This is a genomic window from Nocardia arizonensis (assembly GCF_001310275.1).
GTDB classification, from domain to species: Bacteria; Actinomycetota; Actinomycetes; order Mycobacteriales; family Mycobacteriaceae; genus Nocardia; species Nocardia arizonensis.
The window spans coordinates 1-115,343 of the sequence record NZ_LGYZ01000088.1 but is presented as its reverse complement, the minus strand read 5'-3'; the positions used below and the strand labels follow the sequence as shown (position 1 = coordinate 115,343).

Here is a 115,343-nt window from a genome sequence, read left to right as displayed (position 1 = left end):
GGCCTTCGCGGGTCTGGGCGGCGGCAACTTCGCCTCGTCGATGACCAATATCAACGCCTTCTATCCGCAGCGCCTCAAGGGATGGGCGCTGGGGCTGAACGCGGGCGGCGGCAATATCGGCGTGCCGGTGATCCAGCTGATCGGCCTGCTGGTCATTGCGACCCTGGGTAACTCGCACGCCTCGATCATCTGCGCCGTCTACCTGGTCCTGGTCGCTCTCGCCGGACTCGGCGCCGCGCTGTTCATGGACAACCTGCGCAACCAGAAGGCCGACCTGTCCTACATGGTCACCGCGCTCAAGGTGCCGCAGTCGTGGGCGATCGCCTTCCTCTACATCGGCACCTTCGGCTCGTTCATCGGCTACAGCTTCGCCTTCGGCCAAGTGCTACAGATCAGTTTCAAGGCGGGCGGCGACACCGTCGCGCAGGCCACGCTGCACGCCGCGCAGATCGCCTTCATCGGACCGCTGCTCGGCTCGCTGGCCCGCCCCTACGGCGGCAAACTGGCCGACCGTATCGGCGGCAGCCGGGTCAGTCTCTACGTCTTCGGCGCGATGATGGCCGCCGCGGTGCTGGTCGCGATCGCGAGCACGCTCGGCGACAACAACGGCGGCGTGCCGAGCGGCGGTGTGATGACCGCGCTGGTCGTCGGATTCATCGCGCTGTTCGTACTGTCGGGTATCGGCAACGGGTCGGTCACCAAGATCATCCCCTCGGTATTCGAGGCCAAGAGCCGCGGCCTCGACGCGGGCCCGGCCGAACGCGCGGCCTGGTCGCAGAACACCTCCGGCGCGCTCATCGGCTTCGTCGGCGCGATCGGCGCGCTCGGCGGCGTCGGCATCAACCTGGTACTGCGCTCCTCCTACGCCTCCACCAGCTCCGCCACCACCGCCTTCTGGGTGTTCATGGGCTTCTACGTCGCCTGCGCGTTCGTCACCTGGGCCGTGTTCCTGCGCCGCCCGCGGCCGTCGGATGCCGACGTGGTGGCCGAGGCCGAGAACGTCGTACTGGCCGCCGAAGCCGCCGCGCGCTCGGGCCGCGCATCGTCCACCAACTCGTCGGCTCGCGCCTGACGCTCGCATCACATCGGAGATCACCCATGAATCCCACCGTCGAACCGACGACACAGCGCAAGACCGTGGTCGTGCTCGGCCACGGCATGGTCGGACATCGCTTCGTCGAAGCGTTGCGCTCCCGTGACGAGGCCGGGCAGTGGCAGATCGTGATCCTCTGCGAGGAACAGCGACCGGCCTACGACCGGGTCGGACTGTCCGCCTACATCGGCGCATGGGACGCGGCGGCGCTGGCACTGCCAGGCAACGAATACGCCGGGGACGACCTGGTGGAGCTGCGGCTGGGGCAGCGCGGCGCGGCCATCGACCGCGAGGCCCGTAAGGTCACCACCGCCGAGGGCGAGACCATCGCCTACGACGCCCTGGTGCTGGCCACCGGCTCCTACGCCTTCGTGCCGCCGGTCCCTGGCCACGATCTGCCGGGCTGTTTCGTCTACCGGACCATCGACGACCTCGACGGCATCCGCGCGGCGGCCGAGACCGCGGGACCGGGTGCGCACGGCGTGGTCATCGGCGGCGGTCTGCTCGGCCTGGAGGCGGCCAACGCGCTGCGCCTGCTCGGATTGACCCCGCACGTCATCGAGTACAACGACCGGCTGATGCCCGCACAGGTCGACGCGGGCGGCGGCGCGATCCTGGAACGCCTGGTCACCGACCTCGGCCTGACCGTGCACACCGGCGTCGGCACCTCGTCCATCGAGGCGGCGGTCGACGGCGGTCTCACGCTGACTCTGTCCGACGAGTCGACGATCGACGCCTCGCTCGTGGTGTTCTCCGCGGGCATCCGGCCGCGCGACGAGCTCGCGCGCGAGGCGGGGCTCGAGGTGGGACCGCGCGGCGGCGTCATCACCGACCTCGGCTTGCAGACCTCCGACCCGCACGTCTGGGCGATCGGCGAATGCGCGGCGGTCGAGGGGGTCTGCTACGGCCTCGTCGCCCCGGGCTACACCACCGCCGAGATCGTCGCGGACCGGCTGCTCGGCGGTGCGGGCGAATTCCCGGGCGCGGACATGTCCACCAAGCTGAAGCTGCTCGGCGTCGACGTGGCCAGCTTCGGCGACGCGCACGGCGTCACCGAGGGCGCGCTTTCGGTGGTGCTGCACGACGCCGCCAAGGGCACCTACGCCAAACTCGTGGTCTCCGACGACGCGAAGACCCTGCTCGGCGGCATCCTGGTCGGCGACGCCACCGCCTATTCGGCGCTGCGCCCGCTGGTGGGGCGGCCGCTGCCCGCCGAACCCGCGGCGCTCATCTCCCCCGCGGGCGCCGAACTCGGCGCGGATTCGCTGCCCGACGACGCGCAGATCTGCTCGTGCAACAACATCAGCAAGGGCGCGATCTGCGGCGCCATCGCCGAGGGCGCCTGCGATGTGCCCGCGATCAAGAGCTGCACCGGCGCGGGCACCTCCTGCGGCGGCTGCGTGCCCATGCTCAAGAAACTGCTCGAGCAGTCGGGCGTTGAGATGTCCAAGGCGCTGTGCGAGCACTTCGAACAGTCGCGGGCCGAACTGTTCCGTATCGTCCAGGCGACCGGAATCCGCACCTTCTCCGCACTGATCGCCAAACACGGCAAGGGCTCGGGCTGCGACATCTGCAAGCCGACCGTCGCCTCCATCCTCGCCTCGACATCGAGCGAACACATCCTCGACGGCGAACAGGCCGCCCTCCAGGACACCAACGACCACTTCCTGGCCAACCTCCAGAAGAACGGCACCTATTCGGTGGTGCCGCGGATGCCGGGCGGCGAGGTCACCGCGGATCAGCTGATCACCATCGGCGAGGTGGCCAAGGAGTTCGGCCTCTACGTCAAGGTCACCGGCGGGCAGCGCATCGACCTGTTCGGCGCGCGCGTGGAGCAGCTGCCGCTGATCTGGAAGCGGCTGGTCGACGCGGGCATGGAATCGGGTCACGCCTACGGCAAGTCGCTGCGCACGGTGAAGAGCTGCGTCGGCTCGACCTGGTGCCGCTACGGTCAGCAGGATTCGGTCGGCATGGCGGTACTGCTGGAGAAGCGCTACCGCGGACTGCGGTCGCCGCACAAGCTGAAGCTGGCGGTGTCGGGTTGCGCCCGTGAGTGCGCCGAGGCCAGGGGCAAGGACGTCGGCGTCATCGCCACCGATACCGGATGGAACCTGTATGTCGGCGGCAACGGCGGTCTGACGCCCAAGCACGCGGTGCTGCTGGCGGGCGATCTCGATGACGAGACCCTGGTCAAGTACATCGACCGTTATCTCATGTTCTACATCCGCACCGCCGACCGGTTGCAGCGCACCGCGCCGTGGCAGGAGTCGCTCGAGGGCGGCATCGACTACGTGCGCTCGGTCGTGTGTGAGGACAGCCTCGGCATCGCCGAGGAACTCGAGTCGGCGATGGCCAAGCATGTGGAGGGGTACCGGGACGAATGGGCCGCGGTACTGGAGGACGAGCAGAAGCTCTCGCGCTTCGTGTCCTTCGTGAACGCGCCCGATCAGAGCGATCCGACCATCGCGTTCGACGACACCGGGGAACGCAAGGTCCCGGTGCTGCTCGGCATGCCCGAGGTGCCGGTGACGGCGGGCGTGGGGTCCACCACGGCCACGCACGGGAAATAAGTGCTTAACCGCGTGGAAACAGGACGCCTGTACCAATGAGTATGGCGTTCGGAGGAGGAACCCGATGACCGTAATCGATACACCCAGCGTCGCGCAGGCCACCGCCACCGGCTGGACGCAGGCGTGCCGACTCGACTATTTGCTCCCGGGCCGCGGCGTCGCGGTGCTGCTGAAAGGCGGCCGTCAGGCCGCCCTGTTCCTGCTCACCGACGGCACGGTGTTCGCCGTCGGTAATATCGATCCGTTCGGCCGCGCGGCAGTCATGTCGCGCGGGATCGTCGGTGATCGCGGCGGCGTGCCCGTCGTCGCCTCGCCGCTGCTGAAGCAGGCGTTCTCGCTGCTCGATGGGCGCTGCCTGGACGACGAGTCGGCAGCGCTGCCGGTGTACGCGGTGCGTGTGGACGACGGCATCGTTTCGGTATCCAACGAGCCGGTGACGTCCGGGCTCGAATCCTCGGACGGATGAACACCTATGACGACAATCGACGCGAGCGCCGCTCTCGCGGGATTCACGGTCGGCATCACCGCGGCGCGGCGTGCCGAGGAATTCGCCACGCTGCTGGAACGCCGAGGCGCGACCGTGGTGTCCGCCCCCGCCATTCGCATCATTCCGCTGGCCGATGACACCGAACTCGAGCGGGTGACCCGCAAACTGGTCGCCGAACCGCCGCAGATCACCGTCGCCACCACCGGCATCGGTTTCCGCGGCTGGATGGAGGCCGCCGAGGGGTGGGGTCTGGCCGAGGAACTGCGAATCACACTGTCCGGCAACCGGATGCTGGCCCGGGGTCCCAAGGCCAAGGGCGCGATTCGCGCGGCGGAGCTGCGCGAGGAGTGGTCGCCCGCCTCGGAGTCCTCCGCCGAGGTGCTCGACCATTTGCTCGCCGAGGGGGTCGAGGGCGTGCGCATCGCGGTGCAGCTGCACGGCGCCACCACCGAATGGGAACCGGTCCCGGATTTCTGCGAGGTCCTGCGTTGCGCGGGCGCCGACGTGGTTGCGGTGCCGGTGTACCGGTGGATTCCGCCCGCCGACCGCGGCCCGATGGACCAGCTGCTCGAGGCGATCGTCACCGCGAATCTGGACTGCGTGACCTTCACCAGCGCGCCGGCGGTGGCCTCGATGTTGATGCGCGCCAAGGAAACCGGGCTGCTGGAAGGGGTGCTGCACGCGCTGCGCGGGCGGGTGCTGCCCGCCTGCGTCGGTCCCATCACGGCGGCTCCGCTCGAGGAGCTCGGGGTGCCGACGTCCATGCCCGGCCGCGCCCGGCTCGGCGCGCTCGCCCGGCACGTGGCCGAGGAATTGCCCCGGCGCGCCAACAGGATTCAGGCCGCCGGGCATCAGATCAGTGTGCGCGGCGGATGCGTGGTGGTAGACGGTGTCGTGCGCCAGCTCGCACCCGCGCCGATGGCGCTCATGCGTTCGCTGGCCCGGCAGCCGGGCCGGGTCGTGTCGCGCGAGGATCTGCTGGCGGCGCTGCCCGGCGGCGGCGACGACACGCACGCGGTGGAGACCGCCATCGCGAGGCTTCGCGCCGGACTCGGGACGCCGAAGGCCATTCAGACCGTGGTCAAACGCGGTTACCGGTTGGCGTTGGACGCGGCCGAATGCACCGACAATTTTCCCCGCACACCGGATCTGCCGCGTGGGCCGCAGCCGGGAATCGGCACGCCGGTGCGCGCACCGCGCCATGTCCAGCCGATGGGGAGCTGGTGAGCGCCCCCGCGCTGGTGCTGGTCGCGCACGGCACCAGGAGTGCCAAGGGGGTGGAGATGATCGCCGCGCTCGCCGAGGCGGTCACCCGTGAACTCCGCCCCCGCGGGTCCGTACCCGTCGTCCGCACGGCCTTCGTCGACGTGCTCGGCCCCTCGCCGTCGGAAGTACTGCGCGATCTCGACGCCGATGACGGCGAAACCGTTCCCGCCGTGGTGGTCCCGGCCTTTCTCGCCTCGGGCTACCACGTTTACCAGGACGTCCCCCGTGAGGTGGCGGACAGCGGTCGTCGCGCGGTCGCCGTGACCGCGGCGATGGGCCCCGATCCGGCGCTGGCGCGCGTCATGGCCGTGCGCCTGCGCGCCGCGGGATGGCAGCCGGGTGACGCGGTGGTCTTCGCCGCCGCGGGCTCCTCCGACGCGCGGGCGCGCGAGGATGTGCGCCGCGCCGCGGCCCTGCTCGCCGAGCGGCTCGGCGCTCCGGTCCGCGTCGGCTATGTCGCCACCGGCGCGCCGCGCGTCCCGGATGTCGTCGCCGATCTGCGGGCCGCGGGTGAACGGCGGGTCTTCATCGCCTCGTATCTGTTGGCGCACGGCCTGTTCCATCAGCGCCTGCGCGAGGCGGGGGCGGACGGTGTGGCCGACCCGATCGGCGTGCACCCCGCCGTGGTGCGTCTCATCGCCGACCGGTACCGCCGCGCGGCCCGCGAAGCCGTCGCGCACCCGGTGGCCTGAACCCGGCGCTCACGCCGGGCGCGGGGTGCGGGTGAAGGCGGCGCGATAGGCCGTCGGCGCCAGACCCACATGGCGAATCATGTGCTGGCGCAGCGATTCCGCGGAGCCCAACCCGCTGTGTCGGGCGACCAGGTCCATGGGCAGCGAGGTGGATTCCAGCAGTTCGCGGGCGCGGTGGACGCGCTGGTGCAGCAGCCACTTCCGCGGACTCATACCGGTCTCCTCGTGGAAGCGGCGGCTCAGCGTCCGCACGCTCATGCGCGCGTGGGCGGCGAGCTCGCCCAGTGACAGCGGCGTGTCCAAGCGCGCCAGCGCCCATTCGCGGGTGACCGCGAGTGCGGGTCCGTCATCGGGCGGCAGCGGCAGGTCGACGAATTGGGCCTGGCCGCCGGGGCGCACCGGTGCCACCACCGCGACGCGGGCGCAGGCATTGGCGACGGTCGCGCCGTAGTCGGCGCGAATCAGGTGCAGGCACAGGTCGATTCCGGCCGCCGCACCCGCGGCCGTGGTGATCGGGCCGTCCTCTACGAAGAGCGCGTCGGTGCGCACCGTGACGCCCGAATACAGCGCGCGCAGCTCCTCGGCGAGTCCCCAGTGCGTGGTGGCGGTGCGGCCGTCCAGCAAGCCGGCCTGGGCCAGCACGAACGCGCCACTGCAGATCGAGGTGACCCGGGCGCCGCGTGCGGCCGCGGCCCGCAGCGCCTCGACCGTGGCCGAATCGGCGGTGCCGCGAACGCCGGTGCTCGGCACGATGACGGTGTCGGCCTCGGCGACGACGTCGAGTCCGTGGCGTATTACCGCGTCGAATCCGCCGATACCCGCGGGGACGATGCCGGGTTCGGCGGTGCAGACGGTGACCCGGTACCCGGGCGCGCCGTCGATGGCGACCGCGCCGAGCAGCGTCTGCGGCATGGACAGGTCGAAGGTCTTCACCGGGGGCACCGCGACGACGGCGACGGATTTCATGGCCTGATCCTTGGGATATATGGCTGATCGGCCACTAGTCTAGCGATCCCGCGGCGGGCAGGCTGGAACACGGAAGCTGCGCCGATCGGCGGCTCCATCCAAAAAGTCTGCCTGAGAAGGGAATTCGCATGCCTACGCATGTCATCATCGGCCGGGGCGCGACCGCGTCGGCCACCGCCGTCCTGCTCGCCGACGCGGGTGCGTCGGTGCGGATGGTCAGTCGCAGCGGACTCGGCCCGCGGCATCCGAATATCGAGACCGCGGTGGTGGACGCCACCGACGTGGACGCGCTCACCGCGCTCGTCGAGGGTGCGGGCACGGTATTCAATGCCGCCATGCCCGCGTACCACACCTGGCCGCAGGAGGTGCCCGGGCTGTTCGGGGCGATACTGTCCGCCACGGAGAAGGTCGGCGCCGACCTGGTGATGCTGGGCAATCTGTACGGCTACGGACCGGCCGACGCTCCGCTCACCGAGGACGCGCCATTGGCCGCGACCGGGCCGAAGGGCGCGGTGCGGGCCAGAATGTGGGGCGAGGCGCTGGCCGCGCACCAGGCGGGCCGGTTGCGGGTCACCGAGGTGCGGGCGGGTCAATTCCTCGGCGCGGGCGCGATATCGGTGTTCTCGCTCATGGTGCAACAGCAGGTGCTCAGCGGCAGGCCGGTACTCGTGCCACAGGCTCTTGACCTGCCGCATTCCTACACCGCCACCACCGACGCGGCCGCCGCGCTGGTCGCGGTGTCACGCGGGGACGGCGCGTGGGGCCGGGCCTGGCACGCGCCGACCATCACGGTGACCCTGCGCGCGCTCGCGGGCCGTCTGGCGGAATTGGCCGGGGTGGAGCCGCCCGGACTGTCGGTCATGTCCGATCGCGAACTCGCGCTGCTCGCTCTGACCGGACCGTTCTGGGGGGAGGCGTTCGAGACCTACTACATGTCACACCGCGAATTCACCGCCGACGACACGGCGCTGCGCCGTGAGTTCGGTGTGGCGGCCACCGCGTTGGACGAGGTGCTGGCGACCCTGCTGCCCGCGGCCTGACGGCGGCACGGCGATTCCGGCAATACCCCGCCACCGGCGTCGAATGCCGTAGGTTTGCTCGAGGACATTCAGCGGATACCTCGACCTCATCAGGGAGGCGTGTGGCGGCCAAGGGCGACGTCGGCGGCGCGGAGCACCCGTTGCCGCTCACCACCGCGCAACTGCGCTGGTGGGTTGCCCAGCAGTTGCTCCGTGACATCCCCGTCACCGTAGCCGTGTATCTCGACCTCGTCGGACCGCTCGCCGTGGCCGTGCTGCGGGATTGCGCCGAACTGCCGTGGCGCGAGGAGGATCTCGGCGCGGCCGAGGATCCGATGGCGGCGGCGATCGAGGGAATCCCCTTCGACGCCGGCGCCGTCCTGCTGCGCATGCGCCGAACCCTGCCCGCGCCCGCGCGGCCGGTGTACCGCGAACCGCGCGAGTTCACTCAGCGGCTCGTGGCCGAACACATGGGCAAGGCGACCGGACACGACCGCGTCGGCCTGGACGACGATTTCTTCGCCCTCGGCGGCGATTCCCTACTCGGCGTGACACTTCGGCGGAACTGGCCGCCGCGACGGGATCTCCGGTGACCGTGCGCCGGCTCTACACCGCACCGACGGTCGAGGCGTTGGCCGCGCGGGTCACCGGGCACGCCGCCGGGATCGCGGACCGCCCCGAGGACGCGATGGGCGTCCTGCTCCCGCTGCGGCGCGGCGGCGCGGGCGAGCCACTGTTCTGCATCCACTCCGCGGTGCCGCTGGCCTGGTGTTACGCCGGACTGTCCCGCCACGTCACCGATCGGCCCGTCTACGGTCTGCAAGCGCCGACGCTCACCGCCGCGACCGTGCGAACCCTGGGTATCGATGACCTCGCCGACACCTATGTCGCCGCCGTGATCGGTATCCAGCCGCAGGGGCCTTATCACCTGCTCGGCTGGTCATTGGGCGGTCAGATCGCGCACGCGGTGGCGGTGCGTTTGCGGGCGCGCGGCGACCGGGTCGCGTTGCTCGCCATGCTCGACAGCATGGTCATACCGGTCGGCGCGGCCATGCCCCCCGCGCCGCGTATGCGTGATCTGCTCACCCATCTGCTCGGGGACGAGCCCGAGGACGCCGACGCGCTGACCGATCTCACCGCCGCCGAAGCCGCGGCCGAATTGTCCCGCGCCCCAGCGTCGTTCGGCAGCGGACTGAGCGCCGATCACCTCGAGCGCCTGCATCGCGCCTATGTCGACGGAGTCCGGCTCGCCCACGACTTCCGACCGGAGGTCTTCGACGGCGACCTGCTGTACTTCTCCGCGACCGAGGGTCCGACCGCGCCGTTCGGCGCGCGGCTGTGGCAGCCGTATGTCACCGGAGAACTGCGCGAACACCCGATCGACGCGGCACACGCCCAAATGACCAATTCCGAGGTCGTCGCCGTCGTGGGTCCACTGCTGGCCGCGCACCTGCGTCGGGTCGCCGCCGCGACTCCGGCCGTGCCGTGATGGAGGCGGCCGTCCGGGTCGGCGCCCGCACCGGCATCGAATGGGTCAATGTCTACGATGACCCGCTGCGCTGGGCGCGCGACCATCCCGACGCCGCGGTCCTGCCGCGGTGGATCGCCGAGCGTCTGCTTCGACCGCATCCACGGCTCGGCCGTCCTGGTGGAACGGGTCGAGTGGCTGTACTCGTATCTGACCCACATCGCCCCCGATCTGCCCCGCGCTCTGCGTTGGATCGTGGCGCGGCGACTGCACGTCGAGGGCGACACCTCCCGCTCGATCAGCGCGCTGCGGGTGCACGGCCGCGACGAACACGCCCGGTGAGAACGCGAAACGTGCCGGACACCCGGGACGAGCACGGGCTGGGGGAGACTTGACCCATGTATCGGCTCACGAGCTGTCTGATCGCCGTCCTGATCGCCGTCGCCGCCCTCGTGTGGGCGCCGGTCGCGTCGGCCGACTCCGAATCCCGCATCCTCGACGTGCGCCCGCTGGAGGGACGCCTGCTCGAGGTAGTCGTGTATTCGGCCGCCATGGATCGGCCCATCACCCTGTGGATGTCGCACCCCGGTCCCGGCGCGCCTGCGCTGTACCTGCTCAACGCGGTGGACGGCGGCGAGGACGGCGGGCCGTGGCCGCGGCGCACCGATGTGGCGGATTTCTTCGCCGACAAGCCGGTGAACGTCATCGTCCCCATGGGCGGACGCGCCAGCTACTACACCGACTGGATCGCTGACGACCCGGCGCTCGGCCGCAACAAATGGACCACCTTCCTGACCGCGGAACTGCCGCCGCTGCTCGATGCCCGCTTCGACATGACCGGACGCAACGCCGTGGCCGGACTGTCCATGTCGGCGACCTCCGCGCTGAATCTCGCGACCAACGCGCCGGGCCTCTACCGGGCCGCGGGCGCGTTCAGCGGATGCACCCGCACCAGTGGTTCCCTCGGGCGCATGCTCATCTACTCCGAACTGGCCGTCTTCGGCGCCGACGCTACGAATATGTGGGGCGCGCCCGATAATCCGGCGTGGGTCGCCAACGATCCGGTGGTGAACGCCGAACGGCTGCGCGGACTGGCGCTGTACGTGTCGGCGGGCAATGGACTGCCCGGCCCGCACGACACCTTCGGCTCACTGGGCATCGGCTCGAATCCGGGCGCGCTGGTCAACCGCCTTGCGGTCGGCGGCGTCATGGAGGCCGCCATCGGCCGATGCACTCGGCCGCTGGTGGACCAGCTCGCCGCGCTCGCCATTCCGGCGACGGTGAACCTGCGTCCGGCGGGCACGCACGCCTGGCCGTACTGGCAGGACGACATCCACGCGGCATGGCCGGTCTTCGCCCCCGCGCTCGGCGTCTGATTCGGGCGCACCTGCCTCGGCCGGCTACACTGCACCGATGAGACCGATCATCGGCGCGGCCGTGGCCGGAATCCTCGCGGGGGCGAGCGTGCTCGGTGCGGGCAACGCGGCGGCGACCCCGGGCGTCGACGTCACGGCCGTCACTTTGGCGCAGGCGCGGATTCCCGCCGGACTGCTGCCCTTCGTCGCGGGCACCGATCTCGTGGTCCGCGAGATCACCATCGCTCCCGGCGGCTCCACCGGCTGGCACTATCACGACGGACCGGTCTTCGGCTTCGTCCGTTCGGGCACACTGACCCATCCCGGCCCGGACTGCACGGGCCCGGTGTACCGGGCGGGCGAGTTCATCTATGAGCAGGCGGGCGACCGGAACGTCCACGTCGGCCGCAATCTCGGCGCCGAGCCGCTGGTGCTCGACGTGGTCTACGCGCCGCCGCTCGGTTATCCACTGTTCCAGGACGCACCCGCGCCGGACTGCGACTGACCAGGTCGTTTCCGGGCGGGAAATATTCTCGAGATTTTTCGCGAGGTATGTCGAGACGGACCGGGCGGCTCCGACCGAAGGGTGACCGCAACACGCCACCGTCTCCGAGGAGCACATCATGTCCGTCAACACCTTCCTGTGGTTCGACACCGACGCCGAGCAGGCCGCCCGCCGCTACGTCGAACTCGTGCCCAACTCCCGCGTCGTCGAGATCGCCCACAATGCGGACGGATCGGTGTTCATCGTCACCGTCGAGCTGGACGGCCACGCGGTCACCCTCATGAACGGCGGGCCGTCCCACCCGCACACCGACGCCGCCTCCATCCAGGTCACTGTCGACACCCAGGAGGAACTCGACCGGCTGTGGGACGGTCTCACCGAGGGCGGCGCGCCCGGTCCGTGCGGCTGGCTCATCGATCGCTGGGGCCTGTCGTGGCAGGTCGTACCCGCCGAGCTGCCCGAACTGATGACGGGTGCGGACCCGGCCGCGTCCGCGGCGGTCGGCGCGGCCCTGCGGACCATGTCGAAACTCGACATCGCCGCACTGCGGGCCGCACACGACAACGCCTGAGCGCCGCGCCCGGCGATCCGCCCCCGAACCGGCGGATCGCCGCGGCCTCAGCGCCAGCGTTCCGGGGTGACCGGGGAATCCCACGCCCGCGCGTACCTGCGAGTGTCGGGCGCGTCGGTCTGCTTGTGCCGGTAGACGATATAAGGCCGGGTCAGATAGCCGACCGGCGCGCTGAACATGTGCACCAGCCGGGTGTAGGGCCACAGCCCGACCAGCGCCAGTACCACCAGACCGTGCACCTGGAAGGTCCACGGGGTGTCCACCATCAGCTCCGGCTGCGGATTCAGCGTGAAAAGGCTTCGGAACCAGGGGGATACGGTCTCGCGGTAGTCGTAGGTGCCCCACAGCAGATTGCTGCCCCACGTGTTGAGCAGACCGGTGACCAGCGCCGCCGCCAGCAGCGCGTACATCAGTTTGTCGTTGGCGGTGGTGGCCTTGCGCACCGCGATCACGGTGAATCTGCGATACAGCAGGATCACCACACCCGCCAGCACCGCGAGTCCGGCGGCCGAACCCGCGCCCACCGCGATCACGTGGTAGGTGTGCTCGGAGACGCCGACGGCCTCGGTCCAGGACGCGGGGATCAGCACGCCGAGCACATGTCCGCCGAACACGCCGAGCATGCCGAAGTGGAACAGCGGACTGCCCAGTCGCAGCAGCCTGCTCTCGTAGATCTGCGAAGACCGCGTGGTCCAACCGAATTGGTCGTTGCGGTAGCGCCAGACGTGTCCGAGGACGAAGGAGGTGAAGGCCACGTAGGGCAGGATCAGCCACAGTTCGACGGGCAGATGCGGGACGAAGTTCATCGGCGGCCTTCCGACTGGGCGAACATCGTCGGGTCCATGGCGAACGGTTCGAGGCCCACCTCTTCCTCCGGCGGACCCTGCGCCGCGAGTTCGGCGATGCGCCTGCGGTCGGCCGTGGTCAGCGGCGGCAGGGTGGCGACGACCGCGCCGAGCGCGCCCGCGTAGGGCGATCCGGTGTCGGCCAGCGCCAGCCGCAGCAGTTCGATCACCGGAAGATGTTCGCCGAGCAGCCGTTCTCCGCCGACCGGATCGACGGTCGCGGCGAATTCCAGCAGCACCGGCAGGTGGTCGGGCAGTTCGCGGTCGTCGAGTTCGACCCCGGCGTGCCGGTAGGCGTGCTTGAACCGCAGCAGCGCCATGCCGCGCTTGCGGGTGTCGCCATAGGCGTAGAAGGTCAGATGCAGGCTGGCGCGGCGGCGCAGGTCGAAGGTCTCCACATAGGCCGCCGCGAGGTCGATGGGGGGTGTGCGACGCAGATGGGCCAGCAGTTCCTCCAGGCCGGTCCGCAGATGGTCGGGCAGGTGCGCGGCCGCGGCGGACAGGTCGTCGAGCATGGCGAGGGTTTCGGCGGCCGGGTAGTCGAGCGCGATCGCGGCCAGTCGCCAGACCAGCCTGCGGTCGCGTTCCTCGACCCGGACCTCCGGTTCAGGACGGCGGCGGATCTTCAGCAGTGTCATTCCAGGTCACCGCCGGTGGTCGTGTTCGTGGTCGAAGTCATTGTTGTGCTCCGTTGTTCGCCGCCGCGTTCGATACGCCGTGGTGGACCGACGGACCATGCGCGGCGCCGTTGCCCGCATGGTCCGCCGAGCCGTTCCCGGCGGCGTCGTTGCCGCCGTTGCCATTCGCGCCGTTGCCGACGACACTCTTGCCGTCGACACCGGCCGCGTGCGTGCCGTTGGTCACCGAAACCAGCCCGGGTTCGCCTGCGGTGCCCACGTCCGCGGTGGGAACCAGGCCCGCGGTGCTCTTGCCGTCCCAGTTCAACAGGTTGATGCGATTCGACTTCCCCTGCGGCGCGGCGTCATTGGCATCGGTGAGATGGAATTTGTCCACCATCTGGTCGAAGGCGGTCATACCGGGTCCGCCGTCGTCGTCGAGACTGCACCCGGTGGCCAGCGCGTCGAGCTGATGCGCCTCCGCGCCCGCGCCGGTCGGAATCACGTACCGGTGTTCGTATTTGGCGATTGCCAGCAGCCGGTACATGGCCTCGATCTCCTCCGGGGCCAACCGCACCGACGGTGCGATCGAGGGATCGGGTTCCACGCCCAGATTCACCGAGCGCATGAACGATCGCATACCCGCCAGCCGTTGCAGCGCCGCGCGCACCGGACCCACATCGCCCGCGGTGAACAATTCGGCCAGATATTCCACCGGAATACGCAGCGCGTCGATCGCGCCGAACAGATTCGGGGCGTGCTCCCCGTCGTGTCCGGTCTCGGAGAGCACGTCGACCACCGGTGACAGCGGCGGCACGTACCAGACCATCGGCATGGTCCGGTATTCGGGGTGCAGCGGCAGCGCGATCTGGTAGTCCACGATGAGTTTGTAGACCGGCGAATCCTGTGCCGCCTGAATCCATTCCGGCGAGATGCCCGCCCGCTCCGCCTCGGTGACCACGCGCGGATCGTGCGGATTCAGGAATACGCCCAACTGCGAGGGATACAGATCCTCGGCCGCGGTGACCGAGGCCGCCTCCTGCACCTTGTCCGCGTCGTAGAGCATGACGCCGATATAGCGCAGCCTGCCGACGCAGGTCTCCGAGCAGACCGTGGGAATGCCCACTTCGACGCGCGGATAGCAGAAGGTGCACTTCTCCGCCTTGCCCGTCTTGTGGTTGAAGTAGATCTTCTTGTACGGGCACCCGGATACACACTGCCGCCAGCCGCGGCAGCGGTCCTGGTCGACCAGGACGATGCCGTCCTCGGCGCGCTTGTAGATCGCCCCCGACGGGCACGACGCGGCGCAGGACGGATTCAGGCAGTGCTCGCAGATTCGCGGCAGATAGAACATGAAGGTCTGCTCGAACTCGAGTTTGACCTGCTCGGACAGCCGCGCCAGCAGCGGGTCGCGGCCCACCTGCGCCGGCCCGGAACCGAGGTCGTCGTCCCAGTTGGCGCCCCAGGTGACCTGCGTGTCCTCGCCGGTGATGAGGGATTTGGGCCGCGCGACGGGTGTGGTGTCGGCGGGCGGGGAGGACAGCAGGTTGTCGTAGTCGTAGCTCCACGGTTCGTAGTAGTCCTCGACCGTGGGCAGATCGGGATTGGCGAAGATGTTCAGCAGTCGCTTGAGCCGCGAACCGGATTTGAGGGTGAGCTTGCCGCGCTTGGTGAGCGTCCACCCGCCCTTCCACTTCTCCTGATCCTGGTACTGCCGCGGATATCCCTGTCCGGGACGGGTTTCCACATTGTTGAACCACACGTACTCGGTGCCGCCGCGATTGGTCCACGCCTGTTTGCAGGTCACGCTGCACGTGTGGCAGCCGATGCATTTGTCCAGGTTCATGACCATGGCCAGCTGTGCCATGACACGCATATCAGTACTCGACTTTCTGCGAGCGACGGCGAATGGTCGTCACCTCGTCACGCTGATTTCCCGTCGGTCCGTGGTAGTTCAGCGCGAAGGACTGCTGCGCGTATCCGCCGATGAGGTGGGAGGGTTTGATCATGATGCGGGTCAACGCGTTGTGGATGCCGCCGCGTTTGCCCTTGGCCCCGTTCACCGCGGGCGTGCCCTCGATGCGCGGCACGTCGACGGCCCGGTCCTGGGCGTGGTACATGAACACCGTGCCCTCCGGCATACGGTGCGAGACGATGGCGCGCGCGACCACGATGCCGTTGCGGTTGATCGCCTCGATCCAGTCGTTGTCGGCCACCCCGATCTTGGCGGCGTCCTTGTCCGACATCCAGATCGACTGACCGCCGCGCGAGAGCGTCAGCATGTGCAGGTTGTCCTGGTAGGCGGAGTGGATCGACCATTTGGAGTGCGGGGTCAGATAGCGCACGGTCACGCCGTTCTCGCCGACCTCGCCGACCCCGGGTTCGCTGAACAGCGCGGTCATGTCCAGCGGCGGCCGGAAGATCGGCAACTGTTCGCCGAGTTCGATCATCCAGTCGTGATCGAGGTAGAAGTGCTGGCGACCGGTGAGGGTGTGCCAGGGCTTGAGACGTTCGGTGTTGATGGTGAAGGGGGAGTAGCGGCGTCCGCCGGTCTCGCTGCCCGACCACTCCGGCGAGGTGATCACCGGCACCGGCCGGGCCTGGGTGTCGGCGAAGGAGATGCGCTTGCCCTCGTGCTCGGCGGCCAGGTCGGCGAGTTGGGTGCCGGTGCGCCGCTCGAGCGCGTGGAAGCCCTCGACCGCGAGGCGGCCGTTGGTGGTGCCCGACAGCGCCAGGATCGCCTCGGCCGCGTGCGTGTCGCGGGCCAGTGACGGCCTGCCCTGCGCGATACCGGAGACCACCGTGCCGTTGACGCCCGCGAGATGGGCCACCTCGGCCTCGGGATGGGTGGTGACCCCCTTGGTGGTCAGCCCGAGGGTGTCCACCAGCGGTCCCAGCGCCGCCATCTTTTCGGCGAGGTTGGGGTAATCCCGTTCCACCACCACGAGTTTCGGCATTGTCTTGCCCGGAATCGGCTCGCATTCACCGGCCTTCCAGTCCAGTACCCGTCCGCCCGCCTGCGCCAGCGCGTCGGGCGAATCATGTTGCAGCGGAACGGCGACGATGTCCTTGCGCACGCCGAGGTGCTTCTCCGACATCCAGGCGACGCCGCGCGCGATGCGGTGGAACGCCTCGAAATCGGTCTTCGCCTCCCACGGCGGGGAGATCGCCGGTGAGAAGGCGTGCACGAACGGGTGCATATCGGTGGAGGAAAGGTCGTGCTTCTCGTACCAGGTGGCCGCGGGCAGCACGATATCGGAGAACAGCGTCGTACTGGTCATACGGAAGTCAAGCGACAGCAGCAGATCCAGTTTTCCGGTCGGCGCCTCCTCCCGCCATACCAGTTCCTGCGGGCGCACGCCGGTGGCGTCGGTGGTCTGCACATTGGAGTCCGCACCGAGCAGGTGTTTGTGGAAGTACTCGTTGCCCTTGCCGGAAGAGCCGAGCAGATTGGCCCGCCAGACCGTCAGGCAGCGCGGAAAGTTCTCCGGCGCGTCGGGATCCTCACAGGCGAACCGCAGATCGCCGGATTTCAGCCGTTCGACCACGTAGTCGGCCGCCGGGGTGCCCGCCGCCTCGGCTTCGTCGGCCAGATCCAGCGGATTGCGGTCGAAGGTCGGATAACTCGGCATCCAGCCCAGCCGGCTGGCCAGGGCGATATTGTCGGCGGCCGTGCGCCCGGCGAAGGAGCCCTTGCCCAGCGGGGAGGCGAAGGACTGCGAGGTGAACGGATCGTAGCGCCACTGGTCGTTGGTCAGGTACCAGAACACCGTGCCCTGCATCTGGCGTGGCGGGCGCTGCCAGTCCAGGCCGAATGCCAGTGTCGCCCAACCGGTTACGGGACGACACTTCTCCTGGCCGACGTAATGCGCCCAGCCGCCGCCGTTCACGCCCTGACATCCGGTGAGCAGGGTGAGGGTGAAGAAGGCGCGGTAGATCTGGTCGGAGTGGAACCAGTGATTGGTGCCCGCGCCCATGAGGATCATCGACCGGCCACCGGATCGTTCGGCATTGTCGGCGAATTCGCGGGCGATGCGTGCGGCCTGCACGGCCGCGACACCGGTGATGCGCTCCTGCCAGGCGGGGGTGTATGGCTCGTCGGCGTCGTCGTAGCCGCTCGGCCACACCCCGGGCAGCCCGGGTCGGCCCACCCCGTACTGCGCGAGCAGCAGATCGAAGACCGTGGTGACCCGCTTGCCCGCGATCGTGAGGGTGGGAACGCCGCGCACCAGGACACCCCGGTCGGAGTCATAGCGCGGCAGCCGCACCGCCAGATCCTCGCGGCCGGGAGCGTCGTAGAGGCTCAGCATCGGCTCGACGCCCTCGAGATCCAGATTCCATTTGCCGGTGCCCGATTCGGTGAACCGGTGACCGAGGGAGCCATTGGGCACCACCGGATTTCCCGCGCCGTCCAGCAGCACCGGTTTGTGCGCCGCACCCTCTTCGGTGTGGCCGAGATCGGCGGCGGTGAGGAACTTGCCCGCCAGCGCGCCGTCGTGGTGGTAGCCGCCCTCGCCGTCCCAGCCCCGCGGATCGTCCAGGCACACCAGGTACGGCAGATCGGTGAACCGCGTGACGTAGTCGAGGAAACGCGGCGTCGCGCGCTCGACGAAGAACTCCTTGAGGACCACATGTCCCATCGACATGGCCAGTGCCGCATCGGTTCCCGGCCGCGCGGGCACCCATTCGTCGGCGAACTTGGTGTTGTCGGCGTAGTCCGGCGAGACCACGACGACCTTCTGACCGCGGTAGCGCGCCTCGGTCATGTAGTGCGCGTCGGGGGTCCGGGTGACCGGGACGTTGGACCCCCACATGATCAGGTAGCCCGCGTCGAACCAGTCGGCCGATTCCGGCACGTCGGTCTGGTCACCGAAGACCTGCGGCGAGGCCACCGGCAGGTCGGCGTACCAGTCGTAGAACGACAGCATGGAACCGCCGAGCAGCGAGATGAAACGCGCGCCGACGGCATGGCTGACCATCGACATGGCCGGAATGGGGGAGAATCCGGCGACCCGGTCGGGTCCGTAGCGCTTGATGGTGTGCACGTGCGCGGCCGCCGCGATCTCGGCGGCCTCCCACCATTCGGCCCGCACGAACCCGCCCTTGCCGCGCGCGGACTTGTAGCGGGCGGCCTGTTCCGGGTCGGAGACCACGGCCTCCCACGCCAGCACCGGATCCTTGACCCGCTCCTTGGCCTGCCGGTACAGGTCGAGCAGTACACCGCGCACATACGGGTAGCGCACCCGCGCCGGGGAATAGGTGTACCAGGAGAAGGAGGCGCCGCGCGGACATCCGCGCGGTTCGCACTCGGGCTTGTCCGCACCGACCGAGGGATAGTCGGTCTGCTGGGATTCCCAGGTGATCACGCCGTCCTTGACGTAGATCTTCCACGAGCACGACCCCGTGCAGTTCACGCCGTGGGTCGAACGCACGACCTTGTCGTGCGCCCAGCGGTCCCGGTAGAACTCGTCGGCGGAGCGCCCGCCCACCTTGTGCACGCTGCGGTGGTCGGCGGAAACCTCACCGCGCTGAAAGTATTTACCCCATCGCAGCAACATCTCGGCCGCGTCGGGGGAAGAGCCACCCGTTGTCTCGCGGGGTGCGGTATTTCGAGTGCGTGAGTTAACCACGGCGCCCCCTGGGACCGGTCGATTCGGGCTGTCGTACCCGACTGTAAGGAGCCCGCGGCCCGGGGCAAAACGAATCTCTCACACCGCTCTCGGGGTAGCGGTGAGCTGTGAGGTCGGTGCAACCTGTCGGTCACCGATCTTGGACGCTCGAACCAGGTTGTCCCGGTGCCGACCAGGAGTGATACGTCCTGAGCGTGCGAAATTCCGGGCAGGGGGGAGGGCGGTCGACGTCGCGGTGAAGCCTTGGAAACGGCCGCTTCTCGGGTACTTAACATTTGTTAACACATTCGATCGCGGCGATCCGCGCGCGTGGGCGTGAAGTCGAACCATACCGTCCGAGCAGGTGCGAGGGGCGGTTCGGCTCGGAGAAAGGTAGGTGACGAGTTGTGCGTCCAGAGCGTTGCGCAGTACCACTAACATGCCAAGCGTCTCGTACCAGGCGCCGGAGACCGCGAGGTTCCAGGCGTAGAGTGCTACGGCTGTGTCCGGGGATCCAGCGGCAGCGACGTAGCGGTCGAACCGGGCGGGGGAGAGCAGACGGCGAAGAGGCGTATACCCCAGGAATGTGGGTATAGTTGATCCTCAGAAAACCCCGGAGCGATCCCTACCGGCCTTCCCACTGGAAGGTCAGGCACATCACCGGGGTTACGCATTTTCCGGCCCAGATCGGCTCATCTTCTCCGCGGCCACGGAGTAGATCTCGCCGAGTCCGCCCGGGCCGGTGATCCGCGCCGTGGTGAGGTCCTGGTCGATGGTGACCGTCCAGCCTGGCGCCGGATCGCCGACGAAATCGATGTCGAGCATCCGCTGCGCGTCGGCTCGAGGAGCGCGTCCGTCCAGGCCGCCTCGGCGACCAGCGCGCCGGACTCGGCGATCAGGGTGGCGCGAATTCGCGGTAGTGGGATCACGACCGGCGTTGAGCCGATGACGGCGGTGAAAGGTGGTTGCCTGCTCGATCTCGGGTGTGGCCATGCCGCGACACTGCCGGCGCGAATACTTTCCAGGCGCAATGCTTCCCAAGGTGACATACAGGGGTGTATGTTCGCGATATCGCTGTAACGCAGTGTCGCGAGACCGATCTTGAAGAGGTGCCTAGCTTTGACGATCAAAGATTCGCTCCATGCGCGAACCGAGGAATCGAAAAGTGTTGAGTCAGGGGGGAAAGACTCGCCCCGGGTAGTGTGGCTCGCCCGGCTCGGCGCATTGTTCCTGGTGCTGGAGCTCTACGTATTCATTCGATGGATCCTGTCGGACCACTTCAAGCGGGTACAGCCCGGGCCCGACGAGGGCACGAAGATGATCTGGATCTATTTCTGGGACGTTCTCAGTATTGTCGGCAGCATTGTCTTCATCTTCTGGATCGTTCGCAAGACGATAAGGGACCGGGAGTTGCCTCCGGTGGCTATCGTCGCCATGGCCTGGATGCTCACTGCCTGGCAGGATCCACTGGTGAATGCCCTTCGGCCCGTCTTCTCCTACAATTCACACTTCTTCAACATGGGTAGCTGGGGAGAGTTCATTCCGGGGTGGGTCGACAACGGCGGGGTGAACCCTCAGCCGATTTGGTGGTGGATCGGGATCTACCTGTTCTTCGTGCCGTTGAACATGCTCGGGGCCAGTTCCTACGTCAACTGGTGGCGTCGCAAATTTCCGCGGCTCAACCGCGCGGCCCTCATCGCGATCCTCATGGTCCTCATGTTCGCTCAGGACGTCTTCGGCGAATGGATCACCCTTATCCAGGGCGTGGACCAGTACATGCGGGTGCCCGGCAGTTTCGCCCTGTGGCCGGGAACAACTTATCAGTTCCCGTTGTACGAGGGTCTGGCGTGGGGATGCGGTATGGTCGGGCTGAGCGCAGTTATTTTCTGCTTCCGCGACAAACAGGGCTACATGTTCTCCGATCATGGCATCGATCGCGTCAAGACCACCAAAGGCCGCACCGTCCTCCGGGTGCTCGCTCTCGGCGCAGTCTTCAATGTGGCCATGCTCGTGTTCAATCTCGGCTATCTCTATGTCAATCAGCACGCCGAGACGACTCCGCCTTCGATTCCCAGCTACTTCGTGAACGGGATGTGTGGCGTCGGCGACAGCGATCCCTGCTGATCGCTGATAATCCCGTCGAGCAGTGCCGGATTCCCGTGCCCAGTGCCATTGGTCACGGAATCCGGCACTGCGGCGAATCAATCGTGTGGTGGACGGTCGCATCCACACCCCCCAGCACAGTACGGAGCAGCCACACGGGTAGTCCGTGCCGACTGTGGTAGTCGACCGTATCCCGCCCAGCCGAGGGGTGGCGGCAACCGGAATAATGGACCGATGGCGACGATCAAGTACACGACGGCCGACTACTTCGACCGGGCTATGGAAGTACTCGAAGAATCGGGATTTCCCGCTCTCACGGCCGCGGGCCTGTGCAGCACCATGGGGGTCACCCGCGGTTCGTTCTACCACCACTTCGAGAGTTTCGACGATTTCGTCGAGAAGTTTCTCGAGCACTGGGAAACGCGATACACCACAGAACTTATCGCTCGCTCCATCTCGACCGATTTCGCAGAGCAGATTCGGCTGCAATCGGCATTCGCCATAGGGCTTCCCCATAACGCCGAAGCGGCCTTGCGAGCGTGGGCGTCGGTTGATCCTCGAGTCGCCGATGTGCAGCGCAGAGTAGATGCTGTCCGTCACGAAGGGCTCGCCGCGTCCCTGCGCGACCACGGGACCTCGCCTGACAAAGCAGACCTCTACGCCACCATCGCACTCACTACGCTCGTCGGCATGCAGGTCACCACGCGGCCGTTCGAGCCGGCAAAGCTCGAGAAAGTCTATGAGGAACTCGCGACCGCCCTGATAACGAGCTCGAGACTCTGATATTCCGTGTGCCGCGTTATCGGTCACGGACGCGCATACCCAGAGCCCGATTCGGTATCACCGCAGGGTTTCTCGGCATCGCCCACTGCCGACTCGCCTCCTCGACCGAGCCGAACTCGGCCGGGCTCACCTTGTCGGTCGACACCGGGCCGAAGACCATCTACATCGGGAACATGGCAGAAGCCCGTCATCACGGCGATTCGACGGCGCACGGTTGTGTGGAAGTGGTGAACTCCCACAGAACCGAGTACGGCTATTCGATGATGGTGATCGCCTGTTCGGGGCACGCCTCGGCCCCTTCGATCGCCAGATGGTGCAATTCCTCCGGCACCTCGACGCCGTTCATCGCGTTGTATCCGTCGTCATCGACGTCGTAGAATTCCGATGCCACCGCGAAACAGCGCCCATGTGCACTGCATTTGTTCAGATCGACAACGACTTTCACTGTCCGAGTTCCTTCTCGAGGTGGTGCGGCTAACCTGCGGGCCACTGAATGGTTTTGTGCTGCAAGAACTCCGACAAGCCATGCTCGCCGAATTCCCGGCCGAGGCCGCTGTGCTTGTAGCCGCCGAACGGTCCGTGCGGGCTCAAACCGCCGCCACCGCCGTTGACGACCACCATGCCGGTGCGGATCTGCTTGGCAACCGCGTAGGCGCGCAGCGGGTCGGCCGACCAGACTCCGCCCGCCAGACCGTAGACGCTGTCGTTGGCGAGGCGAACGGCGTCGGCGTCGTCATCGAACGGAATCACCACTGCGACCGGGCCGAAGAACTCGCTGTGCGCGATCTTCATCGAGTTGTCTACTCCGACGAACAGGGTGGGCTCGAGGAAGTAGCCCTTGTCCAGGCCCGCCGGGCGGCCGCCGCCGTAGGCGAGTTGCGCACCTTCGTCGAGACCGGCGCGGATCAGCGCTTCCACGCGCTCACGTTGCACCTCGCGGATCAGCGGACCCATCGCGACGCTCGGGTCCGCCGGGTCGCCGACCTTGATGTAGTCGAGGGCTCCCTTGACTCTGGCGACGAGTTCATCGTGAAGCGAACGGTGCACCAGGATCCGGGTCATCAGCGCGCAGCCCTGACCGGCGTGAGTGACGAAACCGGAGAGCACGCTCTCCATCACCAAGTCGAGGTTGGTGTCCTCTAGCAGTATGTTGGCGGACTTGCCTCCGAGCTCGAGTACGACCTTCTTGAAGGTGCCGGTGCTCTGCTCGTAAACCTTGCGCCCCACCGTATCCGAGCCGGTGAAGCTGACCATGTCGACATCGGGATGGCGGGTGAGCGCTTCGCCCGCGTCTGCATCGCCGGTGATTATGTTCAGCACTCCGCCGGGCAGGCCGACCGCCTCGGCGACCTCGCCGAGTACCAGCGCCTCGAACGGCGTGTACGGGGAGCATTTGAGGACGACGGTGCAGCCCGCTGCCAGTGCGGGTCCGACCTTGAACAGATTCAGGAACAACGGGAAGTTGAAGGCGGTGATCAGCGCGGCCACGCCGAAGGGTTCGCGCACGACGATTCCCTGGCCGATACCGCGGCCGAAGGTCGGCAGCATCGCGGTTTCGAAGTCGAACTTGGGCAAGACCCGGGTGGCCAGGTCGGCCAGGTGATCGATCGGTGCGCCGACCTGCAAGAACTCGGCGAGCATGCGGGTCGAGCCGGCCTCGGCAATGCTCAGTTCGACCAATTCGGGCCGCCTCCGCTGCAATTCGGCGGCCATCTCGGCCAGAATCTCGGCGCGCTCGGCCGGGGTCATCCTCGGCCACGGGCCCGAGTCGAACGCCGTGCGCGCCGCCGCTACCGCGTGCTCGACGTCGGCGGGCGTGGCCTGCGGCACGTACCCGATCGGCTCCTCCGTCGCGGGATTGACGACGGTGATCTGTTCCGTGCCTTGTCCCCCGACCCACTCGCCGTCGATGAACAGTTGCCCGAATCGCGCTTCGCCCATGCCTCCGTGCCTTCCATTAGAGTAACGGTTATATTATTTACCGGTTATCCCTCGATGCACAAGGGAAGGCGAGGGTGGTATGCGGGTCGATGGCTACAGATGTCGGTCACCACGCTCTCCATGTGAAGAAGCTGAGAGCGAGAACATGGTTGTGGGTGGCGCTGTTCGAAGCTCGGGCTAGCTGTTCTGCCAGACCGGGTTTCGCTTCTCGGCGAACGCCTTGGGTCCCTCTCTGCCATCGTGTGACTGCCGTACTCGCTGGTTCTCCGAGTTCGTCAACGACCAGCGCTCGCTTTCGCCCGCCCAGGTGTTCTCGGTCGCGCCGTAGGCGATACGTTTGCTCGCGGCGACGGCGGTCGGAGAGTTGCGGCACACCGTTTCGGCCAGGGCGAGTGCGGCCTCGAGCGCTTGCCCGTCCGGGACGACTTCGTTGATCAGGCCGTGGTGCATCGCTGTCGCCGCGTCGATGGGCAGGCCGGTCATCAACATGTGCATTCCCACCTTGCGCGGCAGCTGATCGATCACACGGAACGCTCCGCCCGCGGCCGCGATGATGCCCCGGCTTGTTTCCGGCAGCCCGAATTTCGCGCTCTCCGTGGCCACGGCGAGGTCTGCGGCCAGCACCAGTTCCAGTCCGCCGCCGAAGGCGACACCGTTCACCGCCGCGATAGTGGGTTTGCTGATGTAATGGTTGGCCCAGGCGCCGAAGCTCCAGTGTTCCCGGCCTTCCTGATACAGCGACTCGCCGCGGGCGATCGCCTTGAGGTCCGCTCCGGCGCAGAAGGCGCGCTCGCCCGTGCCGGTCAGGATCACGGCCCAGACGCTCGCGTCGCCGTCGGCCTGCTCCAGTGCCGAGCCGATGATCTCCGCCGAACCGCGATCGAGTGCGTTACGCGCCTCGGGCCGGTCGATGGTGATCACCATCGTGTGATCGTGCCGCTCGACCCGGATGGGTGGGGTGCTCACAGACCCTCCAGTTAGTCACATGAGTTAGCTATTTCCTCTAGATCAAACACCGGAACGCCTGTCCGCGGCAACCCCACACTGCTAGCATTAGAGATAAATCAGTAAGTTCATTCTACTTGTTCGAGGGCGTAGGGCCCTGCTGCGGAGGAGAACCGTGAGCCTCACTCTCATATTGGAGATGGCCGAGTCCGGACTCGGGGATCGGGTCGCCTTCGGTGGTCGGGCCGGGGGACTGACTTATCGGAAAATCGCTGACCGGGTCGCCCGTGCGTCCGGCGTAATCGCCGATCACGACCCTTCGCATGTCGTGTACCTCGGCGGCAACGGCCCAGCCTTCCCGCAGTTGCTGTTCTCGGCCGCGGCGGCCGGAGTTCCGTTCGTTCCGATGAACTATCGCTTCAGCGACGATGTATTGGCGGATCTGCTATCGGAATTCGAGCGGCCGCTGATGATCGTGGAGAGCAGGCATGAGGGACGCGCCGGGAGCGGCGGTCCGATCCTGTCGGTCGAGCAGTTCATCGAGCGGGCCGACGCGCACGAGCCGGTCGCGCCTGTCGTGGTGCCCGACGAAGCCCCGGTCGTACTCATCTACACCAGTGGAACCACCTCCCGGCCCAAGGCCGTGCCGCTGCGGCAGGAGAATCTACTGTCATATGTGATGTCGACCGTGGAGTTCGCGTCGGCGGATACGGACGAGACGGCACTGGTTTCCGTGCCGCCGTACCACGTGGCCGCGCTCGGCTCCGCCTTGACGAACTTCTACAGCGGTCGGCGGGTGGTGTACCTGCCGGACTTCGACGCCCGCGCCTGGCTGAACATGGTGAACGAGGAATCGGTGACCTTCGCGATGGTGGTGCCGACAATGCTCGCACGCATCGTCGATCTGCTCGACGGCGAACTCGCCGATGCGCCCGCCCTGCGCATGATCTCCTACGGCGGAGCCCGGATGCCGCGTCCGGTGCTGGCCAAGGCGCTGCGGGCATTCCCCGGCGTGGGGTTCTGCAACGCGTACGGGCTTACCGAGACCAGTTCGACGCTGGCGCTGCTCGGGCCCGATGACCACCGTGTCGCGCTGGAATCCGATGATCCGGTGGTTCGGGAGCGGCTCGGTAGTGTCGGTCGTCCGGTACCGGGAATCGAAATCCAGGTGCGTGACGACCGAGGGAATGTCGTGAGTGCCGGGGTTGTCGGCGAGTTGTATGTGCGCGGCAGCCAGGTCTCGGGCGAATACGTCGGCAAGGGGTCGGCATTGGACGTCGACGGTTGGTTCCCCACTCGCGACAGGGCTTGGATCGATGAGGAGGGCTACCTCTTCATCGGCGGACGCGCCGACGACACGATAATTCGCGGCGGTGAGAACATCGCTCCGGCCGAGATAGAGGACGTGCTGTTCTCCCATCCCGGTGTCCGCGATGTCGCGGTGATCGGCTTGCCGGACGAGGAATGGGGACAGAAGTTGGTCGCGGTAGTCGTGCCCGAACCCGAGAAGTCACCCGATGTCGAGGAATTGCGCGGCTACGTGCGCTCGAAACTGCGCGGCTCGCGGACACCCGACGAGATCGTGTGGGAGGAGGTGCTGCCCACCACGCCAACGGGGAAGGTGCTGCGCCGCGCCCTGGTCGACAAGTACGCGAAGGCGTCGTCGTGACGAAACATGACTGTATGGAGCCATCGACCGAACGTGGAGAGAGAAGGACGGAAGCGTGGAATTGAAGCCGGGTATGCGATTGCGCAGTCAGGTGTGTGGCACCGAGGTGATCATCGTGCGCAAGCCGACGGAGCCGGTCGAGCTGACCTGCGGTGGGGCGGCGCTGATCGGGCTCACCGACGAGGTGCGGCCGGGGCTGTCCGTGGCAGAGGGGCTCGGCACCGGTAATCAGCTGGGAAAGCGCTATACCGCCCAACGAGTCACCAGCCTCGAGGTGCTGGTGACCAAGGCGGGGGAGGGCACCTTGGGCGACGGCACCGAGCCACTGGTCCTCAAGGACGCCAAACCGCTGCCTTCCAGCGACTGAGGCAGCAGAGAAGGCGGGCCCCGCCGGGCCCGCCTTCTCTCGCGTGGTGGTCAGTTCGGTGGCACGAACTCAGCCCAGAGCGCCGCTGGCGCGGAATTCGGCGATCTGGTCCCAGTCCATGCCCGCGTCCAACAGGATCTCCTCGGTGTGTTGGCCGAGTTCGGGCGCCGGACCGCGGGGAACGGTGAATTCGCCGTCGAACTGATAGGGGGGAGAAACCACCTTGAACGTGCTGCCGTCATTGGCGACCACCTCGGGAAGGTAGCCGTTGGCCAGCACCTGCGGGTTGCGATGGATCTCGGCGAAGGTGGCGCTGGAAGCCCATACGCCGTGGAATTCGGCCAGCGCCTGTTCCCATTCGGCCATTGTGCGGGTGGCGAAGACGGCGTCGAGTTCGGCCACGCAGGCCGCGCGGTTGACGTACCGCTTGCCCGCGTCGACGAATCGCTCGTCGCAGGCCAAGTCCTCGCGCCCGATCAAGACGCACAGTTCGCCCCAGAACCGATCCGATTGCAGACATACGAGGTTGAGCCAGCGGTCGTCCTTGGTGCGGTACAGGTTGACGATCGGGTTGGCGGCTTGACGCCGGTTCTGTCGGGGCAGCTCGCCGATGTCGGGACCGGCGGCCAGATCGGGGCTCATCGCCCACATGCCGGTGTTGAGCAGCGAGACATCGACAGTCCCGCCCTGGCCGCTGCGTTCCCGACGGAACAGCGCCATCGCGACCGCGCCCGCGATCGTGTTCGAACCCTGCAGGTCGTAGAACGCGGCGGGCTGCATCACCGGGTCCTCGGCGCCGGGCGGGGTGAGTTTGTAGAGTGTGCCCGCCGCCGACCAGGCCGCCGCCGAGTCGAACCCGCCGACGTCGGTCATCGGGCCCTTGCTGCCCCAGCCCGACCCCCGCACATAGATCAATCGGGGATTCTCGGCGGCGATGTCGTCGGCGTCGATATTGAGTCTGCTACGAAGTTCGGGCAGATAGCTGGTGAGGAACACATCGGCGTCGGCGACCAAGCGGCGAAGGACGGTTTGGCCGTCGGCCGTGGTGAGGTCAAGGGTGATGCTGCGCTTGCCCCGGTTGGGCACCTCGAGGAATGGGTTGGGTGCGGAGGTGTCGGTGTTCAGCGCGTTGCGCAGCGCGCGCTGGGGGTCACCGGTCGGCGGTTCCACCTTGATGACGTCGGCGCCGAGGTCGGCCATGATCGCCCCCGCGCCGGGGACGAACGTCCACGCGGCAACCTCGATTACCCGTACTCCTTCGAATGGGCCACCCATCGTCATGCCTCCTTGTCCTGCGCGCCGTCGGCCGACGCTGTCACATCCTGCTCGTCGCGACGGGTCGCGCGTAGGGCGTTGAGCATCTTGACGAAATGCCCTCGCTTCCATCCGTCCTGATCTTCACCCCAGCCGATCCGGTTCTCGAATTCCCAGCGCATCAGCGCGTTGCTGCCCGCGCCGCCTTCACACATATGACTGACCGCGAACCCTTCGGCTTGCATCGTGCGACCGGTGAGATCGGTCAGCTCGACCTGCATATGGCCGCTCCAGCCGGTCTCGGGATCGCGAAAGTTGCGCATCTTGCTGGCGGTCTTGTCCAGGCGTTCGAATATGCCGTTCTTGAGCAGCCAACCGTGGTTGAGCGGCGACCAGCCCGCGGCATCGCCGTCCTGGGGGCGGGCGAATCCGAGAAATCCGGTCTGCGCGCCCGCGTGCCCGAAGATGTACTGCACGCGGCCGCGGCCGCGTTCGCGTTCGATCTGGCGCCACAGCGGCCCGCCAGGGTCGGACACCCGGTGGTTGCCCGCCAGGTATTGGGGCTTCTTGCTCTGGCCGTGGTGTCCGCCGCGTGGGCCCCAGGTGCGATCTCGGATGGAGTAGCAGTCGATCGCAATGGTCTCGCCCCGCAGCACCAGTTCTCCGGTGATGTGTCCGAGCTGGTCCATGTGCGGGCTGTGCATAGCGGGCGGCTCACCGGGGGTGAAGCGGCGCGGTGGGTGAACGCTGTTGTGCTGCAAGGCGATCGAGAAGTTCGCGGCGGGGTCGAGATAGGTGATCTCGTAATCCATCAGCGGCCGCACCCGCTTCACGCTGAACCCTTTGTCGGGGAATGTGATGTCACGCAAGTCGGGATCGGGCGGCATCGGGGCGTCCACCGCGCTGCGGTAATAGGCGACGCGCCCCAGATCGGCGCCGCTGGGGTCCCAGGCGAAGATTCGCCAGGTCACAGTGCCGCGGTTCGCATGGTAGGCGGCATGGAGCCAACCGCCGATCCTGCGTTCGGGAACATTGAAGGACCACCACGTCGTCTCCGTCCAATACGGATCGTCGGTCAGCGGCTGATGATAGGTGTCATCTTCCGCGGTGAACGGCGTGTCGGCGGTGATCGTTTCGCTGGGAGCTGAGACTTCGGCCACTCCACGAATCTAGCATATGGTTAACTTATTTATAAGATAATCGGTGGAGTCGACAGCGTAATCGGCTCGCGAGGAGTGTGTATCCATGACAACAACGAGTCCCACCGGTTTCGGAGTCCTGACCGATGCGGCGATCGAGCGTTCGAAGCTGCGTAACGGCATTGCGGAACGTATACCGGCCGAGCCGCACAACTACGAGGTGACCTGGGACGGCATTCGTCACTTCGCGCAGTCCTATGGTGACGACAATCCGCTCTACAACGACCCGGAATACGGCAAGGGAACCCGGTGGGCGGGGATGGTGGCGCCGCCCGCTTTCCATTACACGATGGGTGAGTGTCATGCGCCCGCGCCGGATGCGGCGACCAAGGAGTTGCTGCGGGGCGACCCGTTCGCCGGACTCGGCTCCTACCAGGCCGCGATGGAATTCGAGTGGTGGCGTCCGCTCCGGTTGGGCGAGCGCCAGCGTTGTCTGCGCTCGCAGGTCGGTGTGATCGCCAAGAAGAGTGCGTTCGGTGGCCGCTCGGCCCACGTGACGCGCGCGTTCATCTATACCGGCACCGACGGGTTCCCTACCGCTATTCGCCGGGGCACGTGGGTCAATACCGAGCGCCACGCCACACGTGAGCGGAAGAAGGAAGTGCTGCGGCAAGATCCGTACACCGACGAACAACTCGCGGAGATCGACGCGGCCTACGCCGCGGAGACTCCGCGCGGTGCGCGACCGCGCTACTGGGAGGATGTGCGCGTCGGTGACGATCTCCCGGTCCGGGTCAAAGGCCCGCTGGTCACGACCGACATCGTGGTCTGGCACCTGGGCTGGGGCATGCAGCTCACCCCTTCGGGAGCCTTCCGTATAGCGCACGCGGTGCGCGCTAAGGCGCCCGGTCTGTACCCGCGCAACGCGCTGAACGTGCCCGATACCGTGCAACGCCTGCACTGGGAACCCGAGCGCGCCCATGAGCTCGGCCTGCCGACATCCTACGACTACGGCGCGATGCGCGAGACCTGGTTCACCCACTTGCTCACGGACTGGATCGGTGACGACGGTTGGCTGTGGAAGTTGTCGGTTCAGCACCGCGGCTTCAACTACATCGGCGACACTTCCTGGCTCGGTGGCAAGGTCGTCGACAAATACGAGGTCGACGGCCGCAGCGCGGTCGACTTGGAACTCACCTGCGTCAACCAGCGCGGAGGGGTGACCTCGCCCGCTACCGCCACGGTGCTGTTGCCCACTCGTGCCCGTGCGGTGGAACTGCCCGATCCGCCCGCGTCGACCCAGGACGAGTTGCTGGCCTGGGATATCGCCCGGCTGGCGAACAGGACGAGTGAGTAGTCGGCCTCGACGCCGTCGCGGCCATGTAGGTGAGCCCGAACAAGAAGGGTGCGTGCCGTATGGCACGCACCCCTTCCCGCGGTGTCGGCCGAATGTCAGTCGCCGCACCAATCACGCAGTACCGCTTCGGTATCCGAGCCCGGTGCCACCGGATCGCGGGCCGGCTCGTTGGGCGCGGTCGACAACCGCGGCGCGACGGCCGAGATGAGATGGCCCGCGCGCATGGTCAGACTGCCACGGGCGGCGATCTGGGGATGTTCGGCCGCCTCGGCGAAGTTCAGCACCGGCGCGACACAGGCGTCGGTGCCGTGGAAGGCGCGGGTCCACATCTCGCGGGTGCGTTCGCGGAACCGGGCGGCCAGCGCCGCACGCAGTTGCGGCCAGGTCTCCCGATCGTTCTGCGGTGGCAGTCCTGACAGTTCGAGCACGCGCAGCAGTTCCGCGTAGAACTTCGGCTCGATCGCTCCGACAGCCATCCACCCGCCGTCGGAGGTTTCGTACACGTCGTAATACGGTGCGCCGGTGTCCAAGAGGTTGGTGCCACGGCCGTCGGACCACTCACCATCGGCCCGCAAGCCGAGGATGAACGAGGCGAGCGAGACCGTGCCGTCGATGATCGCCGCATCGACCACCGTGCCCGCACCGGTGCGTTGGCGTTGCCAGAGCCCGGCGAGAATGCCGGTGAGCAGGAACATGCTGCCGCCCGCGAAATCACCCAGGAGGTTCAACGGCACCTGCGGTGGACCATCGGCGCGGCCGATCGCGTCGAGCACGCCGGTGACGGCGATGTATCCGATATCGTGGCCCGCTGTGCCCGCGAGCGGCCCGTCCTGGCCCCAACCGGTCATCCGGCCGTAGACCAGTCCGGGGTTTCTGGCCTGGCAGTGCTCTGGTCCGATGCCGAGCCGTTCGGCGACGCCGGGGCGGTACGGCTCGATGAGCACATCGGCGCGCTCGACCAGTCGCAGCAGCGTTTCGACGTCGCCGGACTGCTTGAGGTCCAGCGTGATACCGCGCCTGCCGCGCGCTACCACGGTATCGGCCCGGCGGGGTTGTTGCCCCGGCCGCTCTACCAGGACGACCTCGGCGCCGAGGTCGGCCAGCAGCATTCCGCAGTAGCGGCTCGGGCCGATGCCGGACAGTTCGATTACGCGAATTCCTCGCAACGGCAATGTCATCGGGATTCCATGTCATCGGTTTCGGGTGGACAGGTCTTGGCATAGAGCCCATTCGGGTCGTAGACGTGCGTGTCCTGATAGGGCCACGGGCAGGCCACGGCGGTCGCCGCCCCGGATAGCCGGACCATAGCGAAGCCGCCGGTGTAGAGCGCCGTGGCCAACCCGATCACCGCGAACGACACCGCGAATTCGCGCAGGATCGGTCGGTTGCTCATTCCGCGCCAGCGGGTGGCGATGGTGTTTCCGTCCGCGTCCTCGTAGACCGTGAGAGCGGCGATGCCGAACAACAGCAAGCACAGCAGCGGCTCCCAGAGCGCGTTGGACTGCCAGGTCGTGCCAGAACGGTACGCGGCGGTGGCGATCTGGGAATAGGTGATGATCTCGAGCCTGGTGGCCAGGTAGGCCTGGATCGAATCGAAGGCGAACGCGAGCGTGCCGGACAACAGGAATACCGACAGCATCGGCCTGCGAGCGAAGAACGAATCAGGTCCGCGGCGGTTCATCAGTCGGCTGTGCAGCCAGAGCCCGGGAACCACCGAGCTCACGAAGAACATGGCGTAGCCGGGAAGGGTGGACAGCGGCTGGACCGTTGGCAAGATACGGTACAGCGGCCAGGTCTCCGGCACATGCCACAGCCGCGGGTCATAGGCGGTGTAGGCACTCCAGCTGATCAGCGGATCGAAGATCGGGGCGACGAGAGTGGCCACGATCAGCATCACCAGCATCGGCTGGAACCGGCGCTCGGTCCACGACCGCCACGCGTACCAGCCGTACATGGCCAGAGCGGTGAGGAATACCCAGATATCCGCGATCAACGGCAGATTGGTGATTCCCATGAATGGCTCGTTGGCATAGACGCCGGTGCCGACAACGTGGCCGGGACGGGGCGGGTGGGCCGCGATGCGGTCACCCGGCCCCCGGACCGCCGTCGTCAATAGGATGACGGTCAATGCCAGCCAGACCGTGGCCACGATACCGATGACGACCTTGCGGCGCGTCGATATTCCTGTTCCGTATCGCTTGGTCGAGCCGAGTCGTCCGATCGCCGCTCGATCACCGGAAGTCGTCGATCTCAACGCCCGTCCTGACCGGGTTGGATATTCCTCCGTGGCTGTGCTTCCGTGCTGAGCCGGCGCTGTGCGAGGTGCGAGCGACTCGGCCGTGCGGGCGGAGTCGAGTCCGCGGCCTGCGGCGTCGCGGGCAGATGTTCGGACTTCGGCCGAATCTTGAACAGTGATTCCTGAGCCATACTGGCGACCAGGGTTCCGTAACGGTCGTAGACGCGGCCGGTGTACATTCCGCGGCCACCGGATGTGGATTCGGGCCGCAAGTCCATCAGTAGCCAGTCGTCGACCCGCACGGGGCGGTGTAGCCACAGGGAGTGATCGAGACTGGGCAGCACACCCACGTACTCGACCAGCGGGGCTTTGGACAGTCCCGTGCACATATCCGAAAGGAAGGTCAGCCCGCAGGCATGCGAATTCGGGTCGTCACCGAGCGGTTCGCGGAGCCGTACCCAGATCCTGGTCGGCCAGCGGTGCCAGGGTTCGGGGTCGGTGGGCACCCGGGCATCGACGTCGAGCATCCGTTTGTCGAGCGTGAACGAGGGCAGTTGCTCGGGGGCTTCGGCCTCGGGCGCGACCGCGGCCTGGTAGTCGGGCCCGTCCTTCGGCAGCTGGAATGACGCCGACAAATGCAGCACCGTCTTGTCTCGTTGCGAGGCGACCACGCGGCGGGTGGAGTACCGCCTGCCGTCCCGGTCACGCTCGACCCTGAGCGTCACCGGCGCCGTCGCGTCGCCGGGAACGAGGAAATAGCTGTGTAAAGAGTGCACGAGCCGATCCGGGGGCACGGTGTTGACCGCCGCTTGCAGCGCTTGGGCGGCCAGCTGCCCGCCGTAGAGCCCACGCCGGTCGTGCGCGCCGGTGGGTGCGGTTACGAAGGCGTTCGGTGAGACCGATCGCAGATCCAATACTTGCGCGACGGTCGTCGGGAACGGTTCGCTCGAGGTCGCGGTGGCTTCCGTCACGATTGCGTCTCCGGGTTCTCTGGTTCCACTGTCGGGTACCGCTACAGGAGTTCCAGGATCGTCGCGTTCGCCATACCGCCGCCCTCGCACATCGTCTGGAGGCCGTATCGGATTCCCTCCCGCCGCATCCGGTGAACCATCGTCGTCATCAGCCGCGCACCCGAGCCGCCGAGCGGGTGGCCGAGCGCGATCGCGCCGCCATCGGGGTTGGTGAGCTTCTCGGCGGCGTTGGTCTCGGCCAGCCAGGCCAGCACGACCGACGCGAATGCCTCATTCACCTCGAATGTTCCGATGTCCGACAGGGATAGGCCGCCGCGCCGCAATGCTTCGGCCGTAGCCGGGATCGGTCCGGTCAGCATGGTGACCGGGTCGTCACCGACCACCACGGCGGTGTGGATGCGCGCCCACGGTGTCAAGCCGAGCGCGGCGGCCTGCTCGGAGGTGGTGATCAGCAGCGCGGCGGCGCCATCGCTGATCTGGGACGAAGTACCGGCCGTGATGAGTCCGTCCTCGCGAAACGCGGGCCGCAGCCGGCCCAGCTTCTCGAGCGTGGTGTCGCGGCGCACGCCCCCGTCGGTATCCACTTGGGTGCCTTCGGGTAGTTGGATCGGGATTATCTCCTCGACGAACGCCCCGGCGTCGATCGCGGCGGCCGCCCGCTGATGCGATGCCAGCGCGAGTTCGTCGAGTCGATCGCGCGATAGCGACCACCGTCGCGCGATCATCTCCGCGCCGACCCCCTGGTCGAACCGGGAGACCCCGTAGCGGGCGCGTACGACGTCGGTCATCGGTTCGCCGACATCGACACCGCGCGAGGCGCCCATCGGTACCCGACTCATCATCTCGACACCGCCGGCGACCGCGAGGTCGTACTGGCCGGAGATCACGCCGGCCGCCGCGAAGTGCACGGCCTGCTGTGATGATCCGCACTGGCGGTCGACGGTGGTGGCAGGCACGGATTCGGGCCAGCCCGCGGCCAGCACGGCGTTGCGTCCGATGTTGCCGGTCTGCTCCCCGACCTGGCCGACGCAACCCCAGACGACGTCATCCACGACAGCCGGGTCGATGCCGGTCCGGGCGGCCAGCGCGGTGAGAGTGGCGGCCGAAGCGACAGCCGAGTGAACCCCGGCCAGTGCCCCGTTGCGGCGGCCGACAGGGGTACGTACGGCGCCGACGATAACGGCGTCTCGAGTTGTCATTGTGTAGCTTTCCTCTGTTCTCGGTGACGGATCGGATGACCGCGGGCGATCGACGCGGTGTGCTCAGCCGATGTTCGGCGACGCCTTCGCGATGGCACCGGCGTCGACCTTGAGCTGCATGCCGGTGATGTAGCGGGATTCGTCCGAGGCCAGGAAGACGACAGCGTTGCTCACGTCGCTCGGATCGACCCACGGCAGCGGCATCGCGTGCAAGGCAGGGAAGGCCAGCGCGGCGTCGTCGCGCGTCGGCTCCGCCATATCGGGACGGAACATCCGGTACATGCTGTCGTTGTGCAGCATGTCGGTGTCGACGTTGGACGGATGGATGGCGTTGACGCGGATGCCACGTGGGGCCAGTTGCACGGACAGGTCACGCACGAGCTGCGCGATGGCCCGCTTCGAGTAGCCGTAGCCTGCGCCACCGGGGCCCGAGGCCGGGTTGTCGACCGCACCGGAGAGGAGTCCGGCGACCGAGCCGATGCCGATCAACGATGCGCCGTCGCCGATGTGCGGGTAGGCGGCGGCGAATGTGTTGATCGCACCGACCAAGTTGACCTCGACCACTTCGAGGAACGTCTGCGGCGGGGTCTGGCCGAGCGGGCAGATCCCCGCGTTGGCGACGACGACATCGAGGCGGCCGAACCGGGCGACGCCTTCGGCGAGGACGGCTTCGAGGGCGGCGCGATCGCGTACGTCGGCGGCATGGAGCACGGCGTCGCGTCCGACTTCCTTGATGAGGCGGGCGGTTTCGTCCAGGTCCTCCTGGGTCGCCATCGGGTAGGTGAGGTTGTCCATCGGCTGCGGTACGTCGACACCGATGATGTCGGCGCCCTCCTTGGCCATGCTCAGTGCGTGGCTGCGGCCTTGACCGCGGCCGACGCCGGTGATGAACACGACTTTGCCATCGAGACGGCCGGTCATGGGTGCTCCTAGCTTCCGTGCGCCCGAGGTCGGGCGTCAATCAGTTAACTATTTTCTATAATTAAACACCATGCATCGGTGAACCGATAGCCTTCCGCCGCATTGCGGGCCCGTTGACCCGTTCGGACTAATTAGTTATCTTATTTACCCAATGGAAGGTGCTGGGTGTGATTCGCCCAGTCGTCAGTCAGGGGTTGTCGGTGCGAAGGATGACAATCGCGGTGGTGGCCGTGGAGCAGGGCCTCAAGGCCCGTCTCGCGCCGTCCGCGGCGATGGCTGCTCGAGCCGCGATCGGATCCGGCGGTGTTGCCGGCCTCGGCGAGTCGATGTCGTTCGACAAGGACGGGCAGATCGCGGGCGGCCTCGGCGCCGGCAACTGCGTATACGTGCCTCGTTCGAAGGGTGGCGCGTTCGTGGTCGAACCAGGCTTCGACCCGGTGTGCGGCACCATCGTTCCCGGGGTGGAGGTCGATCCGTGATATCGGTCGGCGAGATGGCTCGCGGACTCGCCTTCGATCCGGAGTTGGACGGCGAGGGGGTGCCCACTCGTCCGTTGGTCATCCTCGATCTGACCGAGGAGGCGAGTGCGGCGCAGGTCGCCGCCGCGGCCCGGTTACTGCGTGACTGTCCGGCGGTGACGATCGGGGTCGCCGGGACCGGCGTCGCCGGACCCGTGGGCGATCTGGTGGACGACCTCGATCTCACCCTGATCGAGTCGGTGGACACTCCCGCGTACCGGCCGTTGGTCGCGGTGCCCGATGTGGTCGAGGCAGTCGACGCGGTCGCCGACTCGGTCAACCGGAATCCGATGGCGGCGCTCACCTTCGCGCACGTGTTGCGCGCGACCGCGCGCCTCGACGTGCGCAACGGTTTGCACGCCGAGGCGGCGGCGTACTCGATGCTGCTGTCCGGCCGAGAGATCGGCGCCTGGGTGCGGGCGCGGGGGCCGCGCGTGATCCCGGACGGCGGAGTTGATCGGGTGCGCGTCCGCCGCGACGCCCAAGTGCTGCACATCGAACTGAACCGGCCTTCGCGACGCAACGCGATGGATGGGCTCCTTCGAGAGCAATTGGTCGAGGCATTGGAGATCGCGGTCGCCGATCCCGCGTTGACCGTGGAACTCGCTGGGTCCGGGCCGGTCTTCTGCGCCGGTGGTGATATCGCGGAATTCGGTACGGCCATCGACTATGCGGCCGCGTATTTCGTTCGCCTGCAACGTCATCCGGGATGGCTCCTGTATCGCCTGCGCGACCGGGCGAAAGTTCGCGTCCATGGTGCGTGCGTCGGCGCGGGCCTCGAGATTCCCGCATTCGCCGGCCAGGTGAGTTCAGCTCCCGGCACCGTGTTCAGCCTGCCCGAGGTGGGGATGGGACTGATCCCGGGCGCGGGCGGCACGGTGAGTATCACTCGCAGGATCGGCCGGTGGCGTACCGCCTGGCTTGGATTGACGGGCACCGGAATCGATGCCGCCACCGCACGGGACTGGGGCCTTGTCGACGAGATCGCCTGATGTGCAAGGTGTCTCGCTCTGGCACCGTGGCGGCCGCGACACTCGGTGAGCGGTCTCACTCGGTCTCGACAGTGCTTATTATCCTAACTAATAGTTAAAAGAGTTACCTTTATACTGGTTGCTGTGTACGTGCCGTAGGAGCTGAGGAAGTATGCGTGATGTGGTAATTGTCGACGCGGTGCGGAGTCCGATCGGTAGACGCGGCAAGGCTTTGGCGGACGTGCACGCGGTGGACCTGTCCGCCGAAGTACTCGGCGCGCTGGTCACACGGAACGGGCTGGATCCGGGACTCATCGATGATGTGATCTGGGGATGTGTCACCCAGATCGGTGATCAGTCGAGCAATATCGCGCGGTTCGCCGTGCTGGCGGCGGGATGGCCGGAATCGATCCCCGGTGTCACGGTCAACCGCGCCTGCGGGTCGAGCCAGCAGGCCCTGGACTTCGCGGCGCACGCCGTCGGCGGCGGTGCGTACGACCTGGTCGTGGCAGGCGGTGTCGAGACGATGAGCCGGGTGCCGCTCGGAGCGGCTCGAAAGACCGGATTTCCTTATGGCCCGCGGGTTTCCGAGCGATACGACAACTTCTCGTTCAACCAGGGGCTCAGCGCCGAGGCGATCGCGCGCGGATGGGGGTTGGGTCGCGAGGATGTCGATGCGTTTGCGGCCCGATCCCACGAACTGGCGGCGGCGGCGATCGACGGCGGAGCCTTCGCCGATCAGATCGTGCCGATCGAGACGGCCGCGGGGCCGTTCACGGTGGACGAGGGAGTGCGACGCGGCACAAGCGTGGCGAGTCTGGCCGGGCTGAAGCCCTCCTTCACCGCGAACGGCCTGGTGCACGCGGGCAATTCGTCGCAGATCTCCGATGGCGCGGCGGCGCTGCTGGTCACCACGAGTGAGCGGGCGATCGAACTGGGACTGACCCCGCTGGCTCGCTACCACACCGGTGTCGCCTGTGGGGCCGATCCGGTTCTCATGCTGACCGCACCGATCCCGGCCACCGAGAAGTTGTTGCGGAAGGCGGATGTCGGCATCGACGAGATCGGCGTATTCGAGGTGAACGAGGCATTCGCCGTGGTACCGATGGCCTGCCAGCGTGAACTCGGCATCGACGAGGCCAAGCTCAACCCGCTCGGCGGTGCGATCGCGGTCGGTCACCCGCTGGGGGCATCGGGGGCGATCCTGATGACTCGCATGCTCTATCACATGCGTGACAAGGGATTGCGGTACGGATTGCAGACGATGTGCGAGGGCGGCGGCACCGCCAACGCGACACTTGTCGAGCTGGTGGGGTAGACGGTGCGCAGGACACTGTTCGATGAGACCCACGAGGAATTCCGCGCGAATCTGCGCCGATTCCTCGAGCGCAAAGTCGTTCCCGAGTATCTCGGATGGCTCGCCGCGGGCGCGGTTCCGCGTAGCTTCTTCACCGAGATCGCCGCGCTCGGCGTTCAGGGCATGGCGATCGAGCCGGAGTACGGCGGCGTCGGGATCCGCGACTATCGCTACAACCAGATCGTGCAGGAGGAGGCGGCGCGTGCCGGGGTGACGCTGGGAACGCTGCGTACCCAACTCGACGTCATAGCGCCCTATTTCTTGGAGTACAGCAATCCCGAGCAGCGTGCGCGTTGGCTTCCCGGCATCGCCTCCGGTGAGCTGCTCACCGCGATCGCCATGACCGAACCGGGCACCGGTTCGGATCTGGCCGGTGTGCGGACCACCGCCGTGCGCGAGGGGGACCACTACGTGATCAACGGCGCCAAGACTTTCATCACCGGCGGCGGTCTTGCCGACCTGGTGATCGTGCTCGCGCGCACCAGCACCGATCCCGTCAACCGCCGGGCCGGGCTTTCGCTGATCGTCGTGGAGGCGGGTACTCCGGGGTTCGACAAGGGCCGCCGACTCGACAAGCTCGGGCTGCACGTGCAGGACACCGTCGAGCTGACATTCACCGACGTGCGGGTGCCGGTGGCGAACCTGCTCGGCGAGCGGGACGCCGGATTCTCCTACCTCGGTCACAACCTGGCGCAGGAACGGCTCGCCATCGCCGTCGGCGCGGTCGCCCAGGCCCGTGCCGCGGTCGATCTCACCATCGACTACGTGCGCGAACGCACCGTATTCGGGACCCGGGTCGCCGAATTCCAGAACACCAAATTCGAGTTGGCGGCCGTTAGCGCGGAAGTCGAAGCGGCGCAGGCGATGATCGACCACGCTGTCATCGAACTGGTAGCGGGGGAGCTCGATTCGGCGGATGCGGCCAGAACCAAATTGTTCTGCACCGAGATGCAGGGCCGAGCCATCGACCGTTGCCTGCAATTGTTCGGCGGCTACGGCTACATCACCGAACTGCCCATCGCCCGGCTCTACGCCGACGCACGAGTTTCGCGGATCTATGGCGGCACCAGCGAGGTCATGAAATCGATCATCGCCAAGTCTCTCGGGCTGTGACTCGACTCGAGCGAGTCATCGCGTCGGACAACGAAAACACATGAGGAGAATGCACCGTGCGGATAGACGGAATCTCAGCGCTGGTGACCGGAGCGTCCTCCGGTCTCGGCCACGCCACTGCCACCCGGCTGGTCGAACTTGGCGCATCGGTCGTCCTCGTCGATCTGCCCGGCTCCGCGGGTGCGACGGTGGCCGAGGAACTCGGCGAGCGCGCCCGGTTCGTCCCGGCGGACATCACCGATACCGACGCGGTGAACGCGGCGCTCGACGCCGCGACGCAAGCAGGCCCGCTGCGCGCGGTCGTGCACTGCGCGGGCAGGGGCGGCGATCGGCTGCGCATCATCGACGCGGACAAACGACCCGCCGATATCGACACTTTCACCGAGGTGATCCGGGTCAACCTGATCGGCACCTACAACGTATTGCGGCTCTCGGCGGCGCGCATGGCACTGAACGAACTGCTCGGCGGCGACCGCGGCGCGATCGTGATGACCTCTTCGGTCGCCGCCTTCGACGGCCAGATCGGCCAGACGTCCTACACTGCCGCGAAGGCAGGCGTGCACGGCATCACGCTGGTCGCGGCGCGCGATCTGGCCTCCTCGCAGATCCGCGTGAATACCATCGCCCCCGGCACCTTCGACACCGCGATGCTCGCGCGGCTTCGTCCTGATATCCGGGAGGGTCTGGCCGCCGCCATTCCGCATCCCAAGCGACTGGGTGATCCGGCCGACTTCGCGCATATGGCCGTCAGCTTGATCGAGAACCCGTTCGTCAACGGCGAGACCATCCGACTCGACGGGGCGATACGGATGGCCCCCCGCTGACGCGTCTCACCGTGCCGTAGCCGGGTTCCGAGATGAAAGCGGCACTGGCGCAGCGTGGTCCGGGTCCGTACGAGAAACACAGGTGGGGTTCACCCTGACGGTGAACCCCACCTGTGTTCGGGTATATCGGTGGCTCAGACCGGGATGGCGGCCTTCTCCAGAATGTGTACGCCGCAGGCGGATCCGAGACCGATCACATGGGCGAGACCCACCTTCGCGCCCTCGATCTGACGTTCGCCCGCTTCGCCCCGCAGATGGTGCGCGATCTCCCAGACGTTGGCGATACCGGTTGCCGCGATCGGGTGGCCCTTCGACTCGAGGCCACCGGAAACGTTCACCGGGGTCGATCCGTCACGCCAGGTGGCGCCGGACTCGAAGAAGTCGATGGCATTGCCGGGCTCGCACAGGCCGAGGTTGTCGTAATGCACCAATTCGGCGGTGGCGAAGCAGTCGTGCAGTTCCACCAGGTCAAGGTCCGATGGCGAGACACCGGCCTGTTCGTAGGCCTTCTGTGCCGCCGCCCGAGTGAGGGTATTGACGTTCGGCAACACCTGGCAGGCATCTTCCCACGGGTCGGTGGTGAGCACCGAGGCCGAGATCTTCACCGCGCGCTTGCGCTGTTCGAGCGAAAGAGTCCGCAGCACTTCATCGCTGACCAGCACCGCGGCGGCGCCGCCGTCACAGTTCGCCGAGCACATCGAGCGTGTGTTCGGGTAGGCGATCATCACGTCGTTCATGATCTGCTCGAGTGACATCCGCTTGGTATAGGCAGCCAGTGGATTCAGCGTGGAGTGCGCGTGGTTCTTCTCGCTGATCTTGGCGAACAGTTCGAACGCCTTGTCATCGAAGGCGCGATTCTGGAGGTACTCCATGCCGATCTGGGCGAAGACGCCCGGCATCGACTCGGTGCCGAGCCGACCCTCCAGCGTGGCGACGGCGCCGAAGCGGCCCTTGGGCGCGTAGTGCTTGCCCCCGTTCTTCTTCGCGCCACCGCCACCGAGCAGGCCCGCGCCCGCGAGCTTCTCCACACCCACCGCGAGGCCGTAGTTCGCCTCGCCCGCCTTGATCGCCATGATCGCGGTGCGCAGCGCGGTGGCACCGGTCGCGCAGGCGTTGGCGACGTTGTAGACCGGAATCCCGGTCTGGCCGACCTGCTTCTGCAGCGCCTGACCGAAGCCGGGGGCGCCCATCAGGTTGCCCGCCGCGATCACATCGATCGCGTCCATGGTGATGTCCGCGTCGCGCAACGCGCCGAGCGTGGCCTCGGCGCCGAGATCGACGGCGTCCTTGTCCGGGTGCTTACCGAACTTGGTCATGTGGATTCCGAGGATCCAGACAGCGGCCGACATCAGATCGCTCCGTTCACAGAAGGGGTTTCGGAGGGCTCGAAACCGAAGCCGATTGCCTCGATGCCGTCGTCATCGGTGCCGACGCTGTAGGTGACCAGCCGCAACGGCATCCCGAGCCGGATAGCATCCGCCGTGGGTTCGGTGTTGACGATATTGGCGCGTACGGCCGTTCCGGCACAGTCGACAACGCCCGCGACGAACGGCACCGGAATGCCGGGCGCGGACATCGAGACAATGGTGAATGTCTTCAGGGTGCCGGTCGTCGGCACCTCCGCGGGGCTGAAGGATGTCGTGAAACACGAGGCACAGGCGTTACGGCGCTCGAAGTATCTGGCGCCACAGTTGTCGCATTCCTGGGCGATCAAACGTGGTTTGTCGTCGAGCGCGAGATAGTCGACGATCGGGACTTGATGTGACACGGTGGACGGACCTCCTAGATGTTTCGCCCGCTTGCGGACCAGTACTTTTCTCGAATCACGCGCTTGAGCAGCTTGCCTGCTTCGGTACGTGGCAAACGGTCGAATTCGATCGTTCTCGGGCTCTTGTAGTTCGCGAGCTGCGTCTGGCTGTAGCTGATCAGTTCCGCGGCGAGTGCGTCCGATGCGACGACGCCGTCCACGAGTTCCACCACGGCCTTGACCTGCTCGCCCCACTCGGGGTCGGGGATGCCGATCACCGCGACGTCACCGACGGCGGGGTGGCTCGACAGCACGCCCTCGATTTCGGCCGGATAGATGTTGACACCGCCGCTGATGATCATGTCCTTGGCGCGGTCGCGGATGAACAGATAGCCGTCGGCGTCGAGGTAGCCGATGTCGCCGATGGTGAATGCCTTACCGCGATGCACGGATTCGGTGAGTTCCGGGTCGCCGCGGTATTCGAAACCCGGTCCGTCCACCGGCTCCAGGTAGACGTTGCCGATCTCGCCCGCGGGCAGCTCGGCGCCGTTGTCATCGAGGATTTTCACCGTCATGCCGCGAACGGCCCTGCCCACGGTGCCGGGCCTTTCCAGCCATCGGTGCGGTTTGGCGATGGTTGCCGCGCCTTCCATGCCGCCGTAGGTCTCCCACAGCACCGGCCCCCACCAGTCCATCATCTCCTTCTTGACCTGGAGTGGACAGGGTGCGGCGGAGTGCACGACAGAGGACAGGCTGCTGAGGTCGTAGCGAGTGCGCACTTCCTCGGGCAGGCGCAGCATCCGCACGAACTGGGTGGGCACCATGCAGGCGGTGGTCACCGCGTGCTTCTCGATCTTCGCCAGCGCCTGTTCGGCGTCGAAGCGACCCATGATCGCCAGCGCTTGGCCGACATTGAGCGCGCCGAGGTAGAAGCCCTGACATCCACCGTGATGCATGCCCGCCGAGACCAGATGCACCCCGTCGAAGGGCAGGAAGTTGAAGGCGCGGCCGAATGAACTCATCGCATTGGCGGCAGCCGACGGTTCCATCTTCGGCGTCGCGCGGACGATGCCCTTGGGCTTGCCGGTTGTGCCGGACGAGTAGCGGATCGGTCCGCCGAGGGTGCGGTCGATCGGGGGCGTGTCGGGTCGGCCCGCGACGAGTTCGGCCTGGGTGAGAAAGCCCGGGGCGGCGTCGCCGACCGTGATCGAGGTAGTCAATGCGTCGAGCCTGCTCAGATCACCCAGCCGCTCGACGTAGTCGGGATGGGTCACCATCACCTTGGCGCCGGAGTGCTCGAGGATCGAGCCGAATTCCTCCTCCGACAATGACGGGTTCAGCGCGAGGTATCTCAGTCCGATCTCGGAGGTGGCGAGCTGCCACACGACCGCGTCGACATCGTTGGGCAGGGCGTAGGCGACGATGTCGCCCGCCTCGATCCCACGTGCGCGCAGACCGTGTGCGATACGGTGCGCCGAACCCGCCAGCTCACCGAAGGTCAGCGTTCGGCCACTGGGAGATTCGACGATGGCTGGTAGCTCGGGTCGGTCTTCCGCGATCCACCACACACCGAGGCGTTGATCCCACGGATGCTGCACGAGATTTCCCCTTTGCTGCTGTGTGTTCTCGAGGGCAATGAGTTCACAATATATCTATATAGTTAGATCAGAAAGATCAGTAAGATGATTTAGCGGAAGGTCGGCGGCTCGTTGCGTCTCGGCTTGGCCCTGCGCTCTTCGGTCGGCGCGTTACCGATGTGGGTGTAGGCCATTCCGTTCTGCAGGGCCATCGAACGGGTCATATCCATCGACTCCCAAATGGCGCGGACGGTGCCTTGAATGGCGATCGGGTTGCGCGCCGCGATCGATGCCGCGATGGCATGCGCTCGTTCGTGCAGGCGCGTCCGCTCGACGACTTCGGTCACCAGGCCCATGCGCAGGGCGGTATCGGCGGTGATCCGCTCCTCGGTGCCCATCAGCGCCCACCGCAGGACATCGCCGAGCGGGACGTTGCGCTTGAGCATGCCGATCGGCTCGAGTGCGGAGACGATGCCGCCATTCGCGTGCGGATCGAAGAACTGGGCGTCCGTCGAGCAGATGACGATGTCGGATTCGTTGAGAAAGTACTGAGCGCCGCCGGCCGCCATGCCGTGCACCGCGGTGACGACCGGCTTCCAGCATCGGTGGTGCAGTTTGGGGGAGAGGGTCACGCCGGGATCGAAGGTGTTCCATATGTTCGATCGGAAGAACCAGCCGGTGCCCGCCTTGACGTCGGCGCCGGTGCAGAAGGCGCGATCGCCGTTCGCGCGCAACACCACCGCGTGAATCTGGTCGGTGTCGCGAATTGTCCGCCACGCCCAGGAGATCTCCGCGGCCGAGCGGTCGGTGAACGAGTTCAGCGCCTCGGGTCGGTTGAGCGTGATGGTGGCGACGTGATCGTCGCCGACTTCGAACTCGATCTCTGTCAAGTCGATGCCGTCGGGTCGGTTCGCCTGGCCGTTCGCCGGGGTCTGTGGGTCGCCATCGGCTGGTTGAGGCAATCCGGGGGTAGCTTGAATCATATTAATAAGTATACTCTTACAAAGGTTGGAAACAGCACACCGAGCGAAGCGGATGCAGGAGTGGAACGCATGGGAAGTCTCGATGGACGAGTGGTGGTCATCACCGGAGCGGGGCGCGGCATCGGCCGTGAACACGCGCTGCTGTACGCCGCCGAGGGCGCCAAGGTGGTCGTCAACGACCTGGGTGGCGCTGTCGACGGTTCGGGTAACGACGTCACCGCCGCCGAACTCGTGGTCAAGGAGATCCAGGCGCTCGGTGGCGAGGCCATCGCCAATACCGACGACGTCGCCAGCTGGGACGGCGCCGAACGGCTGATCTCGAGTGCGGTCGAGCATTTCGGCGATCTGCACGTGCTGGTCAACAATGCGGGAATTCTGCGAGACCGCACCCTCGTCAACATGAGTGAGCAGGAGTGGGACGCGGTCATTCACGTCCATCTCAAGGGCCATTTCTGCCCGTTGCGCCACGCCGCCGCGTATTGGCGTGACCAGGCCAAGGCGGGTAGCGCGGTCAAGCGTTCGGTGATCAACACTTCGTCGACATCCGGCCTGTTCGGTCAGCCGGGCCAGACGAACTACGGTGCCGCCAAATCCGGCATCGCGATGATGACGATGATCGCGTCGGGCGAGCTCGCTCGCTATCACGTGCGCGTCAACGCCATCGCGCCCGCCGCCCTCACACGGCTCACCGCGGGGCTGCCCGGCGTCCCGGACCCGAACAAGGGTGAAGAGGTCGGCGCGATGGATCCGGCGAATGTATCGCCGTTCGTGGCCTATCTCGGGACCGAGGACTGCCCGATCACCGGGCGGGTGTTCTTCGTGATGGGCAATCGGGTGCAGCTGTTCCAACCGTGGTCGATCATCGACAAGATCGAAAAGCCGGGCGCCGACCGCTGGACCGTCGGGGAACTCGCGGCCGAAGCCGCCAAATTCGCCACCGTGCCGTTCGAGCTCAACCACCCGATGCGGGGCTGAGATGGTCGCACAACGCTTTCCTGTCGAGGGCGGTCATATCCTGATGTTCGCGCGATCAATCGGCGACACCAGCGTGGACTACTCCGATGGGCAGATGGTCGAGAACGGTCTCGCGGGCGTGGTCGCGCCGCCGACCTTCGTGCAGTGCGGCGCGCAGTTCGATCCCGACTTCCCGCTGCGTCCCCACGAGGGGCGACCGTGGATGGGCTCGGGGGCCACCGCGAGCGGCCTGGCCGAACCAGCGAATGCCGAGGCGGACGCCGCCGGGCAGACCAAGCAGGCCGGTGGCGGGGGGCCGCTGCACGCGGAACAGCGGTTCGACTTCGCGCGGCCCGTGCGCGTCGGCGACGTCCTCACCGCCCAACAGCGTGCGGGGCGCACGTGGGAGAAGCAGGGGCGTCGTGGCGGCACGCTCATGTTCACCGAGTCGATCACCGAATACCGCGACGCCGCAGGTGAATTGGTGGTGACTGCGACAGCGGTAGCGGTCGCCACCCAGAGTGCGCCCGTACGGTCCGGGGCCGGAGAGGAATCCCATGACTAGTGCCGCCGTGAACGAGGCGAAGGTCGGTGACGTTCGTCGGTTGAAGTTGGTGGACGACCTGACCCGAACTCGAATCGTCCAGTACGCCGGCGCCTCGGGCGACTACAACCCGTTGCACACCGACGAGGTCTTCGCTCGCAAGGTGGCGGGGGCTCCGGGCGTCTTCGCGCACGGCATGCTCACGATGGGCATGACCGGCCGCGTGGTGACCGATTGGTTCGGGGCCGAGAACATCACCGGCTACAGCGCGCGATTCGTCGCACAGGTGTGGCCGGGCGATTCACTGACCGCCGAGGCCCGCATCGACGAGATCGTCGGCGGCGAAGCCCACATCGCGCTGATCACGACGAACCAGCGCGACGAGACCGTCTTGACCGGGTCGGCCGTCGTACGGATCGACACCAAATCCGAAGGATAGTACTGCCATGTCCACTGCCGTTGCAGCAATGGAGTTCACCGACCTCAGCGAGGCCGTCATGTACGACAACCCGTACCCACGGTATGCGTACCTGCGCCGGAACGCTCCACTGTCCAAGGTCAAGGCGCCGCTGATGACACGCGGAGCCGCGTACATGCTGACGCGGTATGAGGACGTCAAGACCATGCACAGCGATCCGCGGTTCTCCTCGGACTCGAATGCCAACAGCGGTCTGGCGAAGTTCTCGTGGATGCTGCCCGCGACACTGCGTCTATTGGGCGAGACCATGCCGTTCAAGGATGATCCCGACCACAAGCGGCTACGGAATCTCGTCCACAAGGCGTTCACTCCGAAATTGGTCGCCGGTATGGCCGACGACATCACCCGCATCACCGACGACCTGATCGAACGAGCCGCCGCCAAGGGAGAAATCGATTTCATCGATGACTTCGCGATGCGACTGCCGCTGGCGGTGATCGCGTCGATGCTCGGAGTCAGCGACGCCGACCGCGATCGCTTCCACGAGTGGTCGCACAAGCTCTCGGCCGCGGGCGGCGGCGGCCTCCTCGGCATGATCAGGAGTATGGGCACCGGTCGGAAGTTGCTCGCCTTCTTCGACCATCTGGTGGACCAACGGCGCCTCGACCCCGACAGCGGCCTTATCTCGAGCCTGATCGCGGCCAGGGAAGAGGGCGACAAGCTCAGCGACCGGGAAGTGCTCGGCATGGTCTTCCTGCTTTTGTTGGCCGGACACGACACGACGTCGAACCTCGTCGGCAGCAGCGTCCTGGCGTTGCTGGAGAATCCGGATCAGTTGGCGGTGCTGCGCGAGGACCCCGAGCGCATCGACAACGGCATCGAGGAACTGCTGCGCTTCACCTCGCCGGTGGCCTGCGGCACCACGCGCTACGCCACCGAGGACGTCGAGATCGCCGGATCGGTGATTCCGAAGGGCGGACAGGTCCTGGGCATGATCATCTCGGCCAACCGCGACGAGACGGTGTTCCACGACCCGGACACCCTCGATCTCAGCCGCGCGGCGGGTAAGCATCTCGCCTTCGCGTACGGCACGCACTACTGCATGGGCCACCCGCTGGCCAGGCTCGAGGGCCGGATCGCACTGCGTTCGTTCGTGGAGCGGTTCAGCACCATCGAGTTGGCCGTGCCGCGTTCGAGCTTGCGTTACAAGCAGACGCCGTCACTGCGTGGTCTGTCCTCGCTGCCGCTGCGGGTGCGTTGACATGGGGGCGGAAATGGACCAGAAGCACGGTGGCGCAGAGGTATTCGACTACTCGATCAAAGACGAGGACATCGAGCGCGCTCGATTGCTGCTCGGTCTGGACGCGCCGACCGGAATCGACGAGTACTACCGGACGGCGACTCCCGACGGCATACGGAACTTCGCACGCGGCTACGGCGACGACAATCCGCTCTTCGCCGATCCCGAGTACGGCCCGAAAACCCGCTGGGGCAGCCAGATCGCGCCGCCGATGATTCCGATCGCCATGTGCCGCAAGACGTTCGGTGATCCGATTCCCGAGGATATCCGTAAGGCGACGAAGGGGCTGTTCTCCGGCGTGCACCTGTTCGTCTCGGGCCAGGACACCGAGTGGTTCCGCCCGGTGTATCCCGGCGACGAGCTGTACGCCTTCGGTGGGCTCGAGTCCATCGAGGAGAAGACCAGCGAGTTCGCAGGCCGCTCGATCATTCGGGTGCTGCGCTCGGTGCGTGTCAACCAGCGCGGCGAGGTGGTGGCCGTGCTGCGGACGATCCTGATCGCCACGGAGCGCAAGCAATCGCGCGAGCGCGGCAAGTACATGGGCATCGAGCCCGCGACCTACACCGACGAGCAGATCGCCGAGATCGATGAGATCTACGCGGCCGAAGGGCCGCGCGGCGCCGACCCCAGGTACTTCGAGGACGTGCAGATCGGCGATGTGCTGCCGAAGATGGCCAAAGGTCCGCTCACGCTGACCGACATCATCTCCTTCCACGCGGGTGGGTACGGTTTCGCGCCCTACGGCATTGGTCCGGCGCGCATCGGTTACCGCAACCGGCAGCGAGTGCCGAAGTTCTACATCAAGAACGCCGCGGGTATCCCGGATGCCGCGCAGCGGCTGCATTGGGAGAACGAATGGTCGCAGTCGATCGGCAATCCGATGGCCTACGACTACGGCGTCACCCGGGAATGCTGGCTCACCCACTACCTCACCGACTGGATGGGCGACGACGGGTGGCTGGTGCGCCAGCACGACGAGATGCGCAAATTCAACTATATCGGTGACACCCAGGTCATCACCGGCGAAGTGGTCGGCAAGCGCGTCGAAGACGGCAACGGACTGGTGGATGTGCGATTCAGGGCGACCAATCAGCGCGGGGAGGTAACCGCTCCCGCCACGGCGACGATCGCTTTGCCCAGCCGCGAACTCGGCCCGGTGCTGCTGCCGAAGGTCGGCGCCGACCTCGAGCGAAAGGCTGTGGGCATGCTGGCCAGGCACCGCGAACTCGCCGCGGAGAAGCGCCGATGAGCGGTTCCGCCACCGCGTCGAGCGCTGACTCGGTCATCGATACCGGCACCGACACCGTCCTCGCGCGGATCACCGAAGGCGTCGGCGTCGTGACCCTGAACAGGCCGGAGCGTCGCAATGCGCTGCACCCGGAGATGTTCGACGGCGTACCTCGCGCATTGGAGCGCTTCGCCGAGGACTCCGAGGTCGGTTGCGTCCTGATCAACGGGGCGGGCGCCTCGTTCTGCGCGGGCGGTGACGTCCGCGACGGGCGCGCCCGTCGCGCCGCGGATAGCGACCCACCGCCGACGCTCGAACAGCGGGTCGCCGAGCTGACGCACAACGCTCGTATGGTTCGACTACTGCATGAGATGCCCAAGGTGACCATCGCGGCGCTGTCGGGTGGCTCGGTGGGTGCAGGTCTCTCGATCGCCCTGTCGACCGATCTGCGGGTCGCCGACCGGTCGGCCATGCTGATCCCGGGCTGGGGGCGGCTGGCGCTGTCCGGCGATTTCGGCGGCGCCTGGTTTCTCTCGCGCCTGGTCGGCCCGTCCAAAGCGCTCGAGTTGCTGGTCGATGGGGCGCCGATAGCGGCGGATGCCGCGCTGGCACTCGGACTGGTGAACCGGGTCGTCGAAGTGGACGAACTGGATACCGCGGCGATGGCTTGGGCACGCACCATCGCCTCGGGCCCGTCCGTGGCCTTGGGACGCATGAAGGCCAATGTGCTCGACGCGTACCGACTGTCGCTGGCCGAGGCGCTGCCCCTGGAAAGCGAGCGCATGGTTCGGTCCGGGTCGACCGACGAACACAAGCAGGCGGTCCGGGCCTGGCTGGCCGCCGCCGCGGCCAAGAAGTCGTCCTGACCGGATACGGAGATGAGAAGACGAACATGAGCGACAGCAAGAGTGTTCCACCCGAGTTGCGCGAGTGGATCATATCGGTCACCGGTGCGGACGACATCGAAGTGAAACGAGTCACCGGCGGCGCCAGCAGAGAAGCATGGTTCGTCGAGGCCGTGACCGGTGACACCACGGTGCCGCTGTTCTTGCGTTACGACCGCCGAGTGCCCAAGCCCGGCAGCGTATTCCACACCCTTCAGGTGGAGGCCGAGATACTCACCGCGCTGCACGCCCACGGTGTGGCGGTGCCCGAGGTGGTGGCAGTGCACCCCGAACAACAGGCCACCCTGCTCGAGCGGATCAGCGGGGCCACGTGGTTTCGACTCATCAAGGACGAGGACGAGCAGGTCAGCGTCGCCAAGGACTTCATCGAGAAGCTTGCGGCCATGCACCGCATCGACCCGCGCGACCTCGGTATCGCGGCGCTGGGGGAGGTGCGTACGGTCGGTGAGCATGTGCGCGACGAGATCGCCGCGATGCGAAAGCGCGTGGCGCGCAGGGACGAACCGGCGCCCCTGTTGAACTTCTGCCTCGACTGGCTCGAACGCAATGTGCCCGAATACGACGGCCCGGTCGTGCTCGTCCAGGGGGACACCGGTCCCGGCAACTTCATGTACGAGAACGGGAAGGTCACCGCCATCGTCGACATGGAACTCGCCCACTACGGCGACCCCATGGACGATATCGCGTGGCTGTCGTTGCGCACGGTGCAGGACACCTTCACCCACTTCCCGTCGCGGCTGGCCGAATACGAGCGGCTGTCCGGCCATAAGCTGGACGAGCGGCGGATCTGGTACTACCGGCTGCTCGCCGAGACCCGCTTGGCGACCAACAACAACGCGGGTATCGACGCACGGGTGGCGCCGGTCGTCGGCTCGCCCGACGCAGGCAGCGCGCTCATCTTCGGGATGCTGCACCGAAGGCTGCTGATCGAGGCGCTGGCGCATGTGGTGGGAATCGAAGCCGAGCGAATGGATTTCGAATCGGATGCGCCGGATTCGCCCTACAGTTCGACATACGACACCACGCTCGGCGTCCTCGAGCACGTCGCCGCTCGCGCGGGAGACGCCTTGGCGGTGCAGTGGACCAAAGGTGCGGCGCGGCTGGTCAAGTTCCTGCGGGAGGTCGATCGCCGCGGCGCTGCGCTGGACGCGCAAGAACTGGCCGAACTGGCCGAACTGCTCGGCGCCGAGCCTGCCACGGTGGATGCGGGCCGAGCCGCGCTCGCCGGCCTGGTCGAAGCCGGCGAACTCGATGAACTGGATTACGTCGCTCAGATCTGGCGAGGTATCCAGCGTGACAACTATCTGATGCGCACCGCCTCCGGGGCGCTCTACGACCGAACCTGGCCGTGTCTGAATTGAGGAGACCCCGATGGGTATTGCGTTGACCGATGACCACCGCCAACTCGAGGAGGTCGCACGTTCCTTCCTCGGTGCGCACAAGGCTCGCACACTCTCCCGTGAGCTGCTCGACGCACCGGAAGCGGGTAGGCCGCTCTTCTGGTCCGAGCTCGCCCAACTCGGCTGGCTCGGGCTGCACATCGCCGAGGCCGATGGCGGGTCCGGCTTCGGGCTGCTGGAATTGGTCGTGGTGGTGGAGGAACTCGGCAGGGTGGTGGCACCCGGTCCGTTCGTTCCGACCGTGACAGCGTCCGCGGTGATCGCCGCCGCGGGTAGTGCGGAGCAGAAGAGGCGCTTACTCCCTGGCCTGCTGGACGGATCGACCGTCGCGGGCATCGGAGTCGCGGGCGACATCACGATCAAGGGCGGCGAGGCGACCGGATCGGCGGGCGTGGTGCTGGGAGCCGGTCTGGCCGATCTGCTGGTTCTGGTGGCAGGCGAAGATGTGCTGATCGTCGAGCGTGGCCGTGCCGGACTGTCCGCCGAGATCCCCGAGAATTTGGATCCGACACGCCGATCGGGTCGGATCACGCTGGCGGACATGGCCGTCAGCGACGCGGATGTCCTCGTGGGACAGCGTGCGCTACTGCTGGCGTACACGCGGACCATCGTGGCCGCCGAGGCGGTGGGCGGCGCCGAGGACGCACTGGACGCCGCGGTGGAATACGCCAAGGTGCGCAAGCAGTTCGGGCGCGTGATCGGCTCTTTCCAGGCTGTCAAGCACCACTTGGCGAACATGGCGGTGGCGGCGGAGTCCGCGCTGGCGCTGGTGTGGGATGCCGCACGTGCCGCGACCGAGGACGACGGGCAGTTCCAGCTGGCGGCGGCCGCCGCGGCGACACTGGCACTGCCCGGCTACGTGCGCAATGCCGAGCTGAACATCCAGGTGCACGGCGGTATCGGGTTCACCTGGGAACACGACGCACATCTGCATCTGCGCCGCGCCGCGACACTGGACGCGATCTTCGGCGGTGGCGCCGCCGAAGACGACCTGTTCGCGCTCTCGGCGGCGGGCGTCAAGCGGGCCAACAGCCTCGATCTGCCCGATTCAGCCGAAACGATCCGGGCCGAAGTGCGCTCGGTGCTCACCGCCGCCGCGGCGATCGAGGACGAGCGCGCCCGCCGCGAACGTCTCATCGAGACCGGTTGTGCCATGCCGCATTGGCCCAAGCCGTGGGGCCGAGCCGCCGACGCGGTCGAGCAACTGGTCATAGAGCAGGAATTCGCCAACGCGCAGCTCGCGCGTCCCGAGTACGGCATCACCGGGTGGGTGATTCTGACGCTCATCCAGCACGGCACCGCCGAGCAGATCGAGCGCTTCGTCCGTCCGGCTCTCGTCGGGGACGAGGTCTGGTGCCAGTTGTTCTCCGAACCCGAGGCCGGATCCGACGCCGCCGCGATCAAGACCAAGGCGACGCGGGTCGAGGGCGGCTGGAGGATCACCGGGCAGAAGGTGTGGACCAGCGGTGCGCACAGGTGCCGGCGCGGCCTGGCCACGGTGCGCACCGACCCGTCGGCGCCCAAGCACGAGGGCATCACCACGGTGATCATCGACATGTCCGCGCCGGGTGTCGAGGTCCGTCCGCTGCGCCAGATCACCGGTGGGGCGGAGTTCAACGAGGTGTTCTTCGACAATGTGTTCGTGCCCGACGACAATGTGGTCGGCGCTCCCAACGCGGGCTGGACGGTCGCCAGGGCGACGCTGGGCAACGAACGCGTCGGTATCGGCGGTGGCGTCGCGGGCAGTCAGGGTGCGGCCGAGTACATGGTCAAGCTGGGCGAGAAGTACGGCGAAAGTGTCACGGGCGCGCGTCCGCTGGTCGGCCGCTTCTTGGCAGACGACGAGGCGCTGCGGGTGCTGAACCTGCGCCGGGCGGCGCGCAGTGTGGCAGGCGGCCCGCCGGGACCGGAGGGCAACATCACCAAGCTGTTGTTGGCCGAGCACATCAGTGACCGGGCACACCTGTCGGCGCGCCTGCTCGGCCAAGACGTGGCGCTGGGTTCCGGTCCCGCGAAGATGGTCGGGTTGATGCTGTTGGCCTCGCGCGGTATGTCGATCGCGGGCGGCACCTCGGAGATCACCCGCAACCAGATCGCCGAACGCATTCTGGGAATGCCACGCGATCCGCTGGTGAGCTGATACCCGCGCGGTGTCGGTCAGGCGGGGTCTGCGTCACGAGGCACGAACGTCGTGGCGCCGACCCCGTCGGGCATTCCCGATCGCGCGCGCACCGGCATTCCTATCCGCACCGATTCCGGGTCGCAGTCGACGATATTGGCGGCGACGCGCAGTCCGGGCGCCTCGTCGAGTTCGATCAGCGCGATGACATAGGGGACCGGCATCTCTGGTCGATAGGGATGGTGATTGACGGTGAATGTGAAGACCGTCCCGGTGCCGGGAATCTCGATTCGCTCCGATCGGCCGCCGCAGACGGCACAGTTTTCGGCGCTCGGATAGATCCAATTCCCGCAATCGGGGCATCGATGGACCTCGACAGTCGCGGATGCGGCGGTGCGGGACGGATCGGCGGAGGACTCGATACTCGACACGCTTTGACTGTACATTGAGTTAGAAAATTTAGGAGTATCGATGCGCTATCCGGAGAAGGACGCGGCGATCACCGGGGTCGGCATTTCCCGAATCGGCCGCCGGACCGGTATCCCCGGCTCCGAGCTGACTCTCGAGGCCGCGCGCGCGGCGATCGCCGACGCGGGTCTGCGGCCGAGCGACATCGACGGTCTCGCGACCCTCGGTGACACGCCGCCGCGTGCCGTCGTCGAGGCGCTCGGACTCGAAGTGCGCTACAAGGGAGGCGGATTCGAGACCGGCGGTCTGCTCTCTCCGGTGATGTCGGCGGCCGTCGCCGTCGGCGAGGGTCGCGCTCGACACGTGCTCATCTATCGCACCGTCGCGATGATGGGCGGAACCGTCGACCCGAGGCCGAAATCCGATTCCGGTGACAACGCCGCGGGCGGTGTCGGCGACAAACCGCGTGGCGCGGCCAACGGCGACGCGCGCGCTCAGGCGATGCGCACGATGGCCGACATACCGGCGCTGCTTGGCGCGCACGCCTATTCGGCGGCGAACTGGCTGGCGATGGCGTGCCGACGGCATATGGAGCTCTACGGTACGACAAAGGAGCAGCTGGGCTGGGTGGCGTTGCACAGCCGGGCCAATGCCGCACTGAATCCGCTTGCCGTGTACCGGGACCCGATGAGCATGGATGACTATCTGAGCGCCCGCCCGGTGTCGACGCCCTTCGGTCTGCTCGACTGCGATGTGCCCGTCGACGGATCCATCGCCATCGTGGTGTCGACCCGCGCGGATGCCGCGGATGCGCCGTCACCCGCGGTCTTCTTCGAGGCGATCGGCGGCGCCGACGGCGCGGGCGGTTGGACGCAGCGATCCGACTATCCCACAATGGCCTCGGCCGACGCCGCGGCCCAACTCTGGTCGCGCACGACGTTGCGCCCGCACGATCTCGACATCGCCCAGTTGTACGACGGATTCACCTTCCTCACCCTCGCCTGGCTGGAAGCGCTGGGGATCTGCGCGCCCGGGGAGGGCGGTCCGTTCGTCGAGGGCGGCCACCGAATAGGCCGAGCGGGCATCCTGCCGTTGAACACCTACGGCGGACAGTTGTCCGCCGGCCGGATGCACGGTTACTGGGTGTTGCACGAAGCCTGTCTGCAATTGCGCGGTGCGGCGGGGCAGCGGCAGTTGCCACGGCGACCCGAGGTCGCCGTCGTCTCCGCCGGTGGCGGTCCCATCGCCGGGTGCATGTTGCTCACCCGGTAGTCCGAGTAATCAAGGAGTGTTCGTGGAGCATCCGCAAAGACCGTCGATCGGAACGGAGTTGGCCGAAGCGGCACGACGTTTCGGCCGGACACCGGTCATCGTGCACAGTGCGGTACGGCCCGCCGAGACGACGCTGGGGGAGCTCTGGAGCGAGAGTTGTCAGGTCGCCGCCCGCTTGCGGGAACTGGGGGTCGGGCCCGGTGATGTCGTCGCCGTGCAGCTGCCGAACTGGCGTGAATGCTTCGTCGTCCATGCCGCCGCGTGGGCGGCGGGCGCGGTGCTGCTGCCGATCGTGCCCATCTACGGCCCACGCGAGGTAGAGTTCATCCTGCGCCGGTCCGGCGCGAAGGTGTTCGTCGCGGCCTCGCGGTGGCGCGGGCGCGACAACGGTGAACTCTTCCGGGTATCGGCCCGGCCTCCGACGCTGCAATACTGTTTCGCCGTCGGCGAGTCGATACCGGATGTCGCCGACTACACCGATCTCGTCACCGGTGATCCGGCCGGGTTCGAGCCGTACGTGCCGAATCGCCCTGGAGAGTGCTGCCTGTTGGTGTACACATCGGGCACGACTTCCGAACCCAAGGGGGTTCGCCACAGTCACGAATCCTTGCTCGGCGAGGTCCGCGCGATGGAGAGCCTGCGCGGCAGTGGACCCGATGTCCGCAGTCTCGTCGCGTTCCCGCCCGGTCATGTCGCCGGCGCGCTGGGGATACTGCGCATGCTCGGCCGCGGCACGCTCACGATCGCGATGGACCAGTGGTCACCTGCCGAGGCGGCCGACCTGATCGTGCGGCACCGCATCCAGGCATCCGGCGGCGCCCCCATCCATCTCGCCGGTTTGCTCGACGAGGCCGAGTCGCGGGGTCTCGACCTGTCGTCGCTGGTCGAATACACCACGGGCGCCGCGAACGTTTCCAGCGATCTGATCCGCCGGGCGGACGGATTCGGGGTAAGGGCGTTTCGCTGTTACGGCTCCACGGAACATCCGACGATCAGCTCGGGAGTTCCCGACGATCCGCTGGTCAAGCGCGCGGAGACCGATGGACGCCTTACTCCGGGAACCGAGATCCGCGTCGTCGATGCATTCGGTGATCAGGTGCCAACCGCCCACGAGGGTGAAATCCTCTCCCGTGGACCGGAATTGTTCGTCGGCTACGCCGACTCCGCACTCGATGAATCGTCGTTCTCCGACGGATGGTTCCGCACCGGCGATATCGGAAGCCTCGACGCGGATGGCTATCTGCGGATCACCGATCGCAAAAAGGACATCATCGTCCGCGGCGGGGAGAACATCTCGTCCAAAGAGGTGGAAGATGTTCTGCTCTCGCATCCCGGTATCGTGGAAGCGGCCGCGATCGGACTTCCCGACGAGCGTTACGGTGAGCGGGTCTGCGCCGTTGTGGTGGTGCGCGCCGGGCACGACGTGGACTTGTCCGACCTGGTAGCGCATTTCGACGCCGCGGGTTTGGCCAAGCAGAAGACGCCCGAGCATTTGCGCGTAGTCGCGGAACTGCCGAGGACCGCGAGCGGCAAGGTGCAAAAGCCGTTGTTGCGCGAACAATTCGCGTGAAGCACCGGCCGGGATGCGGGTCAGGTCCTAGTGCCGTCCTGGGCGAGGTCCTCCCGCACCCGTCGCCGCAGCAATTTGCCCGCGGGAGTGCGGGGAAGCGCGTCGACGAAGGTCATGGACCTCGGCGTTTTGAACCGCGCGAGCCTGCCGCGGCAGAAATCGGTGAGTTCTTCGACGAGCGCGGAATCGGTCACCACTCCCGGCGCCGGTTCGACGACCGCGTGCACCGACTGCCCCATCTCCGGGTCGTCGATGCCGACCACGGCGACGTCGGCGACGGCGGGATGCATGATGATCGCACCCTCCACCTCTTGGGGGTAGATGTTCACACCACCGGAGATGATCAGGTCGTTACGCCGATCGGACAGATACAGGTAGCCATCGGCGTCCAGATGCCCGAGGTCGCCGATGGTGTGCCAGCCCGCGGAATTGCGCGAGGCCGCGGTCTTGGCCGCGTCGTTGTGATAGGAGAACCCCTCCGCGCCGGAGAAGTAGACGGTGCCGACCTCACCGGCGGGTAGCTCGACACCGTCGTCGTCGAGCACATGGATCGTGCCATAGGTCGCCTTGCCCACCGATCCCGGTTTGGCCAGCCACTCCTTCGCCGTGATCATGGTCATTCCGCCGCCCTCGCTGCCCGCGTAGTACTCGATGAGCTTGGGCCCGAGCCAGTCGATCATCTCCCGTTTGACCGACGTGGGGCAGGGCGCGCCCGCGTGGACGATGACCTTCAAGCTGGAAAGATCGAACCCGTCACGCTGTCGCGCGGGAAGTTTGAGCATCCGCACGAACATCGTCGGTACGAATTGCGCGTGCGTGACGCCGTATCGTTCGATCGCGCGCAGACATTCGACCGGGTCGAACGATTCCATCACCACCACCGTGCCACCGTGTCGCTGGAATCCGAGTGACCAGCCGAGCGGGGCAGCGTGGTAGAGCGGCGCCGGGCACAGATACACCGAGTCGGCGCCGACTCCGTAGGCCGACGGCAGCATGTGGTCCAGGCGCAGACCCTTTCCGAAGGGCGGGAACGAATGAGTGGGCTCGATACCCTTCGGTCTGCCGGTGGTACCCGACGAGTAGAAGAAGTAGTAGCCCTCGCGCTCCTCGTGGACCGAGTCGGGTTCGTTGCGCGCCGCGATCGAGGAGTGGTCGAGGAAGCCGGTGCGCGGGCTTCCGGCCATCATCGCCGTCTCGACCCGAGGGCAGTCCGCGAGCACCTGCGCGGCCAGGTCACCGATCTCGTCGCCCGCCACGAGTACGCGGGCACCGCAATCGTCGGTGACATAGCTCGCCTCCTCCTTGGTGAGGTGCCAATTGACCGGCGTGTAGTAGAGGCCGCTGCGCTGCGCGGCCCAGCACGTTTCGAGGAATTCGGGACGATTGCCCATCAGGATCGCGATGTGGTCGCCCGCGCGCAGGCCGTTCGCGGCCCAGCTATCGGCGATGGCGCGCGAACGTTCGTCGAGCTCCCGGTAGGTGACAGTCATGCCCGAGCCGGTCATGGCTATCGCGTTCTTCTCCGGGTACCGGCGTGCGATGGTGGTCAGGTGCATCTCGCTCCTCGATTACAGGTATATGATTGGGCTGATTTCGGCCCGGGGGTCGATCGATGATCTACCCCACCGATGAGTGCTCCGATTACGCCTTGGCGCGTTCCAGCCCGCGGCACAGCACCTCGCGATGATGCGTCACGTCGCCGCAGAGCAATGCGTCGCTGCGAGCGCGACGGATGAACAGATGTAGATCGTGTTCCCAGGTGAAACCGATGCCGCCGTGTGATTGGAGGGCCTCGCCCGCCGTACGGCCGATGGCGTCGGAGGCGTATGACTTGGCGACGCTCACCGCGCGCTCGGCGTCGGCGGAACCGGCGTCCACGGCCATTGCCGCGTAGTAGGTCGCGGCGGTCGCGGCTTGCACCCACATGCGCATGTTCGCGCACTTGTGCTTGATCGCCTGGAAGCTGCCGACCGGTTGATCGAACTGGCGGCGTTCCTTGACGTACTCGACGGTGAGCTCGAGCAGACGCTCGCCGACCCCGACCAGATCGGCGCAGGTGAGCACGGTAGCCATCTGCTGTGATCGGGCGATCTCGGCGCGTGCCCGTGTCGCGTCGGCGAGTAACGCCTCACGTGGGACCCGGACGTTCTCCAGCATCACGTCATCGAGCGCGCGGGTGAGGTCGAGGGTGCGTTGGCGCCGGATGCTCACACCCGGGGCGTCCGCCGGCACCAGGAAGCGGGCGGGCTCGCCTTGGTACAGCACGTCGACCAGGAGCACCGCCGCTGACGCGGCATCCTGCACGTTGGCTTTCGCGCCGTCGAGGATGAATCCATCGGGGTCTTCGACCGCGAGAGTGGAGCAATCCTCGATCGTCCACGGCTTGCCGAACTCGGCGAAAGCCCATGCCGCGGTCGATGTTCCGTCCAGTAGGCATGGAAGGTGACGCTGCTTGACCTGTGTGTCGGCGATGCGGGCGATCGCGTCGGAGACCACGACTGTGGGCAGTAACGGACTCGGCAGCACGTGCCGACCGTGCTCGACCGCGACCAGGGTCAGGTCGATCAGCTGTTGCCCGAGCCCGCCGTCCTTCTCGGAGACGGCCAGGGCGGGCCAGCCCATCTCGGCGCCCAGCCGCCATAGCTCGGTGTCGAAGTCGTTGTCGGTGTCGAGCAGGCTCCGCGTCGCGGTCACAGGCGCCCGGGCGGTGAGCAGGGCGCGTGTCGCTTCTCGCAGCGCGCTCTGCTCGTCCGTCGGCTCGAAGTCCATTGTTCCTCCTGCTTCAGACCGGCCTGCCAATGAGTTTATATAGTACATTCATTAATCTAAATGGGTATACGCCCGTCGATGATCGATGAGGAGGTTGGCGTGCGGTTTGGGCAAGACCCGGAACTCGATGAGCTTCGCGAACGAGTTCGGCGGATCACTCGGGATCAGGCGCCGAAGCGGCGCGGGCGGGCGGGCGTACGGGCGCCCGAACCGGAGGAGATTCCGCAGTTGCGGCGATGGACGGCGACGCTCTACGGCGAGTGCTTCGTCGGGGCGGACTGGCCGGTCGAATACGGTGGGTTGGCGCACCCGCACCCGCAGCATCACGCCGTTGTCGCCGAGGAGTTGGCGCGGGCGAACGCGCCGCTGCCGGTCGGGGGCGGTCTGCTGGCAGGCGCCGCGATCATCGACCATGGCACGCGGGATCAGAAGGACTTCTTCCTGCCCCGGATTCGCTCCGGCGAGCACATCTGGTGCCAGTTGTTCAGCGAGCCCGGCGCGGGCAGCGACCTGGCGGGGCTGACGACTCGCGCGCGGCGCGATGGCGACAACTTCATCGTCGACGGGCAGAAGGTGTGGACCACCAACGGCCAGCACGCCGACTGGGGCTACCTGCTGGCCCGTACCGATGCGGACGCGCCCAAGCGCCGTGGCATCACAGCCTTCGCCGTGGATATGCGCAGTCCTGGCATCGATGTTCGGCCGCTTCGCGAGATCACCGGTACCACCGACTTCAACGAGGTCTTCCTCGACAGTGTCGTGATTCCCGCAGCGAATGTCATAGGCGAGGTCAACGCGGGCTGGCTGGTCACCAATTCCAGTCTGGCCAAGGAGCGTTCCAGCGCGGGCGGCGGCCTGACGCTGTTCCGTGCGCTCGATGACCTGCTCGATGTCGCGCGTTCGGTCCGCGTCGGCGGGGTGCGGGCCATCGATCGCGACGATGTGCGGCAGGCCATCGGCGGCTTGATCGCCGACGCGCATGTCAACGCGCTGATGTCCGCCTACGGCGAGTCCAGGGCGATGCACGGAACGGGCGACGCTGCCGACGCCGCACTGTCGAAGATCCTGTTCAGCGAGGTGAATCTCGCGATCGCCGAATTCGGCATGCAGCTGCAGGGCGGTGACGGGGTGCGGGTCGAAGGGGACCGGCATGCCGTGTCCGACGGGTGGTGGCAGGACGCGTTCCTGTACGCGCGGGCCTTCACGATCGCGGGCGGAACGAACGAGGTGCTGCGCAACCTCGTGGCCGAGCGTGCCTTGGGCCTGCCGCGAGGTGCTGATCGGGGTCGACACTGATCGGTTGCCGAAAAGGGCTGCCCCTCGTCGCGCCGGCACGCTAGACTTCCTAATTAGGTTAAATAGTAATATTATTTGACCAACGTATGGAGGAGCTGCGGTATGCCCTTGCAGGACAACATGAAGATCATCTCCGTCGATGATCACGTGATCGAACATCCGCGAGTCTGGCAGGACCGGCTGCGCGCCGAACACCATGAGCTCGGCCCGCGGATCATCGAGACCGAGAAGGGGCACCACGTCTGGCGCTACGAAGGGAAGGTGTACCCGCAGATCGGTCTCAACGCCGTAGCCGGGAAGCCGCCCGCGGAATTCGGTATGGAGCCGGTTCGCTACGACGACATGATCCCCGGTTGCTACGACCCGGCCGAACGAGTGAAGGACATGGATATCGATGGCGTGCACGGCGCGCTGTGTTTCCCGTCCTTTCCAGGCTTCGGCGGTGGCGTGTTCGTTCGGGCCGAAGACAAGGTGCTCGCACACGAATGCGTCAAGGCGTGGAACGACTTCCAGACCGACGAGTGGTGCGCCGCGGCACCCGACCGGCTCATACCGCTTGGCCTGCTGCCGGTGTGGGATCCGATCGCCTCGGCCGCGGAGGTCGAGCGCCTCGCGGAGAAGGGCACGAGGGCGGTCTCGTTCCCGGACAGCCCGGTGCCGCTCGGTCTGCCGTCCTTCCACCATCCGACCCACTGGGAACCGCTGTGGGACGCGCTCGAGGCGGCCGACATGCCGGTGTGCCTGCACTTCGGCGCGGGCGGCTTCGTTCCGGGCTTCTCGACCAGCACCCCGCCCGCGGGCGAGCGGCCTGCCCCCTTCGCCGTCGCCATCGCGACGTTCTCGACCAACCTGATGTGGTCGACCGCCGACCTGGTGTTCTCGGGCATGCTGCAAAGGCATCCGAAGCTGAAGTTCATGCTCTCCGAGGGCGGCATCGGCTGGATTCCCTACCTGTTGGAGCGGCTCGACTACACCTGGGAGCGGCACCGCTGGTACCAGGACATCAGCCGTGAGGACCGTCCTTCCGACCTTTTCCGGCAACACATCTGGGGCTGCTTCATCGATGACCTACACGGTGTCGACTCGCGCTACAAGGTCGGCATCGACAACATCCTGATCGAGGTCGACTATCCGCATTCGGACTCCAATTGGCCCAACAGTCGCAAACGCGTCGCGGAGAATCTGCTCGGCGTGCCCGACGCCGAAGCGCACAAGATCGTCGAGCTCAACGCCCGCAAACTGCTGCGTTTCGAGGGCTGAGCTGTGGGCGTGGAACAGTCGGGTGCATCGGAATACTCGGCGGCGCGGCCGGATTCCGACGACTACGACCTGCTGACCTACGGAGAGGCGGCCGCTCGTCTGGCCGAAGCGGTCGCATTCGACCGAGCCCGTTTGGCGGAATTGGAAAAGTCGAACGGTGACCCAGACGAAATCGGGTCGCTGAAACGACGTATCGAACTGTTGACGGCGAGCAACGCCAGGTACCGCGGGCAGTCCCTCTCCGGTGAGGCGTTCACCAAGAAATTCGGTTTCCCACCCTATTCCCCAGGCTCCGCCGGAGCCGAAGCCACTTGGGACTGAACAACGTGGAGCACGACGACCAATGACGCTCATCAACCGTGCTGGGCCGCGTACGCGAGCTTCCGCGTGCCCCGAGGCCCCACCGGCTCCCGCCGACGTCGCGTCGGCCCTCGGACAAATCGGCAGTTGGATTCGCGGATATCTGCGACGGCATCCCCTGACGTCGCTAGAAACTGTCGGCGGCCAGTGCAAACTGGGCATTCGTGCCCTCCAGTACCTGATCGTGGACATCGTGACCGCGAGGTTCGCCTTCGCCGAGTTCATTCGGCAATCCGCGTTCATGAGTTCCACGGCGGCGCTCCCGACGATGTTCGTCGCTCTGCCCATCGGTGTCACGCTGTCGATCCAGTTCGGGCTACTGGCGGGCCAGGTCGGCGCCACCTCGCTGGCGGGCGCCGCGAGTGGCCTCGCGGTGATCAGGCAGGGCGCGCCCATGGTTGCCGCGTTGCTGATGGCCTCCGCGGTGGGTTCGGCGGTGTGCGCCGACCTGGGATCACGCAAGATTCGCGACGAGCTCGACGCCATGGAGGTCATGGGCGTGTCCGTGATACGCCGACTGGTGGTGCCACGGCTCGCGGCGGCGGTGATCGTCGGCGTCTCGCTCACCGGGTTGGTGTGCTTCGTCGGATTCGTGGCGGGCTATCTGTTCAACATCTTCGTACAGAAGGGGACCCCGGGTAGTTTCGTCGCGACGTTCGCCTCGTTCGCGACGGTCGGCGATCTCGTACTCACGCTGATCAAAGCGGCGGTGTTCGGCATGATCGTCGCCGTCGTCGCCTGTCAGAAGGGATTGACCACCAAAGGCGGTCCCGCGGGTGTCGCGAACTCGGTCAATTCCACGGTTGTCGCGTCGATCCTGTTGCTGATGATCGTGAACGTCGGGTTCACCCAGATGTATGTTCTGTTGTTTCCGCGGCAGGGGCTGTGATGGCATCGACATACGCCCCGCTGCCGATGCACGCCGTTCGTGAGCTCGTCCATGCCCAGGCGCGGGCGGTCATGCGCGTCGGGCACCTGTTCACCTTCATACTGCGTGTCATCGGCGCGGTGCCGGTGACGGTGCGGCACTACCGCAAGGAGTTTCTTCGCATCCTCTCCGATGTCGCGTGGGGCAACGGCTCCCTGGTCGTCGGTGGCGGCACGGCCGGTGTGGTCATCGTGCTCGGCGCCGCGGGCGGGGCGGTCGTCGCCATCGAGGGCTACAACGCTCTGCACCTGCTCGGCATGGAGCCCGCTATCGGCCTGGTCGCCTCGACCGCGACCACCCGTGAACTCGCGCCGATCATGGCGTCGATCGCGTTCGCGGCCCAGGCCGGCTGCCGATTCACCGCTCAGCTGGGCGCGATGCGAATCGCCGAGGAAGTCGAAGCGATGGAATCCATGGCGATACGCTCGATTCCGTACCTGGTCACCACGCGACTGATGGCATCGGTGGTCGGCGTGATCCCGCTGTACCTGCTGTGTCTGGCCGCGAACTACCTCGCGGTGGAGTTGGTCGTCGGGTTCTCGGGTGGTCTCCCGGACGGCACATATCAGCACTACTTCCACTTGGTGCTCACGGCCCCCGACCTCGTCTACTCCCTGATCAAGGCGGTTGTCTTCGTGAGCATCACCTCGTTCGTCCAGTGCTACTACGGCTTCTACGCCGCGGGCGGGCCGCAGGGAGTCGGTATCGCGACGGGCCGCGCGATGCGCGCGGCCATATCCCTCGTGGTGCTGGCCAATCTCCTGCTCACGCTCGGGCTCTGGGGCCTCGACGCGGGCGCAAGGCTCGGGGGATAGCGATGCTGACATTGTTCGATCTGGACGGTCGCGGGCCGAGCGCGGGCAACCTGCTGATTCGCGGTGTGTTCGCGGCGGCGGTGGTCGCGCTCGTCGTCGCCGCTTTGCTGGCCAAATCGGCCGGCACCTTCGATTCGAAGGTGGAGGTCACCGCCGTCCTGACGGAGATCGGAGACGGTCTGCCCGCGAAATCGGATGTCAAGTTCCGCGGTGTGCTCGTCGGGGTGGTCACGGGTGTCAGCCGAATGGGAAAGGGCGAGTCGAACCGGGTGCGGATCCTGCTGGATCCGCGCTACCTGAGCCGGATTCCGCGCACGGTCACCGCGCGCGTGGTCCCGAGCAACGTCTTCGCGGTCTCCTCGGTCCAACTGGTCGACAACGGTCCGGCGCCCGCACTGTCCGAGCATGCGGAAATCGCGCAGGACCGCAGCCTGGCCACCGTCCAGTTGCAGACGGCGCTGACCAAACTGCGCGAAATCGTCGCGGCCACGGCACGCGTGGGTTCGGATCGAACCGTCGGCGTCTTGACCGCGGTCGCCGCGGCCACCGACCGCCGCGGCGACGATCTGGTCGCCGCGGGTCGGCAATTGGAACGGATCATCGACGAACTCGGGCCATTGGTGCGGCCGGACGGGGGCCCATCCACCCTCGGCGCGCTCGCCGACGCGGTCCGGGGCCTTACAGCGGCTTCTCCCGATCTGCTCGACGCGCTCAATCACGCGGTGACGCCCATGCGCACGCTCGCGGAGAAGAACTCGGACCTGACCACTTTCCTCGCGGCGGGCCAAACCACGTTCGGCACCGTTTCCACCGCGTTGAACAACCGCACCGACGAACTCATCGGCATTTCGACGAGGCTCGAGCCGGTTCTCGGCATATTCGCGGACGGCAGTAGTGAGTTCGCGCCTATCGTGGTCCGGTTGCGAACGATCTCCGACGTGTGGTTCGCGGAATTCTGGGATTCGAAGGCGCGCAACGGTACCGGCAAGATGGTGCTGCGTCTCGGAACGCATACGCAGTACGCGAGGGCGGATTGTCCGCGCTACGGTTCCGTCGCGGGACCGAGTTGTGAGACCGCGCCGGAAAGCATTGCCCCGCAACCGCTACCGGCCTCGATGGACCCGAAGTCCTATCCGATGCCCGCACTGACCCCCGAGGTGCGGGATCTGATCGGTCGAGTACTGGGCGACCGGGGCAATCCCGCCGAGACAATGCTCGGCGCTCTGTTGTCGACCGGCCCCGAACCGGCCGCGCAGACTCCCGTCGCCACGTTGCCGTTCGGCATCGCAGTCCCCGCGCCCGGAGGCACCCGATGAGCTACCGCAAGCCGCTGATCGGATTCTCCGTCTTCCTCGCCGTCGCCGTCGCGATCATCTGGTCTACGTTCGTCACACTCGCCCGTGGCGTCGATGGCGCGACCAACTCCTACTCGGCGATCTTCACCGATGTCTCCGGCCTGAAAGTCGGTGACGACGTCCGCATGGCCGGTGTGCGCGTCGGACGGGTCGACAAGATGGAGCTGGTCGGTACTCAGGCCAAAGTGACGTTCCGGGTGGAGCGCGACCAGAAGCTCTACGGCAACACCAAGGCATCGATCACCTATCAAAACATCATCGGCCAGCGTTACCTCGGTCTCGCGCTCGGCAAGGTCGGGGACAACGGGCCGCTGGCCGACAAGGCGGTGATCGGCGTGGACCGAACCGAGCCGTCCTTCGACATCTCCGGATTACTCAACGGATTCGAGCCGCTCTTCAGCGGTCTCGACCCCGAACAGGTCGACAACCTCACCGGCGCGCTGGTTCGCGCGTTGCAGGGCGACTCGGGCGCGGTGGTCACCCTGATCGCTGAGACCTCCACGCTCGCACAATCATTGGCAGGTCCCGACCAGGTGCTCGGCACGGTGATCACGAATCTCGACACCGTGGTGCGCAACCTCGCCGCGCACAGCGGTGATCTGGAGACGGTTCTGACCCAGTCGCGGGCGGTGATCACCGGACTCGCCGAGCGCCGCGATGCACTCCTCGACTCGCTGACTCAGATCTCGCAAACCGCGGGCAGGCTCAACAGCATCATCACCGCGATTACGCCACAGATGACCGAAATGATGTCGCGGCAGCCTGGATTCACCCAGCACTTCCTCGACAACAAGGAGAATTTCGCATACCTGGGATTCAACTTGCCCGCTCTGCTCAAGGGTTTGGCGCGGGTGAGCCAAGAGGGCACCTATATCAGCGCCTATGCCTGTGACTTTCGCATCACTCTCCTGCCTTCGCTGACCGCCCTGATCCCGACCATCGTCGATTCCGCAACGCCGGGCGGCGCCGCCCAACATTCCCCGATCTGCCGGTGAGGAAATGAACGCAGAACGCTATCTCACTACGCTGCGCCCCTTTCGGCGCCCTTTCGAGGAAATCGACTCGCGGGTGCTCGGCTTCGTCACCGTCGGCGCGCTGGTATTGGCGCTGGTGATCGCTCTGGCCATCAACTCTGTCGGCATCGGCGAAGATCGCTATGAGGCCGAGTTCGCACAAGCGGCGGGCATCCGGGCCGGTGACGGCATCACCATCGCGGGTATTTCGGTCGGATCGGTTTCGGATGTGCGACTGGCAGGCGACCGAGTCGTAGTCGGCATGAGGATCGATGAGAACGTGCCGCTCGGCGCGGATACGAAGGCGTCGATCAAGCTCACCACACTGCTCGGCGCTCGTTACATCGAATTGGCGCCCGCGGGGGCCGGTGAGATTCCCGCCCACCGGATCGAGCTGGCCAACACCGTGGTTCCCTACGATTTGCAGACCGCGCTGGAAAACGCGACGGTCACCTTCGAAGAAGTCGACACCACGCAGCTCGGCGAGAGTCTCGTCACCTTGTCGACGCAGTTGCAGGGGGTACCGACGGTCTTGCCGCAGGTGCTGACCAATGTGCACACGCTGGCCACGATCGTAGGGGGGCGTCGCGACGAGCTGGGTTCGTTGCTCGCGGGCATCCGGCAGCTCGCCGCCCTCGTGCATCAGCAACAGTCGGGACTCGGCATCATCGTCGATCAGGGCCGGGAACTGTTGACCCAGATCACCGCCCGACGTCAGGCGATCGAGACCCTGCTGGCGGCGACCACGCAGCTGGTCGATCAGTTGCATGTCCTTGTCGTGGACGACAGCCCCGCGCTCACGGAGATGGTGAACAGCCTCAACGCGCTGCTGGACAGCCTCAGCAGGCATGACGACCTGCTGCGCAACATCCTCGAGATCCTGCCGGTGCCCGTGCGCAACTTCGTCAACGCGACGGGCACCTCCAACGAGATCGATTTCTCCGCTCCCGCCGGCGTGCTGATGGATTCGTGGATGTGCGCGATCAGCGGCCGCGCGACGGCTGCGAATCTTCCCCCCTACTTCCAGGACTGCCGATGAACCGACGAATGATCGTTGCCGCGCGATTGATCGCGGTCCTGTCCCTCGGCGGGTTGGCAGGCTGTGTCGGTGGCCCCACCGGTTCGACCGACGACACCATCACCATCACGGCGCAGTTCGACAGCGGCGCGGGTCTGTACCAAGGCAACGCGGTATCGGTTCTCGGTATGCCGATCGGCAAGGTCACCCGCATCGACCCCAAGGGCACCCACGTGGACGTGACGATGGAGGTCGACTCGACCGTCGCACTGCCCGCCGATGTCAAGGCGGTGACCTTGTCCACGTCGATCCTGACCGACCGGCATGTGGAACTCACGCCGGCGTATCGGGGCGGTCCCAGGCTGGCCGACAACGCGCACATCGACCTCACGCGCACGAAAACACCTGTCGAGCTCGAACGGCTGCTCGCGGCGGCGGACACGATGTCGACTCAGCTGCGGGGCCCGACGCGGGGGACGGGCCCGATCGCCGACCTGCTCGCGGCGGCCGACGCGGCGACAGCGGGCAACGGCCCGGGGATGCGCGCGGCCCTGGATCAGCTGTCCGCCGCGCTGCGGGTGGGCAGCGACGGCGGCGCGGAAACCAAGAACCAGATAGTCGAGATCGTCGACTATCTCTCGGTGCTGGCTCGCGCCGCGGCCGACAACGACCAGAAGATCAGGGATTTCGGTGCCGCGACCCATCAGATGATGGAGATCCTGGCGGGAATGGGAATCGGACAGGGCGATACCGGCGCGCAGATCAACGAACTCCTCACGCAGGCCACCGCACTGCTGGAAAACAATCGGGGCAGTTTAAAGGCAACGGTGGTCGGTGCGAACACCGTTACTCGGTCTCTGGTCGACTACCGGCGTCAGCTCGAGGAGTTCATCGACCTCGCGCCGCTGATGATGGACAACGCGTACAACACCTTCGACAAAGAGAATCGAGGTGTGCGAGTGCATGCCCTGCTCGACAAGATCCTCTTCGACGGGCAGATGGTGAAGGAAGTGTGCAACATCCTCGGGCTGCGTCAACTCGGTTGTTCGACGGGTACTCTCGAGGACTTCGGCCCTGATTTCGGGATCACCGATATGCTCACCGCGTTGTCGGGGGTGCCGAAATGACACCGAATCGTCAGCGTGGCGCTGCCGTAGCGGCGGCGGCGATGTCGGTCGCCATCGCCTGCGCGGGCTGTTCGGTGGGTCTCGAGGACTACCCGCTACCCGCTCCGGGGATGGGCAACGATACCTATACCTTGTTCGCGACCTTCGCCAACGCCCTGAACTTGCCGACCAAGGCCAAGGTGCGGCTCGGCGGCGCCGACGTCGGCGAAGTCGCCGAGATGAGGGTGCGCGACTACACGGCGGTGGTGTCGTTGCGCATCGATCAGGACGTGTCGCTGCCGGTGGGAACCAGGGCCGAACTGCGGACCGCGACGCCGCTCGGCGATGTGTTCGTCTCGGTTGTGCCCGCCGCGGGCGCGACTGCCGATAGTCCGTCGCTGCGCGACGGCGACACCATCCCGCTGGAGGCCACCTCGGCCGCGGCGACCGTCGAAGAAGTGCTCACCACCGCCGCGCTGCTGGTCAACGGTGGCGCGATCCGCAATCTCACCAAAGTGGTCAATGGCATGGGCGCCGCCGTCGGTGAGCGAGGGGACAAGCTCGGCGCGCTGATCGACCAGACCACCGAGTTGGTGCGCACCTTGGTCGCCCGGTCGGAGGCAATCCGAACCACCTTGGCCGAGACCGATCGGCTCGCCGTGCTGCTCAACGACCGCCAACGCACCATCGACGAGGTGATCGGCGCCGCCGGTCCGGCTCTGCGGACGGTCGCCGACAACACCCAGCAAGCGATGGCGGTGATTCAACAGATCGACGGCATCTCACGGCAGATGGCACGTTTTCCCTCGATGCAGGGCACCGACACCCGCAGCATGATCGCGGACATCAATAGGGTCACGTTCGAACTCAACCGGGCCGCAACGGATCCGAACGCCGATTTCGCGGCGTTCAACAAGATCCTCTGGCCGGTGCTGAAGTTGACGAACGGCACCTCCGCTCATGTCAACGTGGACCTCGAGCAAGTGGCTCTCGGCGCGATGACCGATCCGAGACACACCGCTGACCCGGGGGCGCGGTTGCCCGACGCGAGTGATTGGCAGAATTTCGTCGGCGCATTCACCTACACGATGATGAGACTGTACGGCCGGGTGACAGGACCTGGACGGTGAGCGCGACATACGGCGCCGCGGGCGCGCTGACCCGGATATTCGAGCCGCCCGCCGGACTGGTCCTCACAGCGGTCCGGGTCGCGCGGCGGCGCCGTCTCGGTCTGTCGGCCGTCGCGCTCGCGCTGGCATTCGTCCTCGGCGTCACCTATCTCGTCTTCGGCGCCCTCGACATGGATCCGACAGCCGAGACCTACACCGTCAAGGTGCATCTCGCGCAATCCGGTGGACTTCTGCCCGGGCAGGACGTCACCTTGCGCGGCGTTCCCGTTGGGCGCGTCGCATCGATCGATCTCACCGCGGACGGCCTGGTGGCGATCGCGTCGATCGACGCGGCGCGGCGGATCCCCGCATCCGGCGAAGTCCGGGTGTCGGGCTTGTCGCCCGCGGGCGAGCAGTATCTCGACTTCCGTCCGAATACCGACGACGCGCCTTATCTTTCGGACGGGGATCAGATCGCGATCGACCGGACCAGCAGTCCGACCCAGCTCTACCAGCTGCTGGGTGACCTCGATGACACCCTTGCCCAGATCGACCCGGCGAAGCTCGCGGCGGTCATCGATGAGCTCGGGATCGGCCCGCAGGGACCGCGGAAACTCGTCGACATCGTCGACGGAGGCGTCTTCCTGCTGTCGACGATGGACACGGTGCTGCCACAGACGGTGAGTCTGCTGCGGGACAGCCGGACCGTGTTGACGACACTCGGCGACATGTCTCCCGGGCTCCGAGCCGCTGCGGGAGACGCCGAGGCTGTCTTCACCGGTATCGAAGCCAAGGACGGCGGATTCCGCACACTGCTCGGAACCGGCCCGGGCGCGATGCATTCGGTCGACGCGCTCATCGCGGACAACTCGCCCACAATGGTCCAGTTGCTCGGAAATCTCGCCACGGTGGCTCAGCTGGCCTATGTGCGAGTACCCGCCTTCCACGAATTCTTCTTTCCGACCTTCCGGGACGGATCGACGCTGGAAGCGATATCGACGGTATTCCATGACGGCGGCCTCTGGGGACTGGTGAACATCTATCCCCGGTATGCCTGCGACTACCCCTTGCCGCGTTCGGCGCCGTCTCAGCCGAACTTCCCCGAGCCGCATCTCTATACCTACTGCGCGAACAACGATCCGTCCGTGCTGATCCGCGGCGCGCGCAACGCGCCGCGACCGGCGGACGACGACACCGCGGGCCCACCGCAAGGCGTCGATCCCGATGCCAGGTCCTCGCAGACCCCCACCGGGCCATTCACCCTCCCACTACCCTACGGCGGCCCGGAGCCGTCCACGCAACCGCGATAGCGGCACCCGAATTCGAAGGGAAGCAACCGATGACCAACGACGTCTCGAAAAGCCCTGTCGCGATGCTCGACAAGGAGGACGATCTCGGGTCCAACCATGTCCCCGAAGAGGCAGGCGGGCGGCGGGAGGAAGCCGGTACCGACTCGGTGCGTGACCGAATCGCGACCGTCGAGTCGGAGCGAGGGCGAGGCGCGCGCTTCGCGCCGCGCGCGAACTCGGTGCTGGTCGCGGTACTGGCACTGGTGGCGGTGGCCGGTGTGGTGTCCTCGACTGTCCTCGGCTGGCAGTTGAAGCAGGAACGCGATGTGCGGGCTGCCTCGGAGGCGGCTTTGGCCGCGGCTCGCAACTACGGTGTGACGCTCACGAGTGTCGATGTCAACAATCTGGATCGTGATTTCGCGGCGATCATGGACGGTGCCACCGGTGAATTCAAGGACATGTACGGTCGTTCGAGCAGTTCATTGCGTCAGTTGCTGGTGGACAACAAGGCGACAGGAAAAGGCACCGTGCTCGACGCCGGCGTGAAGTCGGCGACCGAGACCGAGGTCGAGGTGATCCTGTTCATCGATCAGACCATCACCAACAGCGCTTCGGCCGATCCGCGGGTCGACCGAAGCCGGGTGTCGATGACGATGAAGTTGGTCGACGGCCGTTGGCTGGCGAGCCGAGTGTACCTGCCCTGATCAGGCGGGCCGTGAGCGCCGATGCCGCTCATTTCTAAATTAGATAACCATATTTATCCGGCATACGAAAGCAGAGGTGTGGTGCCGATGATCAGGACGCGGTTCACCGAAAGGCTCTCGAGTGTGATCGCGGCTACCGAAACGGCAGGGCGGCGATGAGCGCGCAAGCCGTCGACGGGCTCGAAATCACCAGGGACAGCGCTGTTCTCACGCTCACCATCGACAATCCGGATCGGCTGAACGCGATGAGCTATACGGTGATGGCCGCGATCACCGAAGTGCTCGACGGCATCGACGGCGCGGGCGCGGACCGGGTCGTCGTGATCACCGGCCGCGGCAAGGCGTTCTGTACGGGCGCGGACCTCTCGGCCGGTCGCACGATCAACGGGCGGGCGATCGGCACGGACGAGGTGATGAGGACTGCCGCCGGATTGATCCGTGCGGTGAGCCGGACACCGGTGCCGGTGGTATCCAAGCTCAACGGGCCCACCGCGGGTATCGGTGTCTCGCTCGCGCTCGCCTCCGATCTCGTGTACATGGCCGAGAGTTCCTATCTCCTCATGGCATTCATCAATATCGGACTGATGCCCGATGGCGGATCGAGTGCGCTGATCGCGGCCGCGGCGGGGCGGGCGCGTGCGGCGGAGATGGCGCTGTTGGGGGAGCGGCTGCCTGCTACCGAGGCCGCCGCGTGTGGTCTGGTGACCGCCGCTGTGCCCGACACCGACCTGGATGCGCGCGTCGCCGAGGTCGTCGCCAAGCTGGCTCGCGGCCCGCGCCGCGCGTTGGCGCTGACCAAGCAGGCGATCAACTCGGCGGCCATCGGCAGGTTGGACGAGGCCCTCGAGCTGGAGACGGTAGGGCAGTTGGAGTTGCTCGAGTCGGTGGATTTCGCCGAGGGCGCCGACGCCATGCGTAATCGTCGGCCGGCGAAATTCGCCTGACCGGTCCGCCGGATGTCGGGCCGTTCGACGGACACGTCACCCGAATGGATGGTGCGATCCTTCGGTGAGGGGGTTCGGTTCCGACCAGCGGACCTGGCATCGTCGAACAGTAAATGATATGATTGATTAATCTCAATTTGGGGGTTGGACGGAAATGTGCCGAACCGTCGCGACAATCCCATCTATGCAACCGTAGTCCGGTGAGATCGGCAGCGAAGGTGAGCGATTCCACATCGGGGGCGCGGACCGCTGTCTCGGGGCCTGCTCCCGTTGTGGTGTGCGAGCAAACAGGTCGCTTAGTTATATGATGTACATGTCGACCATGTCGGGGGTGCGGTCAGTCCTATCCCCGCCAACCGCACGGGAGTCGCCCTCTCGTCCTGACGTCTCGAGGTAACCAGTGAGCAGCGCCGTGAGCACCGATGGTTCACAAAGGCGCGTCCGCGCGCCGAAGACCGCCGAATTGATCGCGCATCAACTCCGCAGTGAAATCGTGCGGGGGATACTGAAGCCGGGCGATACCCTCCCTCCTGAATTGGTGTTGGGCAGCCAGTTCGGCGTGTCGCGTCCGACGTTGCGCGAGGCATTCCGCATTCTGGAGAACGAGTCGTTGATCGTCGTCCGTCGCGGGTCGCGCGGTGGAGTGCAGGTCTCCTCGCCCGACCCCGCCGTCGCCGCGCGGCACGTCGGGCTGCTGTTGCAGATGTCGGGCACCACGCTCGCGGACGTGTACGAGGCGCGCATGGTGCTCGAGCCCGCGGCGGTGCGCATGCTCGCCCAGCGTCGGACGGCGGTCGATCTGGCGGCGCTGAATTCCTGCGTCGCCGATCTCAAGGAGCTGGTAGCCGCGGGTATCGAGGGCGCCGATCTCGACCGTTGGTCGGACACGGCGTTCCGATTCCACGACCTGATCATGGAGCGCGCGGGCAATCAGACCCTAGCGGTCCTCGGCGGATTGTTGCGGGGCGTGGTTTCGGCGCACATGGGTACGGTCGTGCGCCGCAGCGCCGATCACGCCGAGATCCTCGCGCAATTCCGCAAGACCATCCGGTCGTTCGTGAAGCTCGTCTCGTTGATCGAAGCAAAGGATGCCGACGCGGCCGAGCAGTTCTGGCGCGGGCACATGTCGAAGGTGAGCAAGAGCATGCTCTGGGGCAGCTTCGCCACCGAATCCGTTGTCGATCTGTTCAACTGACCGTCGACGTGGTGCCGCCTCCTCGGCCGCGCCCCGATAGTCCACCTGACGATATGGTGAACTGATTCAGCTCGCCCTGGGTGCGGTGGTCGCGGCGATGCCGGTGGCGATGATCACAGTGCAGCCGAACATCTTTCCTATCTTCCCGGATTGTTCCGGGCGGCACCTTGCGGCGTCTCGGTGCGCGACGGGCCGGACCTATTGATTAACCTAAATCAATAGGTTATATTATTTGCACAGAGTGTGCCGCGTATCGACGTGAGCGGCGGTCGGTCAGGGGGTTTGCGCATATACCGCGACAGCGGAACGTCGCGTTCGTGCCAAGGCTCGGTCCCGACCCGATCTGCGGTACGGGCTCCGTCGGCGTGTGGGCGGTCAGCGGCCTGCCGGCGGGCACCGCCGGTGTACTCGTCACGTCCATCCAATGCCCCGGCGTCGCCGGCCTGACCATGTTGATGGCCGCGGCCTTCGCGGCCTTCGTCGCGGCGGGACTGCGATCGTTGTCCGTCGCGGTGGCAACATGGTCAACTCTATCGACATCGCGGCGTTGCAAGTATCAAACATAGTGAACTATGTTATCTAAGTAAATAAGGTGTGCGGTATTGCCGCCCAGGGGTGGGGCTCGGCCAACGCGAGGAGTGACCATGTTGAGAACGTCTTTTACCGAGGAATTCGGCATCCGGCATCCGATCGTTCAGGGAGGGATGATGTGGGTCGGCCGGGCGGAACTCGCCGCGGCCGTATCCAACGCGGGCGGCCTCGGCATAATCACCGCTCTGACCCAGCCGACGCCGGAGGCGTTGGTCACGGAGATCGCGCGATGCAAGTCGATGACCGACATGCCGTTCGGCGTCAACCTCACCCTCACGCTGTCGATCGACCAGCCGCCGTATGCCGAGTACCGGCAGGCCATCATCGACTCGGGCGTAACGATCGTCGAGACGGCGGGATCCGATCCGACCGTGCACGTCGAGCACTTCAAGGAGCACGGAATCAAGGTGATCCACAAATGCACCAGCGTCCGGCACGCGTTCAAGGCGCAACGTATCGGGGTGGACGCGGTGAGCATAGACGGATTCGAGTGCGCGGGGCACCCCGGTGAGGACGACGTGCCGGGGCTGGTACTCATACCCGCCGCCGCCGACGCGCTCACCATTCCGTTCATCGCCTCCGGCGGATTCGCGGATGGGCGCGGCCTCGCGGCGGCCCTGGCTCTCGGCGCGGGCGGGATCAATATGGGCACCCGTTTCATGTGCACCGAGGAGAGCCCGATCCACCGCGCGATCAAGGAGCGGATCGTCGAATCCAGCGAACTCGACACCCAGCTCATCTTCCGACAGTTGCGAAACACCATGCGCACGGCCAAGAACTCGGTCAGCGATCAGGTCGTGGAGATCCTCGGCAATGGTGGCCGTTTCAAGGACGTCAAGGAGCTTGTCGCGGGCACCCGCGGCCGCACGGTCTACGAGAACGGCGACCCCGAGGCGGGCATCTGGACCGTGGGCATGGTTCAGGGGCTGATCCGTGACATCCCGTCCGCCGGTGAGCTCGTGCGCCGCATCGCCGCCGACGCCGAACGGGTACTCACCGGGCTGACCGGCATCATGATCGCTGATCCCGCCCCCATCGCGTGATGAGCGCCGCGCCGAACAGAGCGGGTGGCGTGGAACGGCCGAAGGCCGGGTAGTCGGAGGACCGACGGGAAAGTGGTTCCCGCGGATCAGTCGAGGATGTCGCGGACCTTGACGTCCTCGCGCCCGAGGAGTGAGGCGCGCGAGGTGACCATATGCTTTTGCCAGTGTTCGAAGGCGCGATCGCCGTCGCGGGCACGCAGGAGCTTGACCAGGCGGCGGCACGAGCGGATCAGCAGCTTGTAGCTCTCGTCCACCGTCGCCCGGTTCTCGACCGAGTGCTCGCGCACCACGGCCGTCGTATGGCGTTCGAATATCTCGTGCAGCATACCCGCGATGAGCGCGAGCGTTGCGTTGCCCGAGAGCTGAACCATCCGCAAATGGAACTGAGCGCTGCCCTGGGCGAGGCGATCGGCGTTGTACGCGGTGGGGATGTCCTCGTCGACCATGCGCTCGAGTTCGTCGAACGCTTCCTCGGTGCCGTTCTCGGCGAGTAGTCGTGCGGCGGGTGGCTCGATAGCCTCGCGGGCGACGAAGACATCGGCCACGGTCGTACCGGAGAGTTCGAGCAGTAGCGACGCCGGACGGGCCACGATTTCGGGGCCGGGTACACAGACCCGCGCGCCGGAGCGGGAGCCGCGGCGCACTTCGACGAGACGTTCGGATTCGAGGACGCGGACGGCCTCTCGCAGGGTCGGACGACTGACGCTGAAGTGTTCCATCAGGTCGGCCTCATGTGGCAGATGGTCGCCGTCGGAGAGTTCGCCGTCGACGATCATCCTGCGGAGCTTCCTGGCGACGAGTTCGGCCGTCTTCGGGGTGCGTATCGGGCGGACCGACGCGTTGCGCGGACCGAACATCGTCGGCGGCTCGTCGTTCACTACGTCACCTCCGTTGAAATCGTCAACTTGTCGTTGTCAAGTAAACCACGGGGTGATCAAGGGCATACGACGTGAGGCGCTCGGTCGGGACGGCATTAGGATCACCCAAGTTAACATAGTTAACTATGTTGACTGTCCCACTCGAGCGGCAAGGAGGTGAGCCCGAGTTGAGCGCCGGTCTCGACCAGCTCGGCGTCGGGCCGCAATCGGTACTCGGGGATGCGCTTGTGCCATTCTTCGAGGGCGATGCGCAGTTCGCGGCGGGCGAGGTGCGAGCCGAGGCACCGGTGCGGTCCGGCGCCGAACGCGATGTGATTGTTCGGTCTGCGCTCGATGTCGACGGTCGCGGCGTCGGGGAATGCCGCCACGTCGCGGGTCGCGCCGCTGAGGGGAATGCCGACCATGTCACCGGCACTCATCGGGAATCCCTGGATCTCGGTGTCCCGCATGACTTTTCGGGCGGGAACGACGATGGCGTAGGTTCGCAGCAACTCCTCGACCGCGCTCGGGATCAGTTCGGGCTCCTCGACGATGCGACGGCGGTCCTGCGGGTGGGTGGCCAGATGGTAGAACGACCAGCCGAGGGTGGCCGATACCGTGTCGAGCCCGGCCATGAACATCAGCAGGCAGAACGACAGCAAGTCCTCGTCGGAGACCGGCTTGCCATCGATCTCGAATGTCAACGCCTTGCTGACGATGTCATCGCGCGGTTCGACGCGTCGCTCGGCGACGATCGAGGCGAAACGGCCCATCACGGCCCGCATCGCCGCGAATTGCCTCCGGCCCCGAACCTCGACGCTGTCCGAGCTCGAGTGCAGGATCGCGTGTTCCCACTCCATGAACCGGTCGAGTTCTTCGACGGGCAAACCCATGAGTTCGAGGAAGATCGTCGTCGGATAGCGCTGGGCGAATTCGGTCATCAGGTCGCATTGCGCGCTGTCCCTCGAAGCGATGTCCTCGATCAGGTCGATCGCCCGCTGCCGGACCTTCGCCTCGAGAAGTTCGACCGTTTTCGGGGCGAACAACGGCCCGAGTTGTCTGCGCCATTGTAGGTGTTCGTCCCCATCGAGCATTTCGGGGATCCACCGGTATTGCGGATTCGGATCGAGCGGTGTCACAACGCTATTGGAGAACGTTTCGGGGTTCTGCAGGATCTCGAGGATGCCCTCGTGGTTCAGCACGGTCCAGAAGCCGGGGCCGAATTCGTTTCGGATCACCGGCGATTCCTCGCGCAGCCGGTCGTAGGCGGCGTGCCAGGTGCCGACGGGCTTCAGTTGGGTGTAGTCGAAGTTGTGGACGGGGCACGCGCCCGCGGCGGCATCGCCGCGGCCCGGTTCGGTCTGAGTCATGACATGTCCTAACCAACGAAGAAAGCGCCCACACCGGTCATCGCGGAAATGTGATCAGTGCGTGCGCGCGGCCTCGGCCGCGAGCCGCGCCGGTTCACGACGGGTATCTTTCTGCTTCGTGGCTGACGCGGCGGTGCTGTGGTGGGTGTGGCGAAGAGCGGTGTCGGCGCGTGATCAGCCGACGGAGATGGCACGCTCGGGACACGCTGCGATGCCCGCGGCGATGTTCTGGTCGAGCGGATCGGCGACCTCGCGGTCGATCGGTAGGGCGTAACCGTTGTCGTCGATGTCGAATACGTCGGGCGTGGTGGCGTGGCAGCGGGCGTGGCCGGAGCACTTCTTCGCGTCGATGGAGAGTTTCATGTCAGTCCTGCCATCAGGGCCGTGGCGTGGGAGCGCGCAGCCCCCATCCGTGCAGCCCCAGCGACCTGGGGCTCGAGGTCGGCCGTCTCGTGAAGATTCAACGAGACTCGATATCGCTACCGTAGCAACGTTCCGCTGCTCTGTCGAGACCTAGGTCACACTGTCGAACAAGTTAGACAGGTGTTGCGCCAGAGGGCGATTGGACCGTCGTTCGATCGAAGCGGTGCGACTCTGGGGAGAATGCTTCGGCGCGGCGCTCTCTCACGCCGAGGGCGACTCGGGTGCGCTTCGCGTGAAGCGCTTAGAGTTGGACCGGTGAGTGCAGAGGATCGCACGCTGTGGCACACCGGGGTCGCCGACGGCGGTACGCGCGCCCCGAAGGCGTCCGAGCAGATCGCCAACCGGTTGCGCGGCCGAATCGTGCGCGGCGAGATTCGCCCGGGGGAGATGCTGCCGTCGGAGAAAGCCCTCATGGTCGAATTCCAGGTCTCCCGGCCCACATTGCGCGAGGCATTCCGGGTCCTGGAGAGCGATGGGCTGATCAGCGTGCTTCCTGGTTCGCGTGGCGGTCCCCGCGCCGAGTTCCCGGATCTGAGCGTCGCCGCCCGGCACATCGGCCTGTATCTGCAAATGCGGGGGACCACACTGGCGGACCTGCTGGAAGCCCGTATCGAATTCGAACCGATCTGCGCCCGGCTGCTCGCGCGACGGTGCACTGACGAAGGGCTGACCGCGCTGCGCGCCGCGGTCGATCGGCAACGGCAAGCGATCGGGGATGGGCTCGACACGGAACGTGACTTCAGGATGTGGGTGGGCGCTGTCGGCGAATTCCACGATCTCATCGCCGATCATTGCGGCAACAACACTCTCGCCGTGCAGGCCCGCGCTCTGCGCGGCGTCTTCGAAGCGCATCGTGAACTCGGTATTCGTCAACGACGCGACCACTTCGATCGGTCCTCCGTCTCGGAGTTCGCCGCCAACGTGACGGCGGCATGTCAGCAGCTGGCCGACCTGGTGCAGGCGCGCGCCGGGAAACGCGCGGAAGAACACTGGCGCGGGCATCTCGTGTATGTCACCGAGAACATTCTCCGCACCAGGGACGGATCGGCGACCGTGAGCCTGTTCGACTGATGCCCCCGCTCACTTTCAGCGGTTGACCCCCTTTGTTCGATCCAGCTGGAGAGTGGGGGGTGGTTCGTCATCGGGTGGCGGCGGATGCGGATAGCGCCGCCGGCCGCGCTCTGGTCGGCCGCCCTTGTCGAAATGGGCAAGAGTTCACGGATTCGCGGTGGATGGGTGTTCGAAACGTGTGCCGACACACCGGCGGTGACTTCCGTGGCGCTTTCGATCGACTTTGCCGCGGTCGGATCGCGCGGTGCGATTCCGGGGCTCGCGACTTGTTCGCCAATTGTTCGCTATGTCGTTGGTGAGTTTGCGGTCCGGTGCTGACTTGTCTCGCCGCGTCCCGTCATCGCCGTTTCGGCTGTTATCCGTACCGCTCGGTGTCGCCGCGGTGGGGACTTCCGTCCGACTTCACCCACACTTCTACGGCTTGCTCCAACCGAATATCGCTGCCGCATCGGCCGATTGGCGGCAGATTGCATTGCTGTAATGTAGCCGACATGCGGCGGAAGCAACCTATATAAAGAAATAATATCGTTTAATATCGTAGCTGTGGACGCTGGCTCATATCGCTGACGATGGGAGTCGTGCACCGCATAGTCTCATCGGCGTCGGTGGCGTCGGGGTTCGACCAGCTCGCCGTTCGTGCCGGGCGGCGCGTTTCGTTGATACATCTACAGTTTCATGGGAGCGGATTGCTGTGCCACGCAAAACGACAGATGCCGGGACGGGGCATCTATTGCGGCCGCCCACGTTCGGGGGGTTGTTGCGCCGACTCAGGGATGATCGGCGTATATCGCGGGAGAAACTGGCGTTTGCCGCCGGGGTGAGCGCCAGTTACATCACCCATCTCGAGGGCGGCGATCGTGATCACCCCACCAAGGCGGTGGTGGACGCGCTGATTCGATATCTGGACCGGGTCGAGCCACTGGCCGACGCCGAACGCAGACATCTGTTCGACCTGGCCGGTATCACCGCGGACACCTATCCGAGCGTCGAGGAACTGCGGGCCGATATCGGCGAGGACATGCGCCGCGCCTTGGGGATGCACGAGCCGAATCCCGCCTGCTACCTGGACACCCGCTGGAATCTGCTGTCCTGGAACGGCGCTTATGCGGCGGCCTTTCCCGGGCTGGTGACCGAGGGGAACGTGCTGCGCTGGTTCTTCGGCGACACCGACTCCAAGCGGATCATGGTGGAGTGGGAGCGTGAGGCGCTGCGCACCGTCGAATGGCTGCGCGGACTCATCGGTCAGTCCGGCGATACCGGCTGGTCCGCGGACTTGCTGCGCGAGCTCGGAGAATTCCCGGAATTCTGCGACATGTGGGCCGCGGGCGGTACCGCTTACGGTCGCGACAGCCCGCTCATGCAACTGTGCGATCCTGATACCGGTGCGCGCTTCGAACTCGACGTGCAGATGTTCCGGGTGGATTCGGGCAGCCATCCCGGACGGGTTCAATTCTTCCTCGGCATACGAACAGGCGAACGTGGGGCGGTCGGGGATGTGCGCGCGTGAATTCGCTTGCCCACGATATGCTGTCGCATTCGGCGCTTCGAGAAGCGAAGGGTTGCCCTGGCCGGTGCACGTACCTGACAGGGCCCGCGCCATCACCGACATTGCCTGGACAACCTCCGTAGTAACGTATTTGATCCATTTATCACAGATTCGATGTCGAACCGAGACAACTGTGATTCGGTGAACTGGACCAGGTGGATTGCGGAAACATTGCGGGGAGTGAATGCGCATGATCGACCAGCTCGAATCGGTACCTCACATCACGCTGGCCGCGGCGGCCGACTGCGGGCACGGAACCTTCGCGGTCTGCGGTGACGAGGGGCGTGCGATCTGGTACGGACCGTTCCTGGACAACGACAGCGATCATCCGCGCGGCGACCGCTTCGCCGGTGCGATGGCCGCCGCCGCCAGGGCCGTCTGGCTGGCCGGGCGCGCGCGAGCCGATTCGGGACATCGCGAGGCCACACTGCATCTCACCGTCACCGAACCCGAACTGGACGCGGTGACCTTGGCGTGCACTGCTTCGCTGTCGGGTCTCGCGCTCGACCTCGAAGTGTCCGAGGACAACCCCGCCGTGGACTGGTGCCAGGTCTTCGGCAGGCTCGATTGGAATCCGGGAGCGCTGGTCTGTCTGGTCGACGCCGAACCTTCGGAGGGCGAGCAGCGTCGCCACCTCCGACCCGCGGCGACGCACGACAATTCGAAGGAAAGGTTTCCGATGACGCGCACTATATCTACGGACTCCGGTGTGGAACTCCGCGCCGCGCTCGAAGCCCTGCTGCTGCACGACGCGGTCGGCCTGGACGCGCGGATGCGGCACGCCATCGCGGCCGTTGTGCATCTGGCCGTCGACACCCCACACGGTCCGCCCGAGGACGCCGAGGAATTCCTCGGACGTCTCGACGCGGCCTGGCTGCTCGCGGCATGGGGCGGACACGATATCGAGATGTCGCTCATCGCGACGCTCGCCGCCGGAGACGTCCCGGCGCTGTCCTGGTGCGAGCTGATGTTCACGACGGCCCTGGCGCCGTGGTCGACCAGCCCGGTCGCGGTGCACGCGCGCCGCATCTTCGCCGGCGTCCAATACGGTCGGCTCGGCGCGGCGCGCACGCCGGTCGGGGCGAGCCGGGCGTAGTCCGCGCGGGTCAGAGCGGGTCGACCAGCGCGAACGACTCCACCCACCGGTGCGGTGGGCGCGGCGCATTCGGTTCGCCGGGCCGGTGCACGCCGAGGACCGACCAGCCCGCGGCGACGGCGGCGTCGAGTTCATCCGAATGGTCGGACAGGAACAGGATCTCCGATGCGGGCACACCGATGTCCGCGGCGATCGCCGTGTAAGAGGCGGATTCGCGTTTCGGACCGGATGTCGCCAAGTCGAAGTGACCGCTGATCAGCGCGGACAGGTCGCCGCCGCGGGCGAATTCGAACCAGTCCCGTTGATTGCGCACCGAACCCGACGAGTACACGTACAGTCGCAGCCCGGCCGCGTGCCACGCGGTCAACGCGGGCGCGACATCGGGGAAGAATTCCCCGTGCAGTGCGCCGGACCGGAATCCCTCGGCGCAGATCAGGCCCTGCGCGGTCTTCAGCGGTTCGGCCTTGACATCCGAATCGAGCCATTCGCGCAGGATCGCGGCCACCTCGGCGATATCGGCATCGGGGCGCCGCGCCAATTCCCTGGTGCCGGTGAGCACGGGTTCGGCGGCGGCGTCGCGGTTGTCGGCCAGCCACCGCGGCAGGCGTTCGCGGGTGTAGTCGTACAGATTCTCCCGAACCGAACTGGTCGGACTGGTTGTTCCCTCGATATCAATGACGACGGCGTGGATCACGGCGCGGTCAGCAAATCGTCCAGCGACGGGAAACCCCCGCTGATCGCGTCACCGGTGAAATCGCCGACCCAGCCGTCCTCCTCCTCGAAGAAGCGGATGGCGATGAAATCGGGCCGCTCGCCCATATCGAACCAGTGCGGCGTGCCCGCGGGCACCGACAGCAGGTCACCGCCCTCGCACACCACGGCCAGCACCTCGGCGCCGAGACGCAGATAGAAGCAGCCGCGCCCCGCCGCGAAGTAGCGCACCTCGTCCTCGGCGTGGCGATGTTCGTCGAGAAACTTCTCCCGGGCGCCCTTCGCGCGGGCGGGCCACTGCGGATCGGCGTCGTCGGGGTGGATGCGCGCGATATCGATGTGCTTGTAGCGTCCCGATTCGTTCAGCAGCGCGACCTGGTCGGCGTACCGCGCCAGCAGTTCCTCCGACGGCAGCGCCGCGGCTTCTGCCACGACCGGCCAGCGATCGAATGCGATACCGTGCCTCGCCAATTCCGCGGTGATCACCGCGTCGTCGGTGGTACGCACCCTGACCTCGGCGGCGTCGTCGGCGGCCATCACTTGCAGCAGTGTCATTTCCTACCCCTCGTCATCGTTCACTCGGCGTCATCGTTCACCCGGCGTCACAGCCGTCCGATCTCGACGAGCTCGGCTTCGGCGGCGAACGCACCGCGGCGTCCGGTGCGCGTCACCAGCTCGCACAACGCCTCGAGGCATTCGGCGCGGTCACGCGCCTGGGCGAGAGTGTCGCCCCACGTCGTGACGCCATGCCCCGCGATGCCGAAAACCGGTGGCGCGTACGGATATTCTGTCAGGTACCGCTCTACGTCCGCGCCGATGCGCGCGACCTCGCGCCAATTGGGGAAGATCGGGATGTCGATCACGCTCGGATCGGCCACGCCCAGGCCCTTGATCAGTTCGTAGTCGCCGATCCGCACGGTGGTGACGCGGTCGGGTTCGCCCGCGAGCGTGCACAGCGTGGTCGCGTAAGGCGGGTGCACGTGCACGACGGCGGCGGCGTCGGTGCGGCGGTAGACGGCGGTGTGGATGGTGGTCTCGGCCGAAGGGCGGCGCGCCTGCGCGCTGACCGGTGCGGAATCGGCGACGCGCACGGTAACCATATCGGCCGCGCCGAGTTCGCCCTTGGACAGGCCGCTTCCGGTGATGAGCGCCGAATCGCCCTGCCGCACTGAGATATTGCCCGCGGTCCCCGGCATCCAGCCGTTGCGGTAGAGCTCGCGCGCCACCTCGGCGATGGCCGCGCCCGCGCCGCCTTCCCGATAGACCACGCCCGCCTCGGTGACGATCGCGGTCACCAGCGCGGCCGGTGTCACGTCGAAGGCCGGATTGAAGACCTCGGTGCCCGCGGGCGCGGTCGCGACCCCGGCGAAACCGGACACCTCCGCCGCGCCGCGCCGCTCGACCACGATCTGCGCACCGGTCGCCATCGCCGTGTCGCGGGTCGACTCCGGGGCGACCACGATGAACGGTATGCCGTGGTGGCGCGCGGCCAGTGCCAGCATGTAGGTGCCGATCTTGTTGGCGACATCGCCGTTGGCGGTGATGCGGTCCGCCCCGACCAGCACGCAGTCGACCTGTCCGGTGGCCATCGCCCACGCCGCCGCGGAGTCGATGGTCAGCCGGTGCGGGATACCGGCCTCGGCCAGTTCCCACGCGGTCAGCCGCGCGCCCTGCAACAGCGGACGGGTCTCGTCGACCAACACCTCCGCGAGCGCGCCCCGTTCGAACAGCACCCGCAGCGCGCCGATGGCGGTGCCGAAGGCACTGGTGGCGAGGCGGCCGGTATTGCAGTGGGTGAGGGCGCGCACCGGGCGGTCGCCGAGCAGTTCCCGCACCAGGTCGGCGGCGTTGGTCGCGGCGGCCCGGTTCACCCTGCCGTCCTCGGCGAGCATGTCGAGGGTTTCGGCGAGTGCGGCGTCCGCGCCGCGGGCGGCCGCGGCGGTGGCGCGGCGCACCGCCCATGCCAGATTGACGGCGGTGGGCCGGACCGCGATGATGCGCGCGGCCTCGGCTTCGACCGCCGCGAGGTCGAGCACCCCGTCGGCGGCGGTGTGCGCGCGGGCGGCGATGACCACGCCGAACGCGCCCGCGATGCCGATGGCGGGTGCGCCCCGAATTGCCAGGGTGGCGATGGCCTCGATGATCTCGTCGACCGTCCCGAGCCGCAGTCGCCGTGCCTCGTGCGGCAGGCCGCGCTGGTCGATGGTGAGCAGGACGCCGTCGTCCCAGATCAGGGAACTATCGTCCATCGGGCGCATCCTTTGCCGCGAGATCACATGCATCGTGCCTGGTGAACGGTATCCGACCGGCGGCGCCGCCGAAAAGTCGGCCGGGTGAGCTAGGGCGTCTGCGCGCGCAGCGACTCGGCGCGCTCGCGCGGGTGGTAGTCCGGGCCGACGCCCTCGACCAGCACGACATCGCCGTCGATGTGATCGGTGCGCAGGGCGAGGATCGCCTGATACGCGGGCGAGTGGTACCAGGTCCGGGCGCGCTCCAGGTCGGGGAACTCGATCAGGACCATACTGCCCGGCCACCGGCCCTCCACCACCTCCGTCGGCGGACCGTGCACGAGGAAGCGGCCGTCGAAGGGGTTCAGGGTGTCCTGGACGCGCTCGAGGTATTCGAGGATGTCGCGATGCGGACGGCGGGTGTGCAGATGGGCGAATCCGTAGGCGGGCATGGGAATTCTCCGTTCCTCGCTTCCGCCGGAGTCGGCGGTGTCACCGAACCTAGCCCCGTCCCGTCGGTGCGCCAATTACCTGGCGGGTCATGGGGTTCCGGGCCACCCGGTGGTGGCGGCGGTGCGGTGCCGGCGGAGTCCGCGCGGCGGCGGGAAACCCGGGCGACCGGGGCGATTCGGTGTTCGGTATTCGGTCTACCGGTGCGCTTCGAGAAATTGCGCGGCGAAATTCTACACACCGCGCGGTAATTGCTCCGCAGTGCGTGGATATTCACGGATTCACCGATTATTCGGTGGAAAAGCGGGGAGAACATGCCGCGACCGCCGGCACCGACACCGGCGGTCGCGGAGCACGCTCGATCAGTTGCGGCCCGAGCGGCGCTCCGAGTCGCGCTCCGTGGACGAACGGCCGTCCATCTGCTGGTTCTCGGATGAGCCCGCACGGCCAGTGCCCTGCTCCTGGCGCTGCTGTTGCTGCTGCCTCGGCATCTGCTTGGGCATTTTCTTAGGCGTCTTCTTCGACTTTTCAGCCATCTTCACTCGGTCCTTTCCGAAGTGAGAAGTGATGTGTATTCGCCTAACACCAACACAATAGCGATCCGCTCTTGCGATCGGAAGCGGAATTGCCTATTTCGAAATCGGGGCGATATTCAGGCCGGTAGCGGCAGGAATTCCACGATGACGCCGTCCTCGGCGTCGGCGGGAACCACGACGAGACCGTCGCGATCGACCAGACCGCCGAGATGGGCGGTGTGGACGTGCCGGTCGCCGATCCAGCCGCCCTCCGGGGCCATCCGGGCGGGCACGATCCGGGCGACCGGACCCGCGACGGCAGCGGCATTGTGCAGCGGACCGGTCAGCGGCCTGCGCGCGGACGCACCGGTTCGGCCCGCGACCAGGGCGTCGGCCAGCGCCATCAGGATCGCCAGCGCCGCGAACGGATTGCCGGGCAGCCCGAGGACGGTGGTACCGCGGGTCAGCTCGGCGACCAGGGTCGACCCGCCGGGCCGCAACCGCAGCCGTGGCACCGGGACCCTCGCGCCGGAGCGCGCGACCGCGCCGCGGAGTTGGTCGGCGGCCCCGCCGCCGGTCGCGCCGACCACCACGAGCAGATCCACATCGTCGGTGGCGGAGAGGATCTCATCGAAGCCGTGCGCTGTATCGCGCAGGTGAACCCGATCCTCGGTGCGAATCCCGTAGTGGGACAGCATGTTGGGCAGTATCGGTCCGATCGAGTCGCGGATCTGCCCGGTGCGCAGTGGACCCTCGCCGCGAATCTCGTCCCCTGTCATGACGATTCGCGCCCGCACCGGACCACGCACCAGAGCGTCGGTGACCTCGACGCTGGCCGCCGCGGAGATGAGCGCGGAGGTCACCGGCAGGCCCGCGGGCGCCACGGGATCACCCGGCACTCGTTCCTCGCCCTGTCTGCGGATGTCGTCGCGGTGCGGGGTATCGGGAAGACGGTGCAGGACGCCGTCGACGTCGATCTCGGCGAATTCGTCGCGCAGCACACCGCTCGCGCCGACGGGTACGTGCGCGCCGGTGGCGATGCGCACGGCCTCACCGGTCAGCAGACCGGACGCGCGCCGCCCGCCCGCGTAGCCGATATCGGCGCGCAATCGCCACGGACCCTCGCCCGCGACCGCGTAGCCGTCCATCGCGGAGACATCGAAGCGTGGCAACGGGCCTGCCGCCGTCAACGGCTCCGCCAGGGTGGCCCCGCGCGCCGACCGCAACTCGGCGCGGTACGGGGTGAGCCGGGTCAGTTCGTCGCGCAGGACCTGTCTTGCCTGTTCCAGGGTCAGGGGGGACGGCGGTTCACCCGTGGCCGTCCGTGCCGCGCGCACTTGGTCTTCGGTGTCCACATCGGTGACACCCGCGACCTCGACCAGTACGGTATCGGCGGGCACCAGCGCCTTCATCGGCTGATCGACCGGCGACGCGAGCTTCTCCAGGGCGCCGACGAGCGCGTCGCGCCGCCACAGGCCGACCAGATACTGCGGTCTGCCCGCGTCGTCGGCGGCGAAGACGGCGTCGGCGCCGGATTCGGCCTGCCGGTCGCGCAGTCGCGTGATCGCCGCGGCTGTGAGGAAGGGCATATCGGCGGCCAGAATCACCACCAGCGGGGCGGGATCGGCGTCGAGGGCCCGCAGTCCGGCCTCGATCGCGGCCACCGGACCCGAACCCGGCGGCCGCTCGCGGGTCTGTCGGATCGCGGTGTCGAGGTCGGGGCGGTGCGGGCCGACCACCACCGTGCGCGCGCAGCCCGCGACCGCCGCCAGCGCCGTCGCGAGCAGGGATCGCCCGCCGATGACGAGGCCGGGTTTGTCGATGCCGCCCATGCGGCGCGCCAGTCCGCCCGCCAGGACGATGGCGTCGACGGCCGTCACGGGATCAGGGCGTTGGTCGGGTACCGCATGAGCGACATGCTAATTCGTCGGTTCCGGCGGCAAGAGGTCCCCGCGGTTCGCGTCAGATGACCAGATAGTCGGGGGCCGCGCGGAGCAGACAGAATTCGTTGGCCTCGGGATCGGCCAGCGGGAGTCCGGAAGCCGCGCCGAGACTGCCCTCGGCGAGCGGTGTCGCGCCCGCCGCCCGCAGGCGTGCCACCTCGTGCAACGGATCGTCGGCGGGGAAGGCGGTCAGGTCCAGACGCAGGCGGTTGCGGCGGCATTTGGTCTCGTGGGTGCGCACGAACTCCAGCCAGCAGCCCAATCCGGTGGCCGAACGCAATCCCGCGGCATCGGTCGAGTCGTGGCTCAGCGGCCAGCCCGAGGCCGTCGCCCAGAACGAGGCCAGACGCAGCGGATCGTGCGTGTCGATCACGATGGCCGCGATGGCGCCGGTGTCGACGTACTGTTCGCGCGGTTCCAGCACGCAGAACTCGTTGCCCTCCGGGTCGGCGAGCACCGCCCATGGCACCGAACCCTGACCGATATCGACCCGGCGCGCGCCAAGTGACAGCGCCCGGTCCACCTGGACCCGCTGATGGTCGAGCGACCGGCTGGCCAGGTCGAGGTGGATGCGGTTCTTGCCGTGCTTGGCCTGATCGGCGGGCAGGAAGGTGAGGGCGATCTCGAGGCCGTCGGGGTCGTGTGCCGCGACATCGACCTCGTCGGGTCGATCCAGGGTCACCGTCCAGCCGAGCAGCTCCGCCCAGAATCCCGCTACCGACCTGGGCCGGTCTGCGTCGAAGACGACACACGCCAAGCGGGTGGACATACCCAACGGTAACCCGGCACACCGCCCGCGCTACGGAAGTTCGCGAAACCGAAATCGTGCGGCCCGCAGATTCACCCGACCGTCCCGCACGGGCACCCCCTCCTCGGCCAGCAGCCGCAGTTGGCGATGCGCGATATGGGCGGCGGGTTGGCCCGCTGCGCCGATCACCCGGTGCCACGGCAGGTCCGCGGAATCGGTGCGCATGATCCAGCCCACGGTCCGCGGCGTCGACAGTCCGGCGGCCTCCGCGATGTCGCCGTAGGTGGCCACCGAGCCGGGCGGAATACGCGCGACGAGCGCGCGGACGAGTTCTATCTCGGCATCGGAGGTCGGCATCAGCCCAGCGCCTCGCGCACCAACGCCGCGACCTGCGCGGGCCGGGCCTGGACGACCATGTGATCGCAGTCCATCTCGCGCACGGTCAGCCGCGGACCGAGATGTGCGGTGAGGGCGGCGCGGAATCGCGGTGTGACGAACGGCGGGTCGACCTTCATGGCCTGCACGAGCACGGTCGGCAGATCAGCGGGCGGCAATACGAAATCGCGCGCGAGCTGACCCCAGTACGAGGTGATCGCGGGCATGCTCATCCGCCAGCCCACCCGTCCCGCGACGGTGGGGACCAGATGTTCGGCGAGTTCGGCCTCGAGTTCGTCGGCGGGCACCTCGTCCCAGGAACTGGCGAGTTTGTCGGCGCGGGCCGCGTCGACATCGGCGTAGTCGGGGTGGGCGAGCGTGCTGCGGGCGATGTCCTCGAGCCGGACCGGGTCGTAGGCGATGGCCGGGTCAAGCAGCACCAGGCCGCGAACCAGATCGGGATGACGGTGCGCCAGATGGATCGCGCTCGCACCGCCGAAGGAATGACCGACGACCAGTGCCGGACCGTCGGCCTCGGCGGCGAGCAGGGACACCAGATCCGCGACGACCTGTTCGAAATCCCACGGCGGCAACGGTGTCGAACGACCGTGTCCGCGCAGGTCGGGAGCGAGGACGCGCAGATCGGGAAGATGCCGCTCGGCCAGGGTCGCCCAACGTCTTCCGTGTCCGGTCAGCCCGTGCAGGGCGAGGACCAGCGGTCCGGTGGCGGGTCCGAAACGGTGCACATGAAGGCTCGACACGCTGTCATTCTGCTAGGTGGTCGGCGGCGGGCAACCGGGGGCGGTGTCCGCTGCGTCACGTGGCGGCGGGGCAGCCCGGCCTGGTGTCGGTCGCGTCTGCTGCAATAGCCCGCGTGGTGCGATCGGATAGCGCCGTGCGACTGGTTCGCCGGACTGCGGCGCTCCCCGGAGCGAGGCTCTGGGGCGCCGAACTGCGCCCGCTGTTCGAGGCGCACCGGCAGGTGGGTCCGGTGCGGCCCGGATTCCGGCCGTGGCAGGTCCTCGGCGGGCCCGGCACCGGGAAGACCTCGCTGCTGGTCGATCTCGCCGCCGCGCGCATCGCCGAGGGCGCCGATCCGGAATCGGTACTGGTCCTGACCCATTCAAAGCGTGCCGCCGCCGCGGTGCGCGACGCCATCACACTGCGACTGACCTCCGACGACGGAAACGAGGGCGGTGTACCGGGCGCGACCAGGGAACCGCTGGTCCGCACCGTGCACTCCTACGCCTTCGCGGTACTGCGCAGACACGCTCTCGCGCACGGCAATCCGCCGCCCCGATTGCTGACCGGCGCCGAACAGGACGCGGTGCTGCGGGAAATGCTGCGCGGCGACCTCACCGATATCGCCGCGGGCGCGACGAATCTGTGGCCCGAACGGCTCCAGCCCGCACTCGCCCTCGGCGGCTTCGCCGAACAGTTGCGCGATCTCATGCTGCGCGCCACCGAACGCGGCATCGGCCCCGAGGAACTCGTGCGCCTCGGTCGCGCGCACGACCGCCCGGAATGGGTCGCCGCCGGACATTTCGCCGTGCGATACGAGCAGGCCATGCTCCTGCGCTGGTCGGTGGGCGTCGAAGCGCCCGAGGCCACCGCGCCCGCCCTCGACGCCGCCGAACTCGTCGGCGCGGCACTGGACGCGCTCGCCTGCGACGCGGACCTGCTGGCCGCCGAGCGCGCCCGAATCCGATACCTGCTGGTCGACGACGCCCAACATCTCGACCCGCAGGCCGCGCTGCTGGTGCGGGTCATCGGCGGCGCCTCGCATATCGCCGTGGTCGCGGGCGATCCCGACCAGGCCGTATTCACCTTCCGCGGTGCGGACGCGGGCTTCCTCACCGACCCGGACATTCCCGAGCAGCGGCGCATCGTCCTGCACGAGAGTCACCGGGCGAGTCCGCCCGTGCGCGCCGCCATCGCCCGAATCGCCGCCCGCCTCCCCGGCGCACCCCCGCACCGGTTCCCCGTACCCGAACGTCCCGATGATCGCGGCGCGGCGGTGCGCGTGCGGGTCCTCGCCACCCCGGCCAAAGAGGCCGCGCTCATCGCCGACCACTTGCGGCGCGCACACCTCACGGCGGGCGTGCCGTGGTCACGCATGGCGGTCATCGTCCGGTCGGTACCGCTCTCACTGGCGCCGCTGCGCCGCGCTCTGCTCGCCGCCGGGGTCCCCGTCCAACAGCCCGCCCTCGCCATCCCGCTGGCCCGACGGCGCGGTGCGGCGTGGATGCTGCTTGCACTGCGCGCTCTGCTCGCGGGCGAACGCGGCCCCGACCCCGGACTGTTCTCCGCCGAAGACGCGCTCGATCTTCTCGGCGGCCCGCTCGGTGGCGCGGACCAGATCGCCCTCCGCCGCCTGCGGCGCGGAATCCGGCGCAGTGTGCTGGAATTCGAACGCGCGCGGAGCCGGGTGCGGCGTGGGTCGGGCGAGATCGGCGTGCTCGGTGACGCGCCCGCGTCCGAGGAGGACGAACTCGCGGGTCCGCCCGAGGACGACGGTGCGGCCGCCGGTGATCCCGAGTGGGTCGCGCACGATCCGACGGAATCGCTTCGGCACGACAGCGAGATCGACTGGGGGCTCGAGTTCGAGGAACCGGCCGACGCCGCTGATTCGCGTCCGAGCGGGGATGCGGACCGGCCCGAATGGCTGGCTCGGCTGGCCCGACGTGATCTGTCGCCGCGCAAGCGGGCCGATATCGACGGGAGCGAATCGCCCGTCGATAGCGAACCCGCGCAACAGGTTCCGCTCGGTGACCGGTCCTCGGCGGAGGTGCTGCGCGATCTGCTCGTCGGGACCGGCGCGGATGTCCTGATGGACGGGCTCACCGAGGTCGAGTCCGCGCCGCTGCGGCGGGTACTGACCGCGCTCGAGCGCGCGCGCACGGCGAGGCGGCGCGGGGCGGGGCTCGAGGAGGTGCTGTGGGCGCTGTGGACCGCCTCGCGACTGGAACGGCGCTGGGTGGGGCAGTCCGAACGCGGTGGGGCGGTGGGGATGCAGGCCGATCGGGATCTCGACGCCGCCGTCGGACTGTTCGACGCCGCCGCGGCCTACGTCGACCGATTGCCGCGCGCCAGTGTCGAAGGATTCGTCGAATACCTCGTCCAGCAGGAGATTCCGCAGGACACCGCACCGCTGACCGCGCCGGGTGAGGCCGTCGCACTGGTGAGCGCGCACGCCGCGGCGGGCCGGGAATGGGATGTGGTGGCCGTGGCCGCCGTCCAAGAGGGCATCTGGCCGAATACGCGCCCGCGCGGCACCCTGCTGCATACCGAGGATCTCGTGGATCTCGCCGCGGGTATCGAACCCCTCGGCGAGCACGTGAGCCGATCCGCGCCGATCCTGGCCGAGGAACGCAGGCTGCTGCTGGTGGCCTGTAGTCGCGCGCGGTACTCGCTGCTGGTCACGGCGGTCGAATCCGTCACGGGGGAACGCGATCTCGTCCCGTCGCGCTTCCTCGGCGAACTGCTCGGTCACGACGACGGCGGCGGTGAACCCGGCGCGCTGCCCGTAGTCGATCCCGGCCGCGCGCTGGTGATGCACGCACTCGTCGCCGACCTGCGCGGCGTGGTCTGCGACAGCGATGCCGACCCGGGGCGTCGGGCCCGCGCGGCGCACCAACTCGCGCGCCTCGCGGCGGCGGGCGTGCCGGGCACCCACCCCGACGACTGGTACGGCACCGGCGAACTCAGCTCCGCCCGGCCGCTGTGGGAGGACACCGCGTCGCCGGTGGCGCTGTCGCCGTCGACGGTGGAACTGCTGCGCACCTGCCCGCTGCGGTGGGCGTTGGAACGCAATGGCGGCACCGACGGTGACAATCCGCACGCGGTCACCGGCAATCTGGTGCACACCCTGGTCCAGGCGCTGGCGGGTCGGGTACCCGAGGCCCAGGTGCGGGCCGCCCTGGAACGCACCTGGCGCGCCGTCGATCCCGGCACCGGCTGGCACTCGCGCCAGGAACTGCGCCGCACCGAGGCCATGCTGGAGACCTTCATGGCCTGGGTCCGCAATACCCGCGGAGAACTCACCCAGGCCGGTGTCGAGGTGCCCGTCGACTGTGAACTGCCCGCCCGTGACGAGGACGAGCCCCCGGTGCGCATCAAGGGCCGCGTCGACCGTCTCGAACGCGATGCCTTCGGCCGTTTCGTCATCGTCGATGTCAAGACCGGCAAGACCCCCGTCACCAAACAGGCCGCCGCCGACCACGCCCAACTCGCCACCTACCAGGTCGCCGCCGCCTTCGGAGCCCTCGGCGGCGCATCCGACGAAACCGCGGCCGATCCGGGCGAACCCGGCGGCGCGCGACTGGTCTACGTCGCCAAACCCAGCCGCGACGGCGCCACCGAACGCGTACAGCAACCCCTCGACGCCGAGGCACTCGATACCTGGCGCGACACCATCCACGACGCCGCCGCGGCCACCCGAGGCCCAAGCTACCTCGCCATGCGCAACGACGGCTGCCGCCACTGCGCGGTCCGCGGAAGCTGTCCGGTACAGGACACGGGTCGCCAGGTCACCGACGAATGACCCCGCCGCCGCACACCCCGTTTCCCGCACACGTCCCGGCCGCTCCCGTCCGTACATCTGCGAGAGTGTGGTGATGAATCGAGTGATCCCCGGCCCGTCGACCCCGCCGCCGTCGACCCCCGGGCATCACCTTCCCCCCGTCGTAGCCGCCGCCCGGACGAAGCAGGCGGCGGTCGGGTACGAGCGACCCGTCGCGGACCCGGGCGGCGGTGGTCCCGTCGTCGGGTTCGGCCCGGTCGGGGTCGCGCGGGACGTGCGCCGAGGGGTGTGCCGATGGTGGTGGTGACACCGCATCGGTTGGCGCAGGCTCTTGGGTTGCCGCCGCCTACCGATGAGCAGGCGGCGGTCATCGCCGCGCCCGCGGGCCCGACGCTGGTCGTGGCCGGGGCGGGGGCGGGCAAGACCGAGACGATGGCCGCCCGGGTGGTGTGGATGGTGGCCAATCGGCTGGTGACCCCCGATCAGGTGCTCGGTCTCACTTTCACCCGAAAAGCCGCGCAGCAGTTGACCTCTCGTATTCGGACCCGGCTGGCGCGCTTGGCGGGCGCGCCGTTGCTGCGGGAACTGGACCCGAGCGGGGAGTTGCGGACCCGGCTGTCCGCGTCCGAGCCCGAGATCAGCACCTATCACTCCTACGCGGGACGGCTGCTCACCCAGCACGGCCTGCTGCTGCCGGTCGAACCGTCGTCGGTGCTGCTCACCGAGACACAGCTGTGGCAGGTGGCGCATCAGGTGGTGCGCGCCTGGGACGGCGACCTCGATACCGAGCGCACACCGGTCTCGGTGACCGAGGCCGTGCTCGCGCTGTCGGGACAGCTCGCCGAACACCTGGTCGAACCCGAACAACTGGCCGAGGCGCACGCCGAACTCGAGAAGCTGGTGCACACCCTGCCGCCCGGACCGCGTCAGCGCGGCGGACCGAGTCAGGCGCTACTCGGCCCGCTCCAGGTCCAGCGCGAACGCGTGGCCCTGCTGCCGCTGGTCGGTCAACTGCACGCCGCCCTGCGCCGCCGCGGCGCCCTCGATTTCGGCGCCCAGATGTCGCTGGCCGCCCGCCTCGCCGCCGACCATCCCGAAGTCGGCATCGCCGAACGCGAACGCTTCCGCCTGGTCCTGCTCGACGAATACCAGGACACCGGCCACGCCCAACGCATCCTGCTGGCCGCCCTCTTCGGCGGAACCGCGCCCTTCCCGCCCCCCGCGCGCGGCGACGCGGCCTCGGACGACGCGGTCCCGGACGATGCGGCCTCGGTCACCGGTCGCGACGACGCCGCCGGTGGTCGGGGAATGGGGCGGTTGGCGGTGACGGCGGTAGGTGACCCGATGCAGTCCATCTACGGCTGGCGCGGAGCTTCGGCGGCCAATCTGCCTCGCTTCGCCACCGACTTCCCCGGTGCGCCCGGTGTTCCCGCGCCGACCCTGCCGCTGCTGACGAGTTGGCGTAATCCGCCCGAGGCGCTGGCATTGGCGAATCTGGTGGCCGAACCCTTGCGGCGCGTGGCGCTCGACAGCGGGGGCGTGACGGTGGACGCGCTGCGGGCCAGACCCGGCGCGGAATCCGGGCCGGTCGCCTTCGCGCTGTGGGAAACCATTGCGCAGGAACGGGATTGGATCGCCGAGCGGATCGCCGCCGAGTGGGCGACGCGGCGCGAGGTAGGTGAGACGCCGCCCACCTCGGCGGTGCTGGTGCGCCGCAACGCCGATGCCGCGCCGCTGGCCGAAGCGCTGCGCGAGCGGGGACTGCCGGTGGAGATCGTCGGACTCGGCGGACTGCTGGCCACACCCGAGGTCGCCGACATCGTCGCCACCCTGCGGTTGATCGCCGAACCCGCCGCGGGCAGCGCGGCCATGCGCATACTCACCGGAGCCCGCTGGCGCATAGGGCTTTCCGATATCGCGGCGCTTGCGAGCCGGGCGCGCGAACTGTCGATCAGCAGATTGTCGGGCGCGTCGACCGCGGAGATCACCGACGGCGCCACCCTCGCCGAGGCGCTGCGCGAGGTCGCTCCCGAACCCGCGGAACAGGCCGGGCTGGCCGATGCCATCGCTGATCCCGGTCCGGCGCAACGGTATTCGGAGTCAGGATACGAGCGCATCGAGCTGCTCGGTCGAGAACTGTCGGCCTTGCGGGAGCGCAGCGGACAGCCACTGACCGAGTTGGTCGCCGATGTGGAGCGCACCATCGGCGTCGGGGTGGAGGCACAGGCGCGCCGCGCGGTGGCGGGCTCCGGTGCGGGCCGAGAACATCTGGACGCCTTCGCCGAGGTCGTCGCCGGGTACGCCGCCGATTCCGGCGCGTCCCTCGGCGGTCTGCTCGCCTTCCTCGCGGCGGCGGAATCGGTGGAGAACGGTTTGGAGCCGGGTGAGGTTGAGGTCGCGCGCGATCGAGTGCAGGTGCTCACGGTGCACGCCGCCAAGGGGCTGGAATGGGAGGTCGTGGCGGTCCCGCACGTGGTTCGGGGCGTATTCCCCTCCGGCGCCGCCGCGGGCACCTGGCTTGGCGCGCTCGCCGAACTCCCGACCGCCCTGCGCGGCGACCGCGTTCAGGACGACGCCGCCGAGGGCGTCCCGGTGCTCGACCTGTCCGATCTGTCCGACCGTTCCGACCTCGAGCGCGCCATCAAGGCACACAAGGAAGCACTCGAGCGTCGCCGGATCGATGAAGAACGCCGACTGTTCTACGTGGCCGTCACCAGAACCGAACGCGTCCTGCTGATCTCGGCGCACCACTGGGCCGAGACCGGCTCCAAACCCAAGGGCCCCTCCGATTTCCTCCGCGACCTCCGGGCCGCGGCCGAAACCCCCGGCGGCCCGGTCCACGGCGCCGTCGACATCGTCCGCTGGGACGACCCGCCCCCACCCGAGGCGGTCAACCCGTTCACCGACAACCCGCCCACCGCGCAGTGGCCCCGCGACCCGCTCGGCCCCCGACGCGGTCCCGTCGAGGAGGGAGCCGCCCTCGTCCGCGCCGCCCTTGCCGCCCTCCGCGATCCCCCCGAACCCGCCACCGCGCCGCCCGGTTCGCCCGACACCGGCGGCACCGACCTCGATGACGCGCACGACCCCTTCGGCCCCACCGGACGAAACCGTCCGGCAGCCGCGCCGTCGGAGTCCGACATTCTCCCGGAACCCGACTCGGCGCAGCCGGGAGGCGAATACATCTGGCCTATCGAGGATTTCGAACCCCCGCCGGAGGACTATCCGCCCGACGACCACCATCCGCTGCCCGACGACGCCACGGCCGCACCGGCATCGCGGGAGCACCGCCCCGCCGAGGTCACACCGCCCGCCGAATTCGGCGGCGATACGGACGACCCCGACGGGTGGGCGAAGGATGTCGACGCCCTCCTTGCCGAATTCGAGGCGATCGGCGCGGTGGCGCGAGAGGTCGAACTTCCGGGCCAGATCCCGGCGACCGCGCTGGTGGAGATGCGCGCCGATCCGGTGAAACTCGCCCGCAGGCTGCGCCGTCCGCTGCCGTTCCCGCCCAATCCATTGGCGCGCCGTGGCACCGCGTTCCACGCGTGGGTGCAGCGCTGGTTCGCCGGTTCGCGGCTGATCGGGCTGGACGAACTGCCCGGTGCGGGCGAACCGGAGACCGTCGACGCGCATGCCGATACCGATCTGACCAGGATGCAGGACGCGTTCCTGGATTCGCCGTGGGCGCATCGCAGTCCGCTGGAGGTGGAGGTCGCCTTCGAGACCTCCATCGCGGGCACCGTCATTCGCGGTCGCATGGACGCGGTGTTCGCCGAGCCGGACGGCGGGTGGACCGTGGTGGACTGGAAGACCGGCGCGGAGCCGGGACCCGACGACGAACCCGCCGTCGCCGTGCAGTTGGCGATCTACCGGGTGGCGTTGGCTCGGTTGATGGCGGCGCGCACCGGCGCGAGCGAGTCCGTGATGCTCGAGAAAATCGGCGCGGCCTTCCATTACGTGCGATCGGGCCGTACCGTCGCCCCCTCGAACCTGCCCGGGCCCGCCGAACTCGCCGAACTCATCAAGACCTCCGCCCCGCCGCGCCGATGACCGGTCACCGCCGCACCTCACGGGGCCGCCCGGCGGAGGGACGCGCTGTCGACCGTGCTCACCCTGACATTCACCGGGCGTTCGCGTCGAGGCCGATCGGTAGTGCGCCGACCGGGTAGGCTCCCGTCCTGTGCCGGAGGTACAGGTGATGCCGGAGTTGGCCGGTTCGAGCAGCGGCAGGGATGGTGACACCGGTGTCGGGTGACTTCGGAGGGCGCTCGCGCGGGCACGGCGTATCGGGCCGCCCGGATTTCGCGCTGGTTGGCATGCTGCGCATCCCCGAGACGCAGACGAGTCCGTGGGTTTCGCTGGTCCGGCGCGTGCTGTTCGCCGTCGGATTGCTGTTCGCCGCGGCGCTGGTGGTGTATTTGGGCCGCGACGGCTACCGCGACAACGCAGGCGAGGACATCTCCTTCCTCGATGCCTTCTACTACGCCACGGTCTCCCTTTCGACCACCGGTTACGGCGATATCGCGCCGGAGTCGCCTACCGCGCGACTGACCAATATCGTCATCATCACGCCATTGCGCGTGCTTTTCCTCATCGTGCTCGTCGGTACGACCATCAGCGTGCTCACCGAGCGTTCCCGACAGGCATTCAAGATCCAGCGTTGGAGGCACAGCGTGCGCAATCACACCGTGGTCGTCGGCTACGGAACCAAGGGCAGAACCGCGATCGACGCGATGGTGGCCGACGGCGTCCAGCACGCCGACGTCGTCGTGGTCGACACCGACGCCCTGGCGCTGGAAGCGGCGGGCAACGCGGGTCTGGTAACGGTGCACGGGTCGGCCACCCAGTCCGACGTCCTGCGCCTGGCGAGTGTGCAGAACGCCGCGTCGGTGGTGGTCGCGACGAACCGCGACGACACCGCGGTGCTGGTCACCCTGACCGCGCGCGAACTCAACAAGACCGCCAAGATCGTGGTCGCCATCCGCGAGGCCGAGAACACCCACCTGCTGCGCCAATCGGGCGCGGATTCGGTGGTGGTGTCCTCCGAGACCGCGGGCAGGCTGCTCGGCATCGCGACCACCACCCCGACGGTCGTGGAGATCATGGAGGATCTGCTGACCCCGGAGCAGGGGTTCGCGGTCGCCGAACGCGATGTGGAACCGTCCGAGATCGGCGGATCACCGCGGCATCTCAGCGATATCGTGCTCGGTGTGGTGCGCGACGGCGATCTGCACCGAGTCGGCGAACCCGCGGTGGACGCCATCGAGGCGGGCGACAAGCTGCTCTATATCCGCCGCGTGCACAAGTGAGGATGAGTCCGCGCGCCGGGACGACTAGGGTCGAGACGTGTCCTTCGATCTGAATTCCGTGCCGCTGCTGTCACGTTCCGCCGTCGATCGGGCCGAGCATGTCCGGTCCGACGAGCAGGCGCTGAAGGAGGGGTGGGCGCGCGCCGGGCTGCTGCGCGTGAATTCGCGCGGTCAAGTGCGCATGGCCGGTAGCGTCCTCGTCTTCGACGACGCCGTGAGCCTGTCCGCGGAGCCGAGTCCGGCCGCCGTATTCCTCGGTATCGGCGACGGCAGACATCTGTGGGCGGTGCGCGATCCCGACCTCGGCGGCGAGCTGACCGACCTGCGCCGCCTCGCCGACGACATCGACGATTTCACCGCAGGGGTGCTCTCCTCGGCCCTGGCACTGCTGAATTGGCACGACAAGGCCGGATTCGACGCCACGGGCGGTGCCGCGACGGTGCTGGCCAAGGGCGGCTGGTCACGGGTGAGCGAGGACGGGAAGGAGGAGTTCCCGCGTATCGACCCGGCGGTCATCTGCCTGATCCACGACGGCGCCGACCGGGTGCTGTTGGCGCGCCAGCACGCCTGGCCGCCGGTCCTGTACTCCATCCTGGCCGGATTCGTCGAGGTGGGCGAGTCGCTGGAACGGTGCGTCGAGCGGGAGATGAAGGAGGAGGTGGGTCTCGACGTCCGCGATATCCGCTATCTGGGCAGTCAGCCGTGGCCGTTCCCCCGGTCGCTGATGCTGGGTTTCGCCGCGGTCGCTGATGCGGACCAGCCGCTGGTCTTCTCCGACGGAGAGATCGCCGAGGCGCACTGGTTCACCCGTGACGAGGTGCGCGCGGCACTCGCTGCGGGTGACTGGTCCACGCGCGACGCGAGCGTCCGGTTGCTGTTGCCGGGGACGATCTCCATCGCGCGGACCATTCTCGAATCCTGGGCCGCCCAGGACTGATCCGCGCGCCGGTTGGAACGGGTCCGGTCAGGCCAGACCGGCGAGGACTTGTTTGACTTGCGCGAGCGACGGATTCGTCGCGGTCGAGCCGTCGGCGAATTTGACCGTCGGCACCACGTGGTTGCCGTTGTTCACGCTACCGACGAACTCGGCCGAGGCCGGATCCTGCTCGATATCGATTTCCACGTAGCTGATGCCCGACTCTTCCAGTTGCTTCTTGAGCCTGCGGCAGTAACCACACCAGGTGGTGGAATACATGGTCAGGGCGGGGTTCGCGTCAGTCACGCACCGTGCAACGCCGCGCGCGCGGATCCTGTTCCTGGCGGGCCGGTGGCGGCCGACGCCGACGTGTCGGACCGGACTGTCATGATGGAATCCGTGTCCGCACTCGATCTCGCCGCGCTCGACGCGGAGCAGTCCGCGGCCGTGCGGGCGCCCCGGGGCCCGGTGTGCGTGCTCGCGGGCGCGGGAACCGGCAAGACCAGGACCATCACCCACCGCATCGCGCACCTGGTGTCGGCCGGACACGTCAAGGCCGATCAGGTGCTCGCGGTCACCTTCACCGCGCGCGCGGCCGGTGAACTGCGCGGCAGGCTGCGCGAACTCGGACTGGGCGGCGCGGCCGGTCAGGTGCAGGCCCGCACCTTCCACGCCGCCGCGCTGCGCCAGCTCAAATACTTCTGGCCGCAGGTCGTCGGCGAGGTGCCGTGGCGGCTGCTCGACGCGAAATTCCCGGTGGTCGCCAAGGCCGCGCAGCGCGAAGGGCTGTCGACGGCCACCGAGAGCGTGCGCGACCTGCTCGGCGAGATCGAATGGGCCAAGGCATCGCTGATCGCGCCCGAGGACTATCCGGCCGCCGCGGCGTCGCATCGCCGCGAACCGCCCTACGAGGCCACGCGGGTGGCGCGGGTGTATTCGGGCTACGAGTCGCTCAAGACCTCTCCCGACGGACTACTACTCGACTTCGACGATCTGTTGCTGCACACCGCCGCCGCCCTCGAGGACTATCCGGCCGTCGCCGACGAATTCCGCGGCCGTTACCGCAGTTTCGTCGTCGACGAGTACCAGGACGTCACCCCGCTGCAACAGCGCGTCCTCGACGCCTGGCTCGGCGAGCGCGACGATCTGACCGTGGTCGGCGACGCCAACCAGACCATCTACTCCTTCACCGGCGCGACCCCTTCCTACCTGCTGGACTTCTCGCGGCGCTTCCCCGAGGCGACCGTCGTGCGCCTGGAACGCGACTACCGATCGACACCGCAGGTGGTGTCGCTGGCCAACCGGGTCATCGGGGCGGCCCGCGGGCGCATCGCGGGCACCCGGCTGCAACTGGTCGGCCAGCGCCCCGACGGGCCCGAGCCGGAGTTCGCCGAATACGACGACGTCCCCGCCGAGGCCACCGCCGTGGCGACCGAGATCAAGCGGTTGATCAAGGCGGGCACGCCGCCCGCGGAGATCGCCGTGCTCTATCGGATCAACGCCCAGTCGGAGTCCTACGAGCAGGCACTCACCGAATTCGGCATTCCGTACCAGGTGCGCGGCGGCGAGGGCTTCTTCCAGCGCGCCGAGGTCCGCCAAGCGGTCTCGGTGCTGCGGCAGGCCGCAGGCCGCGATGATCTGCCCGACGCCGCGCGGCGCGGCCCGGCGCTGGTCAGCTTGGTCAAGGCGGCGCTGGCCCCGGTCGGGTTGACCGCGACGGAACCGGCGGGCGCGCAGGCGAAACAGCGGTGGGAGTCACTGGTCGCGCTGGTGCGCCTGACCGAGGAACTGCTCTCGCGCGACGCCGAACTCGATCTGGCCGGCCTGCTCCGGGAACTCGCCGCACGGGCGGAGGCTCGGCACCCGCCCACCGTCCAGGGGGTCACGCTGGCCTCCGTACACGCCGCCAAGGGACTCGAATGGGATGCGGTGTTCCTGGTGGGTCTGGCCGACGGCACGCTGCCGATCGCGCACGTTCTGGGCGAGGACGGATCGGTGGCCGATCCCGCCGCGCTGGAGGAGGAGCGGCGGCTGCTCTACGTCGGGGTCACCCGCGCACGCGAACATCTGCGGTTGTCCTGGGCGCTCGCGCGCACCGAGGGCGGCAGGCGCAACCGTCGCCGGTCGCGCTTCCTCAACGGTCTTGTTCCCGACGATTCGCCCGCCTCGCGCGTCGCGGTCCAGGCGGCCAGGCCCGGGGCGGTCCGCCCGACCTGCCGGATCTGCGCCAAACCGCTCGTCGGCACCTACGCCACCATGCTCGGCCGCTGTCGGCGCTGCCCGGCCGAACTCGACGACGTGCTGCTCGAGGCACTGAAGCAGTGGCGTGGTGAGAAGGCCGAAGCGCTGCGGGTGCGCGAATTCGTGGTGTTCACCGACACCACTCTCACCGCTATCGCCGAACAACTGCCCGCCGATGACCGTGCGCTCGGCGCGATCGCGGGTGTCGGGGCGAAGAAGATCGTCGACTACGGCGCCGAGGTGCTCGCGATCGTCGCGTCGCGGATGCGATCCGTATCCCAAAACCGCAGGTAGAAAATAGGTTGTCGGTTCAGCCGGCACCGCATATGGTGGGATCACGCACCGGGAGGGTATTCCGGCGCGCACAGTTCCGACAGATTACGAGTACAGGAGGGAGGCAGACCGATGAACGGCATCGTGACCGACAAAGCTTTCGGCGGTGCGGTGAATTCACCCATGTCGGCCTCCCGGGGGATCCTCGCCTTGCAGGGGATCGGTCTGTCTTCCGTAGGCACCATCGGCGATTCCGCATTCCGCACGGAGGTCTCGTGCACGCATCTGCCGACTCGTGTTCTGCGGCAGGACAAGTCCAGCGGTAGCTGGCACCCGGCGGCTGTCGAAGCCGCCGGCGCCGTCGCATTCGAGGCCGGTAATGAGCAGGCATTCGATATGCGGGCAGCCCGCCTCCGCACCGCACACCAAGCGACCGTGATCAGGATTCGACGCAGATGTCGATCTAGGTAGGGGACTCCCCAGACCTCCTGGCCACGGATCGCACGAAGCGAAACCGTGGCCAATGTTTTCAGCGGCACTTCAGCCGTATTGCCACCGGTTTCGTGGAGAACAAACGAACCGCTGCAAACGAAGCTGAAGGAGAACCGACGTGTTCACCGCCGAGAGCTGGCCGCAGGCCACCACTCACGTGACATGCCGAACCGTGGCCCGGCCGTCCCGCACCCGGGAGGTCAACAAGGTCCTGCCCTGCCGGGCCGGAGATCCCGATCTCTGGTTCGCCGAGAGCCCCGCCCAGTTGGAGCAGGCCAAGGCGCTGTGCGAGTCGTGCCCGATCCGCAAGGGTTGCCTGAGCGCTGCCCTCGATCGCGGTGAGCCGTGGGGTGTTTGGGGCGGTGAGATCTTCGACCAGGGAGTCGTGATCGCCCGCAAGCGCCCGCGCGGCCGTCCGCGCAAGGTCGCGGTTTCCGCATGACCGACCACCGTCCGCCCCGGTTTCCCGGACCCACCACCCGCACCGCTGTCGTGAGCGGTCGGGCGGTGGGTCCGGGGCCGATGACTTCCCTCCCTCCGGTCGCTGAGGCCCGCTCGTCCGTCGCCGGGCCCAGGAACGAGAAAGCAGACAAGCCGCACACCGCGAGATCCGGTGCGCGGCTCGTTTGCGTTCCCGGGCAAGGCTTTTCGGCGCATCGGCGCATCGGCGCGGGCTTTGGCGTACGTCCACTCGGCGCGACCAGCCGTGCCGGGCGGTCGCGCGCCGAAATCGACCGAGGCGGAACTCGATTCGGCTGTCAGCTGGCCGAGCGTTCCTCGCGCATCCCCGGCAGCCAGGTATTGGCCAACTGCATGAACGGGATCTCGGCGTCGAGCTGGGCGAGAATGCCCACCGATCCGCCGAGCACCCGGAAGATCATCACGTACTCGGCGGGCAGTTGTAGGGCCCGCGCGGTCTTCATCTCCGCACTCGACAGATCGGAGGCCTTGCCGGCCACCCGCTGCATCCATTTGCGGGTGAAGTGGAACGATTCGGTGCGAATCGGGTCGGTGAACGGCCGCAGGTAGTCGGCGATCTCCTGGTGGGTGATGGTCCGGCCCGGAATGACCCACCCGTGGTCGTAGAGCAGTTCGGTCAGTTCCTCGAACTTCTCGGCGACCGCCAGCCGCAGCATCCGGCCGAGGATCTCGGGAAAGCCATTGGGCAGCGGTGCGCACGCGCCGAAGTCGATGACCCCCAGCGTGCCGTCCTCGAGCATCATGAAATTGCCGGGATGCGGATCGGCGTGCAGCAGACCCACCGTCTCCGGTGACGAGAAGTGGAACCGGCCCATCAGCAGGGCGACTCGATTGCGCAGGTCCCGGGTTCCCGCCGGATCCTCGATGCCACGCTGGATGATCTTCGACACAGCCGTGCCGTCCAGCCATTCGGTGACGATCACCTTCGGCGCGCTCGCCACCACCTTCGGCACCCGGATATCCGCGTGGCCGTCGAATGCCTTGGCGAAGGCGCGCTGGTTGGCGGCCTCGTTGCGGTAGTCGAGCTCCTCCTCGGTGCGTTCGGTGATCTCGGCCAGCACCGGTTTGACATCGGCGCCCGGCAGCACCGACGACAGCAGGCCCGTCATGCGCGAGAGCGTCTTGAGGTCGGCGCGCAGCGCCTCGTCCGCGCCCGGATACTGCACTTTCACCGCGACCGCGCGACCGTCGGACCACACCGCGCGGTGCACCTGGCCGATACTGGCGGAGGCGGCGGGTTGGTCGTCGAAGGACTGGAACCTGGAGCGCCACTGCGTGCCGAGCTGCTGGTCGAGTACCCGGTGCACGGTAGCGGCGGGCATGGGCGGGGCCGCGGCCTGGAGTTTGGTCAGCGCCTCCCGGTAGTGCTCGCCGAATTCCTCGGGAACCGCCGCCTCCATGACGCTGAGCGCCTGCCCGAACTTCATGGCGCCGCCCTTGAGCTCACCGAGGACCGAGAACAGCTGTTCGGCGGCCTTCTGGTTGAGCTGGGCATTGATCTCGGACTTGTCGCCGCCCGCGAGCTTGCGCCCGAATCCGACGGCCGCCCGCCCGGCGATACCCAACGGAATCTTCGCCAACTTGGCATTGCGGGAGGAGCGACGGCGCACGATCTCGGACACGTACCCATCATGGCCGACGATCCGGGCGGATCGCCATCCCCCGCCGATCTCTTTCGCGCCTGCGCTGTGAGTCCGGTCACGTCGAGACCGCCGCAACGGCGCGACATCCGCATGCCTCGTGCGGCGCCCACAGCCGCTGTTCGATCAGATGGGAATCGAGATCGAGTTCGAGAGTGGCGTCCAAGGTCGCGGGGGTGCGCAGGGGCGAACAGGCGATGACCGATTCGACCTCGTTCAGGGCCAGCGCCGCCGTCGCGGCGATGGCGGCGGGGGTGGCGTGCCCGACCCGACCGAGCAGTTGCGCGGCCAGATGCGGCCAGTCCGCGTCGAAATCCGACCGCGTCAGATCCGCGCACCGCAGACAGCTCGTCTCCCCGGGCAGCACCAAGGGCCCGATGACGCCCTTGCCATCGCGAATCCGCACCTGCAAATGGGGAATTCGGTGGAGGACCAGTTCACTTGCCAACTGCGGATCGACGACCAAATCGTCGGCGAGCACCACGAGATCGGCCCGCCGGCGGGCGTTCACGATATCGGGGGCGTAGCCGCGCGAGCGTTCAGGTCGAATGCCGAGGCGGCGCAGCCCGATTGCCAGGGCATCGGTCAACGGGCCGAGTCCGTGCAGGCGCACCGAGCGGACGTATCCGCCGCGCGGCTGCGGGTGGACGAGCAATCCGGCCTCATCTATCTCGGTGAGCAGCGCCGTGGCCCGCTCCGGCGGGATACCGGCCTCGCCCGCCTGCCAGACGACCTGCGGCCGGGTGTGCAGACCGTCGAGCGAGCGCAGGAAGGCGAGCACCGTCGCGGTGTCGAGGCCGGGCGGGTCGAGCAGCAGCGCCCGCTCGGGATCCCAGCCCAACTGCACCACACCGGAGGGGCGCACCAGCACGGTCACCCGCGGATTCAGCATCGGTCCCCGCACGCCATTGGTCGTCATACCCGGAAGTATGCGCAATCGGCGGACGCCGCCGGTCCCGCGACACCGGGTTATGCACAGGAATCGGCGCTGTTCACAAGCGAATTCAGGAAGCGTCGCCGCTCTCGGCGTCGCGGTCCTTGTCGGCGCGTTCGGCGGCCTCGCGTGCCTCGGTCTCGGCGAGCTGGGCCAGCGGATCGTCGAAGGCGGTGGCGCCGCCGCCGATCACCGCATCGATGAAACCGGCGGGGGAGTCGAGGTCCTCGGAATCGGGCAGCAGATCAGGATGGGCCCACACGCCGTCGCGCGCCTGCGTGCCCGCGTCGGAGGTCAGCCGCCGCCACAGCGCCGCGGCCTCGCGCAGTTTGCGGGGGCGCAGTTCCAGGCCGACCAGGGTGGCGAAGGTCTGTTCGGCGGGACCGCCGGTTGCGCGACGGCGGCGCAACGTCTCGGCGAGGGCGAACGCGCCCGGCAGCCGCTCACCCACCGCATCGGCCACCACGACCTGAACCCAGCCCTCGATCAGGGCCAACAGCGTCTCCAGCCGTTCCAGCGCCTGCTTCTGTTCGGGGGTCGTCTGTGGTTCGAAGGCGCCCTTGGACAGGATCTCCTCGAGTTTGGACGGATCGCTCAGCGCCATCGGATCGATGCCCTGCGCGGCCTGTTCCAGTGCGGAGAAATCCATCCTGATGCCGCGCGCGTAGTCCTCGACCGCGCCGAGCACCTGCTGGCGCAGCCACGGCACGTGATGGAACAGCCGCTGATGGGCCGCCTCGCGCGCGGCGAGGAACACCATGATCTCGCTCTCGGGCTGTTCGAGACCTCGGCTGAACTCCGCGATGGCCGCGGGCAGCAGGGCCGCGGTCGCGCTCGGACCCAGCGGCAGACCGATATCGGTGGAGGTCAGCACTTCCTTGGCCAGCTGACCGAGCGCCTGACCGAGCTGCGATCCGAAGGCGAGTCCGCCCATCTGGCCCAGCATCCCGACCATCGGCGCGGCGAACTGCTTGGCCTCCTCGGGCAGTTGCGCACTCCACATGCCCGAGATCTGTTCGGCCACCGGGTCGCAGAGCCGCTTCCAGGTGGGCAGCGTCTCCTCGATCCAGTCGTTCGGCGTCCACGCCACCGTGCGGCTCGCGCCCGCGGGCAGGGTAGTGGCGCCGTCGAGCCAGAGTTCGGCCAGATGCGCGGCGTCGGCGACGGCCTTGGCGGTGCCCGCCGACACCGGCGACACCGAGGAGCCGAGTTGTTGGCGCGCCAGGCGCTTGGCCACGTCGTAGTTGACCGGGCCGGTCTGCGTCCCCGGCGTGCCCATACCGCTGAGCATTTGACCGAGTTGCGTCAGCATCTGACCCAGCTGCGAGGGATCGAATCCGCCCGCGCCGCCCATCGCGAATCCGAACGGATTGTTCGGATCGGCGCCGCTCGGTTCCTCGCGACGCTTGCGCGCGTCGTCGTCGTCGTTCGAGAATCCGAAGGGGAGGTCAGTCATACAGCCAACGTTACGCGCGCGTCCGGCGCCGATGACGTGAGGCGGCGCGCGACGGCGTGGTCGGCGCCGGATGTTCGCGAGCGGCGAACGGGGCGCCGGGCGTGCGGCGTGAATCCGCGCCTCTACCGCGCCCGCGCTGTCCCGGTCACTATGGTGGGCCTGGTGAATCGTCGGATCATGACCTTGGTGGCCGCCCTTGTTCCGGTGCTCGTACTCGGTGTGATCGGCACCGTGGTCACCGTGCCCTATGTCGCGCTCGGACCCGGGCCCACCTTCAACACGCTGGGTGAGGTCGACGGCAAGCAGGTGGTCGACGTGCGGGGCGCGCAGACCGATCCGACGACCGGACATCTCAATATGACCACGGTCTCGGTGCGCGACGGGCTGAATCTGTTCGAGGCGTTCGGATTCTGGGTCAGCGGCCAGCACGGACTCGTACCGCGGGCGGAGGTATACCCGCCCGGTATCTCGCGCGAGGAGATCGACAAGTCCAACCAGCAGGACTTCAAGGATTCCGAGGGCAATGCCGAGGTCGCGGCGCTGCACTACCTGAACATCCCAACGGTGGTGCTGCTGCGCAAGGTCGGCGACGGCCCGGCGAAGGGCGTGCTGGAACCGGGTGACGAGTTGGTCAGCATCGACGGCGCGCCGATCACGGCGCCGAAGGACGTGGTGAACGCGGTCTCCTCGCGGTCGCCGGGCAGTCAGCTGACCGTGGTGTTCCGGCGCGGCGCGGGTGAGCAGAGCGCGACCATCACCCTCGCCGCCCGCCCCGACGACCCGTCGAAGGGCTATCTGGGTGTGACTCCGAGTGAAGGAGCGCGCCCGCCGATGGAGGTCGCCTTCAACCTCGCCGATATCGGCGGGCCCTCGGCCGGTCTGATGTTCAGCCTCGCGCTGATCGACAAGCTCACCCCCGGCGAACTCGACGGTGGCGCCTTCGTCGCGGGCACCGGAACCATCGACCAGGACGGCAAGGTCGGCCCCATCGGCGGCATCCAGTACAAGATGATGGCCGCGCGGGAGGTCGGGGCGCAGACCTTCCTTGTGCCCGCCGCCAACTGCAACGAGGCCAGACAGCGCACGCCCGACGGGCTGCGGCTGGTCAAGGTGGAGGATCTCGCGGGCGCGGTGCGGTCGCTCGACGATCTCAGCGCCGGGCGCGAGACCGTCGGCTGCGGCTGACCCGCGCCTGCGAGTCGGGCGGATCTACTCGAAGGTGTGGTGCAGCGCTTCGACGAGGTTCGGCGCGAGATTCGGGTAGGTGCGCAGGTCGAGGTCGCCGAAGTCCTCCTCTTCCTCCGGGCGCAGTTGCAGCAGGCACAGCGACGCGCCGTCGCGCAGCACCGCGGCCAGTAGCCGGGCCTCGCGCCGCCGCGGATGCGACGCGGCGGCGGCTCGGGCCGCGGCGTCGGCGGCCTCGTGGTCGGCGAGCAGCGGCGCGAGCGCGTCGTCGAGGGTGCTCTCGGCATCCGGCGGCAGCACCACGATCTCCTGGACCAGCACGCAGCCGAGTACGGCGGGCGGCCACGTCGTGGTGGCGAGGAATTCGTCGAGGGCCATCGAGCCTCCCGTGATGTCCTCGGGGAAGGCTTCCTGGGCGATCGGAGTGAGTTCGTTGCCCTCGTCGAGTTGGTCGAGCAACCCCGGTTCGGCGGCGACCAGATCGGCGGTCGGCACCAGCGCGAACATCTGCGGCGGCCGGCCCCAGCCCTCGGCGTCGCTGAATTCGGCCACCTCGCGGACGGAGCGGGCAAGGACTAGTTCGGCGTGCAGGTCTGGCGTCACCTCGCCATCCTCGCATCACCGGCGGGCGGCGCGGTGCGGGACTCGGCGACTGACGGCGAACAGGTGGAACAAGGTCACCGACCCCTTACGATGTCCGTTTCCGTAGAGTGGGGCGCGAGACGGTCCGTCAGGACCACCTTCATCATCGGACTGCGGTGCCCGCCCAGGCAGGCGCCGCCGGACCCTGGAGTGTGGCATCGTGGGCATGCGGCCCCCCACCGGCTTACCTTCGTTGTCCCGCCGTAGCCGAGCGCTGCTCGTGGCCGCGGTCCTGCTGGCGGCGTTGCTGCTGCTGGGACCGAGACTGACCGACGCGTACACCAACTGGCTGTGGTTCGGCGAGGTCGGCTATCGCGACGTCTACCTGACGGTGGTGCGCAGCCGCATCATCCTGTTCGTCGCGGTGGCGCTGTTCGTCGGTCTGGTGGTGTGGCTGGCGCTGCTGCTCGCCTACCGCACCCGCCCGGTGTTCCTGCCGGTGTCGGGACCCAACGATCCCATCGCGCGCTATCGCACCACGGTGATGAGCAGGTTGCGTCTGTTCGGAATCGGCATTCCGCTGCTGCTTGGCGTGCTGTCGGGGCTGGTCGCCCAGTCGAACTGGGTCACGTTGCAGTTGTTCCTCAACGGTGGCGACTTCGGGCAGCAGGACCCGCAGTTCCATCTCGACGTCGGCTTCTACGCCTTCGACCTGCCGTTCTACCGGATGGTGCTGAACTGGCTGTTCGTCGCCGTCGTCATCGCCTTCTTCGCGAATCTGGTGACCCACTACATCTTCGGCGGGCTGCGCCTGAACGGGCGCGAGGGCACACTCACCAGGCCCGCGCGCGTCCAGCTGGCCGTGCTGGCGGGTACTTTCGTACTGCTCAAAGCGGTCGCCTACTGGTTCGACCGCTACGACCTGCTGATGAGCAGCCGCAAGGAGCCGACCTTCACCGGCGGTTCGTTCACCGATATCAACGCCGTGCTGCCGGGCAAACTGATCCTGCTCGCCATCGCGGTCATCTGCGCCATCGCCTTCTTCGCGGGCATCGTCCTGCGTGACCTGCGGGTGCCCGCGATGGCCGCGGCGTTGCTCGTGCTGTCGTCCATCCTGGTCGGCGCGGTGTATCCGCTGATCGTCGAGCAGTTCTCGGTGCGCCCGAACGCCGCGGACAAGGAGAGCGAGTACATCGAGCGCAATATCGCGGCCACCCGTCAGGCGTTCGGCATCACCTCCGACAAGATCGAGTACAAGGACTACAAGGGCGAGAGCTCCAAGAGTCCGCTGGAGGTTCCGGTCGACGCGGCCACCATCGCCAACGCGCGCCTGCTCGACCCCAACATCCTCTCGCCCACGTTCACCCAGCTGCGGCAGCTGAAGAACTTCTACGGCTTCCCGGAGTCGCTGGATATCGACCGCTACAGCATCGACGGCGATATGCAGGACTACATCGTCGCCGCGCGCGAACTGTCGCCGACGGCGTTGAGCGGCAACCAGACCGACTGGATCAACCGCCACACCGTCTACACCCACGGCAACGGCTTCGTCGCCGCGCCCGCCAATCGCGTGAACAAGCCGCAGTCGGAGGACCCCAACGCCACCGACGCGGGTTCCAGCGACAGCGGCTATCCGATCTTCATGGTCAGCGACCTGTTCACCCCCGCAGACAAGCAGCGGTTCAAACTGGACCAGCCGCGCATCTACTACGGCGAGCTGATCGCCAGCGCCGATCCCGACTACGCCATCGTCGGCACGGAGGAGGGCCAGCGCCCGCGCGAATACGATTCCGACACCGCGCAGTACACCTACACCGGACAGGGCGGGGTCTCGATCGGAAACTGGTTCAACCGCATGGCCTTCGCCGCCAAGTACGCCGAGCGCAACATCTTGTTCTCCTCGGCCATCGGCGAGAACTCCAAGATCATCTTCAATCGCGACCCGCGTGACCGCGTGCAGAAGGTCGCGCCGTGGCTGACCGCCGACGGCAATTCCTACCCCGCGGTGGTCAACGGCCGCGTGGTCTGGATCGTCGACGCCTACACCACCTTGGAGAAGTACCCCTACGCGCAGTCCACCTCGCTCGAGGGCGCGGTCGAGGACAGCATCGACCGTAAGACCGGCAGGCTGCTGCCGCGCAAGGAGGTCAGCTACATCCGTAACTCGGTGAAGGCCGTGGTCGACGCCTACGACGGTACGGTGAACCTCTACGAGGTCGACTCCACCGATCCCGTGCTCAAGGCGTGGCGCGGTGTCTTCCCCGACGCGGTCAAGCCGGAGAGCGAGATCTCGCCGGAGCTTCGGGCGCACTTCCGCTATCCGGAGGATGTCTTCAAGGTTCAGCGCGAGATGCTGACCAAGTACCATGTGAACGATCCGCGCGAGTTCTTCACCAACAACGCGTTCTGGTCGGTGCCGAGCGACCCGACCTCGGATGCGGTGCCCGCCGCCAATCAGCCGCCCTACTACGTGCTGATCGGCGATCCGAAGACGAACAGGCCGGTGTTCAACCTGACCAGCGCGATGGTCGGTTACAACAGGCAGTTCCTCTCGGCCTACATCTCGGTGCGGTCGGACCCGGACGGCTACGGCAAGTTCACCATTCTCCAATTGCCAACCGACACCCAGACATTGGGTCCGCAGCAGACGCAGAACCGGATGACGACGGCGCCGGAGGTCTCGCGTGAGAAGACCTTGCTGTCCAACTCCAACAAGATCAGATACGGCAATCTGCTGACCCTGCCGGTGGCCGACGGCGGCATTCTCTACGTTGAGCCGTTCTACAACGAACGCAATACCGGGCCGAATACCGCGACCTTCCCGCAGCTGCTGCGGGTGCTGGTCAGTTACCGCGATGCCGCGGGCAGCGTGAAGGTCGGCTACGCTTCCACCCTCGCCGACGCCCTGAATCAGGTGATCCCCGGTGCGGGTGCGCTGGCGACGCCGTTCGGCGGCGATTCGGTGAGCCGTCCGAAGCCGGGGTCCGCGCCGTCGACCGAACAGAGCAGCGCCCCGCCCGCGACGGGCGGGCAGCAGCAGACGACGCCGCCGCCCGCGACAGGTTCGACGGCGAAGGACACGGCCGCGCAGGAGCTGGAACGCAGGATCGAGGCGGTGCGCACCGCCATGCGCACCGGCAACTTCCAGGATTTCGGCAAGGCGCTGGAGGATCTGGAGGCCGCGGTGCGCGCGTATCAAGCGGCCGGAAGGTAGGCCACAGAACACGGAACGGCGCCGCTCTCCCAGTGAGCGGCGCCGTTCCTGTTGACGCTGTGTCGTTGACGGGGTCGGCGTCAGCGGCCCAGCGAGTCCAGCAGCGCGCTGTTCTGCGCGATCAGGTCGCGGAACTGCGATCCGTAGCCGTACTGCTCGGCCAGACCGGCGCCGGCGTCGGTCAGTTGGTCGACGGCCGCGCGGGCGGCGCCGGGTACCTCGGCGGGCAGCGCGGGGGCGGACTCGGGTGCCGGCTCGGGTTCCGGCATGGGTGCCGGCTTGGCGGTGCGCAGGTACTGGCCGCAGACCGGCCAGGCGCCCGCACCCTGGGTGGCGAGCACGTTCTCCGCGACCCGGATCTGCTCCTCCTTGCTGGCAGTGTGGGCCGAGCCGTGTCCGCCGTTGGCCGCCCAGGTGCTCTGGGAGAACTGCAAACCGCCGTAATAGCCGTTCCCGGTGTTGATCCCCCAGTTGCCACCGCTCTCGCACTGCGCGACGCCGTCCCAGTCGTGGGCCGGAGCCGCCGCGGCGGTACCGGTGGACAGTGCGAACGGGACGGCAACAAGGGCGCCGGTGACGGCCGCGAAGCCGAGGGCGCGAGTGCTGAACTTCCGGTTCTCAGACATGGTGTGATCCCTCCCTGCACGCACCGACTCGTCGGTCCCTGCCCCCAGGTGGTCGGGGTTCCTCGTTCCGCGGGACAGGGTCGTCGGTGCGCATCGGTGCGAGGTCGAGCCCATCCGCGGATTGCCTCCGGGCCGTGACTCGACGGTAACGAATGAATCTCGCCGGATCACATCTTGATAACGCGCGTCTTGTATGAATGGAATAACCTGTAAATGGGTATTCGCCCAGGTGGACAATGCCTCGAGAATGGTTTCGGATCGGACGTTATTCGGCGGTTATGTGGGAGAGATCACCGCGAAATAGTGACTCGGCTCACGTTTTTGGCCTACTTCGGTGGTTCACGCGCGCCCTTTAAGCCAAATGGTGAAATTCAAAACATCCATCGGTGAGAATTTCGTTCGTCCGGCCCCGGTCGATCCGACGCCGCCCCCGCCCGGCTCCCGCGAACCGGACGGTTGTCACACCGTTGTCCGCCGCGCCGGTCACGCCGCTGACCTGCGCCGGATCGCCGCGACGTCAGCGATTTGCCTTTCCCGCGCAGACCTGTGTAATGTTGTGTTCACCGACGCGGGGTGGAGCAGCTCGGTAGCTCGCTGGGCTCATAACCCAGAGGTCGCAGGTTCAAATCCTGTCCCCGCTACAAAGTCCAGGCCAGAGAGATTACGGTCTCTCTGGCCTGGATTATTTTTATGCTTGTCGTCCTTTAGTCGTCCATTTGTACGGGGAACACGGCATTCTGGATGGTGTCCGCCATCTGTTTGCTGGGTCTGTCCCTGGTCGGGTAGATGTTCATGGTCTGGCCCGGGCTGGCGTAGCCGACCATGACCGCGGACAGGCCGCTCCAGCAGCGGGCCGATCGTCAACGCGCCGGAACCGATCTACCGCTGCCAGAATGGGCCGTAACGGACTCGAGGAGAACACCATGACGATCCGCCGGATGGATCATGTCGGCATTGTGGTCGAGGACCTCGTGGCTGCTGTCGCGTTCTTCGTCGAACTGGGTCTGGAACTGGAAGGCGAAGCGACAGTCGGGGGCCGATGGGCCGACGATCTCCTCGGACTGGACGGCGTCCGAGCGGACATCGCCGTTGTACGGACTCCTGACGGCCATAGCCGGGTCGAGCTCTCGACGTTCCACTCGCCGGCGACCACAAGCGCTGCGCCGAAAGCGCCGGTGAACACCCCCGGAATCCCTCGCCTGACGTTCGTCGTCGACGATGTGGACGACGTCCTCGACCGCCTGCGCGCCCACGGTGCCGAACTCGTGGGCACGGTAGCCCAATACGAGGACATCTACCGGTACTGCTATGTCCGCGGCCCCGACGCCATCATCGTCGGGCTGGTCCAGGAACTCCGCTGAACGGCGTGCCTCGCGCAGGACTCCCGACACAGCGCCGACGGTGACTCGTACCACCCCGAAGATCAACCGGCGGAGCCCCTTCGCCAAGTGCGAACACACCGCCTGTTGCGCACGGCCGACTCCAGGTCAGGTGCAGCAGTTCGGATCGAGGACCGCGCACAGCGCGGACAACGCCTCGCGGCGAGCGCGATGGAAAGTGTTCATCCCGCGGCGCTCCGTCTCGATGATCCCGGCCTTACGCAGTTGCCCCAGATGATGGGAGACCGTCGACTCCGACAGGCCCACCTTCTCGGCCAGGTCGCCCCCGTTTTCCTCGCCCGCCGGACTGGCCAGCAGTAGCGACAGCAGCTTGACCCGCACCGGATCGGCGAGCGCCTTCAGGCGCAGTGCGACCTCGAGCGCGGCGGCATCGCCCACCGGGCCCGCGGCTACCGGCGCGCAGCAGACCGGGGCGGACATGTCGATAACGGGTAACGCCTTTGGCATACGGATCACTCTAGCCGGTATATTGACTTATGTCGAAAAGGTGGCAGACTCGACCTCGCAAGGTTTTCGACATATGTCTCACAAGTGGAGGTCCTCATGTCCCGCATCCAACTCGCCCTCGACGTCGACGATCTCGACCGGGCCGTCGCCTTCTACACGACCCTGTTCGGTGTGGAGCCCGCCAAGCGCAAGCCCGGCTACGCCAACTTCGCGGTGACCGAACCGCCGCTGAAACTGGTGCTGATCGAAAACCCCGGCCATGGCGGCAGCCTCAACCACCTCGGCGTCGAAGTCGAGACCTCCGAGCGGGTGCGCGGCGAGATCGCCCGGTTGTCGGCGGGT

103 protein-coding genes and 1 tRNA gene (1 of these 104 running past the window's edge) are annotated in these 115,343 nt (G+C 67.3%); 62 read left to right on the top strand and 42 right to left on the bottom strand.

The annotated features are described in order from the left end of the window. From APZ21_RS21345 to APZ21_RS21325, 5 genes are all read left to right on the top strand, one after another. Positions 1 to 1,072, top strand: partial view of a nitrate/nitrite transporter gene (locus APZ21_RS21345; RefSeq protein WP_054815053.1) — the 3' portion only. Its footprint begins 398 nt before the window's first position; only the last 1,072 of its 1,470 coding nucleotides appear in the window; its start codon lies beyond the left edge, outside the window; the stop codon is at positions 1,070 to 1,072. Positions 1,073 to 1,098: 26 nt separating this feature from the next. Further along, a complete protein-coding gene (gene nirB, locus APZ21_RS21340; RefSeq protein ID WP_054815052.1) occupies positions 1,099 to 3,663 on the top strand; it encodes a nitrite reductase large subunit NirB in 2,565 nt (854 codons plus the stop codon). Positions 3,664 to 3,727: 64 nt separating this feature from the next. Beyond that, positions 3,728 to 4,129, top strand: a complete 402-nt coding sequence (gene nirD, locus APZ21_RS21335; protein WP_054815051.1) for a nitrite reductase small subunit NirD — start codon at positions 3,728 to 3,730, stop codon at positions 4,127 to 4,129. 6 nt (positions 4,130 to 4,135) lie between these two features. Continuing rightward, complete coding sequence (locus APZ21_RS21330) at positions 4,136 to 5,377, top strand: uroporphyrinogen-III synthase (protein WP_054815050.1); 1,242 nt, start codon at positions 4,136 to 4,138, stop codon at positions 5,375 to 5,377. Continuing rightward, on the top strand, positions 5,374 to 6,108 hold the full coding sequence (locus APZ21_RS21325) for a sirohydrochlorin chelatase (protein ID WP_054815049.1): 735 nt from the start codon (positions 5,374 to 5,376) through the stop codon (positions 6,106 to 6,108). The genes APZ21_RS21330 and APZ21_RS21325 overlap by 4 nt, the downstream gene beginning before the upstream one ends. A 9-nt stretch (positions 6,109 to 6,117) precedes the next feature. Here APZ21_RS21325 and APZ21_RS21320 read toward each other — a convergent pair whose 3' ends face one another. Further along, complete coding sequence (locus APZ21_RS21320; RefSeq protein WP_054815048.1) at positions 6,118 to 7,074, bottom strand: GlxA family transcriptional regulator; 957 nt, start codon at positions 7,072 to 7,074, stop codon at positions 6,118 to 6,120. A gap of 128 nt (positions 7,075 to 7,202) precedes the next feature. On the opposite strand from APZ21_RS21320, the gene APZ21_RS21315 reads away from it, so the two are divergent. The 7 genes from APZ21_RS21315 (at position 7,203) to APZ21_RS21285 (ending at position 11,992) form a co-directional block, all read left to right on the top strand. Then, positions 7,203 to 8,114 (top strand): NAD-dependent epimerase/dehydratase family protein, encoded by a 912-nt coding sequence (locus APZ21_RS21315; RefSeq protein ID WP_054815047.1) that lies wholly within the window; start codon positions 7,203 to 7,205, stop codon positions 8,112 to 8,114. A gap of 101 nt (positions 8,115 to 8,215) precedes the next feature. Next, positions 8,216 to 8,686, top strand: coding sequence for a phosphopantetheine-binding protein (locus APZ21_RS35755; protein ID WP_054815046.1), 471 nt, complete (start codon positions 8,216 to 8,218; stop codon positions 8,684 to 8,686). Next, positions 8,683 to 9,582, top strand: coding sequence for an alpha/beta fold hydrolase (locus APZ21_RS21305; RefSeq protein ID WP_054815045.1), 900 nt, complete (start codon positions 8,683 to 8,685; stop codon positions 9,580 to 9,582). The genes APZ21_RS35755 and APZ21_RS21305 overlap by 4 nt, the downstream gene beginning before the upstream one ends. A 48-nt stretch (positions 9,583 to 9,630) precedes the next feature. After that, positions 9,631 to 9,903, top strand: coding sequence for a hypothetical protein (locus tag APZ21_RS21300; RefSeq protein WP_156371246.1), 273 nt, complete (start codon positions 9,631 to 9,633; stop codon positions 9,901 to 9,903). 56 nt (positions 9,904 to 9,959) lie between these two features. Next, entirely contained in the window at positions 9,960 to 10,937 is a 978-nt protein-coding gene (locus tag APZ21_RS21295) for an alpha/beta hydrolase (RefSeq protein ID WP_054815043.1), read from the top strand. A gap of 37 nt (positions 10,938 to 10,974) precedes the next feature. Further along, positions 10,975 to 11,421: a cupin domain-containing protein gene (locus APZ21_RS21290; RefSeq protein ID WP_054815042.1), complete on the top strand. Its 447-nt coding sequence runs from the start codon at positions 10,975 to 10,977 to the stop codon at positions 11,419 to 11,421. Positions 11,422 to 11,539: 118 nt separating this feature from the next. After that, the gene (locus APZ21_RS21285) at positions 11,540 to 11,992 is read left to right on the top strand and encodes a VOC family protein (protein WP_054815041.1); all 453 of its coding nucleotides are present in this window, start codon (positions 11,540 to 11,542) and stop codon (positions 11,990 to 11,992) included. A gap of 47 nt (positions 11,993 to 12,039) precedes the next feature. Here the strand turns inward: APZ21_RS21285 and narI are convergent, their stop codons facing one another. The 5 genes from narI to APZ21_RS34280 all read right to left on the bottom strand — a co-directional run bounded on the left by narI (position 12,040) and on the right by APZ21_RS34280 (position 20,056). Continuing rightward, positions 12,040 to 12,798: a respiratory nitrate reductase subunit gamma gene (narI, locus tag APZ21_RS21280; protein WP_054815040.1), complete on the bottom strand. Its 759-nt coding sequence runs from the start codon at positions 12,796 to 12,798 to the stop codon at positions 12,040 to 12,042. Beyond that, on the bottom strand, positions 12,795 to 13,475 hold the full coding sequence (gene narJ / locus APZ21_RS21275) for a nitrate reductase molybdenum cofactor assembly chaperone (protein ID WP_054815039.1): 681 nt from the start codon (positions 13,473 to 13,475) through the stop codon (positions 12,795 to 12,797). Before narJ ends, narI begins: the two co-directional genes overlap by 4 nt. Positions 13,476 to 13,512: 37 nt before the next feature. Then, on the bottom strand, positions 13,513 to 15,321 hold the full coding sequence (narH, locus tag APZ21_RS21270) for a nitrate reductase subunit beta (RefSeq protein ID WP_420845276.1): 1,809 nt from the start codon (positions 15,319 to 15,321) through the stop codon (positions 13,513 to 13,515). A gap of 10 nt (positions 15,322 to 15,331) precedes the next feature. Then, positions 15,332 to 19,012, bottom strand: coding sequence for a nitrate reductase subunit alpha (locus APZ21_RS21265; RefSeq protein WP_054815037.1), 3,681 nt, complete (start codon positions 19,010 to 19,012; stop codon positions 15,332 to 15,334). Between the two features lie 717 nt (positions 19,013 to 19,729). Next, positions 19,730 to 20,056 carry a hypothetical protein gene (locus APZ21_RS34280; protein ID WP_156371245.1) on the bottom strand — a complete coding sequence of 109 codons (327 nt, stop codon included), beginning with the start codon at positions 20,054 to 20,056 and terminating at the stop codon, positions 19,730 to 19,732. Positions 20,057 to 20,182: 126 nt separating this feature from the next. Between APZ21_RS34280 and APZ21_RS21260 the strand changes: the two genes are divergently transcribed. Together APZ21_RS21260 and APZ21_RS21255 are read left to right on the top strand one after the other, a co-directional pair. Then, a complete protein-coding gene (locus tag APZ21_RS21260) occupies positions 20,183 to 21,187 on the top strand; it encodes a spirocyclase AveC family protein (protein ID WP_156371244.1) in 1,005 nt (334 codons plus the stop codon). 213 nt (positions 21,188 to 21,400) lie between these two features. Next, entirely contained in the window at positions 21,401 to 21,949 is a 549-nt protein-coding gene (locus APZ21_RS21255; protein WP_054815035.1) for a TetR/AcrR family transcriptional regulator, read from the top strand. 253 nt (positions 21,950 to 22,202) lie between these two features. Here APZ21_RS21255 and APZ21_RS21250 read toward each other — a convergent pair whose 3' ends face one another. The 3 genes from APZ21_RS21250 to APZ21_RS21240 form a co-directional block, all read right to left on the bottom strand. Then, positions 22,203 to 22,394 (bottom strand): ferredoxin, encoded by a 192-nt coding sequence (locus tag APZ21_RS21250; RefSeq protein WP_054815034.1) that lies wholly within the window; start codon positions 22,392 to 22,394, stop codon positions 22,203 to 22,205. Between the two features lie 29 nt (positions 22,395 to 22,423). Then, positions 22,424 to 23,890 (bottom strand): aldehyde dehydrogenase family protein, encoded by a 1,467-nt coding sequence (locus APZ21_RS21245; RefSeq protein ID WP_054815033.1) that lies wholly within the window; start codon positions 23,888 to 23,890, stop codon positions 22,424 to 22,426. Positions 23,891 to 24,067: 177 nt separating this feature from the next. Next, positions 24,068 to 24,814, bottom strand: coding sequence for an enoyl-CoA hydratase/isomerase family protein (locus tag APZ21_RS21240; RefSeq protein ID WP_054815032.1), 747 nt, complete (start codon positions 24,812 to 24,814; stop codon positions 24,068 to 24,070). Positions 24,815 to 25,010: 196 nt separating this feature from the next. Here APZ21_RS21240 and APZ21_RS21235 point away from each other — a divergent pair, with 196 nt between their 5' ends. After that, positions 25,011 to 26,504 (top strand): class I adenylate-forming enzyme family protein, encoded by a 1,494-nt coding sequence (locus tag APZ21_RS21235; RefSeq protein ID WP_054815031.1) that lies wholly within the window; start codon positions 25,011 to 25,013, stop codon positions 26,502 to 26,504. A gap of 73 nt (positions 26,505 to 26,577) precedes the next feature. Next, complete coding sequence (locus APZ21_RS21230) at positions 26,578 to 26,871, top strand: hypothetical protein (protein ID WP_054815153.1); 294 nt, start codon at positions 26,578 to 26,580, stop codon at positions 26,869 to 26,871. Between the two features lie 69 nt (positions 26,872 to 26,940). Here the strand turns inward: APZ21_RS21230 and APZ21_RS21225 are convergent, their stop codons facing one another. Next, complete coding sequence (locus tag APZ21_RS21225; RefSeq protein ID WP_054815030.1) at positions 26,941 to 28,146, bottom strand: CaiB/BaiF CoA transferase family protein; 1,206 nt, start codon at positions 28,144 to 28,146, stop codon at positions 26,941 to 26,943. A 2-nt stretch (positions 28,147 to 28,148) separates the two neighbouring features. Next, on the bottom strand, positions 28,149 to 29,285 hold the full coding sequence (locus tag APZ21_RS21220) for a DUF7065 domain-containing protein (RefSeq protein WP_054815029.1): 1,137 nt from the start codon (positions 29,283 to 29,285) through the stop codon (positions 28,149 to 28,151). An 85-nt stretch (positions 29,286 to 29,370) separates the two neighbouring features. Between APZ21_RS21220 and APZ21_RS21215 the strand changes: the two genes are divergently transcribed. Further along, entirely contained in the window at positions 29,371 to 30,621 is a 1,251-nt protein-coding gene (locus tag APZ21_RS21215; RefSeq protein WP_054815028.1) for an FAS1-like dehydratase domain-containing protein, read from the top strand. 95 nt (positions 30,622 to 30,716) lie between these two features. On the opposite strand, the gene APZ21_RS21210 is transcribed toward APZ21_RS21215, so the two are convergent. The 5 genes from APZ21_RS21210 to APZ21_RS21190 all read right to left on the bottom strand — a co-directional run bounded on the left by APZ21_RS21210 (position 30,717) and on the right by APZ21_RS21190 (position 35,948). Continuing rightward, entirely contained in the window at positions 30,717 to 31,799 is a 1,083-nt protein-coding gene (locus APZ21_RS21210) for a CaiB/BaiF CoA transferase family protein (RefSeq protein ID WP_054815027.1), read from the bottom strand. Further along, positions 31,796 to 32,875: a spirocyclase AveC family protein gene (locus tag APZ21_RS21205; protein ID WP_156371243.1), complete on the bottom strand. Its 1,080-nt coding sequence runs from the start codon at positions 32,873 to 32,875 to the stop codon at positions 31,796 to 31,798. Before APZ21_RS21205 ends, APZ21_RS21210 begins: the two co-directional genes overlap by 4 nt. Further along, entirely contained in the window at positions 32,872 to 33,828 is a 957-nt protein-coding gene (locus tag APZ21_RS21200) for an acyl-CoA thioesterase (protein WP_156371242.1), read from the bottom strand. Before APZ21_RS21200 ends, APZ21_RS21205 begins: the two co-directional genes overlap by 4 nt. A 41-nt stretch (positions 33,829 to 33,869) precedes the next feature. Then, the gene (locus tag APZ21_RS21195) at positions 33,870 to 35,027 is read right to left on the bottom strand and encodes a thiolase family protein (protein WP_054815025.1); all 1,158 of its coding nucleotides are present in this window, start codon (positions 35,025 to 35,027) and stop codon (positions 33,870 to 33,872) included. 63 nt (positions 35,028 to 35,090) lie between these two features. Further along, positions 35,091 to 35,948: a mycofactocin-coupled SDR family oxidoreductase gene (locus tag APZ21_RS21190; RefSeq protein ID WP_054815024.1), complete on the bottom strand. Its 858-nt coding sequence runs from the start codon at positions 35,946 to 35,948 to the stop codon at positions 35,091 to 35,093. 209 nt (positions 35,949 to 36,157) lie between these two features. Here APZ21_RS21190 and APZ21_RS21185 point away from each other — a divergent pair, with 209 nt between their 5' ends. From APZ21_RS21185 to APZ21_RS21165, 5 genes are all read left to right on the top strand, one after another. After that, positions 36,158 to 36,427: a hypothetical protein gene (locus tag APZ21_RS21185; RefSeq protein WP_054815023.1), complete on the top strand. Its 270-nt coding sequence runs from the start codon at positions 36,158 to 36,160 to the stop codon at positions 36,425 to 36,427. Continuing rightward, positions 36,424 to 37,458: an enoyl-CoA hydratase/isomerase family protein gene (locus tag APZ21_RS21180; RefSeq protein WP_204249133.1), complete on the top strand. Its 1,035-nt coding sequence runs from the start codon at positions 36,424 to 36,426 to the stop codon at positions 37,456 to 37,458. Before APZ21_RS21185 ends, APZ21_RS21180 begins: the two co-directional genes overlap by 4 nt. A gap of 151 nt (positions 37,459 to 37,609) precedes the next feature. Then, positions 37,610 to 38,755 carry a thiolase family protein gene (locus APZ21_RS21175; RefSeq protein WP_054815022.1) on the top strand — a complete coding sequence of 382 codons (1,146 nt, stop codon included), beginning with the start codon at positions 37,610 to 37,612 and terminating at the stop codon, positions 38,753 to 38,755. 3 nt (positions 38,756 to 38,758) lie between these two features. After that, entirely contained in the window at positions 38,759 to 39,907 is a 1,149-nt protein-coding gene (locus APZ21_RS21170) for an acyl-CoA dehydrogenase family protein (protein ID WP_054815021.1), read from the top strand. 56 nt (positions 39,908 to 39,963) lie between these two features. Next, positions 39,964 to 40,731, top strand: a complete 768-nt coding sequence (locus tag APZ21_RS21165) for an SDR family NAD(P)-dependent oxidoreductase (RefSeq protein ID WP_054815020.1) — start codon at positions 39,964 to 39,966, stop codon at positions 40,729 to 40,731. Positions 40,732 to 40,865: 134 nt separating this feature from the next. Here the strand turns inward: APZ21_RS21165 and APZ21_RS21160 are convergent, their stop codons facing one another. The 4 genes from APZ21_RS21160 to APZ21_RS21145 all read right to left on the bottom strand — a co-directional run bounded on the left by APZ21_RS21160 (position 40,866) and on the right by APZ21_RS21145 (position 45,173). Then, positions 40,866 to 42,080 carry a thiolase family protein gene (locus APZ21_RS21160; protein ID WP_054815019.1) on the bottom strand — a complete coding sequence of 405 codons (1,215 nt, stop codon included), beginning with the start codon at positions 42,078 to 42,080 and terminating at the stop codon, positions 40,866 to 40,868. After that, positions 42,080 to 42,499, bottom strand: coding sequence for a Zn-ribbon domain-containing OB-fold protein (locus APZ21_RS21155; RefSeq protein WP_054815018.1), 420 nt, complete (start codon positions 42,497 to 42,499; stop codon positions 42,080 to 42,082). Before APZ21_RS21155 ends, APZ21_RS21160 begins: the two co-directional genes overlap by 1 nt. A 14-nt stretch (positions 42,500 to 42,513) precedes the next feature. After that, positions 42,514 to 44,076 carry an AMP-binding protein gene (locus APZ21_RS21150; RefSeq protein ID WP_054815017.1) on the bottom strand — a complete coding sequence of 521 codons (1,563 nt, stop codon included), beginning with the start codon at positions 44,074 to 44,076 and terminating at the stop codon, positions 42,514 to 42,516. Between the two features lie 89 nt (positions 44,077 to 44,165). Continuing rightward, entirely contained in the window at positions 44,166 to 45,173 is a 1,008-nt protein-coding gene (locus APZ21_RS21145) for an enoyl-CoA hydratase/isomerase family protein (RefSeq protein ID WP_307587851.1), read from the bottom strand. Here APZ21_RS21145 and APZ21_RS21140 point away from each other — a divergent pair. From APZ21_RS21140 to APZ21_RS21105, 8 genes are read left to right on the top strand one after another with little or no spacing between them, the layout of a single operon-like run. Then, a complete protein-coding gene (locus APZ21_RS21140) occupies positions 45,108 to 46,013 on the top strand; it encodes an SDR family oxidoreductase (protein WP_054815150.1) in 906 nt (301 codons plus the stop codon). The two genes, APZ21_RS21145 and APZ21_RS21140, sit on opposite strands and share 66 nt — an antisense overlap. A gap of 43 nt (positions 46,014 to 46,056) precedes the next feature. Further along, positions 46,057 to 46,557: an FAS1-like dehydratase domain-containing protein gene (locus APZ21_RS21135; protein ID WP_239476747.1), complete on the top strand. Its 501-nt coding sequence runs from the start codon at positions 46,057 to 46,059 to the stop codon at positions 46,555 to 46,557. Continuing rightward, positions 46,550 to 46,975, top strand: a complete 426-nt coding sequence (locus APZ21_RS21130; RefSeq protein ID WP_054815015.1) for a MaoC/PaaZ C-terminal domain-containing protein — start codon at positions 46,550 to 46,552, stop codon at positions 46,973 to 46,975. The genes APZ21_RS21135 and APZ21_RS21130 overlap by 8 nt, the downstream gene beginning before the upstream one ends. 7 nt (positions 46,976 to 46,982) lie before the next feature. Then, positions 46,983 to 48,215, top strand: coding sequence for a cytochrome P450 family protein (locus APZ21_RS21125; RefSeq protein ID WP_054815014.1), 1,233 nt, complete (start codon positions 46,983 to 46,985; stop codon positions 48,213 to 48,215). A gap of 13 nt (positions 48,216 to 48,228) precedes the next feature. Continuing rightward, complete coding sequence (locus APZ21_RS21120; protein ID WP_054815149.1) at positions 48,229 to 49,503, top strand: FAS1-like dehydratase domain-containing protein; 1,275 nt, start codon at positions 48,229 to 48,231, stop codon at positions 49,501 to 49,503. Then, positions 49,500 to 50,348, top strand: coding sequence for an enoyl-CoA hydratase/isomerase family protein (locus tag APZ21_RS21115; protein ID WP_054815013.1), 849 nt, complete (start codon positions 49,500 to 49,502; stop codon positions 50,346 to 50,348). The genes APZ21_RS21120 and APZ21_RS21115 overlap by 4 nt, the downstream gene beginning before the upstream one ends. A gap of 26 nt (positions 50,349 to 50,374) precedes the next feature. Next, on the top strand, positions 50,375 to 51,748 hold the full coding sequence (locus APZ21_RS21110) for a phosphotransferase family protein (RefSeq protein WP_054815012.1): 1,374 nt from the start codon (positions 50,375 to 50,377) through the stop codon (positions 51,746 to 51,748). A gap of 10 nt (positions 51,749 to 51,758) precedes the next feature. Continuing rightward, positions 51,759 to 53,927, top strand: coding sequence for an acyl-CoA dehydrogenase family protein (locus tag APZ21_RS21105; RefSeq protein ID WP_054815011.1), 2,169 nt, complete (start codon positions 51,759 to 51,761; stop codon positions 53,925 to 53,927). A 17-nt stretch (positions 53,928 to 53,944) separates the two neighbouring features. On the opposite strand, the gene APZ21_RS33210 is transcribed toward APZ21_RS21105, so the two are convergent. Next, positions 53,945 to 54,247 (bottom strand): Zn-ribbon domain-containing OB-fold protein, encoded by a 303-nt coding sequence (locus tag APZ21_RS33210; RefSeq protein ID WP_239476753.1) that lies wholly within the window; start codon positions 54,245 to 54,247, stop codon positions 53,945 to 53,947. A 130-nt stretch (positions 54,248 to 54,377) separates the two neighbouring features. On the opposite strand from APZ21_RS33210, the gene APZ21_RS21095 reads away from it, so the two are divergent. Both APZ21_RS21095 and APZ21_RS21090 read left to right on the top strand, forming a co-directional pair. Beyond that, positions 54,378 to 55,586: a thiolase family protein gene (locus APZ21_RS21095; protein ID WP_054815010.1), complete on the top strand. Its 1,209-nt coding sequence runs from the start codon at positions 54,378 to 54,380 to the stop codon at positions 55,584 to 55,586. Between the two features lie 22 nt (positions 55,587 to 55,608). Further along, the gene (locus APZ21_RS21090) at positions 55,609 to 57,156 is read left to right on the top strand and encodes an AMP-binding protein (protein ID WP_239476746.1); all 1,548 of its coding nucleotides are present in this window, start codon (positions 55,609 to 55,611) and stop codon (positions 57,154 to 57,156) included. A 20-nt stretch (positions 57,157 to 57,176) separates the two neighbouring features. Here the strand turns inward: APZ21_RS21090 and APZ21_RS21085 are convergent, their stop codons facing one another. Both APZ21_RS21085 and APZ21_RS21080 read right to left on the bottom strand, forming a co-directional pair. Then, entirely contained in the window at positions 57,177 to 58,712 is a 1,536-nt protein-coding gene (locus tag APZ21_RS21085) for an acyl-CoA synthetase (RefSeq protein WP_054815009.1), read from the bottom strand. 85 nt (positions 58,713 to 58,797) lie between these two features. Further along, complete coding sequence (locus APZ21_RS21080; RefSeq protein WP_054815008.1) at positions 58,798 to 59,925, bottom strand: acyl-CoA dehydrogenase family protein; 1,128 nt, start codon at positions 59,923 to 59,925, stop codon at positions 58,798 to 58,800. A gap of 99 nt (positions 59,926 to 60,024) precedes the next feature. Here APZ21_RS21080 and APZ21_RS21075 point away from each other — a divergent pair, with 99 nt between their 5' ends. The 15 genes from APZ21_RS21075 to APZ21_RS21000 all read left to right on the top strand — a co-directional run bounded on the left by APZ21_RS21075 (position 60,025) and on the right by APZ21_RS21000 (position 75,951). Next, positions 60,025 to 61,221 (top strand): acyl-CoA dehydrogenase family protein, encoded by a 1,197-nt coding sequence (locus APZ21_RS21075; protein ID WP_082393331.1) that lies wholly within the window; start codon positions 60,025 to 60,027, stop codon positions 61,219 to 61,221. 102 nt (positions 61,222 to 61,323) lie between these two features. Continuing rightward, positions 61,324 to 62,481: an amidohydrolase family protein gene (locus APZ21_RS21070; protein ID WP_054815006.1), complete on the top strand. Its 1,158-nt coding sequence runs from the start codon at positions 61,324 to 61,326 to the stop codon at positions 62,479 to 62,481. Between the two features lie 9 nt (positions 62,482 to 62,490). Beyond that, a complete protein-coding gene (locus APZ21_RS21065) occupies positions 62,491 to 62,802 on the top strand; it encodes a hypothetical protein (protein WP_054815005.1) in 312 nt (103 codons plus the stop codon). Between the two features lie 22 nt (positions 62,803 to 62,824). Further along, entirely contained in the window at positions 62,825 to 63,730 is a 906-nt protein-coding gene (locus APZ21_RS21060; protein ID WP_054815004.1) for an MlaE family ABC transporter permease, read from the top strand. Then, positions 63,730 to 64,584, top strand: coding sequence for an ABC transporter permease (locus tag APZ21_RS21055; RefSeq protein ID WP_054815003.1), 855 nt, complete (start codon positions 63,730 to 63,732; stop codon positions 64,582 to 64,584). The genes APZ21_RS21060 and APZ21_RS21055 overlap by 1 nt, the downstream gene beginning before the upstream one ends. Before the next feature lie 2 nt (positions 64,585 to 64,586). Continuing rightward, a complete protein-coding gene (locus APZ21_RS21050) occupies positions 64,587 to 65,900 on the top strand; it encodes an MCE family protein (RefSeq protein WP_054815002.1) in 1,314 nt (437 codons plus the stop codon). Further along, positions 65,897 to 66,934 carry an MCE family protein gene (locus APZ21_RS21045; RefSeq protein ID WP_054815001.1) on the top strand — a complete coding sequence of 346 codons (1,038 nt, stop codon included), beginning with the start codon at positions 65,897 to 65,899 and terminating at the stop codon, positions 66,932 to 66,934. Before APZ21_RS21050 ends, APZ21_RS21045 begins: the two co-directional genes overlap by 4 nt. A gap of 4 nt (positions 66,935 to 66,938) precedes the next feature. Next, on the top strand, positions 66,939 to 67,991 hold the full coding sequence (locus APZ21_RS21040) for an MCE family protein (RefSeq protein WP_082393330.1): 1,053 nt from the start codon (positions 66,939 to 66,941) through the stop codon (positions 67,989 to 67,991). Then, on the top strand, positions 67,988 to 69,097 hold the full coding sequence (locus APZ21_RS21035) for an MCE family protein (protein ID WP_054815000.1): 1,110 nt from the start codon (positions 67,988 to 67,990) through the stop codon (positions 69,095 to 69,097). Before APZ21_RS21040 ends, APZ21_RS21035 begins: the two co-directional genes overlap by 4 nt. Next, a complete protein-coding gene (locus tag APZ21_RS21030) occupies positions 69,094 to 70,206 on the top strand; it encodes an MlaD family protein (protein WP_082393329.1) in 1,113 nt (370 codons plus the stop codon). Before APZ21_RS21035 ends, APZ21_RS21030 begins: the two co-directional genes overlap by 4 nt. Beyond that, the gene (locus APZ21_RS21025; protein WP_239476745.1) at positions 70,203 to 71,495 is read left to right on the top strand and encodes an MCE family protein; all 1,293 of its coding nucleotides are present in this window, start codon (positions 70,203 to 70,205) and stop codon (positions 71,493 to 71,495) included. Before APZ21_RS21030 ends, APZ21_RS21025 begins: the two co-directional genes overlap by 4 nt. A gap of 29 nt (positions 71,496 to 71,524) precedes the next feature. Then, entirely contained in the window at positions 71,525 to 72,178 is a 654-nt protein-coding gene (locus tag APZ21_RS21020) for a hypothetical protein (RefSeq protein ID WP_054814998.1), read from the top strand. Between the two features lie 155 nt (positions 72,179 to 72,333). Then, positions 72,334 to 73,122, top strand: coding sequence for an enoyl-CoA hydratase-related protein (locus APZ21_RS21015; protein WP_054814997.1), 789 nt, complete (start codon positions 72,334 to 72,336; stop codon positions 73,120 to 73,122). A 400-nt stretch (positions 73,123 to 73,522) separates the two neighbouring features. Then, on the top strand, positions 73,523 to 74,317 hold the full coding sequence (locus tag APZ21_RS21010; RefSeq protein WP_054814996.1) for a FadR/GntR family transcriptional regulator: 795 nt from the start codon (positions 73,523 to 73,525) through the stop codon (positions 74,315 to 74,317). A 644-nt stretch (positions 74,318 to 74,961) separates the two neighbouring features. Further along, positions 74,962 to 75,951, top strand: coding sequence for an NAD(P)H-dependent flavin oxidoreductase (locus tag APZ21_RS21000; RefSeq protein WP_054815145.1), 990 nt, complete (start codon positions 74,962 to 74,964; stop codon positions 75,949 to 75,951). A gap of 86 nt (positions 75,952 to 76,037) precedes the next feature. Here the strand turns inward: APZ21_RS21000 and APZ21_RS20995 are convergent, their stop codons facing one another. From APZ21_RS20995 to APZ21_RS20985, 3 genes are all read right to left on the bottom strand, one after another. Beyond that, positions 76,038 to 76,808 carry a FadR/GntR family transcriptional regulator gene (locus tag APZ21_RS20995; RefSeq protein ID WP_054815144.1) on the bottom strand — a complete coding sequence of 257 codons (771 nt, stop codon included), beginning with the start codon at positions 76,806 to 76,808 and terminating at the stop codon, positions 76,038 to 76,040. Positions 76,809 to 76,948: 140 nt separating this feature from the next. Further along, positions 76,949 to 78,178, bottom strand: coding sequence for a cytochrome P450 (locus tag APZ21_RS20990; RefSeq protein WP_054814994.1), 1,230 nt, complete (start codon positions 78,176 to 78,178; stop codon positions 76,949 to 76,951). Positions 78,179 to 78,352: 174 nt separating this feature from the next. Beyond that, entirely contained in the window at positions 78,353 to 78,541 is a 189-nt protein-coding gene (locus tag APZ21_RS20985; RefSeq protein WP_054814993.1) for a ferredoxin, read from the bottom strand. Between the two features lie 315 nt (positions 78,542 to 78,856). Between APZ21_RS20985 and APZ21_RS20980 the strand changes: the two genes are divergently transcribed. The 3 genes from APZ21_RS20980 (at position 78,857) to APZ21_RS20970 (ending at position 82,314) form a co-directional block, all read left to right on the top strand. After that, positions 78,857 to 79,672 (top strand): FadR/GntR family transcriptional regulator, encoded by an 816-nt coding sequence (locus APZ21_RS20980; RefSeq protein WP_054814992.1) that lies wholly within the window; start codon positions 78,857 to 78,859, stop codon positions 79,670 to 79,672. Between the two features lie 691 nt (positions 79,673 to 80,363). Then, positions 80,364 to 81,179, top strand: coding sequence for a helix-turn-helix transcriptional regulator (locus APZ21_RS20975; protein WP_156371240.1), 816 nt, complete (start codon positions 80,364 to 80,366; stop codon positions 81,177 to 81,179). Positions 81,180 to 81,408: 229 nt separating this feature from the next. After that, on the top strand, positions 81,409 to 82,314 hold the full coding sequence (locus APZ21_RS20970) for a hypothetical protein (RefSeq protein WP_054815143.1): 906 nt from the start codon (positions 81,409 to 81,411) through the stop codon (positions 82,312 to 82,314). Positions 82,315 to 82,324: 10 nt separating this feature from the next. Here APZ21_RS20970 and mtnC read toward each other — a convergent pair whose 3' ends face one another. From mtnC to APZ21_RS20925, 9 genes are all read right to left on the bottom strand, one after another. Then, positions 82,325 to 83,008 carry an acireductone synthase gene (gene mtnC / locus APZ21_RS20965; RefSeq protein ID WP_054814990.1) on the bottom strand — a complete coding sequence of 228 codons (684 nt, stop codon included), beginning with the start codon at positions 83,006 to 83,008 and terminating at the stop codon, positions 82,325 to 82,327. Then, positions 83,005 to 83,580, bottom strand: a complete 576-nt coding sequence (locus APZ21_RS20960) for a 1,2-dihydroxy-3-keto-5-methylthiopentene dioxygenase (RefSeq protein ID WP_054814989.1) — start codon at positions 83,578 to 83,580, stop codon at positions 83,005 to 83,007. Before APZ21_RS20960 ends, mtnC begins: the two co-directional genes overlap by 4 nt. Positions 83,581 to 83,627: 47 nt before the next feature. After that, positions 83,628 to 85,274, bottom strand: a complete 1,647-nt coding sequence (locus tag APZ21_RS20955) for a bifunctional S-methyl-5-thioribose-1-phosphate isomerase/methylthioribulose 1-phosphate dehydratase (protein ID WP_082393327.1) — start codon at positions 85,272 to 85,274, stop codon at positions 83,628 to 83,630. Between the two features lie 89 nt (positions 85,275 to 85,363). Continuing rightward, a complete protein-coding gene (locus APZ21_RS20950; RefSeq protein ID WP_054814987.1) occupies positions 85,364 to 85,705 on the bottom strand; it encodes a DUF1330 domain-containing protein in 342 nt (113 codons plus the stop codon). Positions 85,706 to 86,065: 360 nt separating this feature from the next. Next, on the bottom strand, positions 86,066 to 86,239 hold the full coding sequence (locus tag APZ21_RS20945) for a hypothetical protein (RefSeq protein WP_156371239.1): 174 nt from the start codon (positions 86,237 to 86,239) through the stop codon (positions 86,066 to 86,068). A 116-nt stretch (positions 86,240 to 86,355) separates the two neighbouring features. Next, positions 86,356 to 88,098, bottom strand: a complete 1,743-nt coding sequence (locus APZ21_RS20940) for an NTP transferase domain-containing protein (RefSeq protein ID WP_082393326.1) — start codon at positions 88,096 to 88,098, stop codon at positions 86,356 to 86,358. Positions 88,099 to 88,180: 82 nt separating this feature from the next. Further along, positions 88,181 to 88,930 (bottom strand): VOC family protein, encoded by a 750-nt coding sequence (locus APZ21_RS20935; protein WP_054814985.1) that lies wholly within the window; start codon positions 88,928 to 88,930, stop codon positions 88,181 to 88,183. A 30-nt stretch (positions 88,931 to 88,960) separates the two neighbouring features. After that, positions 88,961 to 89,266 (bottom strand): MGMT family protein, encoded by a 306-nt coding sequence (locus APZ21_RS20930; RefSeq protein WP_054814984.1) that lies wholly within the window; start codon positions 89,264 to 89,266, stop codon positions 88,961 to 88,963. After that, positions 89,266 to 90,045: an alpha/beta fold hydrolase gene (locus APZ21_RS20925; protein WP_054814983.1), complete on the bottom strand. Its 780-nt coding sequence runs from the start codon at positions 90,043 to 90,045 to the stop codon at positions 89,266 to 89,268. Before APZ21_RS20925 ends, APZ21_RS20930 begins: the two co-directional genes overlap by 1 nt. A 134-nt stretch (positions 90,046 to 90,179) precedes the next feature. Between APZ21_RS20925 and APZ21_RS20920 the strand changes: the two genes are divergently transcribed. The 4 genes from APZ21_RS20920 (at position 90,180) to nudC (ending at position 100,052) form a co-directional block, all read left to right on the top strand. Further along, complete coding sequence (locus tag APZ21_RS20920) at positions 90,180 to 93,827, top strand: PD-(D/E)XK nuclease family protein (RefSeq protein WP_371852323.1); 3,648 nt, start codon at positions 90,180 to 90,182, stop codon at positions 93,825 to 93,827. 273 nt (positions 93,828 to 94,100) lie between these two features. Beyond that, entirely contained in the window at positions 94,101 to 97,856 is a 3,756-nt protein-coding gene (locus tag APZ21_RS20915; protein WP_054814982.1) for an ATP-dependent helicase, read from the top strand. Positions 97,857 to 98,122: 266 nt separating this feature from the next. After that, entirely contained in the window at positions 98,123 to 99,115 is a 993-nt protein-coding gene (locus tag APZ21_RS20910) for a potassium channel family protein (protein WP_239476749.1), read from the top strand. A 37-nt stretch (positions 99,116 to 99,152) separates the two neighbouring features. Further along, complete coding sequence (gene nudC, locus APZ21_RS20905; protein ID WP_054814980.1) at positions 99,153 to 100,052, top strand: NAD(+) diphosphatase; 900 nt, start codon at positions 99,153 to 99,155, stop codon at positions 100,050 to 100,052. Positions 100,053 to 100,079: 27 nt separating this feature from the next. On the opposite strand, the gene APZ21_RS20900 is transcribed toward nudC, so the two are convergent. Then, complete coding sequence (locus tag APZ21_RS20900) at positions 100,080 to 100,310, bottom strand: mycoredoxin (RefSeq protein ID WP_054815140.1); 231 nt, start codon at positions 100,308 to 100,310, stop codon at positions 100,080 to 100,082. Between the two features lie 108 nt (positions 100,311 to 100,418). On the opposite strand from APZ21_RS20900, the gene APZ21_RS20895 reads away from it, so the two are divergent. The 3 genes from APZ21_RS20895 to APZ21_RS20885 all read left to right on the top strand — a co-directional run bounded on the left by APZ21_RS20895 (position 100,419) and on the right by APZ21_RS20885 (position 103,479). Further along, the gene (locus APZ21_RS20895; protein WP_054815139.1) at positions 100,419 to 102,566 is read left to right on the top strand and encodes an ATP-dependent DNA helicase UvrD2; all 2,148 of its coding nucleotides are present in this window, start codon (positions 100,419 to 100,421) and stop codon (positions 102,564 to 102,566) included. Between the two features lie 111 nt (positions 102,567 to 102,677). Further along, positions 102,678 to 103,016: a hypothetical protein gene (locus APZ21_RS20890; protein ID WP_054814979.1), complete on the top strand. Its 339-nt coding sequence runs from the start codon at positions 102,678 to 102,680 to the stop codon at positions 103,014 to 103,016. A 139-nt stretch (positions 103,017 to 103,155) separates the two neighbouring features. Then, the gene (locus tag APZ21_RS20885) at positions 103,156 to 103,479 is read left to right on the top strand and encodes a WhiB family transcriptional regulator (protein ID WP_082393325.1); all 324 of its coding nucleotides are present in this window, start codon (positions 103,156 to 103,158) and stop codon (positions 103,477 to 103,479) included. 316 nt (positions 103,480 to 103,795) lie between these two features. On the opposite strand, the gene APZ21_RS20880 is transcribed toward APZ21_RS20885, so the two are convergent. From APZ21_RS20880 to APZ21_RS20870, 3 genes are all read right to left on the bottom strand, one after another. Next, complete coding sequence (locus APZ21_RS20880) at positions 103,796 to 105,139, bottom strand: ABC1 kinase family protein (RefSeq protein ID WP_054814978.1); 1,344 nt, start codon at positions 105,137 to 105,139, stop codon at positions 103,796 to 103,798. 76 nt (positions 105,140 to 105,215) lie between these two features. Further along, a complete protein-coding gene (locus tag APZ21_RS20875; RefSeq protein WP_054814977.1) occupies positions 105,216 to 106,076 on the bottom strand; it encodes a hypothetical protein in 861 nt (286 codons plus the stop codon). An 85-nt stretch (positions 106,077 to 106,161) separates the two neighbouring features. Beyond that, entirely contained in the window at positions 106,162 to 107,547 is a 1,386-nt protein-coding gene (locus APZ21_RS20870; protein WP_054814976.1) for a zinc-dependent metalloprotease, read from the bottom strand. 162 nt (positions 107,548 to 107,709) lie between these two features. Between APZ21_RS20870 and APZ21_RS20865 the strand changes: the two genes are divergently transcribed. Further along, complete coding sequence (locus tag APZ21_RS20865; RefSeq protein WP_204249132.1) at positions 107,710 to 108,732, top strand: YlbL family protein; 1,023 nt, start codon at positions 107,710 to 107,712, stop codon at positions 108,730 to 108,732. Positions 108,733 to 108,756: 24 nt separating this feature from the next. Here the strand turns inward: APZ21_RS20865 and APZ21_RS20860 are convergent, their stop codons facing one another. After that, the gene (locus APZ21_RS20860) at positions 108,757 to 109,335 is read right to left on the bottom strand and encodes a PPA1309 family protein (protein ID WP_054814975.1); all 579 of its coding nucleotides are present in this window, start codon (positions 109,333 to 109,335) and stop codon (positions 108,757 to 108,759) included. 199 nt (positions 109,336 to 109,534) lie between these two features. Between APZ21_RS20860 and APZ21_RS20855 the strand changes: the two genes are divergently transcribed. Then, entirely contained in the window at positions 109,535 to 112,528 is a 2,994-nt protein-coding gene (locus APZ21_RS20855; protein ID WP_054814974.1) for a UPF0182 family protein, read from the top strand. A gap of 80 nt (positions 112,529 to 112,608) precedes the next feature. Here the strand turns inward: APZ21_RS20855 and APZ21_RS20850 are convergent, their stop codons facing one another. Next, positions 112,609 to 113,154: a transglycosylase family protein gene (locus tag APZ21_RS20850; protein WP_054814973.1), complete on the bottom strand. Its 546-nt coding sequence runs from the start codon at positions 113,152 to 113,154 to the stop codon at positions 112,609 to 112,611. Between the two features lie 567 nt (positions 113,155 to 113,721). Here APZ21_RS20850 and APZ21_RS20845 point away from each other — a divergent pair. Then, positions 113,722 to 113,795, top strand: a tRNA-Met gene (locus APZ21_RS20845). 282 nt (positions 113,796 to 114,077) lie between these two features. Next, entirely contained in the window at positions 114,078 to 114,515 is a 438-nt protein-coding gene (locus APZ21_RS20840; protein ID WP_054815136.1) for a VOC family protein, read from the top strand. A gap of 126 nt (positions 114,516 to 114,641) precedes the next feature. On the opposite strand, the gene APZ21_RS20835 is transcribed toward APZ21_RS20840, so the two are convergent. Next, positions 114,642 to 115,001 carry an Rv2640c family ArsR-like transcriptional regulator gene (locus tag APZ21_RS20835; protein WP_054814972.1) on the bottom strand — a complete coding sequence of 120 codons (360 nt, stop codon included), beginning with the start codon at positions 114,999 to 115,001 and terminating at the stop codon, positions 114,642 to 114,644. 96 nt (positions 115,002 to 115,097) lie between these two features. Between APZ21_RS20835 and APZ21_RS20830 the strand changes: the two genes are divergently transcribed. Then, positions 115,098 to 115,343, top strand: a 246-nt coding sequence (locus tag APZ21_RS20830) for an ArsI/CadI family heavy metal resistance metalloenzyme (RefSeq protein WP_204249131.1), incomplete at its 3' end; no start/stop codon positions are given.

What these genes read in the sequence shown, in the direction of transcription:
- APZ21_RS21230 (WP_054815153.1), top strand. Translation starts at nt 26,578, where the DNA reads ATGCGATTGCGCAGTCAGGTGTGTGGCACCGAGGTGATCATCGTGCGC.
- APZ21_RS21035 (WP_054815000.1), top strand. Translation starts at nt 67,988, where the DNA reads ATGAACCGACGAATGATCGTTGCCGCGCGATTGATCGCGGTCCTGTCC.
- APZ21_RS21255 (WP_054815035.1), top strand. Translation starts at nt 21,401, where the DNA reads ATGGCGACGATCAAGTACACGACGGCCGACTACTTCGACCGGGCTATG.
- APZ21_RS20955 (WP_082393327.1), bottom strand. Translation starts at nt 85,274, where the DNA reads ATGGACGATAGTTCCCTGATCTGGGACGACGGCGTCCTGCTCACCATC.
- APZ21_RS20900 (WP_054815140.1), bottom strand. Translation starts at nt 100,310, where the DNA reads ATGTATTCCACCACCTGGTGTGGTTACTGCCGCAGGCTCAAGAAGCAA.
- APZ21_RS21225 (WP_054815030.1), bottom strand. Translation starts at nt 28,146, where the DNA reads ATGGGTGGCCCATTCGAAGGAGTACGGGTAATCGAGGTTGCCGCGTGG.
- APZ21_RS34280 (WP_156371245.1), bottom strand. Translation starts at nt 20,056, where the DNA reads ATGGCCACACCCGAGATCGAGCAGGCAACCACCTTTCACCGCCGTCAT.
- APZ21_RS21125 (WP_054815014.1), top strand. Translation starts at nt 46,983, where the DNA reads ATGTCCACTGCCGTTGCAGCAATGGAGTTCACCGACCTCAGCGAGGCC.
- narI (WP_054815040.1), bottom strand. Translation starts at nt 12,798, where the DNA reads ATGAACTTCGTCCCGCATCTGCCCGTCGAACTGTGGCTGATCCTGCCC.
- APZ21_RS21210 (WP_054815027.1), bottom strand. Translation starts at nt 31,799, where the DNA reads ATGACATTGCCGTTGCGAGGAATTCGCGTAATCGAACTGTCCGGCATC.
- APZ21_RS21290 (WP_054815042.1), top strand. Translation starts at nt 10,975, where the DNA reads ATGAGACCGATCATCGGCGCGGCCGTGGCCGGAATCCTCGCGGGGGCG.
- APZ21_RS21015 (WP_054814997.1), top strand. Translation starts at nt 72,334, where the DNA reads ATGAGCGCGCAAGCCGTCGACGGGCTCGAAATCACCAGGGACAGCGCT.
- APZ21_RS20950 (WP_054814987.1), bottom strand. Translation starts at nt 85,705, where the DNA reads ATGCCCGCCTACGGATTCGCCCATCTGCACACCCGCCGTCCGCATCGC.
- APZ21_RS21040 (WP_082393330.1), top strand. Translation starts at nt 66,939, where the DNA reads ATGAACGCAGAACGCTATCTCACTACGCTGCGCCCCTTTCGGCGCCCT.
- APZ21_RS21110 (WP_054815012.1), top strand. Translation starts at nt 50,375, where the DNA reads ATGAGCGACAGCAAGAGTGTTCCACCCGAGTTGCGCGAGTGGATCATA.
- APZ21_RS20890 (WP_054814979.1), top strand. Translation starts at nt 102,678, where the DNA reads ATGAACGGCATCGTGACCGACAAAGCTTTCGGCGGTGCGGTGAATTCA.
- APZ21_RS21160 (WP_054815019.1), bottom strand. Translation starts at nt 42,080, where the DNA reads ATGTCGGCCGCTGTCTGGATCCTCGGAATCCACATGACCAAGTTCGGT.
- APZ21_RS21085 (WP_054815009.1), bottom strand. Translation starts at nt 58,712, where the DNA reads ATGCACCTGACCACCATCGCACGCCGGTACCCGGAGAAGAACGCGATA.
- APZ21_RS20875 (WP_054814977.1), bottom strand. Translation starts at nt 106,076, where the DNA reads ATGACGACCAATGGCGTGCGGGGACCGATGCTGAATCCGCGGGTGACC.
- APZ21_RS21175 (WP_054815022.1), top strand. Translation starts at nt 37,610, where the DNA reads ATGCGTGATGTGGTAATTGTCGACGCGGTGCGGAGTCCGATCGGTAGA.
- APZ21_RS21050 (WP_054815002.1), top strand. Translation starts at nt 64,587, where the DNA reads ATGCTGACATTGTTCGATCTGGACGGTCGCGGGCCGAGCGCGGGCAAC.
- APZ21_RS21080 (WP_054815008.1), bottom strand. Translation starts at nt 59,925, where the DNA reads ATGGACTTCGAGCCGACGGACGAGCAGAGCGCGCTGCGAGAAGCGACA.
- narH (WP_420845276.1), bottom strand. Translation starts at nt 15,321, where the DNA reads ATGGCACAGCTGGCCATGGTCATGAACCTGGACAAATGCATCGGCTGC.
- APZ21_RS20835 (WP_054814972.1), bottom strand. Translation starts at nt 115,001, where the DNA reads ATGCCAAAGGCGTTACCCGTTATCGACATGTCCGCCCCGGTCTGCTGC.
- APZ21_RS21070 (WP_054815006.1), top strand. Translation starts at nt 61,324, where the DNA reads ATGCCCTTGCAGGACAACATGAAGATCATCTCCGTCGATGATCACGTG.
- APZ21_RS21195 (WP_054815025.1), bottom strand. Translation starts at nt 35,027, where the DNA reads ATGACAACTCGAGACGCCGTTATCGTCGGCGCCGTACGTACCCCTGTC.
- APZ21_RS21060 (WP_054815004.1), top strand. Translation starts at nt 62,825, where the DNA reads ATGACGCTCATCAACCGTGCTGGGCCGCGTACGCGAGCTTCCGCGTGC.
- APZ21_RS21030 (WP_082393329.1), top strand. Translation starts at nt 69,094, where the DNA reads ATGACACCGAATCGTCAGCGTGGCGCTGCCGTAGCGGCGGCGGCGATG.
- APZ21_RS21095 (WP_054815010.1), top strand. Translation starts at nt 54,378, where the DNA reads ATGCGCTATCCGGAGAAGGACGCGGCGATCACCGGGGTCGGCATTTCC.
- APZ21_RS20990 (WP_054814994.1), bottom strand. Translation starts at nt 78,178, where the DNA reads ATGACTCAGACCGAACCGGGCCGCGGCGATGCCGCCGCGGGCGCGTGC.
- narJ (WP_054815039.1), bottom strand. Translation starts at nt 13,475, where the DNA reads ATGACACTGCTGAAGATCCGCCGCCGTCCTGAACCGGAGGTCCGGGTC.
- APZ21_RS20840 (WP_054815136.1), top strand. Translation starts at nt 114,078, where the DNA reads ATGACGATCCGCCGGATGGATCATGTCGGCATTGTGGTCGAGGACCTC.
- APZ21_RS20895 (WP_054815139.1), top strand. Translation starts at nt 100,419, where the DNA reads ATGATGGAATCCGTGTCCGCACTCGATCTCGCCGCGCTCGACGCGGAG.
- APZ21_RS20985 (WP_054814993.1), bottom strand. Translation starts at nt 78,541, where the DNA reads ATGAAACTCTCCATCGACGCGAAGAAGTGCTCCGGCCACGCCCGCTGC.
- APZ21_RS20935 (WP_054814985.1), bottom strand. Translation starts at nt 88,930, where the DNA reads ATGTCCACCCGCTTGGCGTGTGTCGTCTTCGACGCAGACCGGCCCAGG.
- APZ21_RS21115 (WP_054815013.1), top strand. Translation starts at nt 49,500, where the DNA reads ATGAGCGGTTCCGCCACCGCGTCGAGCGCTGACTCGGTCATCGATACC.
- APZ21_RS21245 (WP_054815033.1), bottom strand. Translation starts at nt 23,890, where the DNA reads ATGGGCGAAGCGCGATTCGGGCAACTGTTCATCGACGGCGAGTGGGTC.
- APZ21_RS20850 (WP_054814973.1), bottom strand. Translation starts at nt 113,154, where the DNA reads ATGTCTGAGAACCGGAAGTTCAGCACTCGCGCCCTCGGCTTCGCGGCC.
- APZ21_RS20945 (WP_156371239.1), bottom strand. Translation starts at nt 86,239, where the DNA reads ATGGCTGAAAAGTCGAAGAAGACGCCTAAGAAAATGCCCAAGCAGATG.
- APZ21_RS21105 (WP_054815011.1), top strand. Translation starts at nt 51,759, where the DNA reads ATGGGTATTGCGTTGACCGATGACCACCGCCAACTCGAGGAGGTCGCA.
- APZ21_RS21135 (WP_239476747.1), top strand. Translation starts at nt 46,057, where the DNA reads ATGTTCGCGCGATCAATCGGCGACACCAGCGTGGACTACTCCGATGGG.
- APZ21_RS20910 (WP_239476749.1), top strand. Translation starts at nt 98,123, where the DNA reads ATGCTGCGCATCCCCGAGACGCAGACGAGTCCGTGGGTTTCGCTGGTC.
- APZ21_RS21000 (WP_054815145.1), top strand. Translation starts at nt 74,962, where the DNA reads ATGTTGAGAACGTCTTTTACCGAGGAATTCGGCATCCGGCATCCGATC.
- APZ21_RS21315 (WP_054815047.1), top strand. Translation starts at nt 7,203, where the DNA reads ATGCCTACGCATGTCATCATCGGCCGGGGCGCGACCGCGTCGGCCACC.
- APZ21_RS21320 (WP_054815048.1), bottom strand. Translation starts at nt 7,074, where the DNA reads ATGAAATCCGTCGCCGTCGTCGCGGTGCCCCCGGTGAAGACCTTCGAC.
- APZ21_RS21055 (WP_054815003.1), top strand. Translation starts at nt 63,730, where the DNA reads ATGGCATCGACATACGCCCCGCTGCCGATGCACGCCGTTCGTGAGCTC.
- APZ21_RS20915 (WP_054814982.1), top strand. Translation starts at nt 94,101, where the DNA reads ATGGTGGTGGTGACACCGCATCGGTTGGCGCAGGCTCTTGGGTTGCCG.
- APZ21_RS20995 (WP_054815144.1), bottom strand. Translation starts at nt 76,808, where the DNA reads ATGTTCGGTCCGCGCAACGCGTCGGTCCGCCCGATACGCACCCCGAAG.
- APZ21_RS20970 (WP_054815143.1), top strand. Translation starts at nt 81,409, where the DNA reads ATGATCGACCAGCTCGAATCGGTACCTCACATCACGCTGGCCGCGGCG.
- APZ21_RS21140 (WP_054815150.1), top strand. Translation starts at nt 45,108, where the DNA reads ATGGGAAGTCTCGATGGACGAGTGGTGGTCATCACCGGAGCGGGGCGC.
- APZ21_RS20870 (WP_054814976.1), bottom strand. Translation starts at nt 107,547, where the DNA reads ATGACTGACCTCCCCTTCGGATTCTCGAACGACGACGACGACGCGCGC.
- nirD (WP_054815051.1), top strand. Translation starts at nt 3,728, where the DNA reads ATGACCGTAATCGATACACCCAGCGTCGCGCAGGCCACCGCCACCGGC.
- APZ21_RS21295 (WP_054815043.1), top strand. Translation starts at nt 9,960, where the DNA reads ATGTATCGGCTCACGAGCTGTCTGATCGCCGTCCTGATCGCCGTCGCC.
- APZ21_RS21265 (WP_054815037.1), bottom strand. Translation starts at nt 19,012, where the DNA reads ATGTTGCTGCGATGGGGTAAATACTTTCAGCGCGGTGAGGTTTCCGCC.
- APZ21_RS20930 (WP_054814984.1), bottom strand. Translation starts at nt 89,266, where the DNA reads ATGCCGACCTCCGATGCCGAGATAGAACTCGTCCGCGCGCTCGTCGCG.
- APZ21_RS21120 (WP_054815149.1), top strand. Translation starts at nt 48,229, where the DNA reads ATGGACCAGAAGCACGGTGGCGCAGAGGTATTCGACTACTCGATCAAA.
- APZ21_RS20960 (WP_054814989.1), bottom strand. Translation starts at nt 83,580, where the DNA reads ATGACACTGCTGCAAGTGATGGCCGCCGACGACGCCGCCGAGGTCAGG.
- APZ21_RS21020 (WP_054814998.1), top strand. Translation starts at nt 71,525, where the DNA reads ATGACCAACGACGTCTCGAAAAGCCCTGTCGCGATGCTCGACAAGGAG.
- APZ21_RS21285 (WP_054815041.1), top strand. Translation starts at nt 11,540, where the DNA reads ATGTCCGTCAACACCTTCCTGTGGTTCGACACCGACGCCGAGCAGGCC.
- APZ21_RS21300 (WP_156371246.1), top strand. Translation starts at nt 9,631, where the DNA reads ATGTCTACGATGACCCGCTGCGCTGGGCGCGCGACCATCCCGACGCCG.
- APZ21_RS21330 (WP_054815050.1), top strand. Translation starts at nt 4,136, where the DNA reads ATGACGACAATCGACGCGAGCGCCGCTCTCGCGGGATTCACGGTCGGC.
- APZ21_RS21045 (WP_054815001.1), top strand. Translation starts at nt 65,897, where the DNA reads ATGAGCTACCGCAAGCCGCTGATCGGATTCTCCGTCTTCCTCGCCGTC.
- APZ21_RS21215 (WP_054815028.1), top strand. Translation starts at nt 29,371, where the DNA reads ATGACAACAACGAGTCCCACCGGTTTCGGAGTCCTGACCGATGCGGCG.
- APZ21_RS21190 (WP_054815024.1), bottom strand. Translation starts at nt 35,948, where the DNA reads ATGACCGGCCGTCTCGATGGCAAAGTCGTGTTCATCACCGGCGTCGGC.
- APZ21_RS21185 (WP_054815023.1), top strand. Translation starts at nt 36,158, where the DNA reads ATGACAATCGCGGTGGTGGCCGTGGAGCAGGGCCTCAAGGCCCGTCTC.
- APZ21_RS21130 (WP_054815015.1), top strand. Translation starts at nt 46,550, where the DNA reads ATGACTAGTGCCGCCGTGAACGAGGCGAAGGTCGGTGACGTTCGTCGG.
- nirB (WP_054815052.1), top strand. Translation starts at nt 1,099, where the DNA reads ATGAATCCCACCGTCGAACCGACGACACAGCGCAAGACCGTGGTCGTG.
- APZ21_RS21240 (WP_054815032.1), bottom strand. Translation starts at nt 24,814, where the DNA reads ATGGTGATCACCATCGACCGGCCCGAGGCGCGTAACGCACTCGATCGC.